The following is a 111,503-nucleotide window of genomic DNA, read 5'->3' on the forward strand; positions in this document are numbered from 1 at the left end:
CACGACGGCGACGTCGGCGACCGAACCGTTGGTGATCCACATCTTCGAGCCGTCGAGCACCCAGTCGTCACCGTCGCGGCGGGCGCGCGTGCGCATGCCCGCGGGGTTCGACCCGAAGTCGGGCTCGGTGAGGCCGAAGCACCCGATGGCCTCGCCCGCGGCCATCCGCGGCAGCCACTCCTGCTTCTGCTCCTCACTGCCGAAGCGGTGGATCGCGAACATCGCGAGCGACCCCTGGACGCTCACCAGGCTGCGGATGCCGGAGTCGACCGCTTCCAGCTCCGCACAGGCCAGCCCGTATGCCGTGGCGCTCGTCCCGGCGCAGCCGTAGCCCTCGAGGTGCATGCCGAGGAGCCCGAGCTCGCCGAACTTCGGCGCCAGCTCGCGCACGGGCACGGAGCCGGCCTCGAACCAGCCGGGCACGTGCGGCCGGACCTCGGCGTCGAGGAAGGCCCGCACGGTGTCGCGCATGTCGCGGTCGTCGGCGGTGAGGAGCCCGTCGATCCCGAAGAGTTCCAACGGCTTCTGAGCGTCTGCGGCCATGCCGAGAACCTACCGTCGCCGATCCCGACGGCGCCCGTCGCGCGGGCCGGTCGGGTGCTCGCGGGCTCGATAGCGTGGCTGCATGGACCCACGGGGGACGGCTGCCATGAGGAACCACTGGGCGCGTGAGGAGGCGTGGCGGCCGGGTCAGCGTCTGTGGGCCCTGTACGTGACCTGCGGCTCGATGCCGCCGCTGGTGGAACACGCCACCGCGTACCAGGAGAGCCTCTCGCAGGTGCGCGGCCTGGATCTGGTGGAGCCGCGGTGGCTGCACATGACCGTCCTCGGAGTCGGCTTCGTCGAGGAGGTCGACCCCGATGGCATGGCCCGGCTCCTCGACCGGGTGACGACCCTGGCCGCCGCGGCCCCACCGGTCGACCTGGTCGCCGCTGCACCACGCGCGAGAACCGACGCCGTCTGGATGTCCGTCAGCACGACCCCGTCCATCGTCCCGCTGCGCGAGGACCTGGCGGATGCCGTCCGCACCTGTCTCGGTCGTGAGCCGCACGCGCTCCCGCTGCCGCGCGCCGGCTTCACGCCACATATCTCGATCGCCTACGCCAACGCCGACCCACCTCGCGCAGAGGAGGTGGACGAGCACCTGAGCGAGGTGGACCGCCCGCCGACCTCCTTCCGCGCCAGCCATCTGTCCCTGCTCCGGCTGCGGCGCGGGGACGCTCGCTGGTCCTGGGACCAGGAGCAGCGGATCCCGTTCGGCGACAGGAGTGTGCCGACGTCCTGAGGTCCCCGACGGGGCGCGAAGCGAGCCCGAAGCGATACTCGGGTGACGGGACGGCATACGGGCTTGGACAATCGACTCTCGTGGCACATCTCGAGGTCAACCAGGTCGGGTTCACGCTCCCGGACGGGCGTCCCCTGCTCGACGGCATCCAGTTCCGGGTCGGCGAGGGGCAGCGCGTCGCCCTCATCGGGCCCAACGGCACGGGCAAGACGACGCTGACCCGGATCGTCTCCGGGGACCTCACCGCGCACGAAGGTGCGGTCACGCTGAGCGGCACGCTCGCCGTGATGAACCAGTTCGTCGGCAAGGTCCGCGACGACTCGACGGTGCGCGACCTCCTCATCAGCGTGGCACCCGAGCGCATCCGCACGACCGCCACGGCCGTCGACGCCGCCGAGCTGCGGATCATGGAGGTCGACGATGAGCCGGCGCAGATGGCCTACGCGCAGGCGCTCGCCGACTGGGGTGACGCGGGTGGCTACGAGTTCGAGACGACGGTCTGGGACACCGTCACGACGCAGGCCCTCGGTATGCCGTTCGAGCGGGCCCAGTGGCGCGCCGTCACCTCCCTGTCGGGAGGCGAGCAGAAGCGGGTCGTGCTCGAGGCGCTGCTCAGTGGCCCGGCGGACCTGCTGCTGCTCGACGAGCCCGACAACTACCTCGACGTGCCGGCGAAGCGCTGGCTCGAGGACCGGCTCATCGCCTCCGACAAGACCGTGCTCTTCATCAGCCACGACCGCGAGCTGCTGTCGCGGGTCGCCACGTCGGTCGTGACGCTCGAGCCGGGGGTCAACGGCGCGACCGCGTGGACCCACCCCGGGTCCTTCGCGACGTGGCACGACGCCCGGGTCGAGCGCAACAACAAGCTCGAGGAGCTGCTGCGGCGGTGGGACGAGGAGCACGCCAAGCTCAAGGCCCTCGTCCTCATGTATCGCACCAAGGCCGCGTTCAACGACGGCCTCGCCTCCCGCCTGCATGCGGCCGAGACGCGCCTGGCGAAGTTCGAGAAGGCCGGACCGCCCGAGAAGGTTGCCATCGCCCAGAACGTCACGATGCGGCTGCAGGGTGGGCGCACCGCCAAGCGGGCCGTCGTCTGCACCGGTGTCGAGCTCCTGGCGCCGGGTGTCCCCGACGACGCCGCGGGTGACGTCGATCCGCTCATGAAGCCGTTCGACCTCGAGGTCTGGTTCGGCGAGCGCGTCGCCGTCCTCGGGTCCAACGGGTCGGGCAAGTCGCACTTCCTCCGGCTCCTCGCAGCCGGGGGCAGCGACCCAGACGTGGAGCACCGTCCGGTCAGCGACGTCGTCGTGCAACCGGTACGGCACAACGGATCGGCGCGTCTGGGATCGCGGGTGCGGCCGGGGTGGTTCGCCCAGACCCATGACTCGCCACACCTGCGTGGCCGGACCCTGCTCGAGATCCTCCACCGAGGCGACGAGCACCGGTCCGGGCGAGGGCGCGAGGAGGCCAGCCGCGTCCTCGACCGCTACGAGCTCGCGCGCCAGGGCGAGCAGACCTTCGACTCGCTCTCCGGCGGGCAGCAGGCGCGCTTCCAGATCCTGCTGCTCGAGCTGTCGGGCGCGACGCTGCTGCTCCTCGACGAGCCGACCGACAACCTCGACCTGCACTCGGCCGAGGCGCTCGAGCAGGCGCTCACGGCGTTCGAGGGGACGGTGCTCGCGGTGACCCACGACCGGTGGTTCGCTCGCGGCTTCGACCGGTTCCTCGTGTTCGGCAGCGACGGGCGCGTCGTCGAGACGCCGGAGCCGGTGTGGGACGAGGCCCGGGTCAGTCGCGCCCGCTGAAGTCGTCGGTGGGCGCCGGCTTCATGAGCGAGAACTCCTCGCCGTCGGGACCCTGCACGGTGACGATCCGCCCGAACTCGACGTCCAGCGGCGGATGTGGCGCGGACCCGCCGTGGTCGAGGACCCGCTGCCGGGCGGTGTCGACGTCGTCGACCTCGAACGTCACGCACCAGCGCGGTCCGAGGACGTCGCCGTCCTGCTGGTCGCCCATGCCACCCGCGGGCCACTGCGACCCGGGCGGCGTGAAGGTCGCGTAGCCGATCCCCTCCACGGACAGGTCGTCGTAGGTGAAGCCGAAGACGGTGCGGTAGAAGGCTTTTGACGTCGGGAGGTCGGAGGTGACGAGGTCGACCCAGCAGACGGCGCCGGGCTCGTCGTGGGCCTCGTAGCCCGTGTGGTCGCGCGACTCCCACGCCCCGAACGGCGCGCCCCTGCTGTCGACCCACAGCCCGATCCGGCCGAACGCGGCGATGTCCATCGGCTCCATCACGCACTGTGCGCCCGCTGACGCAGCGGCTTCGGCGGTGGCCTCGACCGAGTCGGTCGCGAGATAGGTCGTCCACACCGCCGACCCGTCGCCCGCCTCCTCCACCGGTGGTGACATCCCGGCCACCCGGCGCCCGCCGACGAGCGCGTTGTTGTAGTGGCCGTAGTCGGGACCGCTGTCCTCGAACTCCCACCCGAGGACCGCGGCGTAGAACTCCTGGCTGCGCGCCAGGTCACCCACGGTGATCTCGACCCAGCACGGCGTCCCGGCCGGCCACCTCTGCGTGTGCGTCGCCATCTCGAGACCGTATGCCGTGCGCGCCCTCCCGCGCACACGGCATACGGCGCTCCCTCAGTCGCCGGCGGAGGCGAGCTCTCCCTCGACGGGTTCGTAGTCCTCGTGCTGCACGGCGACCGACACGGCTCCGCGGGCGGCTGCCCTCCCGATGCCGCGAACATCGAGGTCGACCCAGCCGTCGGCATCCGTGACCAGCTCGACGACCGAACGACCGGCCGACACCCGCACCGACGCGCCGGGCACCGGGTCGCGGCCCTCGACGGTGGTCACCCGCAGCCGGGTGAGGTCCTCGACGATGTCGAAGCGCAGCGGTCGCCGCGCCTGCCGGCGCACGCGCAGCTCCGGGTCGCCCAGGAGGTTGAGGGTGAACACCGGCCACCGCCAGTAGGCGCTCGGCGAGTTCGCCGCCGCGACCGCGACCTTGGTGTCGTTGAGCAGCCCGAGGTGACGGGTCGACGTGAGGCGCGAGAAGAACCTGCGCTGGAAGTCGTCACCGATGCCGATCCACGAGAACCGGCTGTTGCCGACGTAGCCGATGGCGCCGCCCGCAGGGTTGGTGACGAGCGCCTCCCCGAACGCGTCGTCCGAGTCGAACTCCGAGGTGAGGCACGAGTCGGCGTAGCCCACGAAGCACAGCGGCCCGTTGGTGAGCGACCGCGCCAGCCCGACCGAGCCGCCGCAGCAGCCGTCGCCGTTGCCGTGGCCCGAGAGCGACACCAGCGCGGGGCTGCGCTCCAGCTCGTCGCGCAGCACCGCCGTCGTGAGGTGGCGCACCGGCCCGCCGAAGAACCGCTCCCACCACGTGAGGTCGAGGTCGTCCTCGTAGGCCCGGCGGAAGGAGGTGATCCCCGGGATGCCGGTGTCGACCTGGCGGCGCAGCGTCTCCTGGTCCGACATCGAGCCGTCCTGCCCGGTCCAGTCGACCTGGAAGGCCTGCGGGCGGCGTTCGACCTGCGACCCGTGCACGACGATCCAGCTCGTGCGGTAGGGCAGCGTGAAGAAGAACAGGTTGATCTCCGCGCGGCTGAGGTCGGTCTCGGAGCGGGCGTAGTACCAGCCACGGGTCGCCGGGTTCGTCGACGACTTCATCGGCAGGACCCGGCGGTCGGTGTCGCTCACCTGCGAGACGAGCTCGTAGTCCCAGGAGTCCGGGACCGTGCCCACCCGCAGCAGGCTGTGGTCCGCACGCGAGGAGTACTGGCCGTTGGCGGGCGTGTTCGCCGGAGTCGGCCAGACCCACTGCGGACCGCCCCAGCTCGACGATGCGAGGAACATCGAACCCGAGAACTGGTCGACGAGCGGACCCCACGGCGAGTCGAGCGACTCGTAGGCCGCGACCTTGGCGACGTAGCCTCGGGCCTCGTCGGCGGTGTCGGCCGGGATGCGGCCGACGCTGATGTCCGTGGACAGGTGCACGCCGTCGAGGTCCTGGCCGCCGACGGTGCACTGGCCGTAGACGCCGTTGTCGCGCACGTCCCAGTCGTGGGCGGGCTCGTAGACCCACGGCACGACGAACGAGAACCAGCCGACGTCGATCCGCCGGGTGCCCCAGTACCAGCCCTGCAGGCTCGAGTAGTAGAAGTCGGTCGGCAGCTGGTTCCAGTGGTAGTGCCACTGGAGCTGGGCGTTGACGAGCGAGGCCGGGCCGTTGACCCGGACGTACTGGCTCGGCGTGGTCTGCCGGACCGTGTAGGTCGAGTTCGTGAAGAACCAGCCCGGGGTCGCCGCGCTCGACGTGCCCGTCGGGTCGTACGGGATGAGCTGACCCGTGTCGGGGCGGGTGAGGAGGTTCGCAGCGCTGGCACCCCACCACTCCCCCGGGCCGGCGACGTTCATCCGCAGGTGGCCGCCGGTCCAGAACGACCGGTTGTCCTCGGGCGGGTTGGTCGCGGTCGTGTCGATCGTGCCGCGGCAGCCACCGGTGACGGTGCGCGACGGCACGGTCTCGAGGTCGCCGCCGAGGACGAGCCAGCGCACGCCCCACGTCGAGCGGTGGACCTTGAGGAAGCGGCGGATGACCTCCTGGAGGTCGCGCGACCCGTGCCGGAAGTCCCCGTGGACGCCGTCGACGATGTCGGTCACGGTGACAACGCGGGCGGTGATCCCCCGAGCCCGCTTGAGGCGCGCGAGCTCCTGGAACGCCTCGACGAGGCCGGGCCGCTCGCCCACGGGCTCGATCCTCGCGGCGTCCCACGTGCGGTCGTCGGTGATGACGAGGTACTCGCTCGGCAGCTGCCGCAGGATGACCTCGATCGTGTCGAAGATGTCGGGGTTGACGACGCGGTCGCGCGCCAGCTCGAGCTCGGCCGCGGTCACCTCGCGCGGCCCGTCGGGGAGCAGCACGAGCCGCTCCGGGTCGATGTCCTGGCCGAGCTCCTCGGCGAGCAGCTTCGCGGACTCGTCGCGGTCGGCGATGGTCGGTTCGTACGAGAACGCCACCGAGACGCGGAAGGTCGTGCAGAGCTCGATCGTGCCGTCCTTGGTCTGGCGCACCGGCGAGAGCTCGACGCTCGCGGCCCGCAGCCCCGGCATCGGCTCGATGCCGACGGCGGCCCCCACCGGGGGCGGCTCCTCGACGGCGCGGCGGTAGGACTCGGGGTCGGGCACCGTCGGCGTCGGCGGGTCGAACCTCTCGACGAGCGGCCCCTCCCCGTCGCCACCCGGACGGTGGCCGGCACGGCAGTCGCAGTCGGGTGAGCAGTGCCCGGAGTCGGCGTCGTGCGGGTCACCCTTGCCGCGCCCCTTGACCGGACGTTCCTTCGGCTCGCGCTCCTTGGGCGTGCGCTCGCGAGGCGGCAGCCCGGCCCGCGGCTCCTCGACCGGGACGACGACGCCCTTGGCGATGGTCACCCACTCCCCCTCCTCGACCTCCAGCGCGGTCGGCCAGGTGTCCGGCGGCACCCCGACGGCGACCCGGGTCCGCGGCAGCGCGGGCGCGCCCGGCTGGCCGGCGACGGACAGCCCGGGGACGTCGACGACGACCCCGAAGGGCGTCTCGCGGACGCCGACCTCCTTGGGCGAGATCTCGATGGTGGTGACGACCCGGTCGTCGCGACGTTCGCTGGTGACCTGCATGGCGTGCTCCTTCGGCGATGTGGGTTCCTCCTTGGAGGAGCGCCCGGAGTCGCCTGAGATACGTCCACAATGACCTCGTGACCGACGTGACCACCCGCGACGCCACCGCCGCCGACGCCGCGGCGTGCGCGACGATCTACGCCCACTACGTCGAGCACACGACGGCGACCTTCGAGGAGGTCGCGCCCACGACCGAGGTCATGGCCGGGCGGATCGCCACCGCGCAGGAGCGGCACGCCTGGCTCGTCGCCGTGCGCGACGGTGCGGTGGTCGGCTACGCCTGCGGCGGGCCGTTCAAGGCACGGTCGGCCTACCGCTGGTCCTGCGAGGTCAGCGTCTACCTCGACCCGTCCGCGCGTGGCTCAGGACTCGGACGAACCCTGTATGCCGTCCTGCTGGCTCGCCTGGAGTCGCTCGGCCTGCGTATGGCGTGCGGTGGCGTCACCCTGCCCAACGAGGCGAGCGAGGCGCTGCACCTGGCGCTGGGCTTCGAGCCGGTCGGCACCTATCGCCGGATCGGGTGGAAGCACGATGCCTGGCGTGACGTCAGGTGGTTCCAGAAGCCCCTCGGCGGGGACGGCCCCCCGCGCGACTGAGGGGCGCGCACCGAGCTCGTCGGCTCAGGGTGCGACCTCGCCGTCGGGCGCGCCGTAGACGAGCGGGACGTACTCGCGGTGCCGGGCGATCCAGCCCTTGATGAACGGGCACAGCGGCATGACCTTGCGGGCCCCGGCCTTGCGCACGTCGTCGAGGGCGAAGCGAGCCAGCGCCGAGCCGATGCCCTTGCCCTCGAACGCCGGCTCGACCTCGGTGTGCGTGAAGACGATGAGCTCGTCGGTGAGCTGGTACGCCGCGAAGCCCGCCAGCTCTCCCCCGAGCCGTGCCTCGTAGCGGTTCTCACCCTGGTTGTTCGTCACGACGACGTCATCAGCCATGCTGGTCATCAGACCACACGAGGAGGACCCCCATGTCCGACGTCCACGTCCTCACGCCGCGCGAGGTGCCTCTCGGCGGGCCGCGCGCCATGACGGTGCGCCGCACCCTCCCCCACCGCGACCGCTCGTTCGTCGGTGCGTGGTGCTTCGTGGACCACTACGGCCCGGACGACGTCGACAGCACCGGCGGCATGGACGTCCCGCCCCACCCGCACACCGGGCTGCAGACGGTGAGCTGGCTCTTCGAGGGTGAGGTCGAGCACCGCGACAGCGGCGGCGTCCACGCCATGGTCCGCCCGGGCGAGGTCAACCTCATGACGAGCGGGCACGGCATCGCCCACTCCGAGGTGTCGACGCCGGGGACGAGCACGCTGCACGGCGTCCAGCTCTGGGTGGTCCTGCCGGAGGCCGACCGCGACCTCCAGCGCGAGTTCCAGCACCACGCCGCGCCGGTCGTCCCGCTGGCGGAAGGCGTCGAGGGCCGCGTCTTCATCGGCTCGCTGGGCGGGCACACGTCGCCGGTCGTCACCCGCACCCCGCTGCTCGGGGCCGAGGTGACCCTCGCGGCAGGTGCGACGTGGACGGTCCCTGTCGACACGGCATACGAGCACGGGGTCCTCGTCGACACCGGGAGGGTGACGTTCGACGGGACGACCCTCGAGCGCGGCGACCTCGGCGTCGTCGACGCCGGGCCGGGCGAGCTGACGGTCGAGGCGCTCGAGCCCACCCGGATCGTGCTGCTCGGAGGCACGCCCTACGACGAGTCGATCGTCATGTGGTGGAACTTCATCGGCCGCGACCACGACGAGATCGTCGCCTTCCGCGACGCGTGGCAGGGGCGCGAGGAGCGCTTCGGCGAGGTCGAGGGGTATGCCGGCCGGCTCACCTGGTTGCCCGCGCCCGTGCTCCCGGGTGGTCGTCTGCGCAGCCGCACCCGCCACGGTCGCGAGGCCTGACGCGCCGGCCCCCTCTGGCGCTGCATACCCCAGGGGGGTAGAGTATCCAGCATGACGGAGCACGAGGGCCACCAGCACGCCTACATCGAGAGCGGCCAGAAGGACGACTACCTCAAGCGGCTGCGCCGCATCGAGGGCCAGGCGCGTGGCCTGCAGCGGATGGTCGAGGAGGAGAAGTACTGCATCGACATCCTCACCCAGGTCTCCGCGATGACGAAGGCCTTGCAGTCGGTCGCCCTCGGCCTGCTCGACGAGCACATGAGCCACTGCGTCGCCGACGCCGCCCGCAAGGGTGGGCCCGAGGCCGACGCCAAGCTCAAGGAAGCCAGCGAGACGATCGCCCGCCTCGTGAAGTCCTGATGTCCACCACCCCACCGACCTACGCCACGAGGAGCACCCCATGAGCACCCAGACCTTCACCGTCACCGGCATGACCTGCGGCCACTGCGTCGCCTCCGTCACCGAGGAGGTCACCGAGCTGCCCGGCGTCGAGGACGTCGCGGTCGACCTCGAGACCGGGTCCGTCACGATCACGAGCTCCACGCCGCTCGAGGACGACGCCGTGCGCGCCGCCGTCGAGGAAGCCGGCTACCAGCTCGCATGAGCACGCCGGTGCGGGTCGCCGGGTTCGTCGCCGCCCTGCTCGCCGTCCTCGGCATCTCGCTCGGCGCCGGACGGGTCATCGGACCGGTGGGTCCGTTCGGTGCGACCGAGGCGGCCGGGGCGGCCGGGGCGGCCGGCACTGCCGGCGCGACTGAGGGACACGGCCACGGTGAGACCCCGGCCGAGGCCCCGTCGGGCTCGCCCTCCACGGGCGGCCACGGTGCCGAGGTCCCCGGCGGCCTGCAGGTCTCGCAGGACGGCTACGCGCTGCGCCTCCTGTCCGCCGACCTCCCCGCGGGCTCCTCGACGCCCGTCTTCTTCGTCGTCGAGGGCCCGGACGGCGCTCCGGTGACGGCCTTCGAGACGCAGCACGAGAAGGAGCTGCACCTCATCGCGGTGCGCCGCGACCTCTCCGGCTTCCAGCACGTCCACCCCACCCTCTCGGCGGACGGCACGTGGTCGACGACCCTTGCCCTGACGCCCGGCTCGTGGCGACTCTTCGCCGACATGGCGCCGACGGGTGGCGAGCCGATGACCCTGGGCGCGGACGTCTCCGTCGGTGGCGCCTACGCCCCCGTCGCTCCCCCGGCCCCGGACCTGCGGGTCGCCGAGGTCGACGGCTACACCGTCAACCTCGAGGGCGACCTCACGCCGGGCGCCGACTCCGAGCTCACCCTCTCGGTGAGCCGCGCGGGCCGGCCGGTCACCGACCTCGACCCCTACCTCGGCGCCTACGGCCACCTCGTCGCGCTGCGCGCGGGCGACCTCGCCTACCTGCACGTCCACCCCGACGGCCACCCCGGCGACGGCACGACCACGCCCGGACCCGGCATCGCCTTCGGGACGAGCGTGCCGAGCGCAGGGACCTACCACCTGTTCCTCGACTTCTCGCACGGCGGCGTCGTGCGCACCGCGGCCTTCACCCTCACCATAGGATCGCCCGCCGCGGGCGCCACCGAAGGAGGCGACGATGGCCACGCGCATTGACCTCGACATCACCGGGATGACCTGCGCCTCGTGCGCCAACCGGATCGAGCGCAAGCTCAACAAGCTCGACGGCGTCACCGCGAGCGTCAACTACGCGACCGAGAAGGCACGGGTCGAGTACCCCGACACCGTCTCACCCGAGCAGCTCCTCGAGACCGTCGAGCAGGCCGGGTATGCCGCGAGCCTCCCTCCCGCTCCCGACGCACCCGCCGCCCCGGTCGGCGACGAGGCGGCGGACCCGACGCGGGCCCTGCGCGACCGGCTCCTCATCTCGACGGTGCTGTCGGTGCCGGTCGTCGCCATGGCGATGGTCCCGGCACTGCAGTTCACGTTCTGGCAGTGGCTCTCCCTCGTGCTCGCCGCACCGGTCGTCGCGTGGGGCGGTTGGCCGTTCCACCGCGCCGCCTGGGTCAACCTGCGCCACGGGGCCACGACGATGGACACCCTCATCTCGGTGGGCACGCTCGCGGCGTTCGGCTGGTCGGTCTACGCCCTCTTCTGGGGCACCGCCGGCACCCCCGGCATGACGCACCCGTTCGAGCTCACCATCGAGCGCGGCGACGGCAGCGGCAACATCTACCTCGAGGCCGCCGCGGGAGTCACGACGTTCCTCCTGGCCGGGCGCTATGCCGAGGCCCGGGCCAAGCGCCGCTCAGGCGCCGCCCTGCGCGCCCTGCTGGAGATGGGCGCCAAGGACGTCGCGGTCCTGCGCGACGGCCGCGAGCAGCGCATCCCCGTCGAGCAGCTCGCCGTCGGTGACGAGTTCGTCGTCCGCCCCGGCGAGAAGGTCGCCACCGACGGCGTCGTCACGTCGGGGTCCTCGGCGGTCGACGCCTCGATGCTCACCGGCGAGTCCGTGCCCGTCGAGGTCGGGGTCGGCGACGGCGTCGTCGGCGCCACGGTCAACTCCGGCGGACGGCTCGTCGTGCGGGCGACCCGGATCGGCAGCGACACGCAGCTCGCCCGCATGGCACAGCTCGTCGAGGACGCCCAGAACGGCAAGGCCGACGTCCAGCGCCTGGCTGACCGGATCTCGGGCGTCTTCGTCCCGATCGTCATCGCCCTCGCCGTCGGCACGCTCGGCTTCTGGCTCGGCACCGGCTCCGGCTGGACGGCCGCGCTCACCGCGGCGATCTCGGTGCTCATCATCGCCTGCCCCTGCGCGCTCGGGCTGGCGACGCCGACCGCCCTCATGGTCGGCACCGGACGCGGCGCCCAGCTCGGCATCCTCATCAAGGGCCCCGAGGTCCTGGAGTCGACCCGTCGCGTCGACACCGTCGTCCTGGACAAGACCGGAACCGTGACCACCGGCCAGATGTCGCTGCAGGACGTCGTGGCAGCGCCCGGCGAGGACGCCGACGTGGTGCTGCGGATCGCCGCGTCGCTCGAGGACGCTTCGGACCACCCGATCGCCAGGGCCGTCGTGGCCGGAGCGCAGTCGCGGGGCGTGGAGGTGGCGCCCGTCGAGGGCTTCGCGAGCGTCGACGGCCTCGGTGTCCAGGGTGTCGTCGACGGACACGCGGCCGTCGTCGGGCGTCCCAGCCTCCTCTCGCAGTGGTCCATCGAGGTCGGACCCGAGCTCGAGGACGCACTGACCTCCGCCCGTGCGACCGGCGCCACCCCCGTGGCCATCGGCTGGGACGGGCAGGCACGCGGCATCCTCACCGTCTCGGACAGCGTGAAACCCACGTCGGCACAGGCGATCTCACGCCTGCGCGACCTCGGCCTCACGCCGTGGCTCCTCACCGGCGACAACGCCGACGCCGCGCGCACCATCGCTGCCGGGGTCGGCATCGACGCCGACAACGTCATCGCCGACGTCATGCCGCAGGACAAGGTCGACGTCGTCCGACGCCTCCAGGACGAGGGCCGGGTCGTGGCCATGGTCGGTGACGGGGTCAACGACGCGGCCGCCCTCGCCACGGCGGACCTCGGCATGGCGATGGGCACCGGCACCGACGTCGCCATCGAGGCGAGCGACCTCACCCTCGTGCGCGGCGACCTGCGCGTCGCCCCCGACGCGATCCGGCTGGCGCGGCGGACGCTGTCGACGATCAAGGGCAACCTCTTCTGGGCGTTCGGCTACAACGTCGCGGCCATCCCGCTGGCCGCCGCCGGTCTGCTCAACCCGATGCTCGCGGGCGCGGCGATGGCGCTCTCGTCGGTCTTCGTCGTCACCAACAGCCTGCGCCTGCGGGGTTTCAGGGCCACCGGGTGACCGGGGCGATGGGGTCATTGACGGGCCACAGGGCCGGTGCCACGTTGATCTGAGGCTCGAGGAGGCCTCATGCGCAAACTTCTGGGAATCCTGTTCGCCGCCCTCCTGACGACGATGCTCGTGCAACCTGCCGCGGTCGCGGCCCGGGGACCCGCACCGGGGCCGGGATCTCCCGGCATCGGCGACCCGTACTTCCCGACCGACGGCAACGGTGGCTACGACGTCTCGAGCTACGACCTCAAGCTCGCGTACGACCCGGCGACTCGCGTGCTGCGAGGTCGCGCGACGATCTCGGCGAAGGCCATCCGCTCACTCTCGTCGTTCAACCTCGACCTCAACGGGCTGACGGTGTCGGACGTGCGGGTGGACGGGCAGGCCGCACGCTGGCGCCACGTCGGTGACGAGCTCACCGTGACGCCCCGGCACGCGATCGGCAAGAGGTCGCACTTCACCGTGGTCGTGCGCTACAGCGGCGTACCCGTGCTCCTCGAGGAGCCAGCCCTCGGCGCGTCCGGAGTGTTCCCGACCGCCGACGGGATCCTCATCGCCGGCCAGCCCCACGTGGCCGACACCTGGTTCCCGGTCAACGACCACCCGCTCGACAAGGCGAGCTACCGCTTCGAGGTCACCGTCCCCCGAGGGCTCGAGGTCGTCGCCAACGGCCGCCTCGCCGCGGTGAGGCACGACCGGAGGACGACCACGTGGACGTGGGTGGCCGCGGCGCCGATGGCCTCGTACCTCGCGACGGCCACGATCGGGCAGTTCAACCTCGAGCGTCGCAGGGTGGACGGCATCACCTACTGGGATGCCATCGACCCGGCCCTCTATGTCCAGCCCGAGCCACGCACGGGCGGCCGCTACGCGATCACCGGTGGTGACGACTCGGCATACAAGCGGCTGAGCCGTGTCATCGACGTCCCCGCCTCGGGCGGGCAGCTGTCCTTCTTCGTCGCACGGGAGACCGAGCCGACGTGGGACTTCTTCTTCGTCGAGGCACGACGGGTGGGCAGCGACGTCTGGACGACGCTTCCCGACCGCAACGGCCACTCGAACCAGGACACGGGCAACAGCTGCCCCAACTGGCTCGCACTCCACCCGTTCCTCACGCACTACCAGAGCGACGACGGAGCCGGCGGGTGCACACCCACGGGCACGACCGGCGCCTGGAACGCGGCCAGCGGCGCCAGCGACGGCTACGAGCGGTGGCAGGTCGACCTGTCCGCGTACGCCGGCTCGTCGGTCGAGGTGGCCCTCTCGCTGGCCAGCGACGAGTCGGTGTCGTTCAACGGTGTCTATGTCGACGACGTGGTCGGACCCGGTGGCTCCGGCACGACCTCCTTCGAGGCCGACGCCGACCCGTTGGACGGATGGGTCGTGCCCGGAGCGCCCGCCGGCAGCCCGGGCAACGCCGGCGACTGGCGGACGGCGAGCGAGGCTGCGGGCCCGTCCACGGGTGAGAACGCCGAGGCCGCGCTGGTGCGCGAGCCGGAGGTCGTCGACTTCCTCAGCGGCATCCTCGGGCCCTACCCGTTCGGGCAGTCCGGCGGCATCGTCGACGACGACCCGGGCATCGGCTTCGCCCTCGAGAACCAGACCCGGCCCATCTACGCGCAGGACTGGTTCACCCAGCCCGGCGACAACATCTCGGTGATCGTCCACGAGCTGGCCCACCAGTGGGTGGGCGACAGCCTCGCGGTCGAGGCGTGGAAGCACATCTGGCTCAACGAGGGTTTCGCCACCTACATGGAATGGCTGTGGGCGGAGGAGACCGGCAGGTTCACGGCGCAGGAGGCCTTCGACTTCTACACCTCCTTCCCCGCCGACGACCCGTTCTGGAGCACGGTCATCGGCGACCCGGGACCCGAGCACCTCTTCGACGGGCCGATCTACGACCGCGGCGCGATGACCCTGCACGCCCTGCGGCTCGAGGTCGGCGACGCGGCGTTCTTCCGGCTGCTCACGCGCTGGACGTCGAGTCAGGCGGGTGGCAACGTCCGAACCGACGAGTTCGTCTCGCTCGCCGAGCGGGTCACCGGACGGCAGCTCGATGACCTCTTCACCACGTGGGTGTTCACCGGCGCGAAGCCTGCGGGCCTGCCCGACGGTGCGGCCCTGCGCCGCGGGGCGGCGTCGACGACCTCCTTCGAGAAGCAGCTGGCGCGCACGGGCACCCATCGGCACTGACGCACCGACCCCGGCCACCGGCACCGGCACCGGCACCGGCACCGGCAGGTGTGGCCCCGGTGTCGGGACAACGTCAGGCGAGCGACTCGGCGAGGGCGGCCAGTCGGTCGAGCGACGCGCGCAGCTGCGGCTCCCCGGTCGCACGGGCACGCGGCACACGCCGCTCGTCCGTGAGCTCGGTCCAGTCGTAGGTGTGGGTCACCCGCGAGGTGCCGTCCTCGAGCGGCTCGACCTCCCAGCGCCACTCGTGACCGGCAGGAGCCCCGCCCTCGTCGCCCGGGCGCCACGCGATGCGCCGGCCCTCCACGAAGTCCGTGACGAGGTTGTCGCGGTGGTTGCCCTTGGTCGTCCGCATCGCGAAGACCTCGCCTGCAGCCCGGATCCGGTCGCCGGTGATGATCTCGACGAGGTTGTCGTTGCCGTCCCACTCGGGCTGGCGACGCGGGTCGGCGATGAGCTCGAAGACGGTGTCGGCGGGAGCGGCGATGGTCCTGCTGGCGCTGACGACGCGGTTCTCGGTCTCCATGTGCTCATCGAAGCACGTCGGCAGAGCTCCGTCGCCGGTCGTCGTCGCGGCGAAAGGCGCGCGACGCAGCCGGGCGCGCCTGACACGATGAGGCGCATGACCGACGAGCCCGCACCCCACCCCTCCCGCGACCTCCGGGTCGTGATGCGCGGTGCCCTCAAGGACGCCATGAAGGGCCGCGACCGCCTGGCGGCCTCCGCGCTGCGGTCCGCGCTCGCCGCCGTCGACAACGCCGAGGCCGTCCCCACCGAGCCCGGACCCACCGCCGGTGCTGGCGACTCGCCGATCGCCGGGGCCGTCGTCGGGCTCGGGGCCACCGAGGCGGCGCGGCGCGAGCTCACCGCCGATGACGTGTACTCGCTGGTGCGCGCCGAGATCGGCGAGAGGCACGCCGCTGCCGACGCGGTCGACGCCGCGGGCCGACCCGACCGGGCGGCCGACCTGCGCCGTGAGGCCGACGTCCTCGAGGCCGTGCTCGCGGGCGGCTCCCCCGGCTGACCCCGCGGACAAGTCCGCGGATTCGTGGGGTCACAGCGCGAGGAGACTCCGCGATCCTCGTCATGCGCCGGCCATCGAGGGCCGGTCACCGACACGGGGAGTCCCACCATGCGCACACGAATTCTCGCGGCCGCCGCGGCCGCCGCCGTCTCGGCCGGCATCGCCCTGACCTCGGCAGCACCCGCCCACGCCGCCGGGTGGGGGACGATCTCGTCCTCCTCGGTCGGGAAGTACCTGTCGTCCTCCTCCACCACCAACCTGGGCCGCTCGTTCGTGCCCGCCCAGCGCGTCGCGCACCGGATCTGCGTCGTCGGCAAGGGCGTCGGCTCGGCCAGCATCCAGCCCGTGGCGTACGCGACCACCGTGACCTTCAGCAACAGCTCGACGCTCGTCACCCGGTGCACCAAGTCGTGGACCACTCCGAGCGGCTACGGGTCGACGATGCAGCCGGTCGGCTTCAAGCTCAGCGGCACGGTCTACATCTCCTCGGTCTACGTGCAGCGCTACTACTCGGGGCCCATCCCGGTCTGAGATGACACGATCGAGGGCATGACCTCGATCCTCTGGCTGCGCCGTGACCTGCGGCGGAGCGACCACCCTGCCCTGCTCGCCGCGCGTGAGGCGGCCGGTGACGGCGACCTCGTCGTGGCGTTCGTCATCGACCCCGCCCTGTGGGAGGGCGCCGGGGCGGTGCGCCGGGCCTGGCTGGCCGCGACGCTCGAGGCGACCAACGAGGAGTACGACGACGCCCTGACCCTGCTCTGGGGCGACCCACGCGAGGTGCTGCCCACGCTCGCCGAGCGGGTCGGGGCGTCGTCGGTCCACGTCACCCGCGAGACCACGCCCTTCGGCGCGCGCCGCGACAAGGCCGTGGCCGAGGCACTGTCGGCCGCCGGTGTGGAGTGGGTCGAGACCGGAACGCCGTATGCCGTCGGACCCAGTCTCGTGGTCAACGGGAGCGGGACGGCATACAAGGTCTTCACCCCGTTCGCGAAGGCGTGGCGGTCGCACGGCTGGCCCGACCCGGCTCCCCGTCCGTCGAGCCTGCCTCTGCGCAAGGCTCGCAACGACGCCGAGGCGACCCGGGCGGTGAGCGAGGCGCTCGCGGCCCCCGGCCTGCCCGAGCTGCCGGGTGCGGGTGAGAAGGCGGCCGCGGTGCGGTGGCGCGGGTTCCTCGAGGACGCGCTGCCGGCATACCAGGGCGACCGTGACCGTCCGGGCACGGACGGGACGTCGCGGATGTCGCCCTACCTCAAGCTCGGGGTCGTGCACCCGCGCACGCTGCTCGCCGACCTCGCGAGCCGCCGCGGCGAGGGCAAGGAGACCTACGTGACCGAGCTCGCCTGGCGCGAGTTCTATGCGGATGTCCTGTGGCACAACCCTTCCAGCGCGTGGAAGGACCTGCGCGACGCGCTCGACGGGATGGCCTACGACGACGAGTCGGACGCGGTCGAGGCTTGGCGGACGGGGACGACGGGCTACCCGATCGTCGACGCCGGGATGCGCCAGCTGCTCGCCGAGGGGTGGATGCACAACCGCGTGCGGATGATCACCGCGAGCTTCCTCACCAAGGACCTGCACGTCTGGTGGCCGGTCGGCGCGCGTCACTTCCTCGACCACCTCGTCGACGGCGACATCGCCTCCAACAACCACGGCTGGCAGTGGGTCGCAGGGACGGGCACCGACGCCTCGCCGTACTTCCGGGTGTTCAACCCCGTGACGCAGGGCGAGAAGTTCGACCCGGACGGCGAGTACGTCCGCCGGTGGGTGCCCGAGCTGGCGCACCTGCGGGGCAAGGCGGCGCACCAGCCGTGGGAGCACGACGACGGCTACGAGCACGACTACCCGAAGCGGATCGTCGACCATGCCGAGGAGCGTCGTGAGGCGCTGCGCCGGCTCGAGGCGACCAAGCACTAGCGGCTTCGCGCCGCTAGGCGGGTTCCGCGGCCGTCGCCGGTCCGGTGGCCGTGAGCGGGTCCTTCGCCGCGGCATAGGCGTCGCCGAGCTGGCGGTAGGGGCGTGAGGCGAAGGCGACGAGCACGGTGACGAGCATGACGAGCCCGGCGAGGACGAAGACGAGGGCGATGCCGCGGGCGTCGCCGTCACCGAGCAGCCAGCCGAAGCGCTCGCGGCCGGCCCCGGACTCCATGTAGGGGATGAGGCCGAACTGCGCGATCGGTCCGATGAGGAAGGCCGAGACCGGGCTCGCCGCCGCCTCGACGCTCTGGGCGAAGCCGAACACCCGGCCCTGGACCCGGAACGGGATGACCCGTTGGAGGATCGTCTGCTCAGCCGCCTCCGCCACCGGGATGATGCACATGAAGACGAAAATGCCGACGGCGTAGATCCACCACGCCTCGCGGATCGTGAAGACCACGGCCAGCACTGCGACGCCGACGTTGGCGAGCAGGAGCGTGCGCAGCGGGCGGGGCCCGAGGCCGAACCGTGCGACGAGCCCGCCGCCGATCATGAAGCCAATGCTCGTGACGCCGAGGACGATGCCCCACGCCTCGACCGAGAAGAGGGTGAGGCCGTAGGGGTCCATGAGCGCCATGAAGACGCCCCCGACGAGGTTGTTGAACGTCGTGAAGACGATGAGCGCGAGCAGCCCGGGCACGGTGTGGACGGCAGCGAGCGCTCCCCGCACGTCCATGAGCGGTGCCCTCGTGCCCTCGTCGCGCTCCGGCCGGCGTTCGGGCACGGGCACGGTGACGAGGTGGAGCAGGGCCGCGGCGGTGAGGGCGATCGAGATGACGAGGGTCCAGCCCATGCCGAGCAGCCCGATCGAGAGGCCGCTGAAGACGCTCGTCACCATGAAGGCGAGCCCTTGCACGGTGCCGACGAGCCCGTTGGCCTTGTCGCGGTCCGGCGAGGGGACGAGCAGCGTCACCGTCGTCGACAGGGCGATGTTGCGCATGCTCTCGACGACCCCGCCGACGAGGATGACCGCGACGAAGACCCAGAAGACCGGGCCGTTCCAGTCGACGAGCTGCGCGGTGTCGAAGGCGAGGTAGAGCGCTCCGGCGACCCCGAACATCGCGAGCGGGACGATCCCCGACGCGATCATGACGTGCTTCTTGAGGTGCCGGTCGACCACGGCGCCGAAGACCATGCCGAACGCCGCGATGAGCAGCATGTAGGAGCCGCCGATGATCGACGTCGCCAGGACCGACCTCGTCTCGAGGTAGGCCCAGAAGGTCAGGGCGAACCAGAGGTAGCTCGTCGTGACGTTGGCGACGAGCGCGTTGACGAGGAGCAGGCGGAAGGCCCGCACGGTCTCGGGGCCCCGCTGGACGCCGGGCAGCAGGTGGGCCTCGGCCTGCGGCGCGTCGGGCGCGGTCGTCATGCGACCACGGTAGAGGGCAGCGGCGACGGTGACATCCGAGTTCTCGGGCGACCGGGCGGGCCGGGTCGGGTCAGCCCACGGCCCGCAGAAACGCCTCGAGCAGCGGTCCGGCGGTCGTGGCGCCACCCTCGCCCTCACCGACGAACACGGCCACGGCGAGGTCGCCCTGGATCCCGATCATCCAGGCGTGCTCCTTGAGCTTGCCGGCCTCACCGAACTCCGCCGTCCCCGACTTGGCGAGGACCGGTGCGCCGGGCACGTCCTGGAGGAACGTCCCGCTGCCGGACTCGACGACCCCGCGCATGAGCGCCCTGAGCTGGCCCGCCTCGGCGGCGGTGACGGGCGCGGCGGGGGCCTTCGGCGCGGCCTTGGCGGCCGGCGTGGTGACGAGCTTCGGGCTCACCGGCGCACCGGCCGCGATCGAGGCCGCGACGGTCGCCATGCCGAGCGGTGACGTGACGACCTTGGACTGGCCGATCATCGAGGCCGCCTCGTCGGTGCCGGGCCGGGGCTCGGGCACAGAGCCGAGGAAGCCGGGAATCCCCAGCGAGGGCTCGGCGGTGAGGCCGAGACCGGCCGCGGCGCTCGGCAGGTCTGCGGGCTCGAGGTCCTTGCCGAGCCCGATGAAGGCGGTGTTGCACGAGTTCGCGAAGGCGGTGCTGAACGGGACCGAGCCCAGCGCCGAGGTGGGGAAGCCGTCGACGTTCTTGAAGGTGCGGCCGTCGACGGTGATGGTCGGCGGGCACGACACGGTGGACGCCGGCGTCAGCCCGGAGCGCAGGAGCGCCAGTGTCGACACGGTCTTGAAGGTCGACCCCGGGGCGTAGCGGCCCTGGGTCGCGGTCGACATGCCTTGGCTGCCGGGGCCGCTGGCCGCGGCGAGGACGTTGCCGGTCGAGGGCTGGATCGCGACCACCGCCGAGGCCGAGGGGACGTCAGCGAGGACCGACTCGGCGGCGGTCTGGGTCGCGATGTCGAGGGTCAGGGTGACGGGCTGGCCCGGCGTGGCCTCGGTCGTGAACAGCTCACGCTCCTCCGCGCCGCCGGTGGCGACGACGGTGTAGCCCGGGGTCCCCGCGAGCCGGGTGTCGAAGGCGCCCTGGACACCGCCGACACCGACCCGGTCGCCGGCGACGACGCGGCCCTGTGACTTCTCGACGATCTCCGCGGTGGCGTCGCCGACGACGCCGAGGATCGGACGGGCGAACGTCGACGTCGGTGCGAGCGGGAGCGTGGCCTCGACGAGGAGACGACCCGGCGCCTCGACCTGTGCGGCCGCCTGGGCCTCGGCGCTGTCGGCGCGGGCCGTGATCGCCTCGACGAACGCCCGGTCACCGGCCTTCTGGACGGCCGCGACGAAGTTGTCGACGTTGACGCCCACGGCCGTGGCGAGCCGGCGGGCCGACGCGAGGGCGGCGGCGCCGCTCACCTGGGTCTTGTCGATGCCGATGCGGACGACGTCGCGTTGCTCGACGATGGGCTGTCCGCCCGCCCCGAGGACCTGGGCACGTTCGGGCTGCTGACGCTTGGTCCGCAGCACCTCCTCGGAGCCGAGGTCAGGCGCGACGACCGCGGGGCTCCACACGCCGGCCCACGTCCCGTCCGTCTTCGCGAGCTCGAGCGGCGTCTCGTAGGTCCAGGTCTCCTCCGAGCCAGGGAGGGTCCATGTGTGGGAGAGCGTGGCCCGTGCCGACCCACCGTCGGGGTCGGTCACCGAGGCGACCGTGACGTCATGCGTGGCCGCGCCCATTCCCTTGACGAGGGGCTCGAGCTCGGGTGCCTTGCCCGAGGCGTCCCGCATCGCGCCGGAGTCACCGAACCCGCCCTTCGAGAGCCCCTCGGCCACCCGGTCCGCGGCGGCGCGGGCGGCCGTCGCCTCGTTGCCGCGCCACCACACGAACCCCCCGACGCCTGCGGCGACGAGCGCCAGCACGACCACGACTGCACCGACCTTGAAACCCCACCCACGCGAACGCACTGCGCAACCCCTCGACTCGACAACGTGTCCTCGATCGCCGATCCGAGAGCGCCGGCGACCCCGTCACTCTGTCATCGCCCGCACCGCGAGGTCGCGCCGATCCCGGCGTCGTGCGCCGATCCTCACCGGATCGTCACATCTGCCTCACGTCCGCGGTGGTCCCGGGTCTCAGCTGTCGGCGAGGCAGCGCACGGCCCAGGGCCGGACCTCGAGGCGCTCCTCGCCGATCGGCTTGCCGCAGACCTCGCAGGTGCCGTAGGTGCCGTCCTCGACCTTGGCCAGCGCAACCCGGACCTGCGCCAGGGTGGCGAGCAGCCCCTCCTGCACCGTGACGGACGTCAGCCGGTCGACGGCGAGCGAGGTCCCCTCACCGATCCGCTTGCCGAACGAGATCGACCCGGCGTCCCCCTGCGGCCGGGTCACGGTCGCGAGCTCGTCGAGCAGCGACTGCTCCTTGGCTCGCAGCACATCGGCTGCCCGGGTGGTGTCCATCGACCGACCATACGCGGATGCCTCGACCTCGGTCGCCGCCCCCGGCGGCGCGGTCAGCCCACGTAGAGGCAGAACGTGTGGCCGGCCGGGTCGGCGAGGACGTAGAGCGGCTCCTCCTCGTCGTCGCTCCGGTCGAGCCGCAGCTCGGCGCCGAGCCCCAGCGCGATCCCCTTGTGACGCTCGAGCTCCTCGACGCTCTCCACGAGGTAGTCCACGTGCAGCTGCTGCGGCACCGTGTGGTCGGGCCAGGTGGTGGGCCGGTGCTCGGGCTCCTCCTGGATCGCGAGCTGGCGGGTGCCGTCGGGCCGGGTGAGGACGAGCCAGTCGGCGTCATCGGGACTGCCATCGGTCGGCGGCTCGTCGCCGGGCCGGTAGACCAGCCCGAGCAGTCGCCGGTAGAACTCGGCCAGCTCTCGTGGTCGCTGGCAGTCCAGGACCGTGTGCACGTATGCCGGGTACGTCCCCATCGCTGTTCCTCACCTTCGCCTCGTCCCGGCCATCGTGGCACCGCGCCCGAGCCGGGTCAGCCCGCAGCGCTGACGAACCGCTCCCCCAGAGCCTGCACCGCCGCCCTCACCTCGTCGCCGCGCTCGACCCGGAACGCCCCGGGCAGGGAGGCGAGGTCGGCGGCATACGACCGCGGGTTGCTCGTGCTCCCGACGAGGCGGCACGTGTCGTCGGTGACGGGCTCGACTCGGCCCATCGTCGTCGGGATGCACTGCGCGACGCGGTCGGCCGGTGCGTCGACGAGCACCTCGACGGGGAAGTCCCAGCCCTCGCCGAGGTGGCGGACGAGCGCGGCGACCGGGTCGAGGTCGGGGGGCGGGGTGAACCTGCCGGGCAGCATCGAGACGCGACGGATCCGGTCGATGCGGTAGGCGCGCGTCGCGTCGGACGTGAGCGAGTGGCAGAGGAGGTACCAACGGCTGTGCCTCACCACGACCGCCCACGGCTGCACCTCGATGACGAGCTCGCGCCCGGCCTCGGTGCGGTAGTCGATCCGTGCCTCCCGCCCGTCGGCGCACGCCCGCACGAGCGTCGAGGTCGACTCCGGGGCGGGGCGGGCGTCGGGTCGGTCGGGAACGGGCGCCGCGACACGTCGCACCGTCTCGGCCTGTGCCGCAACGGATTCGGGCAGGGTCCGCAGGATCTTGCCGATCCCGCTCCCGACCGGGTCGGCGGCGTCGTCGGGGTCGTGGTGACCGTCGAGCACGGCCATGACGAGACCCAGCGCCTCCTCCGGGGTGAAGACGACCGGCGGAGGGCGCAGGCCGCGCCCGGGCCGGTACCCACCGGCGGGTCCGCTCACCGACGCGATGGGTATGCCGGCCTCCCGCAGCGTCGCGACGTAGCGCCGGGCCGCGCGCGGTGTCACTCCCAGGCGGTCGCCGAGCCGCTCGGCGGTGATGCCGGGCTGCCCTTGGATGAGCTCGAGCGCCCGGAGGGCTCGGGCTGTGGGACCCGCCTCGGCGAGGTCGACGTCGGAGGTCGCGGACGGCATACGCAGAAGTCTTTCGCAGTTTTCCCGATTGCGGAAGTGTTCCGTCCGCAATAGCTCCTAGGTTGGCGCCATGACCGACATCGTCCTCTTCCACCACATCCAGGGCCTCACCTCCGGCGTCACGGCGTTCGCCGACGCGCTGCGCGGAGCCGGGCACACCGTCCACACGCCGGACCTCTTCGAGGGGAGGACCTTCGGTTCGATCGACGAGGGAGCGGAGTACTGTAAGAACGTCGGCTTCGGCGAGGTCCGCGAACGCGGCGTCCGCTCGGTCGCCGACCTGCCCGCGGCACTCGTGTATGCCGGCTTCTCCCTCGGCGTCATGCCGGCCCAGCAGCTGCTCCAGAACCGGCCGGGTGCGCTCGGCGGGTTGTTCTACCACTCGTTCGTCGACCCCAAGGAGTTCGGCGAGTGGCCCTCGGGCGTCCCGGTGCAGGTGCACTCGATGGACGCCGACCCGTTCTTCGTCGACGAGGGTGACCTCGACGCGGTCCGGCCCTTCATCGACTCCCACCCCGAGGCCGAGCTGTTCCTCTACCCCGGCAACGGGCACCTGTTTCTCGACAGCTCGCTCGCGGACCACGACGAGGCGGCGACGCGGCTCGTGCTCGAGCGCTCGATCGAGTGGCTGCGGACGTTGTGAGCACCGAGGCCGTCGAGCGCGCGGGCGCGGAGGCGCCACGCGAGTTCCGCGACGAGCAGCTGCTGGGTGCGACGTTCGACCACGTCGACCTCACCGGCTCGCACTGGGACCGCGTCGACCTCACCGACGCGGTGATGCGCTCGATCGACCTCACCCGCGTCGAGCTCAGCAACGTCGCCCTCAGCCAGGTGCGGGTGCGCGGCGCCTACCTCGTGGGCGTCGAGGTCTGGGGTGAGGTCGAGGGGCTCACCGTCAACGGGGTCGACGTGGGTCCCCTGCTCGAGGCCGAGCTCGACCGTCGCCACCCCGAGCGCGCCGCCCTGCACCCCACCGACGCCGACGGGTTCCGCGCGGCGTGGGACGTCATCGGCGAGCTGTGGGACGGCACGGTCGAGCGCGCCCGGCGGCTGGGGTCGCTCGACCCCGACCTCCTCCACGAGAGCGTCGGGGGCGAGTGGTCGTTCATCCAGACGCTGCGCCACCTCCCCTTCGCGACGAGCTCGTGGCTGCTGCGCGGCATCCAGGGCGACCCCGCGCCGTGGCACCCTCTCGAGCTCCCGTGGGACGAGATGAGCCCGACGCCAGGGGTGCCCCAGGACCGCGACGCCCGGCCGACGCTCGACGAGGCCCTCGCCGTGCGCCGCGACCGGTTCGAGCGGGTGCGCGAGCACCTCGCCACCCTCACCGACGAGGAGCTCGCCGGCAGGACCGCACCGGTGCAGGGCGTGGGGTGGCCGCCCGCGGGTGAGTCGTTCCCCGTGCAGGAGTGCCTCGCCACGCTCCTCAACGAGGAGTGGTGGCACCGGCAGTTCGCCGAGCGCGACCTCGCCGTCATCGAGGCCCGGGTCGCCGCCGAGACCGCAGAGCGCGACGCGGACGGGGTTACCGCGCCCGGCGCGGGCGAACGGCCCACGGAGGAGGAGTCATGACCGAACCCGTGCACGGGAGCGACGAGACGCCGTGGGAGCCGCCACTCGCAGGAACCGAGGCCGAGCAGGTGCTCGGTGCGCTCGACCGGCTGCGATGGACGTTCCGGTGGAAGGTCGACGGGCTCGACGCCGATGGGATGGCGGTACGGATCGGGGCGTCGACGCTCACGCTGGGTCGACTGGTCAAGCACCTCGCGGCGGTCGAGGACGACTGGTTCCACCGCAAGCTCTCCGGCGACCCGATGCCCGACGACTGGGCCGACAACGGGTGGGACGACGATGACGACTGGGAGCTGACCTCGGCCGACACCGACGACCCCGCGGCTCTGTGTGCGCTGTGGGACAGGGCAGTCGAGCGATCACGGTCCCGGGTGGACGCGCTGCTCACAACGGGTGGGCTCGACCAGCCCGTGCATGCCAGCGCCGACGGCCAGCACGCCAACCTGCGGCGGCTGCTGCTCGACACGATCGAGGAGTACGGCCGGCACACCGGCCACGCCGACCTGCTGCGCGAGGCGGTCGACGGTCGGGTGGGCGAGGACCCGCCTCCCCGGTGGCGGCCGGGGGCTCACGCTGCCGGCAGCTGACCCCACCCTCGGGTGTCGGCGATCCGGGGGCATCGCTGCGCGCGTGGGCCCGGATCCCGGCACCGGGAGTCACGGCTGGGTGGTGCGCAGGGCTTCCGGGTCGAGCGAGGCGTCGGCGGGTCGGGACAGGGTGATGATGGCGTCGACGACGAGCTCCTGCTCGGTCACCGCATCGGACAGCTCGTGCAGCCGCGCCGCCACCTGGTGCTCCGTGTCGTCGCCCACGAGGTCGACCGCGGCGACGAGGAGCATCCGCCCGGGACCGACGAACTCGAGGTGCAGGTGGGTCACGCGCTCGACCCCCGGCTGGGCGAGCAGGTGCTCGAGCGCCCCGCGCCGCAGGTCGGCCGAACCGGCCTGACCGACGAGGAAGTCGCGGTTGCGGCCGATGAGGAAGATCGCGAGGGCTCCGAGCAGGAGGCCGACCGCGATGGATCCTGCGGCATCCCACCGCGCGTCACCGGTGACCTCGTGCATCCCGATGCCGGCCGCGGCGATGACGATGCCGAGGAGGGCGGCGGCGTCCTCGAAGAACACGGCCCGCAGGGTGGGGTTCGACGTCCGGATGATGAACGGCAGGGTCGAGAGCCCGAAGCGGCGGGCAGTGGCCTGCGTCTGCCGGCGGGCCTGGAGGAACGACACACCCTCCAAGACGAACGCGATGGCGAGGACGGCATACGCCCAGACGTAGTCGGCTTCCTCCTCACCCCCGGAGCGGAGGCTGTCGACGCCGTGCCAGATCGAGACGATCGCGCCGGCGGTGAAGAGTCCGAAGGCGGCGAACATCGACCAGACGTAGGCCTCGCGACCGTGACCCCACGGGTGGTTCGCGTCGGCGGGGCGGCCGGCCCGGCGTTCGGCGATGACGAGGAACACCTCGTTGCCCGCGTCCGCCCACGAGTGCGCGGCCTCGGCGACCATCGACGCGGACCCCGTGACCGCTCCCACGACGGACTTGGCGATCGCGATGAGGACGTTGGCGCACAGGGCCACCAGCACCGTGAAGAGGCTCTCCCCACCGGTCTGCTCCGACGCGTCGTCCGAGTTCTCGCTCACCTGGCCCACTCTGGCACTCGGTCGGCGCCGACGGTGGTCCGAGCGCGACCTGGCGGTCCCGAGGTGGTCAGAACGGGATGACGTCCGGGCGTGGTTCGCGCGGAGGAAGGTCGACGTGGAGGTCGCTCCAGTAGCGGTCCACGTGGACGGGGCGCCGCAGTCCGTCGTCGGGTCGGTGACGGCGAGGTCGGGAGCGGGCGTGCCCGGCGAGCAGCTCGTGGAGGTGGTCGTCGAGCAGGCTGAGGTCGAGATGGCCGGTGCGTGCGGCCGGAGGTCGGTCGACCGCGGGCGGGTCGGGCGGAGCGGCCGTGTCACGAGAGGGGGGCGCGGTGCCGCCGAGGTGGAGGTGGTCGATGGCGGAGGTGGTCGAGCGCACAGCGGTGGGGTCGGTCCAGTCGACGGTGCCATCGGGGTGGAGGCGCGCGGTCCATCCGTCGCGTTGCTTGATGCGGTGGTGGCGCCGGCACAGGGCGATGAGGTTGGTGGGGTGGGTGGGTCCGGTGGGCCAGGGTCGGACGTGGTCGAGGTCGCACTGGCGGGCGGGGGTGGCGCAGCCGGGGAAGCGGCACCGCCCGTCGCGGAGCCTGACGAAGCGGACCATGGCGGCGGGGATGCGGTAGGTCCCGGTGTCGGTGGTGGAGGTGCCGGTGAGGTCGCGTCCGGGGGCGAGCCCGGCGGGGACGTCGCCGCCGACGAGGGCACCGGTGGCGGGGTGGCAGGTCAGCCCCGTCGTTGCTCCGTGAGTGCCGGATGCGGCGCGGGCGAGCCAGCGGGCCGGGACGAACGTGGTGCCGGGGGTGTCGAGCCCGCCGACCTCGCACCAGCCCTGCATGTCACGACCAGCACTGGCGTCACGTGAGGTGCCGCCGAGCGCCGTCGCCGCGGATTCCGGCTCGGTGTCTCGGGCGCGGGTGGCGTGGACGACGACACGCACGTCGGCGTGGTCGAGGACGAGCTGGGTCAGGGCGTCGGCGCGGGCCTGGGTGAGGTTGTCCGCGTTGCCCTCACGCACGATCTGGCGGGCGCGTTCGGTGATCGCGGACCAGGCGAGGCGGGCGGGTCCGGTGGGCAGGTCGGCGCGCCACTGGTCGGTGCCGTGCTCACCGGTGGTGCGGGTCAGCCCACGCCGCTCGTGGGCGCGTTCGGCCTCGTCGGCCACGGCGTCGGGGAAGAGCCGGGCGACGGTCCGGGCCACGAACCGGCGCAGCGGCCCGACCGTCAACCCCTGCCAGTGCGGGCGGATCGCGTCGACCACGGCCGCGGCGTGGTCAGCGGGCAGGAGGTCGGTCTCCTCGGTGACGACCGCGGCCCGTCTCTGGTCGAGCTCTCCGGCAGCCATGGCGTGGACCACGGCCGGGGTGCGGGTCAGCTGGTGGATCGCGTCGGTCACCCGGTTGGTCGCGACGTGTGTGGAGACGCCCAGGCGGGGTGCGGCGAGCTCGGGGGCGTCGAGGCGCTGGTGACCCAGGCCGTGGTGGACCTCGACCTGCGTGCCGTCCTCCTGCCGCACCGGGTCGATCGCCGACAGGTGCGCGAGCGCGACCGCCTGCCTCGCGCAGGCGGCGTCGATGTCGCGCTGGGCCTCCTCGATGACGTCGAGGAGCTCCTCGGTGGTGAGGGTGTGTGCGCTACCCAGCAGGACGGCATACGCGCCCTGACGGGCCGTTGTCGCGGTGCTGGGATCCATGACTAGACGCTACCCGAACAGGTGTTCGAAAGCAAGAATCAAGCGCGCGAATTCGGTTCTGCCGCAGGCGAACACGCACACCTCGACACGCCCGCGCAGCGACCGCAGGCCCTCGCCCGCACCCGGCCCTACAGTGACCTCGTGCCTGCCGACCTGACACCCCTCGAGGTCCTCGGCGGCCTCGTCCCCCTCGTCGTCGCCACCCTGACGCTGCTGCTGTTCCGCTGGCGACGACGCGACGAGGTCTACACCCAGGTCACGCCGGGTGAGGTGCCGCGCCTGGGCTCGGGCGACAGCTCCGCGCGGGTGCGTCGCGGCGTCGAGTGGAACGGCTCGGTCGCGCCCCGGTTCCACGTCCCCGACGACTCCACACCTGCCCTCTCGGGCGCGGTCGTCGACGGCATCGTCCACGGTCGCGACCTCACCGCCACCCTCGTCGACCTGGCCCTGCGCGGCATCGTGAGCCTCGAGAAGGAGGGCGACGACGACTGGCGGGTCAGCCGCACAGGGGTGGGCGAGGACTCGATGGCTGCGCACGAGCGCGTCATGCTCGACGCCGTCCTCGGTGGTGCGACCTCGGTGCGGCTGAGCGAGCTGCGGCGCGCCGAGGTGGCCCAGCGCTGGCGCGAGGCGGAGATCGCCGTCTATCGCGCCGTCGTCGACCGTGGCTGGTACGCCAAGCACCCACGCTCGCGCAACGGCTGGCTCGCCGCCCTCGGGCTGCTCCTCGTCGTGGGCGCGGCCGTCGCCGGGGTCGCCTCGGGCGTGGCCGACGACCACTGGCGCTGGGTGCCGCTCGGAGTCGGACTCGGGGTCGGCGGCGCGCTGCTCATGCGCCTCGGACGTGGCCGCACCCCGCGGACGGCGGCGGGGTCGGCGGCACGCATCCAGGCCCTCGGCTACGAGAAGTACCTCGCCACGGCCGAGGCCCACCAGCTCCGGCGCGAGGAGCTCGCCGGCGAGGTCCGCTCGATGCTCCCGTATGCCGTCGCCTTCGGTGTCGCTCCGCACGTCGCCTCGGTCCTCGGTGACGCCCTGCGGGCGGCCCGCCTCGCCGACGGCGCGCAGACCGCACTTGCCCTGGCGGTGGACGGAGCGCTGGATCCCGGTGTCTTCCAACTGGTCTCAGGTCTCGTCGACCTCGGCGGCGACCTCGACGTGCCGGACCTCGGCGCCCTCGGCGACCTCGTGCCGGACGACGCGTTCACGGCGCTCGTCGACGGATTCGAGGGACTGGGGTCCGCCCTGTCGTCGTTCGCCGGCGGGATCGGTGACGTCATCCCCGACGGCGACGTGCTCGACGGCTGCGACGGGTGCAGCGGCTGCATCGACTTCTGACGGGCGGCGGTCCGGCGTCGCCCACGTCCGGCCCGCCGTCTGCCACGATGACGGCATGTCGCTCGACGATGCCGACCTGACCCACCTGCGCCGCTGCGTCGAGCTCTCGCGCGAAGCCCTCGACGACGGCGACGAACCGTTCGGCTCGGTGCTCGTCGACGCCCAGGGCACCGTCCTGCACGAGGACCGCAACCGCACCAAGGAGGGCGACCAGACGCGTCACCCGGAGTTCGAGCTGGCGCGCTGGGCCGCCACCCACACCGACCCCGAGGATCGCGCCGGCTGCACCGTCTACACCTCCGGCGAGCACTGCGCCATGTGCTCGGCAGCGCACGCGTGGGTCGGTCTCGGACGGATCGCGTATGCCGTGTCCACCGAACAGCTCGTCGGATGGCTCCGGGAGTGGGGCGTCGACGCCTCGCCCGTCCTGCCGCTGGCCGTGCAGCAGGTCGCGCCCGGCGTCGTCGTCGACGGGCCCGCACCCGAGCTCGAGGACGAGGTGCGGTCGCTCCACGCCCGCAAGCACGGCATACGGGACGCCGGCCGCTGACACGCGCCGTGTCAGACTCGCTGACGTGGGGACGACGAGGAAGACGGGCGATGTCGAGCTGACGACTGACGACCTGCGCGAGGTCGTCCGGTATGCCGTCTCGTGCGCCGAGCCGGTCCTCACCCTCTTCGAGCGCGCGAGTCCGCACGACTCACGTCCCGCGGCTGCCCTCGAGGCGGCCCGCATCTTCGTCGACGGCGCCCCCCGCTCCCGCCTGCAACGGACCTCCGCGACGGAGGCGCACCGGGCGGCGAAGGACGTTCCGGACGAGGCCGCGGGGCACGCGGCGACGGCTGCGGGAGATGCGGCTGCCGCGGCATACCTGCATCCGCTGGCGAAGGCGACCCAGGTGCGGCACATCCTCGGAGCCGCGGCCCATGCGGCCCGAGCGGCGGAGATCGCGCGGGGCGAGGACAAGGTGGTCGCCGAGTACGTCCTGCACGCCGCAGCCAAGCGCGCGACATCCGAGCTGCTCGATGTGCTGTCGCGCTACCCGCGCGCGCCCAGGGGGCGTAGCCGGGTCAGCGAGCTCATGGTCCAGCTCGACAGCCTCCTGCGCGACCCGCCTCCGACCCCGCGCGTCGTCGACGACGAGGGTCCGTTCTTCCACGGCACCCGCGCCGACCTGCGCCCGGGGGACCTGCTCACGCCCGGCTGGGGGACGAACTACGACTCGGGGAAGACGTCGAACCACATCTATCTCACGGCTTCGCGCGACGGCGCGCCGCTCGCCGCGGCGCTGGCCCGAGGCGAGGGTCCGCCTCGCGTCTACCGGGTCGAGCCGACCGGCACGATCGTCGACGACCCCAACGTCACCGACAAGCGCTTCCCCGGGAACCCGACCCGGTCCTACCGGACGACCGAGCCGCTGCGGGTCCTCGAGGAGGTCGTCGGGCTGACGTTCCCGCCCGACGAGACGGTGCGGCACATGCGGGCCAGGGTGGCCGAGCTCCGCGAGCTCGGCATCGAGGCGATGGACGACTGACCGACGCCCTCAGGGCGTCAGCCGAGGCGCTCGGCCAGGGCGACGATGATCCCGTCCGGGCCGCGAACGTAGGTCATCCGCCAGACGTCCTCGTACTCGCCGATCCCGCCGACGAGCCCGTAGCCCTCCTGCGCGAGCCGGTCCACGATGCCGCGCAGATCCTCGACCTCGAAGCAGAGGTTGCGGATCCCCACCTCGTTCGACATGGGCGCCGCCGAACCCGTCACGTGCTCCGGATGGGTGAAGCCCGACAGCTCGAGCGCGGTGCCTCCACCCGGCAGGCGCAGCGTGACGATCTCGCTGCGGGAGCCGGGGATACCGATGACGGTGTCGACGAACTCACCCTCCATCGCCATCCGGCCCTCGGGCTCGAACCCGAGCACACCGAAGAAGGCGGTCGCGGCATCGAGGTCGGAGACCGTGATCCCCACGTGGTCGAAGACTCGGATCGCTGCCATGTGGGTCATCCTCCATCAGTGGCGTGCTCACACCTCGGCAACGTGGCAGGCCTGAGGTCGCCGACGTGACTCAAGCGAATGAGTGCGGAGCCACCGAGGTTGAGCTCGGCCGAAGGCAGGCGAGGTTAGCGCTTACCTTTGGCCCAGCAGTCTGGGCACACCGTCTTTGACTGCGAGCCCCCGTGGTGAGCGCCACAGTGCTTGCACGTGTAGTCATGTGCAACCTCGTTTGGCATCGTCATGCGCGCACACTCATGCGCGTGCGACCGTGACGTCCGGGGTTTCGGGTTGTCAGTGGTACTCAGTTCACGTGCGCGCTTTCGATGCCGGAAAAGCGGCTGCGTGGCTCGAGTTCCGGCTCAGGCGGTCTGCTCGCGCAGGTAGCGACCGAAGTGCGGCACGGTGAACGCGATCCGGCCGCGCTCCCCCGAGTAGATGAGCCCCTTCTTGAGCAGGGCGTCACGCGCCGGCGACAGGGACTGGGGCTTGCGACCGAGCTGCGACGCGACGTCGGCGGTGGGCACGGACTCGATGTCGTCGAGCTCCTCGACGCCACCCTCGGCGATCGCGACGGCGACGTCGGCCATCGCCCGGAGGTACTCGCGCTCACCCGGCGTCGCCCGCTCGAACCGCGAGCCGAAGAACCCGACGGCCAGCTCCGCCTCGGCCTCGGGCGCGGCGACGCGCACGTCGTCCGCCGTCACCGGCGACGCCGGTGCGCGGTCCCAGGCTGCCTTGCCGTAGGCCTGGATGAAGTACGGGTAGCCGCCGGTCGCGGCATACATCGCGTCGAGGGCGGCCGGCTCGTAGGCCGCGCCCTCCTCCTCGGCGGGCACGACGAGCGCCGCGTCCGCCGCCGCACGCGGGAGCCGGTCGATCCGCGAGTAGCGAAAGAGCCTCTCCGAGTAGGACTTCGACGCCGACAGCACGGCCGGCAGGTGCGGCAGCCCGGCACCGACCACGATGACCGGCAGCCCCGACTGGGAGATCTCGTGGCAGGCCGCGCACAGCGCCGACACGTCGTCGGGCCCGAGGTCCTGCATCTCGTCGATGAACACCGCGATCCCGCGGCCGGTGTCCGCGGCCAGGCCACCGATGTCGGTGAGCAGCTCGACGAGGTCGATCTCGATGTCGCCCGAGTCGGCGCGACCCGAGGCGGCCGGGGCGTCGATGCCCGGGTTCCACTTCTCGCGCAGCTTCGTGCCCGAGGGGGCGTCGCGCTGGGCGAAGGCCTTGATGACACCGAGGACGTGCTGCACCTCGTCGTCGCTGGCGTGGCCGAGCTCGCGCACCGCCTGGTGCAAGGCCGACGAGAGCGGTCGCCGCAGCGACTGGTCAGGTCGCGCCTCGAGCTTGCCCGTGCCCCACTTCGCGCGAACAGCCGCTGACCGCAACGCATTGAGCAGCACGGTCTTGCCGACACCCCGCAGGCCGGTGAGGACGATCGAGCGCTCGGGTCGGCCCCGCCGCACGCGTTCGAGGACGACCTCGAACGCGTCGAGCTGCTCGTCACGACCGGCGAGCTCGGGCGGGCGCTGGCCGGCGCCGGGGGCGTAGGGGTTACGGATCGGGTCCACGATCGCACCGTATCCGCTTCTCTAGGGCGGACGGCATACATCCGAATATCGTCGTATGCCGTGTCGCGGCGCCTTGGTCCGCAGGTGGGGTGTCGCGCCCCCTGCCACACGACACCCCACTCTGCTCGGGGAAGGATGGGGCGGGCCGCTGCGAAACCGCTGCGATTCCGCTGCGGACGGGGAACCCGCGCCTCCCCGGCCGCGTCCAACGAGCGGAGCACGGGTCCGACACCAGCGGATCGGCGCCCCGGCATCTGGACCGAAGGAGCAGCGATGAGGCAGTCGACCACCCGGTCTGCGGGCACTGTGGCCGTCGCGCTGGCCGTCACCGCGATCAGTGCATGCGGCACGCAGTCAGCCCGCGATGGCGCCGGATCACCCACCTCCTTCCTGTCGGCCTCCCCGAGCGCCAGTGCCTCGACCACCCTCGTCGACCTCGGCTCCGACGTCGTGGCCCACGGGATGCTCATGCAGGACACCCCGGACGGGCCGGTCGAGCTGTGCCTCGGCGGCGTCGCCGAGTCGTACCCACCCCAATGCGGGGGCCCGACGCTCGTGGGCGAGGTCGACTGGTCCACCCTCGCACCGCAGCGGGCCAACGGCGTGACCTGGACCGAGGGCGAGGTGTGGGCGATCGGACGGTTCGAGCCGGCGGGCACCGCGCACAGCGGCGGGCGGCTCACCCTCACGCGACCGCTGTCCCTCACGCCGCCTGCCGGGGTCACCTCCCCGACGCCCCCACCCATGAGCTTCCCGCAGCTCTGCGACGACCCGTATGCCGACGGCGGGAGCTCATCGGGCGGAACCGATGACGCGCAGAACGCCCTCATGGAGCGGCTGACGAGCCTCGACGGCTACGTCGGGTCGTGGGTCTCCGACGGGTCCTCCCTCTTCAACGTCGTCGTCACGGGTGACGCCGATGTCGCCCGGTCCGCGCTCCGGGCGACGTGGAAGGGCGGGCTCTGCGTCGAGCAGCGCGACCAGCCGACCGAGGCCGACGCGGCCTGTGCCCAGGAGGCCGTCACGTCGGTGCCGGGGTTGCTCAGCGCGGGTTACGACGCGACGTCGGGAGTGCTCGACGTCCAGGTCACGGTGCTGGACGCACCGACGCGCGACCGGATCGTCGCGGCGGTGAGCAGATGGCTCGACGCGGACCAGGTGAGGATGTCGAGCGCGGTCCAGCCCCTCACTTCGTGAGCCGAGGCGGTGAACCCTGTCCACATCGCGACACGACACGCGGCAGCGGACCGATCACCGCGCAGGACCGACCGGTCAGGTCACGGAACCGACCCTTGACCGACGCGGGACGGGCGGTGGGTGACTACCGTGGCGTAACCCAGAAGGGTCACTTCGGTCAGCACATCGTCGTCTGATCGGAGTAGTCCATGGTTCGCCCAGAGGGTTCCGGAGCACAGGTCGACCGCCGCAAGTTCGTCGCCGGAGTCGGTGGCGTGGCAGGTCTCGCCGCGCTCGCCACCACCACCGGGTCGCAGCTCGGCTCGGGCACTGCCGCCGCCACCCGGCGCGGCGCGAGCGGCGCCAACGTCGCCGCGACACCCGCCGACCCGCTCGCCCTGCTCAAGAAGATGCTGTCCTTCGACACCCAGAACTTCGGCAAGGGCGGCAACACGCGCCCGCACGCGGAGTGGCTCAAGTCCGTGTGGGACGAGGCCGGCGTGCCCGCGGAGATCATCGCCACGCCGCAACCCGACAACGTCCACCTCATCGCCCGCATCCCCGGGAGGTCGGGTTCGAAGGAGAAGCCGCTGCTCCTCCTCGGCCACTCCGACGTGGTCCCGGTCGAGCGCGAGAACTGGAGCGTCGACCCCTTCGCGGGGACGGTCAAGGACGGCGAGATCTTCGGCCGCGGCGCGCTCGACATGAAGGGCGCCAACGCCGCCTCGGTTGCCGCGCTGCTGCGCCACCTCTCGCAGGGCGCGGAGTTCGACCGCGACATCATCGTCCTCACCGACTGCGACGAGGAGGCCGGCAGCTACGGCTCGGGGTGGCTCGCCCAGAACCACTGGGACAAGCTCGACTGCGGGATGGTCCTCACCGAGGGCGGGTGGTTCCTCGCCCAGTCCGACGGCACGACACCGATGCTCATCACCGTGACCCGCCAGGACAAGGTCTACTTCAACCTCGACCTGCGCGCCCGCGGCACCGCGACCCACTCGAGCAAGCCGATGCCGGACTCGGCGATCGTCGGCCTGTCCCGCGCCGTGTCCGAGCTCGGTGACTACAAGGCACCGGTGGCGCTCACCGACGTCACCCGCGCCTACTTCGAGGCCCTCGCTCGCGCCACCGACGACCGCAAGCTCAAGAGCGCGCTGAGGCTCATGCTCAAGGCCCGCAGCCAGCGGTCCCTCGAGCGCGCCGCCGCCCTCGTCGTCAGGCTGTCCGACTACCCCTACCTCCACTCGGCGCTGCTGCGCACGACGATGGCGTACGTCATCGAGGACGCGGGCTACAAGGAGAACGTCATCCCGTCGGAGGCCCACGTCCGGGTCAACTGCCGCGGGATCCCCGGCGGGCAGAAGCCTCGCGACTTCCTCCGGACCATCCGGCGGATGATGGAGGAGCGCGACGTCGAGGTGACGCTCGCTGGCGCCGAGGGCGAGAGCGAGGAGCAGACACTCGCCGCCCTCGACAAGCGGTGGGCCACCCCGCCGGCCGACGTGAAGACCCCTCTCTTCAGCGGAATCTCGCAGGCCGCGGTCAAGACCTACCCGGGCGCCGTCTTCACCCCGGCACTCTTCGAGGCCGGCACGAGCCTGGGTCCGTGGCGCGAGAAGGGCATCCCCGGCTACGGCGTCTACCCCTACGTCATCGACAACGACCAGCTCATCGGGATGCACGGCAACGACGAACGCATCTTCGTCGACGCCCTGACCAAGGGCACCGACTTCATGTACGAGGTGTTCTCCCGCTTCCGCGTCTGACGTCAGAAGGAGCACGTATGCCGTGGGGCACCGTTCACGCGAACGGTGCCCCACGGCATACGGGAAGGAAGGACGGGCGAGTCAGAGGACCTGCGGGGTGCTTCCGTCGGAGGTCTGCATCTTTTTGCCGGCGGCGTGCCAGGCGCGCATGCCACCGTCGAGGTTCGCGACCTCGTAGCCCTGCTGCTCGAGCCACGGCAGGGTGCGTGCGACGCGGCCACCGCTACGGCAGGTGACCACGACCGTCTCGTCGCGCTCGAGGAACGGCGCGAGCTCGTCGACACGGGCCGGGAGCTCGCTCATCGGGATGTGCACCGCACCGGGGGCGTGGCCGCGGTCCCACTCGTCCTGCTCGCGGATGTCGAGGAAGACGGCGTCCTCGGCGAGGTCGGTCGGCTGGACCTGGGGGAACTGGCTCATGCCGTCGACGCTACGCCAACCCCGTCATCCACTGCTCAGTCGGCGGGGGTCTCGGCGGCAATCGTGTCGGCGATCTTCTGCTCGTCGGTGCGCGACGAGCGCAGCTGGCGCTGCGGCGCCGCCTGCTCCTGCTGGAGCCCGCGCATGCGGTCCTCAAGGACGAAGGTCGCCCGCGTGAACACGTCGGCACCCGGAGTCGTCACCTGTGGCACGCACCGGAACCGGGCGGTCATCTCGGTCGGGGTGATCGTCGTCGAGACGTAGCCGCGCAGGTTGGTCCAGAAGCGCAGGTTGGGGTTCCACGCCGCCCACGGATGGGTGCCGTCGGTCTCGTCGTAGCCGTTGCCGCCCGACGTGATCGACGAGGTGATGAGCTCGGACCCGACGGGCTTGCTGCTGCCCGCGGCGTCGTAGTCGAGGTAGAGGTCGCTGGCCCAGTGGGCATGCACGTCGCCGGTGAGGACGACGGGGTTGCAGACCTGTGCGTCCACCCAGCCCTGGGTGATGCGCTGGCGCGAGGCGCGGTAGCCGTCCCACGCGTCCATCGACACCGTCGTCCTCGCCGTGGCGTCGTTGTCGCGGCGACCGAAGAACACTTGCTGGCCGAGGATGTCCCAGCGGGCCCTCGAGTCCCGGAAGCCGTCGAGCAGCCACCTCTCCTGCTGCAGCCCGGGCAGCGAGCGCGCCGGGTCGTCCGCCGCGGGACAGTCCTTGTAGCCGTCGCCGCACGCCTGGTCCGAGCGGTACTGCCGCGTGTCCATCATGTGCAGCGTCGCGAGGTCGCCCCACGCGCTGCGGCGGTAGAGGTCGAGGTCGGGGCCCGCGGGAACCGAGCGGCGACGCAGCGGCATGTTCTCGTAGTACGCCCGGTATGCCGCGGCGCGCCTCTCGAGGAACCCGAGCTGCTCGACGGGGCGGTCGGCGAGGTCGTCGGCGTAGTTGTTGTCGACCTCGTGGTCGTCCCAGACGACGAGCCACGGCGCGGCCGCGTGTGCCTCCTGGAGGTCGAGGTCGGTCTTGTACTGCGCGTGGCGCTGCCGGTAGCCGGCGAGCGTCTTGGTCTCCGGGCCGGCGTGGGTGCGGCCGATGCCGGTGCCGCCGCCCTCGTACTGGTAGTCACCGAGGTGGAGGATGAGGTCGGGGCGCTCCTCGGCGAGGTGGCGGTAGGCCGTGAAGTACCCGGCGGGCAGGTTCGAGCAGGAGGCGAACGCCATGAGCAGCGACGACGGCGACGAGCCCGCAGCCGGTGTCGTGAGGGCGCGGCCGAACCGCGAGAGGTGCGGGCCGAGGCGGAAGCGGTACCAGTACTCGCGCGCCGGCCGGAGCCCGCGCACCTCGACGTGCGCCGAGTGGGCCCAGGCCGGGTCGGCCGTCACGGACCCGGCCTTGACGACGTCGGTGAAGCGCTCATCCGTCGCGACCTGCCAGTTGAGCTGGAAGCGCGAGGACGGCATACCTCCGAGTCCGTCGGCGGCGAGCGGGTCGAGGGCGAGGCGGGTCCAGATGACGAAGCCGTCCGGCTCCGGGTCGCCGCTCGCGACACCGAGCGTGAAGGGGTCCGAGCGGGGGATGACGGCGGCCGCGGTGGGCCGGGCGTCGGCACGCGGCGCGGCGCCGGCGGCGTTCGCGGCTCCCGTGACGAGCGCGGCCGAGCCGACGACGAGACCGGTGCGCAGGGCAGAACGGCGAGTGCTGTCCATGACGAACACCCTTGCGGCGCACCACGACCGGCGGGCGGCGGTCAGGCGGCGATCGGGTGAACCGTGCGTCTGGGCCGCACCAAGAACCGCGCCACGACCGACTGATTGCCCGTTTGGGCTCCTGCCAGCGACCGTTCGGCGCGCGCAGACAGGCCCGAACGGGCAATCAGTCGCACACAGTGGCGGGGCTGGGGGTTACTTGAGGAACTTGCTCGTGCGGCGGTCGGCGAGCGGCTTGCCACCGGTCTGGCAGGTCGCGCAGTACTGCAGCGACGAGTCGGCGAACGACACCTCGCGCACCGTGTCGCCGCATTCGGGGCAGACCTGACCCGTCCGGCCGTGGACCCGCATTCCCTGGCGCTTGGCGTCCTTGAGCTCGGCCGCGGGCTTGCCCGACGCGGCGAGGACCGCAGCGGACAGCGTCTCGCGCAACGCGGCATACAAGCGTTCGGTCTGCTCGTCGTCGAGCTTGGCGGCGATGGCGAAGGGCGAGAGCTTGGCGACGTGGAGGATCTCGTCGCTGTAGGCGTTGCCGACGCCGGCGATGATGTGCTGGTCGCGCAGGACGCCCTTGACCTGGGCGTTGCGGCTGCCGAGGATCTCGCGGAATGCGGTGAGCGAGAACGAGTCCGCGAGCGGGTCGGGCCCGAGCGCGGCGATGCCCGGCACCTCCTCCGGCGAGGAGACGATGTATGCCGCGAGCGACTTCTTCGTCCCGGCCTCGGTGAGGTCGAAGCCGGACCCGTCGGACATGCGCACCCGCAGCGCGATCGGCGACTTGCCTGGCCGCAGCCGCGTCTGCGACAGCGACTCGGACCAGCGCAGCCACCCGGCGCGGGCGAGGTGGAAGACGAGGTGCGTGCCACCGCAGTCGAGGTCGAGGAACTTGCCGTGCCGCGACACCGAGTCGACCGGCGCCCCGACGAGCGCCTCGGGTGGCGGGTTGAACGTCTTGAGCACCGAGATCGACCCGAGCTCGACGCCGGTCACGGCCAGGTCGGCCGTGCGCGACGCGAGGAAGTCGACGAGCGCCTGGACCTCGGGCAGCTCGGGCATGGCTTCACACTCCCCACATGTCGGAGGCCTCGAGCGCCTTGGCGCCGGCCTCGGGATCGGCGACGTCACCGTCGACGATGGGTGCGACGAGGCTCGCCAACGCGTAGCCGTCGTGCGCGCGGACCACGGGTGCCGCGATGTCCTGCGTCGGTGCCGGCGCCAGGTCGTCGTTGGCGACGGGGATGCCGTGCGAGAGCACCTGCTCGCCGACGCTCAGCTGCCGGATCGCGATGGCGCGCACCGAGTCCGGGCGTCGAGCCGCGAACTCGGTGTAGAGCTTGGGGTCGTTCTGGCCGTCGTCGCCGACGAGCAGCCACTTGACGTGGGGCAGCTCACGGGCGAGCCGGGCGAGGGCCGACCGCTTGTGGTCCTGCCCCGACCGGAACCAGCCGGTGTGCGTCGGCCCCCAGTCGGTGAGCAGCATCGGGCCCGGCGGGTAGCCGTTGCGGCGCAGGAACCGGGTCAGCGACGGGGCAGTGTTCCACGCGCCGGTGGAGAGGTAGATGACGGGCATGCCCGGGTGCGAGTTCATGAGCTCGCGGTAGAACGTCGCCATCCCCGGCACCGGGCTGCGCGTGCCCTCGGCCTTGACGAAGGTGTTCCACGCGGCGATGACCGGACGCGGCAGCGACGTCGAGAGCACGGTGTCGTCGATGTCGCTCACGAGCCCGAACGTCTGCCGGGTGCCGATGATGAGCACCGACGCCGTGCGAGGGCGGGCCAGCGGCGAGCTGATCTCGACCTGGTGCCATCCGGGGCCGAGCCCGTGCCCGTGGACGACGATGTCGACGAGGCCCGACCTGTCGGTGCGACCGTCGATCTCGCGCTCACCGATGCGGATCGTCACCGGCACGTCGATCGCGGGCGAGGTGACGAACGCCCGCCACCCCCGGGTCTCCTCCTCGGCCGACCTCAGTGACTGGACGCTCCCGGCGGCATCACCCGAGACGGCGCGCATCGGGTCGCGCGACATGAGCACCCTCGCGAGGACGCGCACGAAGCCGACGCTGCCGTAGCCGGTGTGCGGCACGATCTTGGTCCCCCAGCCGCGCTCGCGCAGGGTGTCGCTCTTGCGGCGGTTCCACGCGTCCTCCATCAGCGCGGCGAGGTGCGGGCGAGCCATGCACCGACTCTAGTGCCGGGCGGTAGCGTGCCGTCATGGAGGAGCTCGCGGCACTCGGCGAGGACGAGGAGTGGTTGTCCGTGCTCGTGGACGCACCCGTCGACGAGGTGGGTCGCCTGCTCGACGAGTGCCTCGGCGGCTTGGGCGTGTCCGACACCACCCGCATGCGGCTCGGTGAGCTCCTCGAGGGCGTCTGGTGGAGCGGTGGCGGCGGGTCGGGGGACCGGCAAGAGGTGATCGCGGCGATCGTGGAGGCGGTCCCAGCGGTCTCGGGCACCACGGCTGAGCCCATGCTCGCCCTCTACATCCGTGCGGTGTGCGAGGCGGCATGGGAGCTCACCTGGGACCACGCACCGATCACCGACCTGCTGCGGGCAGCGGAGTCGGAGTGGGACACCGCTCCACCCACGCCCGGGTCGTCCGCCGCACTGGCCGTGCGGGCCATGACGGCGCTGCGGGCGGATCTTCGTCTGGAGTCGGCGTGCTCCACGGGTGATCTCGGCACCGAGTCCATGGTGTCGGCGGAGGTCCGCGACACCCTCCAAGGCGAGCTGGACTCGGCCCACGGCCAGCAGTCGTCGGCCGTGGCGCGTCACGTGGTCTCCATGCTGCAGGATCGGGTGACCTATGCCGCGGCGGTGCACGAGGGCTCGGCCGCCGCCCTGGCCTTCCTCGAGGGAAGGGCGGACTCCCTCGACGCAGCGTGGAAGGTCCTCCACGAGGCCGAGCAGAACATGGCCGACCACGGCGCCCGCAGCGAGCTGCGCGCCCACCGGGTGGCCATCGAGCGTCTGTGCGAGGCCAGGCACGAGGACTGGCTCAGGGTCGACGAGGGCAGCATCGTCTGCACCTATCCCTTCGGGCTGCGCCACACGGACCAGGCGACCGTGGTCCGGGCCGTCAAGGAGCATGCCGGCGACTGGGTCATGGGTGGGCGCGCCCTGGCCAACAACTCCACCGGCCTGCTGCTGGTCGACGACGTCTGGCGTGGCGACGACCCTCTCGAGCGGCGCTACGAGGGCACGCAGCTCGACCTTCCTGACCTGCACCTCATCGGGCGCCAGGGACGCGACGTCACGGCGCGGGTCACGATCGTCATCTCCCAGCTCGGCAACCACCACGTCCGGGTGGAGCTGCCGCTCGTCGACGCCCTTCCCCATGACATCGCCGCTCGTGTGTGGATGGCCGCGCCGGAGTACGCCGACCTGGACGAGGTCGGCCAGAGACTCGTCCTCGGCGAGGCGGACGGCACGAGGCCTGACCAGGCTCGTGGATGGTCGCGCCTCAGCGGCGTCGTCCAGACCCTTCTCGACGACCTCGTCCACGCGCTCGTACGCACCGGGCTCGAGAACATCGACCTGAGCTTCCGCCCCGGGATGTACCACGTCGTCACGACCATCAACGAGGCGTCTGTGCTTCCCAGTGGTGACGCCGGTCGAGCGCACACGCTGGACCACGCCGCGAGGATCCCCACACTCTTCGGGAGCCAGTCGGTCTGCCACCCGATCCCCGCGGGCATCGGATCCCTCGCCTTCTGGGCTCGCTATGGGTCTCCCGTCGGGACGCCCGTCGAGTGCGCGGGGCTCACCGACGAGTACCTCCTCGCGAGCGAGAACCACACGCTCATCGCTTCCTTCAGCTCCCCCGACTTCATGGTGGCCACCGTGGGTCAGGCTGCCGAGTTCGCCGCCAGCCTCGACGGCATGTTCGCAGCGTGGCAGGACGAGCTGAGCGATTTCTACCTCGGTCTCACGCCACACCTCCGGCGCTTGGAGTCGCCCGACGACGTCGACCTCCAAGAGGTGCTGAGCGACCTCGAGCACCGGCACCTGAGACTGCGGCAGTTCCTCACGTCGGCACGGGTCACCGTCCTCTTCATCTCCTCGCCCGCGCTGGTCACCTCGCCGGTGATGCGTTCGACGATCAGCCGGCTTCTCGACCTTCGCCCTGTGTGGGTCCAGCGAGCGGACTTCACCGACATCGCGGGCCAGGCGCTGGCCGACCGCGTGACCGACCTCATCGAGACCTGGATGCGGCGCCGTGACGACGCGCAGGCACGGCGGAACCGCCTGCGGATCGACACGATGATCGCGGTCCTCACCGGCATCGGTATCTCGGGCGTCGTCGCCATCCTGCAGACCGGCTTCGACGTCGAGAAGGGCGGTTCGGTCGCTCTGGCGGTCGTCGTCCTGCTGCTGGCCGCACTGGTGGGACTGGCGAGCTTCCGATGGTCACGGCTCACGAACGAGAAGCGGTCGCGACCCTCGTCGACGAGAAGTCACCGCTCCGTGACGGATGGCCCATCTCCCAACACGGACCGATCGAGGAGATCGTCGTGACGCACGTGCGTGAGCTCTCCGCAGCCGACGACATCCGGGCGGTGCACGAGCAGCTGCTCACCCCGGCGTTCCCTCCCGAGGAGCTGGAGACGGTGGAATGGATGCTCGAGCGAGCAGCCGCGGGACAGCTCACGATCAGGGTCCTCGACCGCGACGGACCCGCTGCCGTCTCGGTGACGGAGACCCTAGGACCGACGGGTTCGGTGCTGCTCGACTACTTCGCCACTCGATCCGACCTGCGAGGCACCGGGCTCGGGTCGGCGCTCCTCGGCGACATGCTGGCCGTGGTGCGAGAGAGGAACCACCCTCGGCTCATCCTCGCCGAGGTCGAGAGGCCCGACCGGCACCCGTCGTCGCCGGGCCACGGAGACCCGGCCGCCCGTCTGCGCTTCTACCGCCGTCACGGAGCGCGGGCGCTCGATCTGCCGTACTTCCAACCGGCCCTCGGCTCCGGACCTCCCGTCCACGGCATGCTGCTGCTCGTCCTGTGGGCGAGCCCGGACGTCGTCGTCAGGGTCGGCGGTCACGACAACGAGCAGGACAGGAGGGGGGTGCCGGGAGGAGTCGTGCTGCCCGTCCTCCGGGCAATCTTCGGTGAGGCGCTCGAGGACTCACACCCCGAGACCGTGGCCTTGCGCGCAGCGGCCACGTCGGAGGTGGTGGCGCTGCGGGATCCGGTCGACTATCCCGAGATCGCCTCATCTCGCTGAGGGGCCTCGGCGCGGCCCTGCACCCCCGCGACGACCTGCTCGGCGAGCACCTTGACCTTGATGTTGCGGGCCTGCGACGACGTGCGCAGCCAGTCGAACGCCTCGTGCTCGTCGACGCCGCGCAGCGCCATGAGCACCCCCTTGGCCTGCTCGATGACGGCCCGGTTGGCCATCGCCTGCTCGAGCTGCCCGGCGAGGCGCTGGGCGCCCTCGAGCTCGGTGACCGCGACGACGGCGTCGGCGGCCCGGGCGGCGGCCGTCCGGGCGAGCGAGGCCTCGAACGCGTCGAACGCGTGGGGTACCCGGCCGTAGAGGTTGAGCGCGCCGACGCAGTGGGCGCCGCTGAGCAGCGGGAGGGCCATGAGCGAGCGCATGCCGTCCTGCCGCACGGCCTCGGCGAAGAGCGGCCACCGCTCGTCGGCGTCGCCGTCGGGCCCGATCGTCGCGACCACCTCCGTGCGCTCGCGCGCCGCCTCGAGGCAGGGGCCCTCGTCGAGCTGGTACTGCACGGCGTCGACCTCGAGGGTCGCCACGGTCGTGTAGGCGGCCGTGCTCGGTCGGCCGTCGACGAGCAGGGTGATGCCGACCTCGTCGCAGCCGGTGACGTGGCGCCGCACGGCGTGCACGACCCGGGTGAGGTAGTCGTGGGTCTCGTCGACGGACGCGAGCACTCCGGACACGTCGCGCAGCAGGTCCTCGTGCGGGTGCGACCCCGTCGTGGTGTCGGTCATGCGTTCTCCTCGGTCGTGCGTCGGGGGTCAGTATCACCCGCGACCCGGCCGCCCGCGCAAGGCCCGAGGTCCCTAGGAACCGGGGCTGCGAGGATGCCGTGGTGAGCGAGGACCCGGCCATCGATGCCTTCGGCGCACGGTGGGTCCTCGACGCCCGGGCGCTCGACCCGACCGCGCGCGACCGCCTCCACCACCTCTGGCAGAGGTGCCGCGTCCCGGGTGCTCGGCTCGGCGACGAGGGCGTCGAACCCTTCGTCGTGACCGACCCGGACCCGTATGCCGTCTCGCGCGCCCTCACGCTCGCCTCCCTCCGCCGTCGACGGGGCACCGCGGTGCTGCTCCACGCGGCAGGTCTCGAGTCCGGTGGGCAGGTCGTGGCGCTCGTCGGTCGGTCGGTGCCGGGAAGTCGACGGCAGCGTTGACCCTGGGGCGCGAGCTCGGCTACGTCAGCGACGAGGTCGTGGCCGTCGAGCCCGGTGGTGCCGTGTCCCCGTACCCGAAGCCGGTCTCGGTCGTCTCCGACCCCGACGCCCCGTGGGAGAAGGACGAGGAGAGTCCCGACGCCCTGGGGCTGCGGGAGGTGAGCGGGACGGCATACCTGAGTGCCGTCGTCGTCCTCGAACGCGACCCCGCACGCGAGGTGCCGGAGCTCGCCCCGCTTCCCCTCGTGGACGCACTGCTGGCCGTCGTCGCGCAGTCGTCGTCGCTCCCTCTCCTCGACCGTCCGCTGCACCGCCTCGCCGAGATGCTCAGCCGGTCGGGTGGTCCGTATGCGTTGCGCTACCGCGAGATCGGCGACTGCCTCCCCCTCGTGAGGGACCTGCTCGACCACCGCGAGCGCCTCCTCCCGGACGACGCCCGAGAGCCGTGGACGACCACACCCGGTCGGGCCGGCACCAGCGCGCCCCACGTCGGCCAGGTCGTCCGGGCCCCGTGGCGCGACGCCGTCCACGGCCAGGGGGGCACGGTCGTCCTCGTCGGTGAGGACGTCGTGCGGCTGGGTCCGCTGGGCGAGGCGGTGTGGCACGCCGCAGCCGAGCAGGTCACCGTCGACGATGCCGTCGAGGCCGTCGTCGCCGCGCTCGGCGAGCACCCGGACGCCGAGCGGCCGTGCACGACGGCATCGACGCGATGGTCCGGACGGGCGTCCTGCTCAGCCGCTGAGCGGAGGGCGCCGGGCCGGCAGGAGACACATCTCGTTGCCCGACGGGTCGGTCATGACCTGCCACGGCAGGTCGCCCCAGTCGTGCTCGTAGCGGCTCCCGCCGAGGTCGAGCACCCGCTGGGCGGTCTCGTCGGCGTCGTCGCCCGTCTCGAGGCGGATGTCGAGGTGGACCCTGTTCTTGAGCTTCTGGTCCTTGGGCCGCGGCTCGGGGCACAGCTCGAGCAACGGTCCGCGGCCGCTCGCGTGACGCAGCGCCCCCGGCATGGCGCTGTCGACCGGCACCCACCCGGACAGCTCGGACCAGAACGCGAGGTCGCGCGCCACGTCGCCGCTGTCGAGCGGCAGCGACGAGAGCGGGCCGGACGCGGCATACTCCGGGCGCGCCTCCATGACGCAGAACGGGTTGCCCTCGGGGTCGGCGAGGACGACCCACGGGACGTCGCGCTGGCCGATGTCGAGGTGGCTCGCGCCGAGCGACAGGGCGCGCTCGACGACCGCCGCCTGCTCCTGCGCCTCCCCGCCGTAGACCTCGAGGTGCAGCCGCGGCCCGGGAGGCGGCGGCTCCTGCACGAGCTCGAAGCAGAGGTCGAGCGACGGCCCGTCCGGTACGACGAGCCGCGTCTCGTAGCTCGCGTCCTCGTCGGTGAGCGTCGCGCAGCCGAGCAGCGCCTCCCAGAACCGTCCGAGGCGGCGCGGGTCCTGGGCGTCGACGACGACGTTCTCGAGGTACATGCCTCCTGCCTACCGTGCGCCCGGCCCGTCGACAAGGTGTCACCCGGCGTTCACCGCGGTGTCGGCCCACGGGCCCGCGCGCTCCATAGCGTCGACGACGGCCCGTTCCCCGCTGGCCCGCCCGCCGGACTCCACCCGGCCCCGGCCCCTGCCCCTGCCCCAGACGAAGGAACCGACGTGACGACTCCCGCCCGCCTGCTCCCGCTGTTCACCCGATCGCACGAGGGTGGCCGCAGCTCGATGACCTGCCAGTACCGCTGCGGCAACGCCTGCGACCAGGCCGTGCCCAACACCTCCGACAACGAGTACTTCGGCGACCTCGTCGCCGACGGCGTCTCGCGGCGGGTAGCCCTGCGTGCCGGCGGTGCCGGTGCCGCCCTCGTCGGCCTCACGGCCTGGGGTATGCCGTCCGCCGCCGCCGCACCGTCGGCCGCACCTGCCGCTGCGGGCGCCGGAGCGAAGGGACGCGGCAAGGACAACGGGCTGGGCTTCACCGGCATCGCGCCCACCCCGGCCACGGTCGACGCCGTCAAGGTGCCCGAGGGCTTCGCGTGGGCGCCGATCATCTCGTGGGGCGACCCGCTGTTCAAGGACACCCCGGCCTTCGACTTCGACAACCAGACCGCTGCCGCCCAGCGCGAGCAGGCCGGCTACAACTGCGACTACACGCAGTTCATGCACGGCGGCCCGGGCAACAAGGGCGCGCACAAGGGGCTGCTCGCGTTCAACAACGAGTACACCAACGACGAGCTGATGTTCCGCGGCGTCAAGTCCTCCGCCGACCTCACCGACGACCAGCTCGAGGTCGTCCTCGCAGCCCACGGCATCACCATCACCGAGGTCGAGCGCCGCAACGCCCACTCGCCGTGGCGCTGGGTCCAGGGCGGCAGGCGCAACCGCCGCATCCACACCGACACCCCGTTCGCGGTCGACGGCCCGGCCGCCGGTTCGGTCCACCTCCGCACGTCGCAGGACCCGACGGGCGAGCGCATCCTCGGCACCCTCAACAACTGCGCGGGCGGCGAGACCCCGTGGGGGACCTACCTGTCCGGCGAGGAGAACGTCAACCAGTACTTCGACGCCACCGGCGCCCCCGACCCCGAGGGCAAGCTCAAGCGCTACGGCATCACGTCGGCTGGCCGCGGCTGGGAGCGTGTGCGCGACCGCTTCTCGGTGGTCACCGAGCCCAACGAAGTCAACCGGTTCGGCTGGATCGTCGAGGTCGACCCCGAGGACCCGACGTCGACGCCGGTCAAGCACACGGCGATGGGCCGCTTCAAGCACGAGGGCGCGACGGTGACCCTGACGGCGGACGGGCGTGTCGCGGCATACATGGGAGACGACGAGCGGTTCGACTACATCTACAAGTTCATCTCCAAGGGCCGCTACACGAAGGGCGACAAGCGGCGCAACATGCGCCTGCTCTCCGAGGGGGACCTCTACGTCGCGAAGCTCACCGGTGACGGTGCGGCGGACGGTGAGTACGACGGCACCGGCCAGTGGCTGCCGCTCGTCGTCGGTGGTGTGTCCAAGGTCCCCGGCTTCAGCGTCGAGGAGGTCCTCATCTGGACGCGCCTCGCCGCCGACAAGGTCGGTCCGACGAAGATGGACCGTCCCGAGGACGTGCAGCCCAACCCGGTCAACGGCCGCATCTACGCCGCGATGACCAACAACACCTCGCGCACCCCGGCCCAGATCGACGAGGCGAACCCGCGCGCCAGCAACAAGCACGGCCACGTCACCGAGTTCACGCCGGCGGGCGGCGACCACGGCGCACTGACCTTCACCTGGAAGATCGTCCTCGTCGCCGGCGACCCGAGCGACCCGCAGACGTACTTCAACGGTTACGACAAGAGCGAGGTCAGCCCGATCAGCTGCCCCGACAACGTCGCCTTCGACGCGACCGGCAACCTCTGGATCTCGACCGACGGCATGCCGGGCACGCTCAACCACTGCGACGGTCTCTACGTCATGCCGCTCGAGGGACGCTCCAAGGGCAAGCTCCAGCAGTTCCTCTCGGTGCCGGTCGGCGCCGAGACCTGCGGGCCGACGATCCTGGGTCCCGACTCGGTCATCGTCGCCGTGCAGCACCCCGGCGAGGTGTCGGGTGCCTCGCCGGACAGCGTCGTCTCGCAGTTCCCGTACCGCGGCGACGGCCAGCCCCGCCCGTCGGTGATCCACGCCTACCGCCGCCACGGCCGCTAAGTCGGGACGCGTGTCGGCGGGCGGGTCTACCTTGAGATTCATGGCGACGACACTCAACCCGTACATCCAGTTCAAGGACAACGCCCGCGAGGCCATGGAGTTCTACAAGGACGTCTTCGGCGGCGAGCTCACCGTCTCGACCTTCGGCGACTTCGGCGGTGGCGACCCCGAGCACCAGGCGCCCGCCGACGGCGTGATGCACGCGCAGCTCGAGGCGCCCGGCGGTCTCACCCTCATGGCGTCCGACACCCCTCCCGGCATGGAGCACTCGGCCGGCTCCCAGATCGCGATCAGCCTCTCCGGCGACGGCGACGAGCTCCGCGGCTACTGGGACAGGCTGTCCGACGGCGGCCAGGTCCAGGTGCCGCTCGAGAAGCAGATGTGGGGCGACGAGTTCGGCATGTGCGCCGACAAGTTCGGCATCGGCTGGATGGTCAACATCGCCGGCGAGCAGCCCGCGGCGGAGTGAGCCTCCCTCCCGGACAGTCCCGTATGCCGTTGGCTCGCCTCGTCGAGACAGCGGAGGCGCTCGCAGCGACCAGGTCGCGCACCGCCAAGACCGACCTCATCGCCGCCCTCCTGCGCGACCTCGGGCCCGACGAGGCCGAGGCCGCCGTCGGGCTGCTCCTCGGCAGGCTGCGGCAGGGCTCGATCGGCCTCGGCTACCGCACCGTCGGCGCGGCCCGCAGGGCTGCGTCGCCCGCCACCGAGCCGTCGCTCTCGGTGACGGACGTCGACGCGGTCCTCGACACCATCGCCGGGCTCGGTGGCTCGGGCTCCGCCGGAGTGCGCAACGACGAGCTCGTCGCCCTCTTCTCGCGCGCCACCGCCGCCGAGCAGGACCACCTCGTGCGCGCCATGACGGGTGAGATGCGCACCGGCGCCCTCGAGGGCGTGCTCACCGACGGGCTCGCCAAGGCCGTCGACCTGCCGTTGGCCGACGTCCGGCGCGCGGTCATGCTCAGCGGGTCGCTCGCCGGGACGGTGCGCCTCGCCCTCACCGAGCCCGAGGCCGTCGCCGATGTCGGGCTCGCCGTCCTCACCCCAGTGCAGCCGATGCTCGCCTCGACCGCGGCCGACGTCGGCGCGGCGCTCGAGGTCACCGGTGAGGCGTCGGTCGAGCACAAGCTCGACGGCGCCCGGATCCAGGTGCACCGCAACGGCTCCGACGTCCGGGTCCACACCCGGTCGCTCGCCGACATCACCGCGCGGGTTCCCGAGATCGTCGAGGTCGCCCTGTCGCTGCCCGTCGACTCGGTCATCCTCGACGGCGAGACGCTCATGCTCGACGACGACGGGTCGCCGCGCCCGTTCCAGGACACGATGAGCCGGTTCGGCACCGACGAGCAGCGCGCCGAGGCCAGGCGCACGTCGCCCGACACCGCCGCCGAGGAGGTCACTGCCGACGAGGTGGGTGACGCGGCCGCGGCACGGCTCCTCGCCCCGCGGTTCTTCGACGTGCTCCACGTCGACGGCGAGGACCTCATCGACCAGCCCTTGCGCGAGCGGCTCGCGGTCCTGCAACGGATCGCGCCGGCATACCGGATCGAGGGTGAGGTGACCACCGACCCGGCCGTCGCGGACCGCATCTCGCGCGAGGCGCTCGCCGCGGGGCACGAGGGTGTCATGGTCAAGGGCATCGACTCGACCTACGCCGCCGGGCGACGCGGTAAGCACTGGGTCAAGGTCAAGCCGGTCCACACCTACGACCTCGTCGTCCTGGGCGTCGAGCGCGGGTCCGGGCGTCGCCAGGGCTGGCTGTCCAACCTTCACCTCGGCGCCCGCGACCCGGAGGGTGAGTTCGGGCCCGAGGGCGGGTTCGTCATGGTGGGCAAGACGTTCAAGGGGCTGACCGACGAGCTCTTGCGCTGGCAGACCGAGACGTTCCCCGACTACGGCACCGACGACAACGGCTGGGCCCTGACGATGCGGCCCGAGGTCGTCGTCGAGATCGCCATCGACGGGGTGCAGCGTTCGTCGCGCTACCCCGGCGGTGTCGCACTCCGGTTCGCCCGGGTCAAGCGCTATCGCGTCGGCGACGACGCCAAGCCCGCCGCCGAGGCCGACACGATCCAGGCGCTCCGTTCGTTGCTCCGCTGACGGCGCGCCGTCGCGGCAACGCCTCCTGTCCGACCCACCCCACCGACCCATCCCTGCACCGACCCCACTCCGAAGAGATCTCGTGGCCACACCTTCACCCTCGCTGACCCGCTTCGACACCCCCGGCACGCCGGGGGCCGTCATCCTCATGCTCCACGGCGGCAAGCCGCGCTCGGGCGACGTCGTCGACAACCGCAGCGCCTCGTGGCAGCGCTCGGCGTGGATGGCCCGCGCCATCGAGCGGCAGGCGCACGAGGCCGGGGCGAGCGTGTGGCTGCTCCGCTACCGCGAGCGCGGGTGGAACGGCGGCGCCGACCGCACCGCAGACGCCCGGTGGGCACTCGACGAGGTCCGCGCGGCACACGGTGACGTGCCGGTCGTCCTGCTCGGGCACTCGATGGGCGCCCGTGTCGCGGTGCACGTCGCCGACGACCCCTCGGTGACCGGGGTCGTGGCGCTCGCGCCGTGGTGGTCCGACGCCGATCCCGTCCGCCGCCTGGCCGGGCGCGCTCTCGTCGCCGCCCACGGACGCCGCGACCGGATCACGTCGTTCGCGCACACCCGCCGGTTCGTCGAGCGGGCTCGGTCGGTCGCGACCTCCGCCGAGCTCGTCGACATGGGGATGCTCGGCCACTACATGCTCGGCCGGGCCGACCGCTGGAACGACGTCGCCATCGAGTCCTCGCTCCGCCTCCTCGCACCGGCCACCCGCCGCAGCCGCGACTGACTGCCCCTGCACCCTGCGCAGACGTTGAGATCCGCGCGACACTTCATCTGCAGTAGCCTCAAGGATTCCGGTTATTGGTGCTACGTAGGGAACAATGCTCCCCGTGATTCAGCACACGGGCGCCGGCGCGGCGAGCACATGCGCCTTCTGCGGACGCCCGATCGACGTGGTGCAATACCGGCTCCGACCAGGCGCAGGCCCGCATGGCGACCCGTCCGATCTCGAGCCCGTGCCGTTCTGCAGCGACGACTGGCTCTATCTGTCGCAGGGGCAGCTGCCTCCGCTCTCACGTCAGGCAGAGCAGTCGGCCAACGGTGGGAGCAGCCTCGCGCGGCTCGGACTGCTGGCAGCCGGACTGCTCAGCGCTGCGCTCATGGTGTTCCTCGTGTGGCTGCTCGTCGCCCGTGTCTTCAGCTGAGCCATGCCCCTCGATCTCAAGTCCTGACGCGCCTGCGCGGGTGATGTCCTTCGTCAGGCGGAGAGGACCGAGGCAGGGGTCGTCGTCGCGGCGGTGAGGACGTCGGACTCGGGCAGGCCCGCGACGTCGACCGCCCAGCGGACGCAGTCGGCGAGGGTCGATGTCGAGCCTGCGATCGACCCACGGCCCGACCCACCCTCAGCGAGCCGCGCGACCCCGGAAGCGACCTCGACGTCGAGTGTCCCGATCGTGTAGGGGCCGTCGCCCAGACCCGTCGCCGCCATGGCGTCCGAGACGAGCGCGATGCGCTCGGGCCCGACGGTCTCGAAGACCATCCGCACCACCTCCAGCGCCACATGAACGCCGTCGGCGATGAGCTCGACGATGCAGTCGCCCCGCGCCGCGGAGGTGAGCGCCGCGGAGACGGGGCCCCCTGAGCGGTGGTGGAAGGCCGGCATACCGTTGAAGAGGTGGGTGACGAGCGGTGCGCGACCACACGCGTCCGCGATCGCCGCCAGGCTGCGCGAGACGACATCGGCCGCCGCGTCCGTGTGGCCGACGGCGGGGAGGATGCCGTGTCGCGCCAGGGCCGCGACGAGCTCGTGCGAGCCGTCGCGCTCGGGTGCGAAGGTCCACTGCACGAGGGCGTTCGGCACTCCCGCCTCGGCGCAGGTCTCGACGAGCGACTCGACGAGGGCGAGGTCGGGGTCGGTGAGTACCGACGGGTCGTGCGCCCCGCGGCGCTCCTCGGAGAGGAACGGGCCCTCGAGGTGGAGGCCTGTGAGCTCGCCCGAGGCGACGAGCGGTGCGAGCGTGGCGACCTGGCCGACGAGCGTGTCAGGCGAGGCCGAGACGAGCGACCCGACGAGCCGCGTGACGCCCGCGTCGCGGTGGTGGGCCGCGGCCGCGGACGAGCCGGCAGTGTCGCGACCGAACTCGTGCCCGAGCGCGCCGTGGCAGTGCAGGTCGACGAGCGGCAGGTCGGCGGAGTCGGTCACACCCACACCCTAGGACGTGGGCCGAAGGCGGATGCCGTCACGCGACGGGACCGACCCGCCAACCGAGAGTGGCTCACTCCCCGTAACAGGCGTCCTTGTCGAGGTGGGCGAGCAGGTCGCTCACGACCTGACCCCACGGCATGTCGATGAAGCCCTTGATGTCGGCGATGCGCAGGGCGATGGCCTGCGGGTCACCGGTCGCCTGCGGGACGAAGATCTGGCCGACGCAGGAGGCCTTGCCGGACGGACCGGCCGGTGCCACGGAGGCCGGCGAGGCGACGGCGACGGTCCCTGCGACAGCGAGTACGACGGCTGCGGCGCGAAGAGTGGTGGAACGCATCTCGAGCTCCTTCTCAGGTCGGGCGGACCGCGACCCGGGACCTCGCCGGTCATGCGGCGAGGCTCCAATGCCACCCGCGAGGGAGCGCCGCGGCCGCGGCTCCGTGGGCCGATCGTAGGACCGTCCACGACACCCGCACAGGCGTTCGGAGAAGTCCGGACCTACTTGACCGAGCCGGCGGTGAGACCACCGACGAGGTGCTTCTCGATGACCGCGAAGAGGATGACGACCGGCACGACGGCGATGACCGACGCCGCGAAGAGCTGGTCCCAGTTCTGCTCGTAGCCGGTGACGTAGGACCGGAAGCCGACGGTGAGGGGCTTCTTCGAGTCGTCGATCATGAGCGTGAGTGCCACGACGTACTCGTTCCACGCGGCGATGAAGGTGAAGATCGTCGCCGTGACGAGCCCGGGCAGGGTGAGCGGCAGCATGATCTTGCGCAGCGACTGCCAGCGCGTGACGCCGTCGAGCAGCGCCGCCTCCTCGACCTCGGTCGGGATCGAGCTGAAGAACCCGTGAAGGATCCACACCGCGAAGGCGAGGTTGAACGCCGCGTTGGTGAGGATGAGCGCGCCGTAGGTGTTGATCATGTTGAGCTCGAAGAACTCGCGGTAGAGCCCGACGACGAGCGCGGTCGGCGAGAACATCTGGGTGACGAGCACGAGCAGGAGGAACGGCGTGCGGCCGGGGAACTTGTAGCGCGCGGTCATGTAGGCCGCGGGCACCGACACGAGCATGACGACGACCGTCGACGCGAAGGCGACGAGCAGCGACGTGCCCAGCCAGGACCGGAACCGCTCGTCACCGAGGACGTCGGCGTAGGTCGACCACTGCCAGACCTGCGGCAGGAACGACGGCGGCGTCGCCTTGTTGTCCGAGGACGACCGGAGCGAGCCGAGCACCATGACGACGTAGGGCGCCAGGAAGGCGAACGCGAGCAGCATGCCGGCGCCGGAGAGCACCCAACGACGGCGCGAACCCGTTGCGGGAGAGGTCACTTCGTCTCCTCCCGCCAGTTGACGATCTTGAGGTAGACGGCGACCACCAGCAGGATGAGCAGCACGTTGATGACACCCGCGGCGGCCGACATGCCCACGTCCTTCTCCTGGCTCTTGAAGGCCAGCTTGTACATGAACGTGATCGTCGTGTCGTGGAGGTAGCCCGGGTTGCGGTCGTTGAGCGTGTAGACGATCGGGAAGCTGTTGAAGACGTAGATGACGTTGAGCACCGTCGCGACGAGCAGCGCCGGGCGCAGCAGCGGCAGGGTGACCCTGCGCCAGCGCTGCCACGGCGAGGCGCCGTCGACGACGGCCGCCTCCTGCACGTCGTCGGGGATCGCGTTGAGCCCGGCGATGAAGACGAAGATCGTGAACGGCAGCGACACGAACACGCCGACGAGCACCATCGACGCCATCGTCCACGAGTCGTTGCCGAGGAAGTCGATCGAGGTGTCGATGATGCCGAGCGACTTCAGCGCATGGTTGATGAGGCCGTAGTTGTAGTCGTAGAGCAGCACGAACAGCTGCGCCGTGATGACGAGCGAGGCCGCCCACGGCACGATGATCGCCCACCGCACGAACCGCCGGCCCGGGAAGCTCTTCACGAGGAACTGTGCGAGCCCGAGCGAGATGACGATGGTCAGCGCGACGACGGCGACGACCCAGACGAGGGTGTTGGTGAGCACCGTGCCGAGGTCGGGGTGCTCGAGCACGTTGACGTAGTTGGTCCAGCCCGCAGCGCCCTTGCGGAGCCCGGTGATGGAGTACTCGCTGCGGGAGGCCTGGAAGAGCATGACCGCGGGGAAGAGCACGACCCCGAGGATGAGCGCGAGCGCCGGGGCGAGCCACGCGAGGGCGACGAGGGGGCGGACGCGCCCCACGGCATACGAGGACTTCGTATGCCGTGGGGCGCGGGAGACGTCCGAGGTCACTTCTGCGATTCAGCCGTCTTCTGGAGGCTGTCGAGCACGGCCTTGGGGTCGCCGCCCATCGCACTGCCGAGGTTCTGCTGGACCGCGAGCTTGACCTTGTCCCACGTGGGGTCGTCGGTCGGCGTGAGCTGCGCGTTGGGCAGGGTGTCGAGGTAGACCTTGAGCTTGTCGTTGCCCTGGAACTTCTCGACGCCGGTCTTGGTCACCGGGAGGAAGCCCTCCTTCTCGATGAAGGTGTTGATCTGGTCGGGCTGGTAGTACAGCTCGTAGAACGCCTTGACGGCCTTCTCGTTGCCCGGCTTCTTGAACGCCATGAGGTAGTCGGTGACGCCGAAGGTCTTGCTGTCGGTGCCGTCGTTGCTCGGGAACGGCGCGACGACGTAGTTGACCTTCTTGTCCTTGTCGAGGTCACCCGCGAGCGGGCTGAAGCCGACGACCATGCCGGCCTTGCCGGACTTGAAGAGGTCGAACGCGTCGGCACGGTTGGTGCGGGCCGGGTTGTTCTGGGTGAGCTTGGCGTCGGTGAGCTTCTTGAGGAAGGTCAGCGTCTCGACGTTCTTGTCCGAGTTGATCGCCCAGGAGTCGCCGTCCTTCCACGCGCCGCCGTTGTTGAACAGCCACATCGAGAACTCGCCCTGGCTCTCCTCCGGGCCGAGCGGGAGGGCGTAGCCGGCGTTGCCACCCGGGAGCGCGGCGATCTTCTTGGCGTCCTCCTCGAGCTCGGTCCACGTCTTCGGCGGCCCGGCGATGCCGGCCTGCTTGAAGAGGTCCGCGTTGTAGAACAGGGCGCGTGCGCTGGAGAGGTCCGGGAAGCCGTAGAACTTGCCGTCGTAGGTGCCGTACTTGACGAAGGTCTCGAGGATGTCGGACTTCACCGAGTCGGGCAGCACCGTGTCGGCGTCGTGGAGGAGGCCGTCCTTGGCGTAGCTCGCGTAGGCGTTGAGGTTGAGGATGTCCGGAGCCTGGTTGTTCTGGATCATCGTCGAGGACTGCTGGTCGATGTTGTCCCAGCTGACGACCTGCACCTCGAGGGTGTAGCCGGTCTTCTCCTTGTAGGTCTTGGCGAAGGCGTCCCAGAACGCCTTGGTGTTGTCCTTGGAGTACTCGGCCGCGACGAGCTTGATGGTCTTGGCCTCCTCGCCCCCGCTGCTGCTGTCGCCGCCGCTGGCGTCGCCGGCACCCGAGCCGCCGCCGCAGGCCCCCGCGAACAGCACCGCGAACGCGGCCCCCGCGACGAGTGCGGACTTCCTTGTCGACCTCATGACTCTCCCATCAGCTCCCGGTTCCTCCGGGCGCGCCACTGCGACCGGACCGGCTGGGAGCCAACGTAGGACGTGAAAGGGTTCCGTGCAATGGTGCTCGCGCGTTAAATTCTTCCGTAACCGGAACGTCACTCGGAGGCAAGTGCCGCCTCGATGTCGCCGGTGAGGGACTCGGGCTTGGCCGTGGGGGCGTAGCGCTCGAGGACGCGACCGTCACGGCCGACGAGGAACTTGGTGAAGTTCCACTTGATCTTGCTGCCCAGCAGGCCACCCTTCTCCTGGCGGAGCCACTCGAAGAGCGGGTGGGCGTCGTCACCGTTGACGTCGACCTTCTCGAACATCGGGAAGGTCACGCCGTAGTTGCGCTGGCAGAACTCGCCGATCTGCTCGGCGTCGCCGGGCTCCTGGCCGCCGAACTGGTTGCACGGGAAGCCGAGGACGACGAGCCCGGCGTCGCCGTACTGCTTCCAGAGCTGCTCGAGCCCCTCGAACTGCGGGGTGAAGCCGCACTCGGAGGCGGTGTTGACGACGAGGACGACCTTGCCGGCGTAGGCACTGAGGTCCTGCGGTGCACCCTCGAGGGTCGTCGCGGAGAAGTCGGAGAGGTTCTGCTCGGTGCTCTGTGCGGTCATGTGCCGACCCTAGGCGCTACGGGGTTGCGTTCTCACACACAGTGCACGGTGGTTCCGCCCTCGCGCAGCAACGCGACCTGCGGGTGGTCCTCGGCAGCCGTCGTCACGAGGGTGGAGACTTGGGCGGCGTCGCAGATGACGGTGAACGCGCGCTGCCCGAGCTTGGCCTCGGCCGCGACGACGACGACCTCGGTCGAGCGCTCGACCATGAGCCGGGAGACCGCCGCCTCGTCCTCGTGCTCGCAGGTCGCCCCCTCGCGGCTCGACAGTCCGTTGACGCCGAGGATGGCGACGTGGGGCCAGAGCTGGTTCAGGCCCGCGATGGCCAGGGGCCCGGTGACCTCGTAGGACTCCGGGCGCGGGATGCCGCCGAGGCTGACGCACCGGACGTGCGGGCGCAGGACCGCCTCCACGGCGATGTTGAGCGCGCTCGTGACGAGGGTGAGGCCGGTCTCCGCGAGGTCGTCGCGTGCGGTGAGGTGTCGCGCGACGGTGGTGGTCGTCGTCCCGCCGTTGATCGCGACGACGGCGCCGGGGGCGACGAGGTCGGCCGCGGCGGCGGCGATCCGCTCGAGGTCGGAGTCGTGCTGGCTCGAGCGGTAGCGGTAGGGGAGCTCGTAGGCGACACCCGTCGCGACGACGCCGCCGTGGTTGCGGCTCACGAGGCGGCGCCGGGCCAGCTCGGCGAAGTCACGGCGGATCGTCGCCTCGCTCACTCCGAGCTGCGTCGCCGCGTCGCCCACGGTGAGCCGTCCCTGCGTGGCCAGCAGGTCGAGGATCGACGAGAGCCGCGAGGGTGAGGACATGGCTGGACTGTAGCGCCCGTTCGTGCTCCGCCGACGCCTTGCTGTGACCGACTCTGATCGCTTAGGGTTGGTATCGATCACATTCGCGCATCTCGGAAGGACCCACATGACCCACCTCGAGCGAGAGATCGCCACCCAGCCCGACGACTGGGCCGCGGTCGTGGAGCGCCTCCCCGAGGTCGCCCACCTCCTGCCGAAGCCGGGTGAGCGGGTCGCGACCATCGGCTGCGGCACGTCGTGGTTCATGGGCCAGGCGTATGCCGTCCTGCGCGAGTCCCTGGGCCAGGGCGTCACCGATGCCTTCGCGGCGAGCGAGCACCACCTCGCGCGGGGCTACGACCGGGTCGTCGTCATCACCCGCTCGGGCACGACGACCGAGGTCATCGAGGTCGTCGACGAGCTGCGCAGGGCGGGCACGCCGCACGTCGCGCTCGTCGCCACGGCCGGCACCGCCGTCGCCGAGGCCGCCGAGTCGGTCATCCTGCTGTCCGAGGTCGACGAGCAGTCGGTCGTCCAGACGCGCTTCGCCACTACGGTGCTCGCGCTGCTGCGTGCCTCTCTCGGCGAGTCGCTCGAGCAGGCGATCTCCGACGCCCGCGAGGTGCTCGCGGAGGGCGACGACACGGCATACGCCGGGTTGGTCGACGTCGAGCAGGTGACCTTCCTCGGGCGCGGCTGGACGGTCGGGCTCGCCAACGAGGCCGGTCTCAAGCTGCGCGAGTCCGTGCAGTTCTGGGCCGAGGCCTACCCCGCGATGGAGTACCGCCACGGCCCGATCAGCATCGCGGCGCCGGGTCGCGCGACGTGGGCGATCGGCGAGGTCCCCGAGGGCCTGGCCGACCAGGTGCGCGCCACCGGTGGCCACTTCGAGCACCGCGACATCGACCCCATGGCCGAGCTCGTGCGCCTGCACCGCTACTGCGTCGTGCGCGCTGCCGCCGCCGGTCTCGACCCGGACGTGCCCCGCAACCTCACCCGCTCGATCATCCTCGACGACGCCAGCTGATGGGACTGTCGACGCTCGCGCCGGTGCTCGCGCAGGCGCGCGCCGCCGGACGTGGTGTCGCGGCGTTCAACGTCATCCAGATCGAGCACGCCGAGGCGTATGCCGTTGCGGCAGAGCGGTCCTCACTCCCTGTCGTCATGCAGATCAGTGAGAACTGCGTGCGCTGGCACGGGTCGCTGCGTCCGATCGCCGCTGCGACGCTGGCCATCGGGGAGGCCTGCAACGTGCCGGTGGTCGTCCACCTCGACCATGCCGAGTCCACCGACCTCGTCGACGAGGCGGTGCGGCTCGGGCTGACGTCGGTGATGTTCGACGGGTCGACGCTGCCCGACGAGGCCAACCGCGCCACGACCCGGCGGGTGGTGCAGCAGTGCCACGCGGCCGGGCTCTCGGTCGAGGCCGAGCTCGGCGAGGTGGGCGGCAAGGACGGCGTGCACGCGCCGGGGGTCCGCACCGACCCCGCGGCGGCGGCCCGGTTCGTCGCCGACACCGGCGTCGACGCCCTTGCCGTCGCGGTCGGGTCCTCGCACGCCATGACGGAGCGGCGGGCCGTGCTCGACACCGACCTCATCGCGGCCCTGGCCGGCGCGGTGCCGGTGCCGCTCGTGCTCCACGGGTCGAGCGGGGTGCCCGACGACGGGCTCGTCGAGGCGGTGCGCGCCGGGATGACCAAGGTCAACATCGCCACGCACCTCAACAGGGTGTGGACCGAGGCGATGGTGGCGCGGCTCGACGAGACGCCCACGGTGGACACCCGGCACTACATCGGCTCCGCGCGCGACGCCGTCGCCACCGAGGCCGAACGCCTCCTCCGCCTCATCGCCGGGACCTGACCCCGACCTGACCTGACCCCCGACTTATTGCGACTTCGCAGAGTTGCGAGGGCAGCGAGCCACTCTGCGAAGTCGCAATAAGTCGGGGTCGTGGCGTTGTGGGGGTTGGGGTCAGGCGCGCTCGGTGACCTCGACGTCGTCGAGGAGGGCCTCGACGTCGAGGCGGTCGATGACCCCGGCCGTCGTCTGACGCACGGCCGCGGCGGACCACGCCACCCCGACGCTCAGGACCTCGGGCCAGTCGATCTCGTCGCGGACCGTGCCGTCGAGCCCACACGCGATCGCGGCGGTGAGGGCGTCACCGGCACCCGTGGCGCTGCCGGCGCCGGGCGTGCCCGGGCGTGCCTCGACGACTCGCCCCTCGGCTGTGACGAGCACGAGCCCGGCGGCGCCGCTCGAGATGACGGCGGCCCAGGCGCCGTCGGCGACGAGGCGGCGGGCCGACTCTGTGGGGTCCGCGGTCCCGGTCATCGCGGTCGCCTCCGCCGCGTTGGGCTTGACCAGTGCAGGGATCGTGCGCAGCACCTCGCCCACCCAGTGGCCGCGGCCGTCGACGACGAGCTCGGCGCCCGCGTCGACGGCGGCGCGGCACAGGTCCACGAGCAGGTCGTCGGGCGTCGACGGCGGCAGGCTGCCCGAGACGGCGAGGACGTCGCCGGGGCGGCAGCTCGTCCGCACGATGTCGGTCATCTCGCGCCACACCTCGACGGGCTGCGCGTCGCCCTGCTCGTTGAAGACGGTGTCCTGGCCGTCGGTGCTGAAGACGGCGACCGAGCGGCGCATCGCCACCGGCGACTCGACGAGGCGCAGCCGGATCCCGCGCTGGGCGGCGTCCTCGGTGAAGAAGGCACGTTGGCGCTCCCCCACCGGAGCGATGGCCACGTGGTCCACGCTCATGCAGGCGAGGACGCCGGCCACGTTGAGTCCCTTGCCGCCGGCGTGGGTGCCGGTGACCGAGACGCGGTGGGACTCGCCGACGTGGAGCCTCGGCACGGCATACGTGATGTCGAGGGCCGGGTTCGGGGTGAGGGTGAAGATCACGCGGTCGCCTCCATGGCGAGGAGAGTGGCCCCGAGCGCGCCGGCGCGGTCGCCGAGCGCGGCACGGGTGACGGAGACCCGGTCGTGGCCGAGCGCGCGGACGAGCCGCTCGCGCAGCGGGTCGAGCAGGACGGCACCGGACTCGGCGAGCCCGCCACCGACGAGGAGCACGCGGGTGCCGGCAGCCGCACAGACGGGGGCGATGACCCCGACGAGGGCGTCGACCGCGCCGTGCCACAGACGGACCGCCTCGGGGTCGGCGTCGACCACGGCCTGGCTCAGGGTCTCGGCGTCACCGTCGCGGCCGAGGTCGCGCCAGGCGCGGCCGAGTGCCGCGGCACTCGCCACCGCCTCGAGGCACCCGCGTCGACCGCAGCCGCAGACCGGTCCGTCGGGCTCGACGACCACGTGACCGATCTCGCCGGTCCACTCGCTGCCAGCGACGACCCGGCCGCCGGCGAGCAGCGCACTGGCGATGCCGGTGCCGAGCGGGACGAAGAGGGCGTCGGGCACGCCCTGGGCCGCGCCGAGGTGGAACTCCGCGAGCAGCCCGGCCCGGACGTCGTGCCCGACCGCGACGGGCACGTCGAGCCGCTCGAGCAGTCGCCGCCGCAGCGGCAGGTCGCGCCAGCCGAGGTTGGCCGACCACGCCGCCGACCCGGTCGACTCGTCGACGAGCCCTGGCACGACGGCGCCGACCGCGCCGAGCTCGCCGTCGAGGCCCTCGGCGTGGGCCGAGTCGACCAGGTGCGCGACGGTCGACACGATGAGGTCGACCACGGCGTCGCCGGGACGCTCCGGCGTGGAAGCGGTGTGGGACAACAGAACTGAGCCATCGGCGTCGGCGAGCACGGACTTGACGCGGGTCCCCCCGACGTCGACCCCCGCCCACAGCTCCATTGCCACGGGGGCAGTCTATGGGCCTGCACCGCGGCCCCCGTGACGGCGTTCACCCTGCGGCCGCACATCTCGATGCGGGGGAATCCCGCCCGAGGCACTAGTGTTGACGTCAGCGGTCCGTACCGTTCTGCCTCGGACTGCTTCTTCTTCTCACTGTCGATGCCGATGCGCCGCGACCGAGAACCCACGACCACGACAACACCGATGTTGATCGCTGCGTCGCGACTCGGATACGCGCCGGGCAGAACCGACTGCATCAGAACTCTCTGGAGTATCCCTTCGTGTCCACTGACACCACCCTGTCCACTCGCACCACCTCCGGCTTCGCCGCCCTCGGCGTCCCCGAGTCCCTCGTGCGCGTCCTCGCCGACCGCGACATCACGTCGCCGACGCCGATCCAGGCCGCGACCCTTCCCGACAGCCTCGCCGGCCGCGACGTCCTCGGACGTGGTCGCACCGGCTCCGGCAAGACCTACGCGTTCCTCCTCCCGGTGCTCGCCCGCCTCGCGACCGACGGCCGCCGTCGCCAGCCGAAGCGTCCGCGTGCGCTCATCCTGGCCCCGACCCGCGAGCTGGCCACCCAGATCGACGACGCGCTGACCCCGCTGGCCAAGCCGCTCGGGCTCACGTCCAAGACGGTCTTCGGCGGCGTCGGCCAGAACCCCCAGGTCCAGGCCATCGCCAAGGGCGTCGACGTCGTCGTCGCCTGCCCGGGCCGGCTCGAGGACCTCATCGGCCAGGGTCACGTCAACCTCGACTCGGTCGAGATCACCGTGCTGGACGAGGCCGACCACATGGCCGACCTCGGCTTCCTGCCCGTCGTCAAGCGCATCCTCGACCGCACCCCCCGGGACGGCCAGCGCATGCTCTTCTCGGCGACGCTCGACGGTGCGATCAACACGCTCGTCAAGCGCTACCTCACCTCGCCGATGACGCACGAGGCCGACTCGGCCCAGTCGCCGGTCTCGACGATGAGCCACCACGTCCTCCACGTCACCGCCGACGCCCACCTGCCCGTGCTCGTCGACCTCACGGCCGCCCCCGGTCGCAAGGTCGTCTTCACCCGCACCAAGCACCGCGCCAAGAAGCTGGCCCGCCAGCTCAACGCCGAGGGCATCCCCGCGGTCGAGCTGCACGGCAACCTCAGCCAGAACGCGCGCACCCGCACCATGGACGCGTTCCACGCCGGCACGGCGCACACCCTCGTCGCCACCGACATCGCGGCCCGCGGCATCCACGTCGACGACGTCAGCCTCGTCATCCACGCCGACCCGCCGGTCGAGCACAAGGCCTACCTGCACCGCTCGGGCCGCACCGCCCGCGCCGGCAACTCGGGCACCGTCGTCACGCTCATGATGGACGACCAGATCCGCGACGTCCGCGACCTCACCCGCAAGGCCGGCATCAAGCCGACCACGACCAAGGTCAACAAGGCGCACCCCCTCCTCAGCGAGCTCGCCCCCGGTGAGCGCACCTTCCCCGGCGCGTTCGTCGTCCCGGGTGCGGCCTCGCAGGGTGGTGGCCAGCGCTCCGGTGGCGGCGGTCGTCGCACCGGTGGCGGTGCCGGCGGTGGCCAGCGCTCCGGCGGTGGCCAGCGCTCCGGCGGTGGCCAGCGCTCCGGTGGCGGGCAGCGCTCCGGCGCCCCGTCCGCGGGCGGCGGCCAGCGCTCCAGCGGCGGCGGCCAGGCCCGTGGCCAGCAGTCCGGCGGCCAGCGCAGCGGCGGCCCCCGTCGCTCCGGTGGCCAGGGCGGGGGCACCCCCCGTCGCAGCACCGGCGGCGGCGCCGCGGCCTTCTCGTCGCAGTCGCGCGGCTACCGCGGCTGACCCGACCTCGCACCGCCTGTGCCCCGTCGCCTCGTGCGGCGGGGCACGGTCGTGTCCGGGACAAGTCGCGAACTGCCCAGGACCGCGTGCGGGGGCGGACGGCATACCGGAGGGGGAGAACCCGGCCACACCGCGGGACCGCCGCGCCACGCACCCGGTAGCGTCGGCAGCCGCGAGCCACCCCCTTCACAGGAGCCGTCAATGGAGTCGAGCACCCTCGCCGTCAGCGCAGCCGACGGCACGCCACTGCACACCTACCGCTGGCTCCCGGACGGTCCGCCGCGCGCGATCGTGCAGGTCGTCCACGGCATGGCCGAGCACGCGAAGCGCTACGAGCGGTTCGCGGAGGCGCTCACCGGCGCCGGCTACGCGGTGTACGCGCACGACCAGCGCGGGCACGGCGAGACGGCGAGCAGGGCCGACCACGGGTTCTTCGCCGAGCACGACGGCTGGTCGACGGTCGTCGGTGACGTGAGCAGCGTGACCGAGTACGCCCAGGCCGAGAACCCCGGCGTCCCGGTCGTGCTCTTCGGCCACAGCATGGGTTCGTTCGTCAGCCGGTCGTACGCCGCCCTGCACGGCGCGCGCCTCGCGGGTCTCGTCCTCTCCGGCACGGCCGGCGACCCCGGCCCGATCGCCGTCGCGGGCCGCACCGTGGCCACGATCCAAGGCCGCCTGCGTGGCCGCCGCCACCCATCGGGGCTCATGGACAAGCTGACGTTCGGTGCCTACAACGCGAAGTTCAAGCCCAACCGGACCGACTTCGACTGGCTCTCGCGCGACGACGCCGAGGTCGATGCCTACGTCGCAGACCCATTGTGCGGCAACACCTTCACGACGACGTTCTTCTCCGACCTGCTCGGCGGGCTCCAGGAGATCAACCGCACGAGCGCGTATGCCGCCGTCCCCCGCGACCTGCCCGTGCTCGTGTTCTCGGGCGAGCGCGACCCCGTGGGTGAGGACGGGAAGGGCCCACGCTCGGTGGCCGAGGGCTACCGCTCCGCGGGCGTGGCCGACGTGACGCTGACGATCTATCCGGACGGTCGCCACGAGATGCTCAACGAGACCAACCGCGACGAGGTGACCGCCGACGTCCTGGCCTGGCTCGACGAGCACCTGCCGACGCGCGACTGATGGGGCGCGCGCTCGGTCGGTTCGCCGTCGCCGCAGCGGTGTTCGGGGTCCTCGACGGGCTGTGGCTCGGCGTCATCGGGCGCCCGCTCTACGACGAGGCACTCGGTGACCTGCTCGCGGCGAAGCCGAACGCCGCTGCGGCCGCGGCGTTCTACGTCATCTACGTCGTCGGCATCACCTACTTCGTCACCGGCCCGGCGCTCGCCGAGGAGTCCGGGCGCAGGGCGCTCATGAGCGGGGCCCTGCTGGGATTCGTCGCCTACGCGACCTGGGACCTCACCAACCTCGCGGTCATCGAGGGGTTCCCGGCGTCGATCGTCGCCGTCGACCTCGCGTGGGGCACCGTCGCAACCGCGATCGCCTCCCTCGTGACGTATGCCGTGTGCCGCCGGGTGCCCGCGCTCGCCTGACCAGTCCCCGTCGTCGGCGGCGCACCTCCGGCACGGCAGATGTCTGGCACGGCATGTCTCTGGTCTGGCATGTATCTGGCACAGCGGGTGACCCCTCCTTACCCGTGACGGGCCGCTGGGGATCGTCAGGATCCGGGGGAAGGACCTCCCATGCCGAGCGCATCCGAACTCATCAAGGCCCTCGCCCACGCGAGGATCACCTCGCCGCACAGCGACCGACTCGAGTTCCTCGCCCACGTCGACGACGGGATCTGGGAGCTCGTCGGGGGTGGGCCCCAGGGCCTGCGCCACCGCGGCGACCTCGTCGCGCTCAACCCGCAACCGCTGCCACCGATCGAGGCCGGACGCCTGCTCCTGCAGGTCATGGCTCGCGGCATCATCGTCATCGGAGGTCGCGACGCCGACGCGCGTGAGACCTTCCTCGCCGACATCGAGGACTGGTGCGGCACCGGGTGGCCGCGCCACTGGCCGCGGCCGCCGCAGCCCGCGCCGTACCCGGACCCGCACGACCACGTGCAGCCCTCGGAGCTCCTCGGGGGAGCGCTCGCCGCGGCGGAGCTCGCCGCGAGCTATCCCGAGGGTGAGCTGCAGGACCTCTTCGCCGAGGCCGCGGACCAGCTCACCGATGCCGCCCTGAGCCTCTAGGCCGGACGCCGCTGGGGTCGCTGGGATCCCTGGTGCTGGGCTCGTTGCAGGCGTCGCGCTAGTTGCGCGCCCTGCGCCAGCCGGCGGCCACGGCCTCCTGCTCGGTGCAGAACCAGCGCTCGCCCTTGCTGGGCGTGATGACGGTGACGTCGTAGCTGCCGCCGCCGGGGACGTGGTAGATCTTCTCGCCCTTGGACGAGATGTTGCCCTTGATGACACACGTCCCGGAAGGCTTGACCGGCGCCGCGGTCCCCGTCGAGCCCGCCGGGGGCCTGGCGGCGAGGACCGGGGCGGCGCAGGCGGCGCTCCAGACACCAAGCCTCTTGGCCTTCGCGCGCTTCTGTGCGGCGAGGTAGGCACTGCGGTGCTCGTAGGCCGCGTCGTAGGTGTACTCCTTGCCGAAGCCGCCCTCGATGAGGACCTGGGCGGCGAGCCGTCCGTCCTGCGTGACGACGTGGCGGAGCAGCCGGCCGTAGCCGTCGCGGTCGGCCTGGGTGGGGTCGGCGACGAGCCGGACCGACCGGCTCTGGACCAGGCTCTGCATCTTGCTCGAGGCCTTCTGCGCCCAGCACTCGTCACCCCTGAGCTCGGGGGTGTCGATGCCGATGACCCGGACGCGCTCGGTGACGCCGCCGACGCGGACCTTGATCGTGTCGCCGTCGGTGACTCCGACGACGGGCAGGAGCGCCGCGGCCGTGCGGCGTGGCGTGGTCGTGGGGCGAGGTGGCGCGGGCGTGGCCACGGGGACCGGCACCGCGGCCCGCGTGGGCACCGGGGTGGCGGAGGGGAGCGGCCGCGCCGTCGCGGGTGCCGCGGTCGTCGGAGAGGCGGAGGGGGCCTCGCCCTCGGTCGGCGCGCCAGACGCACCCCCGGCGACCGGGTTGGCGGTCGCCTCGGGCGTGAGCTCCAGGGTCGACTCACTCCTGGCCCCGGCCCCGAAGACCACGGCCGCGACCGTGGTCGCCCCGACGACGAGTGCGACGAACGCCGCGAGGCACGCGAGCGTGATGCCGAGGACCCGCTTGCTCATGGGCGTCAGCAGGCCTTGGTGCCCGACGAGACCGGCTTGTAGGTGCAGGCGTGGACCTTCGCGCCCCGGGCGTTGATCAGGGTGGCCGCGTCGCCGGTGTTGTTCCAGACGTAGGTGTTGGTCTTGCCCCAGTAGGCGTTGGTCGCCGTGGTGCGGCCTGAGCCGGTGCGCAGGGTGACCGACTTGCGGGCACCGAGGGTGTAGCCCTTGGGGAAGGCGTAGGTGTGCTTGCGGCCCGCGTCGTAGACCTTGTAGCCCGTGAGCACGATGGCGCGCGACGTCGTGTTGGTGACGACGATGAACTCGGCGTTGAGCTTGGCGGTCGACATGGGCAGGTCGTTGCCGGCCGGATCGGCCCGGAACGTGCCGAACTTCAGCGGCGGGGTCGCCGCGCCGGCGGGACCGGCGACGGGCAGGACGACGGCGAGCGCCGCGGTGGCAGCGGCGGCGGACAGGGTGAGACGGCGCATGGCGAGGGACCCCCGGGGACGGCGACGAGCATGGTGGACGGTGCGTGAGGACGCACTCAGCCGGCACAGCCTAGGGGCGCGGGTCGTGAGCTGTCCGGCGAACGGGGGAACCCGGCGAGACGACGGATCCGCGAGGCCTGAAGGCTCTCGCGGATCCGTGGCGGGTGACGGGGTCAGCCGACGATGCGGGACTCGCGGTCGTAGTTCTTGCCGAGGAACTGGGGCACGAGCGCCCAGCGCAGGGCGAAGACCATGACGAGGAGCGTCGCGGCATACGGGAGCATCGAGACGAACTGGTGCGGGATGCCGATGCCCGAGACCTGGGCGCGCTGGGCGAGCACCTCCATCGCCGCGAAGAACGCCGACCCGGCGAGGATGTACTGCGGCCGCCAGCCACCGAAGAACGCCAGCGCGATCGCGAGCCAGCCTCGACCCGCGACGATCCCGTCGGCATACACACCCGAGAAGACCATCGGCAGGTAGGCGCCACCGATCGCCATGAGTGCCGCGCCGACCGTGCCGGCCCACATGCGGGTGCGGGCGACGTTGATGCCGAGCGAGTCGGCGGCCTTGGGGTTCTCACCGACGGAGCGCAGCCGCATACCGGCGTCGGTGCGGTAGAGCCACCACCACAGGAAGCCCGACAGCGCGAGCGCGACGAACACCATGGCGTCCTGGCCGAGGATCAGCTCGGGGAGCGGAGCGATGCGCGGCGGCTCGTCGTTGCCGATGACGACGCGGTAGAGGAGCGACGCGGCGCCACCGGCGAGGAAGAACAGCGCCAGACCGACGACGAACTGGTCGAGCCGCAGCGAGGTCGTCGCCCACGAGAGGACGAATCCGACGAGGGCACCGGCGAGCGCCGCGGCGATGAGGCCCACGACGTTGCCGCCGGCCTTGAGCGAGATGATGTAGCCGACCGCGGCACCGAGGAGCATGAGCCCCTCCTGTGCAACGTTGAAGATCCCGGCTCGACCGCTGAGCATCGTGCCTTGGGCGACGAACAGGAACGGCACCATCGCGGTGATGGTCAGGGTGAGGAACTCACTCATGCCGCCGCTCCCTTCGTGAGCAGGGCGGCGCGGGCCGCCCGTGAGGCTCGAGCTCGCCGCCACCGTTCGGTCGCGACGTCGGACATGAGCAGGAAGAGCAGGATCAATCCCTCGAGGATGAGGACGATCTCGGAGGGCGCACCGGACACGCGCTGCATCGAGCCGGCACCGACCTCGAGCACGGCGATCCCGAACGCGACGAACGGGACGGCCGTGAGCGAGCCCCGGGCGATGAGCCCGATGATGATGCCGAGCAGCAGGAAGTTGGACTGGATGCCCTCGAGCGTGCGCTGGTGGACACCGGCCACCTCGATGGCTCCGGCAAGGCCGGCCAGCGCACCGGCGACGAGCATCGAGGTCACGGCCACACGACCGGTGCGGATGCCGTGGAGCTTCGAGGCCCGCTCGTTGAGGCCGACGGCGCGCAGCTCGAACCCGGCGACCGACCGCTTGGCCATGACGGCGGCGACGACCGAGACGAGCAGGACGAGCAGGACACCCGTGTGCATCGGCGGGCGGCCGATGCCGGGCAGGACCGCACCCTCACCGATGGGCAGGGTCACCGCGCCACCGGCACCGGGGTCGGACCAGACGACCGACGCGACGTAGTCGAGGACCTCGAACGACACGAAGTTGAGCAGCACCGTCGAGAGGATCTCGTTGACCTTGAACGACTCCATGAGCCAGGCCGAGATCGCCGACCACACTGCACCGGCGAGGGTGCCGACGATGAGGACGAGCGGCAGCAGGACGACCATCGGCAGGTCCGACATCGTGATGCCGACGGCGGCGGCGCCGACGGTGCCGAGGATCATCTGGCCCTCACCACCGATGTTGAACCGGCCTGCACCGAGCGGGATGGCGAACGCCAGCGCGAGCAGCGTGAGCGGCGCCCACTTGTGCAGCGTCTGGACCATGCCCGTCTGGTTGCGGAACGAGTTCGTGAGGACCGCCCGGAACGCGGCCACCGGGTCGTGCCCGAGGGCGGCGATGAGGACGGCGACGACGACGAACGCGGCCAGGACGGCCACGGCATACGGGATGGCTGCGAAGGCGAGCGAACGCGCGCGCTGCGCGAGCGGCGGGGCGGCGGCGACGTCGTCCGTGACCTCGGGCGCCTGGGTGTCGATGCTCATGCGCCGACTCCTGTCATGAGTCGACCGAGGTCGTAGGGATTGGCCTCGCCGCGCGGGAACTCGCCCACGAGACGGCCCGAGTAGGCGACCGTGACGCGGTCGGCGAGCGCGAGCACCTCGTCGAGGTCCTCGGAGATGACGATGACGACGCAGCCCTCGGCCGCGGCGCCGCGCACCCGGTCGTAGACGAACTGGGTCGAGCGGATGTCGAGACCGCGCGTCGGGTTGTGCAGAAGGAGCAGCTTGGGGTGGTGCGCGAAGGCCCGCGCGAGGATGACGCGCTGGATGTTGCCGCCGGAGAGCTGGCCGCACGCGGTCGCGGCGCTCGGCGTCTTGACGCTGAACTCCTTGATGGCCTCGACGGCCTGGGCGCGCGCGGCGCGCCAGTTGATCATCCCGGCCTTCGCGCGCGTGCGGTGCGATCCGAGGACGAGGTTCTCGGTGATCCCGGCTCCGGGGAGTATGCCGTCCCGCTGCCGGTCCTCGGGGACGTAGACGACCCCGCTGCCCAGCCAGGTCGCGGTCGGCCGGCCGACGAGCTCGACACCGTCGACGGTGAGCGACCCCGTCGCGGTGCGGGTGCCGGTGAGTGCCTCGGCGAGCTCGCCCTGGCCGTTGCCGGCGACCCCGGCGATGCCGAGGATCTCGCCGGGACGCAGGTCGAGCGTGACGTCGTCGACGAGCGGCTTGCCGCCCGGTCCGGCGACGGTGAGGCCGCGGACGGTGACCCTGGCAGGGGGTTGGGCCACCGGGTCCGCGACGCCACCTCGCGGCTCGGCCTCCGACGCCGCAGGGAGGGCGTGCGTCAGGGAGGCCTCCCCGAGGTCTTCCTCGCCGAGCGCCACCTGCGCCGCCTGGGCGAGCGCGGCGGCGTCGGCGTCACTGCCCGCGACCTCGCCGATCATGGTCGAGGCGAGGTCGTCGGCGGTGGTGTCGGCCTTGTCGACGGTGGCGATCCAGCGGCCGTCCCGCATCACCGTCATCCGGTCGCAGACCTCCATGGTCTCGCGGATCTTGTGGGTGATGAGGACGACCGACATGCCGTCGTCGACGATGGCGCGCATCGACGAGAACAGGTCGTCGACCTCCTGCGGGGTGAGGTTCGTCGTCGGCTCGTCGAGGACGAGGATCTTGGCCCCGCGGTAGAGCGCCTTGAGGATCTCGACCCGCTGGCGGACACCCACCGGGAGGTCGGCGACCCGTGCGGACGGGTCGACGGACAGGCCGAACCGCTCGGACAGCTCGGTGATCCGCTGGGTGGCGGTCTGGGGTGAGCCGTCGGCGGCGGTGAGGCCGGAGGAGTCGGTGCCGAGGACGATGTTCTCGGCGACGGTGAAGACGTCCACCTGGAGGAAGTTCTGGTGGACCATGCCGATGCCCGCGGCGATCGCGTCCTTCGGGGAGGAGATGTCGACGGCCCTGCCGTCGACCTCCACCGTCCCGGCGTCGGGCGCGTAGAGGCCGTAGAGGACGTTCATCAACGTCGTCTTGCCTGCGCCGTTGCCTCCGAGCAGGCCGTGGATCTCGCGGTCGGCGACGGTGAAGTCGACGCCGTCGAGAGCCACGACCGGCCCGAACGTCTTGCGAATGCCGGACATCTGGAGCAAGGGTCAGCCGATCTTCGCGGTGTCGAGCTTGACCTTGACGGCGCCGGACTTGACGTCCTCCATCGCCTTGTCGACGGCGGCCTTGACGTCGGCGGGCACGCCGTCGGCGACCTTGATCGTCACGCCGGTGTCGAAGCCGAGGAGGTAGTTGCCCTTCTCCTCGCCACCCTTGATCTTGCCGAGGACGTCGGCGAGCGGCTTGTCGAAGTCGTACTCGAGGCTGCCCGCGTAGTGCTTGCCGGCGGCCGCGGCCTTGTCGGTGTACTTCGCGGTGACCCAGCCGTCGCCCTCGGGACGTCCCTCGAAGGCCTGGAAGGTGCCGGTCGAGCCGACGTTGAGCGAGCCGACGATGACGTCGGCGCCCTGGCCGAGGAGCTGGGTGGAGAACTGCTGTGCCTTGGCGGCGTCGTTGAAGTCGCCGGTCCAGACGGGCTTGATCTTCGTCGTCGCGCCGGTGTCGCTGATGGCCTGCTCCATGGCGTGGACCTCGGCCATCGAGAACGGCAGCGACAGACCACCGACGTAGCCGACGGTGCCGGTCTTGCTCAGCTTGGAGGCGAAGACGCCCATGCCGTAGAAGCCGAGGTGGAACTGGCGGTCGATCGTCCAGACGTTGGCCGGCTGGTCCTTGGGGACGCCGTCGTACTCGGCGATGAAGTTCACGTCGGGGTTGTTCTTGGCGACCTTGGCCGTCGCGTCGTAGAACTGCGAGCCGTGGGTCCACACGACCGTGGCGCCGTCGCCGACGGCCTCAGTGAGGCGGGCCTCGACGTCGGGGACGGCGACCTTCTCGCTGAACGAGATCTCGGCGCCGGCCGACTCGGCGGCCTTGAGGGCCTTGAGGCCGACGGCGTTGTAGTCGGCGTCGTTGGTCGGGCCGGAGAAGATCGCGGCGATGACCTGCTTCTCGCCGCCGCCGTCACCGCCGGAGCCGGCGTCGCCGCTGTCGCCACCGCCACAGCCGGCGAGCACGAGGGCGGAGATCGAGGCGAAGGCGAGGGTGGTGGCGGCGCGGCGGGTCAGGCCACGCGGCGCGGAGGTGGAGGGGAGGGAGAGGCGCGAGCGGGTCATGACGTGTCCTTCGTTGGACGGACCGACTCCCTGGGGGCGGGTTCGGTTCCTCGGTGTGCGGAGCAGTCTGTCCGCGCCGGAGAGGGGCGCTCATTGGCAGCACCTGCCAACGGTCTCCCGCGCGGTTGTCAGTCTCGACCGAACCGGGAAGTCAATGTTGCTGGCACGTCACGCCAGAGTTTCTGCTAGGTGCGGACCCGCCCGCAGCCCAGTCGAGACCCTCCCCAGACCCTCCCGAACCTCCCTCGGGTCAGTCCGTGAGGGACAGCGCCATGGCCTCGTCGAGCCGCTCCTCCTGAACCGGCTCCTCACGGTCGAGGTGCGCGAGACCGGAGCGGCCGGCATACAGGACGAGCATGGCGAGCACGACGGCACCGGAGCCGACCCAGAACGGCACGTGCGCGCTGACCTCCTCGCCGAGCTTGCCGGCGAGCCAGGGCGCGACGGCGCCGCCGGAGAACCGGACGAAGCTGTAGGCCGCCGACGCGACGCCGCGCTCGACCGGCGCCGCCTTCATCACGGACTCGGTGATGAGGGTGTTGTTGATGCCGAGCGCGAAGCCGGCGAGCACGACGCCGACGATGAGGACCGGCTTCGACGTCGTGAAGAGCGCCATCGCCGCGAGGATGACGGCGAACGCGGTCATGGCCGCCCAGATCGAGGGCAGGGTGCCGAAGCGGTGCTGCAGGCGCGGCGCGACGACGACCGACGAGAACGCGAGCATGAGGCCCCACCCGAAGAAGATCAGGCCGATCTGGATCGCACCGAGCCCGAGCGGGAACGGCGTGAAGGCCAGCAGGGTGAAGAAGCCGAAGTTGTAGAGCATGGCGGTGATGGCGACCGTGAGCAGCCCGCGGTGCTTGAGCGCGCGGAACGGGTCGGCGAGGCTCGTCGGCTTCGGGGCCGGCGGGGTCGCGGGGAGCATGACAGTCGTGAGGACGAGGGCGATGACCATGAGCCCCGCGACGCCGAAGAACGGCCCGCGCCACGAGAGCTCGCCGAGCAGTCCACCGATGAGCGGGCCGGTGGCGATGCCGACGCCGAGCGCGGCCTCGAAGAGGATGATCGCCTGCGCCGTCGACCCCCGCGCCGAGCGGACGATCGTCGCGAGCGCCGTCGCCACGAACAGCGCGTTGCCCAGCCCCCACACGGCGCGGAACATGACGATGCCGGTGACGCCGTCCTGGGTCCCGGCGAGGGCCGAGCCGACGATGATGATCGCGAGCCCGGTGAGCAGGGTGCGCTTGGCACCGATCCGGCTCGACACGACCCCGGTGATGAGCATCGCCAGGCCCATGACGGCCATGTAGCTCGTGAAGAGCAGCGACACCTGCGAGGGCGACGCCCCCAGCTCGTCGGCGATCGGCTTGAGGATGGGGTCGACCAGCCCGATGCCCATGAAGGCGATGACGGAGGCGAAGGCCACCGCCCAGACGGGGCGCGGCTGGCGCCACATCGAGGTCTCGGTCGTGTCGGTCATGACGATGCCTTTCATATCGAATACCTATATATCTGTGTATGCCGTGACGCCCGGTTGCGCGGGCGGGGCTAGGGGATGAGGCGGTCGACGATCGCGACGGCGCGAGTGAGGGTGGCGGCGTCCTTGGCGCTCAGCCCCTCGAGGAGCGGGACGACCGCGGCGCTGCGGGCGGCGCGGGCCTTGGCGAGCTCGCTCTCACCGGCCGGTGACAGGGCGATGAGGCTGGCCCGGGCGTCGTCGGGGTCGGCGGCACGGGTGAGCCACCCCTGCTTCTCGGCACGCTGGACCTGGGCGGTCATCGTCGGCTGGCTCGAGTGGTCGGCCTCGGCGAGGTCGCCGATGCGGGCCGGACCGACGTCGCCGACGAGGGCGAGCAGCCGCATCTGGGCCGGGGGCACCTCGAGGTAGGCGTGCCGGGTCGCCCAGCGGTGCAGCCGGGCCACGGAGCGCAGCAGCGCATCGCCGTCGACGGCTGCGGGCTGGGTCGTGGTCATCCCTCCAGATTACATAGCCTGTCGATGTATCTCAAGCCGCGGGCCTCCCACCCCGACTGATTGCCCCACGACGAGGGTCCGGCGCCTCGCCGTGGGGCAATCAGTCGGGATGCGGGCGAGACGGCATACGGTGGGGCGGTTGAGCGTTCAACGGTCGTGGAGGTCTGGGACTCGATCGTGCTCGGCGCCGGCCAGGGAGGTCTGGCGGCGTCGTACTTCCTGACCCAGCGCGGCGTCGACCACCTCGTCCTCGACGCGAACCCGGCGCCGGGTGGCGCGTGGCAGCACCGTTGGGACTCGCTGACGATGCACGACGTCCACGGCGTCGCCGACCTCCCGGGCGAACCCGCACCCGCACGCTCGCAGGAACGGGCCAACGTCGCGGTGCCGGCGTGGTTCGCCGAGTACGAGCGGCGCCAGGACGTCCCCGTCGTGCGCCCGGTGCAGGTCACGGCCGTGACGAACACACCGGGCGACGACCGCGACGACCGCGAAAACGACGCCGGTGCGCACGGCGACGAGGGCGACCTGCTCGTCGTCCACGGCACCACCGACGGCGTCGAGCGCCAGTGGCTGACCCGCACCCTCGTCAACGCCACGGGGACGTGGACCCGGCCGAACCAGCCCGCCTACCCGGGCGCCGACGACTTCGAGGGCGAGCAGTTCCACACCGCGACCTACCCCGGCGCCGCACACCTGCGTGGCCGGCGCATCGTCGTCGTCGGTGCCGGGGCGTCGGCGGTCCAGTTCATCGGGGAGCTCGCCCCCGTGGCCGACGTCGTCTGGGTGACGCGTCGACCGCCGTTGTGGCGCACCGGCGAGTTCGGGCCCGAGACAGGGCTCGCCGTCGTCACAGAGGTCGAGAAGCGGGTGGTCGCGGGGCTGCCACCGACGAGCGTCGTCGGCGCGACCGGCCTCATGCTGCGCGAGCAGGAGCAGGAGGCAGCCGGGCTCGGCGCCTACGACGACCCGCGTCCGATGTTCGAGCGTCTCGAGGCGGACGGGGTCCGGTGGGCCGACGGCAGCTTCGAACCCGCAGACGTCATCCTCTGGGCGACCGGGTTCCGCTCCGCCGTCGACCACCTCGAGCCCCTCGGACTGCGCGGTCCGCAGGGGGGCATCCCGCTCGAGCGGGTGCCGGGCAACGTGCAGGGTGCCACCACCGCGGTGCGTGACCCCCGCGTGCACCTCGTGGGCTACGGCCCGTCGGCCAGCACGATCGGCGCGAGCCGAGCAGCCCGCCGGGCCGCGCTCGAGGTCTCGCGGCAGGTGAGCGAGAACCGGGAGCTGGCGGGCTAGTCGCCCACCCGGACCGTGCCCGGTGAGACGACCCGTGCACCCATCCCGAAGAGCAGCCGCCCGTCCGGGGACCGGAGGTGCTCGAGCAGCCGGGAGCCGGTGCGCTCGCCCGTCACGGGGTCGAGGTCGATGACCGCGCACCGGTCCAGCGGCGCCGTGACCTCGACGACCGCGCCACCCAGGCGCACCTGCGTCCCGGGAGCCGGGTCCTCGTCGGCGTCGAGCGTCACCGTCGCCCGGAAGCGGGCGTCGAGAGGTGAGGGCACGGCATACCCGCTCGCGCGCAGCGTGTCGGCAAGGCGACGGAGGGCACCCGCGGTGACGACCGAGACCGCGTCGGCATAGACGACGTCGCCGCGCTCGGCACGCGCGAGGACGACGTCGCGACCGAGCTCGTCGGACAAGAAGGCGTTGAGATCGGTGTCCTGCACCCGGATCCGCGCGCCCCGCCCCCAGTAGTCGGCCGCCCGTATGCCGTGTGCGGCGTCCCGCGTCGTTGCCTCCAGCGTGCGCCCGTCGAGGGTCGTCACGCGCAGGCCGCCGGCGGTCGGGAGGACCGAGAGCGACAGCAGGCGTGGGTTCTCGACGGTGCGCAGGACGCGCGCCGCGGCCCCGTCGACGAGGCACCAGGTGCGGTCGCCGACGGGGCCGGAGGCGTCGAGCTCGATCTCGTCCCGGTCGAGGTGGCGGGTGCCCTTGAGCAGCGCCAGCCCGAGCCGGGTGACCGCGGGGCTCACTCGGAGAGGCTGGCCTCGAGGGTGATCGGCACGGCCTTGAGCGCCTGGCTGACCGGGCAGTTCTCCTTGGCGTCCTCGGCGGCGGCCTGGAAGTCCTCGGCGGACATGCCGTCGACGGCGCCGACGACCTTGAGCACGATGCCGGTGATGCCGGTGCCGGGGACGAAGGTCACCGCGGCGGTCGTGTCGAGGGTGGTCGGCGGGGTGCCGGCCTTGGCGAGGCCGTTGGAGAAGGCCATGTTGAAGCAGGACGAGTGCGCCGCGGCGATGAGCTCCTCGGGGCTCGTCTTGCCGTTCGCCTCCTCGGCGCGCGAGGGCCAGTTGACGTCGAAGGTGCCGATGCCGGACGACTCGAGGGTGACCTGGCCGCTGCCGTTGAAGAGGTCTCCCTCCCAGTGGTTCGTGGCGGTGCGGGTGGTTCCTGCCATGACGTTCTCCTCAGGGTCGACGGGGCTGTCCCGTCCACCCTAGGCCCGGCCGCGCACCGCCCACGCGACAGCGGTGACGTCGAACGGTCCCTGCGCCGGGAAGCCCCGTCGGCACTCGTCGCGCAGCGAGTCCCGGCTGCGCGCATCGAGCGAGGCGACGTAGTCGCCGGCGGGTCCGACTCCGAGCGTGTAGGGCTCCCACCACTCGTCGAAGTCGGGGTGGGTCACGGTGACCGAGAGCTCGGTCGTCTCGACGTCGAGCAGCCCGGCCTCGGTGGCGAGCTGCGCGAGGTGCCCCTCGCGGGCGCCGGGGAGGGAGGACTCGTCAGTGGCCAGCGGGTCGATCCGGCGGACGGCGCTCCACAACGGGCTGAGCGGCGACCGGTCGCCCGCGAGGTCCCAGGTGCAGGCCGCCACGGTGCCGCCGCGGGTCGTCACCCGCGCCATCTCGCCGAGACCGGTGACGGGGTCCTGCATGAAGTGCACGACGAGCTGCGCGAGCGTCTGGTCGAAGAGACCGTCGTCGTAGGGCAGCTGCTCGGCCGGGGCGAGGTGGACGTCGAGGTCGGGGAAGCGCCCGCGGACCGACTCGACGAACGGCGGGGAGGGGTCGACGGCCGCGACGTTGCCGACACCGACGCGGTCGATGAGCACCGCCGTGAGCGCACCCGGACCGCAGCCGACGTCGAGCACCCGCTCCCCGCGGCGCACGCCCGCCCAGTCGGCGAAGACCGGGCCGAGCGGCTCGGAGTAGCGCCCCATGAACCGCCCGTACGCCTCACCCGCCACGTCGAAGGTCATGCCCTCGACGCTACTCCCGGCCCGGGCGGTCGGCGGTGGGTTCGCTCTTGTGCGCGCTGCGGGTTGATGTATACATTTGATCCAGTTGCACACAACGATCGAGGAGTATGCCGTGACCGCTCGCCCCTGTTTCCACCTCGCCATCCCCGTCGACGACATCGCCGCAGCGCGCGAGTTCTACGGCGGCGTGCTCGGCCTGTCCGAGGGCCGGTCCGCCGAGCAGTGGATCGACTGGAACTTCTACGGCCACCAGGTCGTCACCCACGAGGTCGCGGTCCACCCCGGCCCCGCCGGCCACAACCACGTCGACTCGCACGAGGTGCCGGTGCCGCACTTCGGCGCCGTGCTCGCGATCGAGGACTTCCACGACCTCTCCTCACAGATGAAGGACGCTGGAGCGACGTTCGTCATCGAGCCCTACCTGAGGTTCGAGGGCCAGCCCGGCGAGCAGTGGACGATGTTCTTCCTCGACCCGGCGGGCAACGCGATGGAGTTCAAGGCGTTCGCCGACGAGTCGCAGATCTTCGCGAAGTAGGGTCTGCGCCCGTGACCTCCGCTGCCGCGTCGACGAAGGCCGGCCGCGTCCGGCAGGCCGTCCTCGACGACATCCTGTCGGGCGCCCTCGCGCCGGGGACGCCGCTCGACGAGGTGGCGCTCGCGCGGCAGCACGACGTGTCGCGTACCCCGGTGCGGGAGGCGCTGCGCGCGCTGCAGGCCGACGGGCTCCTCGAGGTCGGCCCGCGTCGCCAGCTGCTCGTCGTCGACGTCTCGCCCGAGCACCGCAGCGAGGTGACGGCCCTGCGCGTGGCCCTCGAGGGAGCCGCGTCGGCGGCGGCGTGCGAGCGGCGCGACGACGACGACCTCGACCGGCTCGAGCTCCTGCTCCTCAAGCAGGGACGGGCCGCGGCCGCTGGTGACGCAGAGACCTACCTGCGGCTCGACGAGGAGTTCCACCTCGCCCTGGCGGGGGCCGCACGGATGCCGACGCTGTCGCGGATGCTCGAGCAGCTCGGCGCCTTCGTCCGGCTCGCCCGCCTCGGTGAGGCGACGACCGTCGCGCACATGCACGGGCTCACGATCGAGCACACCGAGCTCGTCGACCACCTGCGCTCGCGCCGGCCGGCGAGGCTGCGCACCGCGCTGACCGCGCACATCGGCCGGACCGAGCCTCGCGGCTGAGCCGGACGCGCGGGTCCTGGGCGTACTGTCGGAGCACACAGACCCTTCGGGTCTCACCATCGAGGGACTCCTCATGTCCGACAAGTCACCACGCCACACGCTCTCCAAGAAGTCCAGCAAGTCGATCAAGGAGAAGCGCGCCGACAAGCGGGCCAAGGCCGACGAGGCCACCGGGATCGAGACGACGCTCCATGGCAAGAAGCGCTGAGGCGGACCCGATCACCGACACCCTGCTGTCCCTCGGCGTCCTCGCACACTCGCGCAAGGAGAACGAGCACCGGCTCCCGATCCACCCGGAGCACGTCGACCGGATCGATCCCGACCTGCGCGCCCGGATCTTCGTCGAGGAGGGCTACGGGCAGCGGTTCGGCGTCTCGGACGACACCCTCGCCGCCGCCCTCGGCGGCGTCCGGACCCGGGCCGAGCTCATCGCCGAGTGCGACGTCATCCTCCTGCCCAAGGTGCAGGCCGAGGATCTCGCCGAGATGCGCGAGGGCCAGGTCGTGTGGGGGTGGCCGCACTGCGTCCAGGACACGGCGCTGACCCAGGAGGCCATCGACCGACGCCTCACCCTCATCGCCTTCGAGGCGATGAACCACTGGGCCCGTGACGGCAGCTTCCTCCTCCACGTCTTCCACCTCAACAACGAGCTCGCGGGCTACAGCTCCGTGCTGCACGCGCTCTCGCTCGCCGGGACGACCGGCACCTACGGGCGCAGGCTGCGCGCGGTCGTCATCGGATTCGGCGCGACGGCCCGGGGCGCCGTGACCGGGCTGAGCGCGCTGGGCATCTCCGACGTCCGTGTCCTCACCAACCGCAAGGTCGCCGCGGTGGCGTCTCCGATCCACTCGGTCCAGATCGTGCACCTCGACCACGACGACGAGGACCCGTCGCAGACCTGTGCCGTGACGACGGAGGGTCGCGTGCCGCTCGCGCCCTACCTGGCCGACAACGACATCGTCGTCAACTGTGTCCTGCAGGACACGGCGGCGCCGTGGACGTTCCTCGTCGAGGAGGACGTCGCCCGCTTCCGGCCGGGCAGCCTCATCGTCGACGTGTCGTGCGACGAGGGCATGGGCTTCAGCTGGGCCCGCCCGACGTCCTTCGAGGACCCGACGTTCGTCGTCGGCGGCAACGTCACCTACTACGCCGTCGACCACACCCCCTCCTACCTGTGGGAGTCGGCCACCTGGGTCAACAGCGAGGCGCTGCTCCCGCACCTGCGCACGGTCCTCTCCGGTCCCGCGGCCTGGGCCACCGAGCCGACGATCGGGCGGGCCATCGAGATCCAGGACGGCGGGATCCGCAACCCGGCGATCCTCGCGTTCCAGTCCCGCGACGAGGCCTACCCGCACACGCGGCTCACCGGGGCGACGACCTAGGTTCGGCGTGCCCGGGCCACGGTGGTTCGTCCGCAGCGCTTTCGCAGTGGATGCGCAGCCGTGCTCGCCATGCTCCCCCAACCACCAACGAAGGGGAGCGTCATGAAGAAGATCCTGACCCTGGCCGTGGCGACGACCGGGTTCCTCCTGGTCGGCCCCACGCCGGCCCACGCGGCACCCCGACCACCGGCCGACCCGGCCGCGCAGCTCACCTGCGCGACGTGGAACGCCGGTGGCTGGAACCCCGTCTACAGCTGCTACGACCGCCAGTTCGACAACTTCTGGGTCTACGACGGCGATGCCGACGGCAACTCCGCCGTCGTCCGCTGGCGCACCGCGACCGGTGAGGAGTCCGGCTCGTGCCGCAACGCCGGCGGCAGCGGGACGTGGAAGCGCTGCGCCTACGACCTGCGCGAGTACAAGCCGAACGGCACCCGCAACACCGTGCGCTGGGACGAGTGGCGCTACGACTCGGCCTACGACTCCTGGCAGCTCATCACCGCCCCCGCGGGCACGTCCGCCACCTGACCCGGAAGGAACGACATGACCACCAAGCAGAAGGTCCGCATCGCGGCCGTCGCGACCGCAGCCCTGGCGACGACCCTCGTCGGGGTCGGCCCCGCGAGCGCCAACACCTCGCCCAGCGGCTGCGGGACGCCGCACTTCGTCAACAGCACCGGCATCTACACCGTCTGGGACGACCGCGTCGGCACCCTGACGCAGTACTGGGGCTGGTGCAACGGCAACCTGCGCAACTGGGCCCACGTCCACCTCGGTTCGGCCACCGCCTGGGAGACCAAGGTGAGCATCCAGACGCCCGACGGCGTCAAGCACGGCACGCGCGTCGGGCGCTACGGCAACGACTTCACCTCCTCGCCGACGGCGACGATGGACCGCCGGACCCGCGCCCGCGTCGAGGGCACGATCTTGGGCCCGGGCCAGCACGAGATCGCCCTCAAGGTGGGCGTGACGGCCTACTCGGGCTGACCTCTCGTGGCCGGCCGGCCGCCGCACACACGGCACCGACCGGCCACGGCACAGGCGCGGGCGCTACGTTCTGCGCCCATGGACGTCGGCACCGAGCTCAGCACGCGCCTCGCGGCCGCGACCACCGCCGTCCCGCTGAGCGGGGTCGTCACGGCGGGGCTCGCCGCCCTCGTCGTCGTCATCGTCCCGACGGTCTGGCTGCGGCTGCGCATCGTCATCACCCTCGTCCACGAGCTCGGGCACGCGATCGTCGGCGTGCTCTCGGGCCGCCGCTTCACCGGCTTCGTCGTCCGCGGTGACATGTCCGGCCATGCCGTGACCGTGGGGCCGGCGCGCGGCTTCGGCCGGATCGCCACGACCTGGGCGGGCTACCCGATGCCTGCGCTCGTCGGCCTCCTCATGCTGTGGGCCGCGACGCGAGGGTATGCCGGCGCCCTCCTCTTCGGCCTCCTCCTCACCTTCGTGGTCGTGCTCGTCTTCGTGCGCTCGGCCGGGACGCTGCTCACCGTGCTCGCGTCCGGTGGGGCCGTCGGCTCGCTGTGGTGGTGGCGCAACGATGAGGTCCAGGTCCTCGCCGTCGTCTCCACGGGGTTCGTGCTGCTCGTCGGGGCCTGGCGTCACCTCGGCGCCCTCGTCGGTGGACGCCGCGACCCGGGAAGTGACGCGGCCGTGCTCGCGAAGCTCACCGGCATACCAGCGCCTGTGTGGGTCGCGACGTTCGCCGCGGTGCTGGCGGCAGCGAGCTGGGCCGCCGCCAGCCTCGTCCTCGCGCTGACCTAGTCGCCCCGGGGGCGGTCCGAGCGCGGACCGACCGGACCGCTCGCGGGCGTGGCCCGACGGCTGCCCGCGAGAGTCTGGAAGCTGCGGGCATAGGTCGGCACGACCGTCGGCACGGTGCGTGGGTCCGGGCGGGCGCTCGTCGGGACCGGCGTGTGGTGGTAGTCCGCCTGCACCCGCTCGGGCGTGACGTCGAGGACGACGAAGCCGTGACTGATGCCGTCGATGTAGCGCAGCCACGGGTTGAGCTGCTGCGCGGCGCCGATGGCCTGACGGGTGGCGCCGACCACGACCTCGGGTGGTTGGCCGGCGAGCTGCGGAGTGCCGGCGAGAACCTCGACGAAGCCGTCGCTCGTCACGCTCGGGCAGACGAACTCGACGCCGGCGGACGTGTAGGCCGGGTTGCCCGGCGCCGACGTCACCGGCAGGTCGCAGACGAAGGACGCGTGGATGTCGCCGGTGAGCACGACGACGTCGCCCGTGTCGGCGCTGGGCTGGGCTGCCGCGTGGGTGAGGAGGGTGGTGCGGTCGGCGGTGTAGCCGTCCCACTGGTCGGCGTTGACGAAGGTGAAGCCGGGGGCGCCGAGGGCCGCGCCGGGATAGAGGACGGGCGAGACCATGACCTGGTTGCCCAGGAAGTGCCAGCGCCGCTTCGTCGTGAGGCCGTCCTTGATCCAGGCGAGCTGCTCGGGTTCGGGCAGGTGCCGGCCGGGGTGGGCGAGGGCGCCGTCGATGGCCGGGTTGAGGCCGACCGGGACGAAGCCGTCGAACGGCACGCCGGGCACGGTGACCTGGAGGCTGCGGTTCTGGCGGGTCTCGACCATCGAGAGGTCGCCGAGGTCACCGAAGGTGAAGCGCCGGAAGAAGCGGGTGCCCCGGTGCGGAGTCGACTGCGACTGGTCGGGCAGGCGGAACGGCATCCACTCGAGGTAGGCCTGCATCGCCTGCTCGCGGCGCGCGACGTAGTCGCCCTCGCTGCCCTGGTGGTTGCCGGCACCCGCCGCCCACGCGTTGTTGGCGACCTCGTGGTCGTCGAAGATCGTGATCCACGGGTGCTGCCGGTGCGCCGCGCGGCAGTCCGGGTCGGCCTTGTGCAGCGCGTGCCGCAGCCGGTAGCCGGTGAGGTCGATCGTCTCGGTCGGGGGCTGGCTGTCACGGACGCCGGCGAGCGACGCCGGGCCGTAGCGGTCGGCGCCGTTGCCGTACTCGTAGATGTAGTCACCGACGTGGAGCACGAAGTCGAGGTCGTCGCGCTGCGCGAGCGCTCGGTATGCCGTGAAGTACCCACCCGTGTAGTTGCTGCAGCTCACGAGCGCGAGACGAAGGGCGTGGGTCTCGCCGGGGATGTCGCCGGCGGTCTGGGTGCGGCCCGTCTCGGAGAACTCGCCGAGGCTCTGGAAGCGGTAGTAGTAGCGCGTGTAGGGGTCGAGGCCGGTGACGTCGACCTTGACCGTGTGGTCGCTGTCGGCACTCGTGTGGACCATGCCGTGGGCGACGACCCGGGTGAAGCGGGGGTCGCGGGCGACCTGCCAGCGCACCGGGATCGAGGCACCGAGACCGCTGCCGGGGGTCGCGACCGGGTCGTCCTTGTGCCGCTGCGGCGGGGTGGCACGCGTCCAGATGATGACGGCGTCCGCCGTCGGGTCACCGCTGGCGACGCCGTAACCGAAGATGCCTTTTGAGGCGGGTGCGGCTGCTGCCGCCGGGTCGAAGGCTCGAGGAAGTGCAAGAGCTGCACTCGCGACGGCCACGCCCTTGAGGACGCTGCGCCGGTCAACCGAGGGGTTCGTCATCCTCGGAGGCTATTCCTGTGCCGGGGTGGTCGGCACCGGTTCGGCAGATCAGGACAGGAGGGTGCGGACCTCCTTCTCGATCGCTTCCTGCCGGCGCATCGGGTTGCGACCGGAGGCCTTCGGGACGGTGATCGTCTCGCCGTTGTCGTAGCGGTCGATGACCCGGGGGTCGACGTAGGAGTTCTTGGCGATGGTGGGGGTGTTGCCGAGGTAGTCCGAGACCTGCTCGACGGCCTCCTTGACCGCGCGCTTGCGCGAGGCCTGGGTGTCACCGGGCTCAGGCGAGGAAGCCAGGCCCACGGCCGCGTGGACGGTGGCGTGCCAGGTGCGGAAGTCCTTGGCGGTGACCTCGGCGTCGAAGATGTCGTGGAGGTAGGCGTTGACGTCGGGCGCCTCAAGGTCGCGCCACCCCGAGTCGGTGCGGTAGGCGAGGACTCGCTTGGACTTCGAGCGGCGCTTGCGCATCTCGCCGATGGCCCTGGCGACGTCCTCGTCGCGGATCGTCACCTTCTGCGAGACACCGCTCTTGCCGTCGAAGGCGAAGACGAGGCCCTCGCCGACCTTGCGGACGTGCTGGCGCTCGAGCGTGGTGAGGCCGAACGAGCCGTTGGCGTCGGTGTAGACGTCGTTGCCGATCCGGAAGTAGCCGAGGTCGAGCAGGCGCACGGCGACAGCGGCGGCGCGCTCCAACGGCATACCGTCGCGGTGGAGGTCACGGGTGACGCGACGGCGGGCGGCCGGGAGCTGCTCGGCGGCCTCGAGGATGCGGTCGAACTTGAGCTCGTCGCGCTTGACCCGCCAGTCGGGGTGGTAGAGGTACTGGCGCCGGCCCGCGTCGTCGGTGCCGACGGCCTGGATGTGGCCGTTGGCGACGGAGCAGATCCACACGTCCTCCCACGCGGGCGGGATGGCGAGCGAGCGGATCCGCTCGACCTCGGGCTGCGGGAGCCGCTTGCCCTCGTGGTCCAGGTAGGTGAAGCCCTTGCCGGCGCGGCGCCGGGTCCAGCCGCGGTCCTGCGGGGAGACGGTGCGCAGTCGGGTCATGCGCGCCATCGTCGCAGGTCAGGAAGCCTCTCTCGCCACTTATTGCCCCATCGCGCGTCTTCCGGCCCACGTGCGCCGCCCGCGGTGGGGCCCGATGGGGCAATCAGTGGCGGTGGGCCTACCAGTCGTGGCCGTGGACGAGGAGTGCGGACTCGAGCTCAAACCGCTGGCTGCGCGACAGCCCGAGCCCGTCGGGGACGGGCAGGTCGACGCTGCGGCAGTAGTCGCGCAGCGCGAGGTCGTAGGCCAGGGTGCTGGCGGCCAGCCGCTCGGCCTTGTTGGGCTGGTTGCCCTCTTCGACCTGACGCAGGTGCTCGGCCAGGCGCGCCAGCTCGAGCCCGAGCAGGACGGGGGCGAGTGGCTCCGGCGGGCGCCGGTCGCGGCGGGCCACGACGACGGGGAGGAGGGCACCGAGCAGCGCCATCGCGACCAGTCCGAGGGCTGTGGCCATCTCGCTCACCTCGCCACCAGTCTGCTCCGAGGGGGGCGGTCCGGCAACGGCTGGACGGGAACGCACCCGCCCCCCAAACGACTGATTGCCCCATCGGGACCGTTCCGACGGACGCTCGCGTCCGCGGTCGGGTCCCGATGGGGCAATCAGTCGGCGCTGGTGGCTACTTCTTGACGTCGTAGCGGTCGAGGTCCATGACCTTGGCCCACGCGGCGACGAAGTCGTGGACGAACTTCTCGCCGGCGTCGTCGGAGGCGTAGGCCTCGGCGACGGCGCGCAGCTCGGAGTTGGAGCCGAAGACGAGGTCGGCGCGCGTGCCCGTCCACTCCTGGCCGGCCGCACCGCGACCCCTGTAGGTGTCGTCATCGGCCGGCGTCCACGTCGTGCCGAGGTCGAGCAGGTTGACGAAGAAGTCGTTCGTCAGGGTGCCGACCCGCTCGGTGAGGACGCCGTGCGTCGAGCCGCCGGCGTTGGCGCCAAGGGCGCGCAGGCCGCCGACGAGGACCGTCATCTCCGGAGCCGTGAGGCTGAGGAGGTTCGCGCGGTCGACGAGCGAGTACTCCGCCGGGAGGCGGTTGTCGCGCTTCTCGTAGTTGCGGAACCCGTCGGCCGACGGCTCGAGCCAGGCGAAGGACTCGACGTCGGTCTGCTCCTGGGTCGCGTCGCCGCGGCCCGGGGTGAACGGCACCTCGACCTCGACACCGGCGGCGCGGGCGGCCTGCTCGACACCGACGTTGCCGGCGAGGACGACGGCGTCCGCGAACGAGATGTTGTGCGCCGCCGCGACCTCCTCGAGCTTGGGCAGGACCTCAGCCAGCGACGACGGGTCGTTGGCCTCCCACGAGCGCTGGGGCTCGAGGCGGATGCGGCCACCGTTGGCGCCACCGCGCTTGTCGCTCGTGCGGTGGCTCGCGGCTGCGGCCCAGGCCGTCTTGACGAGCTGGCTCACCGTGAGACCCGAGTCGGCGATCGCAGCTTTGGCGGCGGCGATGTCGTCAGCAGACGTGCCGAGCTCGTTGGCCGGGATCGGGTCCTGCCAGAGGAGCTCCTCGGTCGGGACCTCGGGGCCGAGGTAGCGGTCGACCGGACCCATGTCGCGGTGGGTCAGCTTGAACCAGGCGCGGGCGAACGCGTCCGCGAACTCCTGCGGGTTGTCGTGGAACCGCTTGGAGATCGGACCGTAGATCGGGTCGAAGCGCAGGGCGAGGTCGGACGTGAGCATCCGCGGCTCGCGCTTGCCCTCACCGAACGCCTCGGGGACGAGGCCGTCACCGGCGCCGTTCTTGGGCTTCCACTGGTTCGCACCGGCCGGGGACTTCGTGAGCTCCCAGTCGTAGGCGAAGAGGATGTGGAAGAACTCGTTGTCCCAGCGGGTCGGGTGGTAGGTCCAGGTGACCTCGAGACCACTGGTGATCGTGTCCGGGCCCTTGCCGGAGTTGAAGTCGCTGATCCAGCCGAGACCGTTGGACTCGATGGGGGCGGCCTCGGGCTCCGGGCCGACGTGGGCACCCGGGTCACCGGCGCCGTGGGTCTTGCCGAAGGTGTGGCCACCGGCGATGAGGGCGACGGTCTCCTCGTCGTCCATGGCCATGCGGCCGAACGTGTCGCGGATATCGATGGCCGACAGCAGCGGGTCCGGGTTGGCGTTGGGGCCCTCGGGGTTGACGTAGATGAGGCCCATCTGGACGGCGGCGAGCGGGTTGTCGAGCTTGCGGTCACCCTGGTAGCGCTTGTCGCCGAGCCACTCGGTCTCGGGGCCCCAGTAGACGTCGTCGTCCGGCTCCCACGCGTCGACGCGGCCACCGGCGAACCCGAAGGTCTCGAAGCCCATCGTCTCGAGCGAGACGTTGCCGGCGAGGATCATGAGGTCGGCCCAAGAGAGCGACTTGCCGTACTTCTTCTTCACCGGCCACAGCAGGCGGCGGGCCTTGTCGAGGTTGCCGTTGTCGGGCCACGAGTTGAGCGGCGCGAAGCGCTGCTGACCGGTGCCACCGCCACCGCGACCGTCCTGGACGCGGTAGGTGCCGGCGCTGTGCCACGCCATGCGGATCATGAACGGGCCGTAGTGGCCGAAGTCCGCGGGCCACCAGTCCTGCGAGGTGGTGAGGACCTCGGCGATGTCGGTCTTGACCGCAGTGAGGTCGAGAGTCTCGAACGCCGCGGCGTAGTCGAAGTCGCCACCGAGCGGGTTGGTCGCCGGCTGGTTCTTGGCGAGGATCTTGAGGTTGAGCCGGTTCGGCCACCACACGCGGTTCGGGTCACCCTGGGTGGGGTGTGCCGCGGCGCCGTGCATGACGGGGCAGCCGCTGGGGGCCTCGCCCTCGGGGGAGGTGACGTCGGCCGGGGTGGTCGGCGCCTCCTGGTTCATCTCCTTGACTTCGGCGTCGTCAGGCATGTTGTCGTGGATGGTCATGAACGTCCCTTCTCATCTTCTGTTGCAGTGCTGTCGGAGTCTGTGTCGTCGGAGGTCGTGTCCGCGGCCGCCTCGGGGTGCTGGCAGTTCGGGCAGAGGCCCCAGTAGATGACCTCGGCCTCGTCGACGGCGAAGCCGTGCGGGTCGGAGGCGTGCAGGCACGGTGCCTTGCCCGTCGCGCAGGCGACGTCGGCGATGGCGCCGCAGCTGCGGCAGACGGCGTGGTGGTGGTTGTCGCCGACGCTCAGCTCGTAGCGCGCGACCGAGCCGGTCGGCTGGAGCCGGCGCACGAGCCCCGCGTCCGTGAGCGCGGCGAGGCAGTCGTAGACGGCCTGATGAGAGACCGTCGTATGCCGTCCGCGCACCGCGTCGAGCACCGTCCCGGTGTCGGCGTGCGGGCTCTCGCGCAGGGCGTGCAGGACCGCGAGTCGTGGCTTCGTCACGCGCAGGTGGGCACCCCGGAGCAGCTGCTCGTCGTCGACGTGCGAGACGTCGTCGAGGGGGGTGGTGGGCATGGCTCCACCCTTGTCTCTTTTCTTGAATGTGTCAAGAATCGAGGTCAGGCGCATGGGGCACTCGGCGACGCTCAGCCGGCGCCCTCGGATGCCGGGACCACGCGTCTGGACCGCATCAAGGGAAGCAAAGAGCCCGCAGGCCGCTCCCGGCGCCCCCGTGCATCGAGAGCGGTCGGCGGGTCGTCATGCTGCGGCAGGCTCCGGCAGCTCGTGCAGACTGCCCGGGCCCCACACGTCGGCGTCATGAATCGCCTCGAGCTCATCGATCGCGTCGTCGTCGAAGACCCAGATGTCATCCCAGGGATCGCGGCTCCCCACGTCGAGGGCGCGGCGTCGCCGCTCGGTGTCACGCCGTCGGTCGTCTCGTCGCCGCTCGGCCTCTCGCCGCAGTGTCGCGAGCCGCCCGGGCAGGGCCAGGTCGTAGCTCCCGGGCGTGCATTCCCAGGTGACGGACCTGCCGTCCTCGTCGGGTGGATGGACCGTGGCGACGAGCCGCTGGTCGTGGACGTGGGTGTGGTGTCGCTGGCACAGCAGGGCTGCGTTGGACAGGTCGGAACGTCCGCCGTCGGCCCAGTGCACGACGTGGTGGGCACGAGCCCACGACGCCGGCGCGTCGCACCCCGGCCAGGTGCAGCCGCCGTCGCGGTGGGTCAGTGCTCGCCGTTGCCCGCGGGTGAAGAGCCGGGCCGCTCGACCGACGTCGAGCACCTCACCGGCACTGCCGAGCACCACCGGGATGATGTCGGCGTCGCAGGCCAGCCGTCGGATGTCCCCGGCGTTGAGGATCGTGCCGGATGCCGTGGAGCCCAGCACCGTGCCGAAGGCTGACGTCGACGCGCACCCTTGCACCGAGCCCGCGGACGGGGTGCTGCCGGGCAGAGCGCTGCCGGGCCATGTGCTGCCGGACAGGGCGAGCAGGCGGACGAGGTCGGTGAGTCCCATCGTCACGTGGAGCGCTGTCGGCGCCCCCGCCGGAGCGGACTCCTCGCCGTCGCGCGCGGCGTGCCCGGTGACGATCGACAGGAGCGCCTCGGCGCGTCGCTGACCGGTGGACCGCGGGTCGAAGACACCCGTGGTCGGGTCGGGCACAGGCTTGGCGAGGGGCCCGAGGGCCGCCTCGAGGGCTGCGGACTGCTCGGGCGTGAGGCCCATGCGGTACTCGGTGATGTCGCCCTCGGCGACCTGGGGCTGGGACAGGTGGGCGGCGCTGCGCAGCCGGCGCTGCTGGTCCTCGAGCTCACCGTCGAGGCCGTACTCCGCCAGCAGGCGCGTGCGCACCTGCCTGACCTTGCCGACGCCGCACAGCACGCCGTGGTCGAGCATCGCCGTGGCCACCGTCGGGATCGCCTCAGGGCGGAGCCGGTCGGCCAGGCGCGCCATCTCGGTGAGCACCGAGCGGGCCAGTGGCAAGCCGACCTCGCCGGTGAGGACCCGCGCCCAGACCACGCCCTCGGCTCGCTCCGGGTCGGCGAACACACCCGCGCGCGGCCCCGTCGTCGACCACTGACCGGCCGGCGTGCAGTGGGCGACCTCGACCGCGAAGGACGCGAGCTGCCCGGCGCCAGCCTGACGCAGCGACGGCGCGTGCTCGATCACCCACTCGTGCGCGGACCCTGCTCCCCGGCGAGCCGAGACGAACTCGCCGCGGTGCGCCGCCTCGGTCGTCACGAGCACCTGGGTCGCCGCGGCCTCGGATCGGACCGCGTCGGCCAGCCCCAGCACCTCGGCCAGCTCGGCGCCGCTGAGCTGCGGCAGGACGTCACGCACGGCGGTCAGCGCCGCCCGGGCGGACTCGAGGGTCTCGACGGCAGCGGGGCGGCAGCTCGGTCCCGACGCCGGTTCAGCGCTGAGCCCGAGGCCCGACACGACGGACTCGGCGCGGGACTCGCGCTCGCCGTCCGTCACCTCTCGATCCATACCTCATTCTGTCGAACGCACGTTCGAATGTCAAGCACACGGAACCAGCTGTGGACAACGAATTCGACTGAGCGGCAGGCGAACTCACGCGATCGGCGACGCACGGCATACCCGCTTGCGACAGCCTACGACCGGGCACCGACACGTGGCCTCGACCCACGTGCGTCGGCCCTTTCCTGCAGTCACTCCTCGCGCGAGACGGCCCGTTCGGGCCACACTGGGAAGGTGCTTCCCCGGGACCACGCCCCATCGTCCGACGTCGACGGCGCCATCGTCTGCACGCAGCAGGTCGAGGCCGATCCGGTCCATGCCTTCGAGGTGTTCACGGAGCGGCTGGGCGACTGGTGGGACCCGAGGCTGACCGCGGACCCGTCGACGTTCGAGGGCGCCGACGTCGAGGAGGTCGAGGGAGGCGCGGTCGTCCTGCACCACGACGGAGAGGACTACCCGATCGGGCAGGTCACCGAGTGGACGACGGGCGAGCGCTTCTCGATGACGTTCCACCTGTCGCTGCCGCGCGACCACCCGACCGAGCTCGTCGTCGACTTCGAGCCGGTCGACGACGGCACGCTCGTCACGCTCACCCACGACGGCTGGAACCCCGACAACGTCGCGCGGCGGAGCAAGTTCAGCGAGTGGCCCCACCTGCTGGCGCGGTTCGCGGCGGTCGCCGAGGACTGACCGGAGCGACCCACCGGCCTACGGCCGCAGGTCGACGGTGGTCTCGCGACGTCCCCTTCGGACGAGGTAGCCGTTCCACAGCAGCCGCGCCGCGGTCGACCGGTGCGGGCGCCACTGCTCGCCGAGCTCCTCGAGCACCTCGCCCACCGGCACCTCCGCGAGACCCAGCCGTTCGCCGACAGCCACCTGGAGCGCGCGGTCGCCGATGGGCCAGACGTCGGGGCGGTCGAGGCAGGCGAGCAGGTAGGCCTCGGCGGTCCAGCGCCCGATGCCCGGCAGCGCGGTGAGCGCCGCGGCCACCTCGTCGTCGGGGAGGCCGGCCAACCCGTCGAGGTCGAGCTCGCCGGTGTCCACCGCGGTCGCGAGCGCCCGCAGGTAGCGGTCCTTCTGGCGCGAGACGCCGTCCTCGCGCAGCTGCTCGGGGGTGGTCGCGAGCAGCGCGGTCGGGGTCATGGCGCCGGCGCGGTCGCGCACCCGGCCGTAGGCCGCCGCCGCCGAGGCGAGCGAGACCTGCTGCTCGAGGATGAGCAGCACGAGGCTGGGGAACCCCGGCGGCCGCCACCAGCGTTCGGGCACCCCGTGGTCGTCGAGCTCGGCGGCGAGGTCCGGGTGCAGCGCCGCGACCTCGCGGACGTGCTGCTCCCACGTCGCGTGGTCGACCGTGCCCGGGCCCACGGTCGTCAGGACCTCAGCCCGGTCGCGTCGGCGACCCACTGCCACATGCGCCGGCGCTCGTCGGACGTCGCGGCGTTGCGGCCGAAGTACGCCGTGGGCCGCTCCCGCCGGTCCATCCAGAGACCGCCACCGCGCGGCCGCGGCTGCGCGGCGACGAGCCAGGTCGTCGTGTCGGCGCCCTGGTCGGCGTCGCGCAGGACGGGTCCCATGACCTTGTCGAACGTGGGCAGCGACTCGGTCACGCCGGGGGTCGCGGCCCAGCCGGGGTGCATGACGTAGACCGCGACGCCCGCCCTGGCCCAGCGGACCGTGAGGATGTCGAGGAGCTCGACCTGGGTGCGCTTGCTCCGTGCGTATGCCGTGGGCGGCGCGTAGGAGCCGCGCGTGTAGTCCGGGTCGTCGACGGGGAGCGCCTGGGCGTACATGCCGCCGGACGTGACGAGCACGACGCGAGCCTCGCGCCCCTCCAGCTTGGGAAGGAGCAGGTCGGTGAGCAGCACCGGACCGAGGACGTGGATCGACATCGAGAGCTCGTGGCCCTGGGGCGACTCGGTGCGCTCGGCGGGCATGGCACCGGCGTTGTGGACGACGGCGTCGAGCGGTGGCGCGTCGGCGAGCATCGTTGCGGCACAGTCGCGCACGCTGTCGAGGTCACCGAGGTCGCAGACCCAGGTCGTCGACGGGCCGGGCAGCTCGCGCGCGACGTCGGCGGCCTTGTCGGCGTTGCGCACGACGAGGTGGACGTGGGCTCCCAGGGCGCTCAGCTGGTGGGCCGTGGCGGTGCCGAGTCCGGAGGTCGCACCCGTGACCACGACGTGCTTGCCCGCCAGGGACCCGGGCGCCGGGTCGGCCGGCCACGTCGGGAGGCGACGGCGGACGGCATACCCGATCTTGGAGAAGCCCGGCACGACGGTGCGGTCGAGCGCGGAGTCGACGAGGTTCGCGAGGGGGCGCAGAGGCATGCCTCGACCCTACGGCGCGGGTCCGACCGCGCCGCGGGGTCGAGGCAGGGAACCTCAGGTGTAGAAGCCCACCCAGCCGGTGGACTTGTGGAAGGTGTTCGCGCCACCGGTGAGGAGCATCTGCGCCGCGCGGTCCTCGGGGATCGCGAGGTTGCCGGTGCAGTCCCGGGGGTTCGAGCGCGTCACCCGGAGGTGGTGCGCGTGGCTGCCGTCGGTGAGGCGCATGTCGGCGTCGGCATAGGCGCCGGCGGCCGTGGACCTCAGGGTCAGGCACAGCGTGTCGACCGAGTCGTCCCAGCTCAGGGTCGAGTGCAGGTTGCCGGCAGGGCCCGTGAGGCTGATGGTGCGGTCTGCCGCCTGCGCCGGTGCGGCGACGCCGACCGCGACGAGCGTGGCTGCGACGGCGCCGAGACCGGCGAGCGTGGTGCGGTTCATCCGTCCCCCGATCACGTGTAGAAGGTCGTGTCCTTGGACGGGCGGCCGGGATAGCTGAGGTTCATCCAGAAGAGGCGGTCCTCGGCGACCGACATGTTGCCGGTGCAGTTCGTCGACTTGCCGAAGCCGGCGTCCTGCGCCTGGTCGAAGGTGCCGCCGCCCGACGGGCCGATCTTGACGACTGCCATCTGGCCCGCGACGTAGCTGCGGACGCAGAGGTTGTCGGTGAGGTCGTCGTACCAGGCCTTGGCGAGGACCTTGGTGCCGGCGGCGTTGTAGATCCGCAGGACCTTGTCGTTGGCCTGCGCCGGTCCGGCGGTGGCGGTGGCGGCAGCCAGGGCGAGGCCGGCGATGGCGGTGCTCGTGATGATGCGCTTCATGACTCTCCTCAGGTCCAGAACGTGCCGTCGGTGCTGCGGTTGACGTCGCCGACGATGACGAAGGCGCGCTTGTCCTCGGGGATCGCGAGGTTGCCGGTGCAGTTGGGGGTGCTGTCGAGACCCGAGTCGGAGACCGACCTCGGGCCCCAGTCCTGGTCGAGCAGGGTGATCGTCGCGGTCATCTTGCGTCCCTTGACGAGGCTGATGACGCAGAGGTTGTCGTGGCTGTCGTCCCACGTGGCCCTGGCGATGAGGGCGCCGGTGCTGCTCCGGAGCGGGATGGTGGCGTCGGCGGCCGAGGCCGGCGTGGCGGCGGCCAGGGTGACGCCGACTCCGAGGACGCTCGCGGCGGCGAGGAGGCGTTTCATGAATGGTCCCTTCGTGGTGGTCCGACGGGGTTCGTGGACGGGATGGATGCTCACGGGTGGCGGTGCGGATGCACTGCGGATCGGCTGCGGAACCGCTGCGGTGCCTCCGCAGTGGTGCGTTCGCAGCACTACCCTCGGGAGGCATGACGGACACCGCCTCGTCCACGTCGATCGAGCTGGGACTCGACACGTTCGGCGACATCGCGCTGGGACCCGACGGGCAGCCGCTTCCGGCCGCCGTCGTCATCCGCGAGGTCCTCGCCGAGGGTCAGCTCGCGGACTCGCTCGGGCTCGACTTCTTCGGGGTGGGTGAGCACCACCGCCCGGACTACGCGATCTCGGCGCCCGACACGCTCCTCGCCGGCTTGGCCACCACGACCTCGACGATCCGGCTCGGGACGTCAGTGACGGTGCTGTCGTCGGATGACCCGATCCGCGTGTTCCAGAGGTTCTCGACGGTGGACGCGCTCTCCGGTGGTCGGGCAGAGATCTGCGTCGGGCGTGGGTCGTTCATCGAGTCGTTCCCGCTGTTCGGACTCTCGCTCGACGACTACGAGGTGCTGTTCTCGGAGAAGCTCGACCTGCTGGCGAAAGTGTTGCAGGAGAACGCGTTCGAGTGGTCGGGCACGACCCGGCCACCGGTGCGGACCTCTGGTCCCGTGATGCCGCCGACCGAGTCCGGAGCCCTGCGCACCTGGGTGGGGGTGGGCGGGACGCCGGCATCGGTCGTGCGCGCGGCGCAGTACGGGATGCCCGTCGTCATCGCGATCATCGGCGGGTCGGCGTCCCCGTTCGCCCCGTTGGCGGACCTCTATCGCCGTGCCTGTGCCGAGTTCGGGCACGCCGGGCTCCCCGTGGGTGTGCACTCGCCCGGGCACGTGGCCGAGACGGACGAGCAGGCGGTCGAGGAGTACCTCCCGCACTTCATCGAGCAGATGCGCAAGCTCGGCCGCGAGCGCGGGTGGGCGCCGATGACCGAGGAGGCGGCACGGGCGCAGGTCGGCCCGCAGGGCGCGGCCTACTGCGGCTCGCCGGAGACCGTGGCGCAGAAGATCGTCGCGACCTGCCGCACGCTCGGTGCGACGCGGTTCCAGTTCAAGTACTCCAACGGCCGCCTTCCGCACGACCTGCGGATGAGCTCGATCCGGCTGTTCGGCGAGCAGGTCGCGCCGCGGGTGCGCGAGCTCCTCGCCGCCGACGGGGCATGACCCGGCTCGAGGTCGTCGACCACTGCCGGCTGCTGCTGCGCGGGGTCCAGGTCATGCACGAGCAGGGCCTGGAGCTCACACGCATCATCCCCGGGATGGCACCGTCGGGCCTCTACTGGCGGCTCACCATCGTCGCCGCCCCGTCCCTTGACCCCGCCGACCCGCTCGGACGCACCGTCCTCACCGGCTCCGACGCGCTCTCGTGGACCTCGGGCGACAGCCCTCAGTTCGCCGGGCTCGTCACGAGCTCGCACACGACGAGAGACGACATCGCCGAGATCGTGACCGAGCGCCTCGGCGAGCGGGCGCTCGGAGGCGAGGACCCGGCATACGCCGCGTGGTATGCCGGCCTGCTCGCTGCCAGCGAAGCGGCCGGGACCGTGCCCGTCGCCTTCTCGGACGCGTGGGAGCCGCACGGGTGGACGATCGGGTTCGGTGGGCCGGAGTTCGAGCCCCCGCCACCTCCGGTGGGTTCACGGTAGGTCCGCGGTGGACGCTCGCTCGGTCAGGGGCGGATCTCGAGGATGATCTCGCCGTCCTCGTCGAGCTGACCCGTCGGAGTGAAGCCGAGCTCGGCGTAGAGGTGGGCCGCGGCGGTGTTGTCGGGGTGGTGGGTGAGCCGGGTGACCCAGTGGCCCGGCTGGTCCGCCAGCCACGCCATGAGGGCGATCATCGCCGCGCGCCCGAGGCCGCGCCCTTGGAAGGCCTGGTCGATGACGAGGCCGCCGATCCAGTGCGCCTCGTCGTCGTCGAGGCCCCACATCGCGTGCCCGACGACGGTGTCGCCCTCGTAGATGCCGAGCGAGCTCCACGGCCCGGGGCGCTCGGTCATGAGGAGGTAGCCCGCGGCCATGGGGTGGACGAAGTCGCGCTGCGAGTCCTTGGGCCGGACGTCCCCGACCTCGCGCCAGTCCTCGGCCACCGGGCGCAGGCTCACGGTGAGCCCGTGGTCCGGCTGGCCGTCGGGGAGAGTGATCTCCTCGGGCTCGGGCACGGAGGCGACACTGGTCCAGCCCTGGTTCTCGAGGCGGAGGTGGCCGATCGTCACGGCGTTGCTGTTGCCGTCGAGGTCGGGCAGCGACTGCATCTCCGAGACCCAACAGCCGGTGAGCTGGTAGGTGAGCACGAGCCGCCCTGCCTCGTCGTGCACGTGGATGTCGAGGTCCATGTGCGACGCGAGCTCACCGCGCGCGGCCCAGGCGACGAAGTCGGAGTCGTGGCTCGCGCCGTGCTCGAGGGCGATGGCCTCCGAGACCGGGCCGTCCTTCGGCGGGGCGTCGCCGACCACGACCGCGGTCGTGCGCTTGACGACGGTCAGGCTGGAGAAGCCGGCCACCTCGCGGCCCCCGCCGCGGACAGTGAACATGAAGGAGCCGTACGGCTCCGAGCGACCGGCGCCCTCGGGGTCGACGCTCATGCCCACCTCCCAGGGGGTCTCAGGTGCCCTGTCTCGAACGCTACCCGCGCGTTCTTGAGCCCGTGGCCGAATGGGAGGACGCTGGGGTATGGGTGTCGTCGAGTTCGAGCTGGCGCGCATCGTGCACGCCCCGGTGGCGGACGTCTTCGCCCGGCTCGCGGACATCGACGGCCACAACACGTGGATGCCGCAGCGGGGCAGCATCCTGCACCACACCGAGAAGACATCGCCCGGTCCGCCCGGCCTCGGCACGACGTACCTCGACCAGCAGCTGTTCGGCTGGACGCCGGGGGAGATCTCGGAGTTCGACCCACCGACGCTGCTCGTCTACCACTGGTGGGACAAGACGCGGCGCGGCAAGGTCACCGTCGAGGGCTGGCCCGGATACCGGCTCGAGGCCAAGGGCGACCACACGACGCTCGTCCACCACACGGCCCGGCTCGTGACCTACGGCGCCTATCGCGTGGCGACGCCGGTGCTGCACTGGATCGCGGTGCGCGAGCGCACCGCCACGCTCGACGCCCTCGAGACGTCGTTCGGGCACCACCACCACTGAGGGGGCGAGCGCCGAGCGCCGAACGGCGAACGCCGAGCGCGGGTCAGCTGCGGGTGGCGCAGGACGCGATGCCGAGCCACGTGTGCCGGTTGCCCCACCAGCACCAGCCGAGCTTGGGCGCGCCGGCTCGAGCGCGGCCGTCACGGCCGGTGCCGTTGCTGATCCACAGGGCAGGGGTGCGCGCGTCGAAGCCGCCCTTGGGCTTGCGCAGCCGCTACCCGATCGTCATGAAGCAGTGGTTGCGCTCGAGGATCGCGGGGTTCTGGATCGCCCAGTGGAGGCCCTCCTCGAGGGTCAGCGGCGATCGGCCGGCCGCCACCATGTCGGGGAGCGCCTCGGCCGGAGTGCGGTTGCGGTGGGCGTCGCCGCGGTCGAGCCCGTCGACGACGTAGGCGCCGTCGGGTCGGTTCGCCTCCGCGATCGGGAGGAAGTCGTCGACGTCGGTCATGTCCTCGACGACGAAGCCCTCCTTGCCGTCGAGTCGCAGCAGGGCGGCGAGGGCCGATGAGGGCGCAGGGGTGACGAGCAGGCCTGTGTCAGAGGCGTGTGCGCGCTCTCGCAGATCTGCCGCGGTGAGGCCGGCGAGGTCGTGCACCCCCAGCTCCACGAGTCGTCGGGCCTGGTCGGAGGGTGAGGGCAGCGGCGCGAGAGGCATGAGGGACTCAACGGCCCGCGGAGGTGGCGGGTTCCCGCGGAGGTGGGCGGACGGCATACGGGCGCGTTTGTGGGCCGTCTCGCAGGGGGTCGGCTGGAGGAGTGTCTTTGCGTCAGAACGTGAAGCGCGTGCAGTCCGTCGGGAAGGTGAACCACGCCATCGCCCGGTGCGGCGTGATGACCCGCAGGCCGCCGCCGTCCTTGCCGGACCACGAGTCGGGGCCGGGGGAGTAGCCGCTCGCCTTGTACTTGGTGAAGGCGTCGGACAGGCGCTGGCCCAGGTCGTCGGCGTCGGCCATGGTGGACATGGACTCGCCTTCGACGATGACGACCTCGGTTCCGCTCTCGAGCGTCAGCGTGACCGCGGGGTTGAGCTCGACATTGCGCGTATGCCGTGTGCTCGGCGCTCCGTCGTACCAGAACCTGCCGTCGAGCCAGACTCCCCAGCGGGGCACGGAGTGCGGGGTGCCGTCGGGCCGGACGCTGCTGAGCCAGTAGTGCAGCGACTCGACCAGCCGGGGCTCCACGTCTGCCCACGACAGCTGGCCCTCGGCGGTCGTGGGGATGCCGTATCCGTCGGGGATGACCGGGCGATCGGCGGTGGGCTCAGCGGTGGGCTGGGGTGCGATGGCGTCCATGGCGAGACGCTACGCCGGTCGTCGGACAACCTGCATTGGTCGGAGCATCAGCACCACACGCCCAAGGGCTGGGCGCGTCCGGTCGTGAACCGGCGTCCGTGGGGGCGCGCATGTGTAACTTCCTCACATGCGAACTTCCCGGGAGACAATTCTTCTCACCACAGCCGTCCTGATGCTCACCGCGTGCGGTGGCGCCGACAAGGAGGAACCGGGCACCGCCCCGACGCCGGCACCCACAACGATCAGCGCCCCAGCCACCGCCTCCCCCGGGCCGTCGGTGGCCCCGACGCCCCCTGAGGACGCCACCGCCGTCGCGAACCGAGTGAAGACCGGGGTGGCGTCGGTGACCAAGATCGTCACCATCACCGAGGACAACGACCCGAACGACAAGATCGGGCGACCCGGCGGCTACGTGTCAGCGGCCACCCTCTACGACTCCGGCGCCGAGTGCACCGAGCTGGGCGCCGAGTGTGGCGCGACCGTGGAGGTCTGGGCGGATGCGACCCAGGCCAAGCAGAGGTCGGAGTTCATCCTCGAGGCGCTCAAGGCTGCCAACGGCGTGCTGGGCGAGGAGTACCACTACATGGACGGCCCCGTCCTGCTCCGTGTCGCCGGTGCGGTCAAGCCGTCGGTCGCGAAGCAGTACGAGGCTGCCTTCACCGGCTGAGAGCCGACGCCCCGGCACGTTGGGGCTGGGTGCCGCACGTCCGCCCGGGTCGCTCCCCTGACAGCGACTCGGGCGGACGGCATACGGCGCTCCCGTGACGACAGACGTCACTCTCCCTTGGAGCGTCCCCTCACCACGACACCCGGCTCGAGCCGACCGCCGCCGTAGCCCGCCTCGGCGAGCGCCTTGGGGTGTGCGAGCGGGAGGTACTGGCCGAAGCGCACCGTCACCGTCTCGTCCTTGCCGACCTCGACGCCGCTGACCGATCCCTCGACCATGAGCGCCGGTGCGGCGAACGTCTGCACGACGTCGGCCGGCAGTGCCAGCAGCCCGAACGTCGCTGCCGTGATCGTGATCCGGCCCTCGCCGTCACGGATGCCCTTGCCCGACCAGCTTTGCCGGAGCAGCCCGGAGAACGCCTCGTCGAGCGACTGGGTCGCGACCTCGCCGGTCGTCTCGATGCCGCGGTTGACGTGGAACATCCGCGCGAGCGCCGGTGTGGCGCCGTCGTCCTCGGGGTCGAAGTGCAGGTTCGTCTTCGCGCCGGGACCGATGGGCGGCAGGCCTTGGACGGCATACGCGAGACGGAGGGTGGCACGTCCGGGACCGGAGTCCTCCTCCTTGCCGTCCTCGTTGAGGCGAGCCCACTGGCCGAGGGTGACGTCGAGTCCGGAGTACTCGGCGCGGATGCCGACCTGGTGCCGGACCTCGAGACCGTGCTGGCTCAGGCGCTTGCTCGCGTCGTCGGAGAGCCGGTAGGTGCCGTCGTCGTCGCGCTCGACGCCCTCCCAGCGACGGCTCTCATCCTCGTATGCCGTGAGCCGCTCGGTGTTGCGCGCCCGGACCGCGCCGCTCGCGGCGAAGACCTCGACCTGGCCGCAGCTGCTGCCGATGGCGTAGCCGTGGGGGACCTGGGCGGTGCCGCGGACGTCGATGTTGAGGACCTTGGCGATGGCCCTGGTGGTCTCGTCGTGCTCCTTGAGGCAGGGCGAGACGTGGGTCGCGACCGGGCTGGTGCGCGGGATGTCGGGGAGGTCGACCTTGAAGTCGATCTCGTTGAATGTCAGTGGCATGGCTGGTTCCTTGGGTCTCGGGCGCAGGCTGGGGCGCGGTCAGCAGGTGCCGCGCGCGGTCCAGAAGGACCGGTTGCTCACGGGGTCGGTGGTCTCGGCGGCGCGCAGCCGCTCGTTGTAGGTGGGGGCGCCGGGGGCCTCGGCCCGCAGGTAGGCCCACTGCACGTTGCTGCCCTCGACGATCTCGTTGGCCTCGGCCCACGCCTCGCGGACCGGCATGTCGATCTTGAAGAGCCAGCTCAGCGGGCCGTAGAAGAACCACGCGGCGTACATCGCGAACCACTGACCGCGGGCGTTCTGGCCGCCGCCGGAGTAGCTGCTGTTGTGGAAGCCGAGCATGTAGTGGAGGCGCTGGAACGCGGGGATCCAGCGGCCCACTGAGTTGTCGGAGCCGTGGTGCAGCAGGTCGCACGCGTGCGTCGCGAAGATCTCGAGGTCGTTCTTGCCGAAGTCGACCGCCTCGCTCGTGTCGACGCTGCCGCCCCAGACGAGGAACCCGTCCTGCCAGCCGTGCGAGCTCATCTGCATCGCGTCGACCTGGTCGCTGCGCTGCGTCGTGCTCGCGGTGGTGACGAAGTCGGACTCCTTGACGTCGCTCTCGCAGTGGTTCTGGGTCCAGTCGAACTCGGCGAGGCCGCCGAGTGTCGAGGCGAACCCCTCAGCCTCGAGCCCGGCGCCCGTCGATGTTGTCGCGGATCCACCACGACCCCACGTACTTGGCCATGTCGTGCTCCCTTGCGTTCCCCCGCGCCGTCACGGTGTCGGCTACAGGGGGAAGGAGGCGACGTATGCCGTCCAGATACATTTCACCGGCCACCAGAGCCGGATTTTCCCCTACACCTAGAGCGGCAAGTGTGGCGACTGTGGCCAGCTTGGGAATCTACAGAGCCTCCGCAGGGAAGCGCGTCCTAGGTTCGAACGGCTGCCCAATGCTGCCCCTTGAAGACCCCTACCTACCCCACTTATGGCCCGCTGGTGGCCCAATGGCTCCTGCCGTAAGCACGTAGTCTTCGTGACCAGTGGACCCAGTTGAATCGCGTTTCCGTGGTGACGGGCTCGAGATGCAGATCAGGTTGGGCGCGACCTCTCCGGGTAATCGCAATGGATCCGTGGAACCTCCACCCAACTGAGGGCGTGTCGCAGGCGTTCCTCGAACGTCCCGCCGTGGTAGCGCTCGTGTATAGGGCTCGTGTGTTGCCGCCAACGTGACGGATGTCTGGGCGCGCCGCCAATCTGGCCGATGACCGAATGACCGCCGAGGAGCAAGCCTCGATACGCGGCACCGGTCAACTGTGCCCAGTCTCCGCGGCTCCACCCTGGGGGGTTAGCTGTTCCCCAGGCCACGATCACCGCTTCAGCCGTGGCGGCTGCCGCGCTTAGGCGGCGCTGGACGGAGGCGGTGTCCACGTCATCAGCGAGGCCCGCTAAGAAGTGGGTTGACTTCGTGGGTACCTCGATCAGATTCTCCACCTTGACTGTGGCGTGCCCAAGAATGGTGGCCAGCACGGCCACGTTCTTCCATGAGACCGTGTCGGAAGGTTCCTTCAGTGGAGGGTTGCACAGAACGGCCAAGAGACCACCAGCACCGGCGCGTTCGGTGAGCCAGCTAGGGAAGGCGTCGTCGTTCATCACGAGGAGATCCTGTCCGAACCCGCGCCGGTCGACTGGAAGGGGGTATGTGGAGGGCAGTGTCGGTGGAGATGCGCTCGTCCACAACCATCCGTCGCGGACCTCGTTTTCCACAGTCGGCGCTCAGGGTCACTCTCGTGTCGGCGGCTTAACCTAAAGTTGCGGCATGTCCACGTCACTCCCCGTCGAGATGGTCCATCGGATCGATGACCCGCATCCCTTTGAGTGTCTGCTCGCGGAGCTGACGGGTATCCCCGGAACGTTGTCGCGGGAAGTTGAGAAAAGCCTCAATGTGGTCTTGGCTCAGTTGGGCCCTGTCGGAGACCTCGATAGAGAAGGAATTGCGGCGGAGTTCTACGGTCGTTTGAACCAGAAAATGGGTTCGAATAAGGAAACGATCAGCGCACTGTATGCAGAATGCGCCGCGGCTGGGATCACCTTCAACTCCCCGAGGAAGCGTCGACTCGAATGGGCAATCAATACGAATAATCCGAAGGGGCTGGTGAGCGAGTTGACGTCGCGGGGAGTCAGCCCGGAGGTCATTCGTCGGGTTATGGCCGCAATTGCGCCGGTGACCCATGCGGAGACGAGGCAACTGCTGCTCGGTGAGGCGACTGACCCAACGAAGTTGCGGAAACAGCCTGATCGCGACGTCGCGAACGACGTGTTCAATGCGGCTGCAGGCCCCCTTGTCTGGTCGATATGGAAACCGGCAGACCTGGCCACTGTCTTTACCGAATCTCCGATGCCGTTCTCTGGCGTTTACATGAACGATCTGCGCTCCTTCAAGCCGGAGATGTTTGAACGGCGACGGAGCCTTGTGGTCCGGCAAGTACAACCAAGCCCTGGGGAGGCGTACCAAGACATCCGGGGGAGGTTGACGCAGTGGATTGCTGACGAATTCGAGGCGCTTGACAACTACGGCTTTCTGGCCCTCGTAATCGAAGTTGGGGTTGGAGTCGAGGCTCAGGCTTGGGAACTCGCATCCGATTTGCCCTTGTTTGCCGAACGGTTCAGGGAAGAGCCGCTCAAACAAATGTTCTTTCGCTCCAAGGATGTGGAGCGGGAGACGCTTGGTCACGTTACGAAGATCGACGAGGCTGAAGCTCATTTTGAGTTGCTTAATGAGGGATTCACCTATCGGGACACTTTTGTATTGCACGACGAAGCGGATCAAGTCCGCAGGCTGGTGCTGGTCCTACAGAAGAATCGGCGGGACGAGACCAAGCTGCCGTGTCCTGGCTGTCGTAGTGACAATATCGGTGGCAATTCGTACCCAAGTTTCGGAGTCAAGAGCTGGGAGTGCGCAAACCCGCTCTGCACTGACCGCAGCATCTATAACCGGGGCAAGCGCTACGATTTCCGTTCTCTGCTCAAGGTGGAAGGTATTGAGGTCGATGGCAACCAGATTTCCGTCGAAAGTGTACGGCGATGGCAACGCGATGTCCTCCCTTTCCTCTCTGATGGGGAGATAATCGACACGCTACTTGCGCACTATTCAATGCGAGGTGATGTTGTAGTCCTGTTGGATACCAAGGCGCTGGCCTCGAAAGCTCTCGGTCGTGAGGTCCGCAGTGGGGAGGAGCCGGACACCGCGAGCCATCGTTTGGACTTCTGGGACTCCGCCTTCTTCCGCAGGTTTTTGCCCATCACCACCCCGGGCGTAGGTTGCATGCCCCTCCCGACATCAGGCGTCGGGGCGAAGGCGAGTCTCGGTACGAACCAGTCCAGTTGGTGCGTCCTCGAGGGCGACGCGATCGACGTTCTAAGCGAGATCCCAGACGACACTTTTGACCGGTCCATCACGTCGCCTCCGTATTACAACGCACGCGAGTATTCGCAGTGGCCGAACCTTTATGCCTACATGCATGACATGTACCGGATCGGCGAACAGGTTTTCCGAACACTTAAGCCGGGCGGATTATACGTTTACAACATCTTTGACTACTTCGATAACGACAGGGTCGTCACCTTCAGCGATATGGGCAAGAAGCGCTTGCTGCTATCCGCGCTCATGGTCGACACGTTTCGTCGAATTGGATTTAGCTACCTTGGCTCAGCCGTATGGGACAAGGGCGATATTCAGGGGAAGCGTGGATTCAATGCCGGAAACTTCGCGCCCTTCTATCAGTCGCCCTTCAACTGCTGGGAACACGTCTTGGTCGTGCAGAAGCCGATGTCGGGACCCGCGAGTGGGGCGCAGAGAAGTTTCCTGCCCGGCATTAATCAAGCCCTCCGGATTCATCCAGTGGTGAAAATGCTTCGTGGGCAAAACATTCTTGGCCATACGGCGCCCTACCCTTCGGAGCTTGTGACCGCTCTGCTTGCTGGCCTCCCGGTTGACTCCCTCGTCCTGGACCCCTTCGCTGGGTCTGGTACAACGGCTCGTGCGGCAATCAGTGCCGGACACCGGGCAGTTCTAATCGAACGAGACTCCACCTATGCCGACCTTAGTCGTCGTCTGACGCGGGAGCATGCAGCCAGCATGGCGGAGGAGCGAACTAAGGAGACCCTGTTCTGATTGGTCCAAGCTCCTGGCCCAGCCTCATGGGCCATCGGGTATCGCCCGGAGTCTGGCGGCTCCCCGAGTTGGGATGCGGCGAACTAACTTGCCCTTGATCCCCGCCGTCGGCATAGTTCCAAACTCGACGTCGTCGAACAGGGCAACCACGGACTGCCGCTGACTTCGTAGAGTCCATGCCAGCATGTCGTGACCGCGTGGCGCGAAGTTGATCCAGCCGTTCGCAACTGGCCAGATCGCGATGTCTGTCGTGGGGCGATCCCCCAGCGGATATACGAAGGGGATCGCGCCAACGGGGTGTTCAAAATATCGAATGACGTCCTCTTGGGGCACCTTGGCAAGAAAGCAATGGATGGCATCGCCGGGAACGTTTGCGGCGTGAAGGGTTGCGCCCGCAGGAATCGTCTCGTCGGAACTGAAGCGACGCGTGATGGCTCCGTCACCCCAGACAAGGAGATCGTAGGCCTCAGTCTCGTGCGCAATTGTGTAGTGGCCTTCTCGCTTGAGCCAGATCGCCATCGCCCAAGCTTCCTGAAAGCGAATGTCCGACATGGTCATGCCGTAGAGCCTGCAGAGCCTGGCCAGATCTTGGAGGGAGACGGGTCTAACTTCAAGGAGAATCCACATTAGTGCCTGTTGGGCTGGCAGGAGGGTACGTCCGGCACGCGCAACGTGGGACTTGCGCTTCGCTACGTTGTGTCTCCGGCAACGGAGGGTCATGTTCGAGAGGTAGTCTGCGTCTCGCGGATCCGGGTAGGTTTCGCGGCCCTCAATGTGGTCCGCCTGAAGGTCCAGCCTCGTCCCGCAGTCAACGCAGCGCCCTGTCATGGAATAGAGCCATGTTCGGACGTGGGACCAGAATGATTGACCTGTGTTCAGCGTGGCGTGGTTGTCTTTGAAGCCATAGAGAGTGGCACTTGAGGAGGCTATCTGAGTGCCTACCTGGGGTGGGTTCAGTTCACCCAGCACGGTTGTCGTGATTTCACGCCACGTGACGACGCCGTCGTCAACGAGATTTTCCGCCATTTCGCGCCACCTCGCTTCGTCCCATGAGGCGTCGTGAAGGCCATGAGCATTCTCGGCGATTCCTTCCTCTGCGGGCTCATCGGTCACGTGGCTAATCCTTCTTTTGGCTTGAGGAGTTACAAGTTGCTCACAGTGGCCACGGGAAATGGCGCCCGCCTACATTCGATCGATCCAGGTGTCTTCCTCGCGGTCGTCCCATGACGACCACGCCCTGAGCGAAGTGGGGGGTTGGGTTGGCTTTAGTTGCGCGAGAGCCTGGTCCGCCTCAGCGCTGGTCAGCGAGCGTAGTGAAGCCACTTGGCGCGCAACTGCGGCTTCGATGGCGGCCTGGCGGGCATCCATGGACCGAAGTCCCATGCCGTCAAGTACCAACCGAAGTTGACTGACTTGCGCATCGGTGACCGGGCCTTTGGCGGATGGCTCAGGAGCAAAGGTTTCGGGCTGCTGCGAGAGGAGTTCCGACACGGCATCATGTTACGGGGGAACCGCAGGTTGGTGACGTCATCTCGAGATTCTTGCGGCGTCGGCCGCCGAGGACGGTGCGACAGCGCCGCCCGCAGGCGCCTCGCCGGCGAAGCCGGCGCCTTGATCTGATAGAGGTCAATTCGGCAGTGAGGCCGATGCCGCGCGGCACCTTGAACTCAGAGGAGCCTGGATCGACGGGGAGGACATGATGGCTATGGAGGTACTAGTGAAGGTCGCGAGGGATCGCGACTCTTACGTTGTCTGGTCCTTCGACATGGACTGGCCGAAGGCTTGAGGTGCCCGGATCGACGTGGAAGATCTGGCGTCGGCCGAGGCCTTCGAGCTCGCAGATCAGCGAGGGATTGCCTTTATCGGTTCAGAGCCAAGCCCGGGTTGGGGCGGTTGGGACGACTCGCAGGGTCTGCAAGTTGGTGATCTTGGGGAGATTCACAGGGCCGGGCTCCAAACGATGCTTGAGCGGCTGGAGGAAGATCCCGATGCGGACGTCAGCGACCTACTAGGTTCCATCGATTCCGATGACGGCGATGAGTAGCCCCGCGTGGTGACGGGCTGTCGACGCTTACCGCAGTTCCGAACTGCGTTGTCAGTCGACGGCGATACAGTTCGAACGCTTCAGAGTGACATCGACAAGCACCTGGCTTGATGTCCAGCAACCTCCTCCGCGGAGGTGCTCCAGGGAAAGAGCTGGCTCGCCCATTCGGGCAGGCAAATGCGGATCTCCACGAGTATCGAGGGGTCCTCGTCCTAGGAGGTTCGTTGTCTGAGTCGTTGCACTCCCCGCAGGTCCAAGTGGCCGTGATCGTTCGGAACGCTGAGCGAGTAGTCGCCGAACTCGACCGAGATGACGTCCTGATGGCGCACGGCTACGCCTTGACGCTGATCTCGCAGGCGACAGAGCTGGCCAATGACCTTGAGCTGAAGGTTCGACAACTTCCTCCTGCCGAGCATGAGCGTGCCAATCCTTACCGCCACGTACCTCTGCACGGGGTCACGACGCAGGAAGCAGTGGCCCGGCTGACCACAGAGGACCTCCTGACCTCATGCCGCTACACGAATTGGACGCACGAACACCGAGCGAACCCCATGGCGCGATGGTGGGTGAGTAAGCACATGTCGATCCTCGTTCTCGAGCTCAAGAGACGTGGCCTTGACGAGGACGCATGGCGCGACGGACCCCGCTCCGAATGACCCGCTCGCCGTCGGTGCTGCTCGTTGATGACGTGCGCGATTTCCGCGACCGGAGACCCGCCGCTATTGCTCGCTCATCAAGGGAGGCGATGACCTGGCTACGCCGTCGCGGTGATTCCACGATCGCTGTGATATGGCTCGACTTCGATCTGCAAGGCGGGGATACCGCGCAGCCCATTGTGGACTACCTCGTTGACGAGGCAGCATCGGGCACCCCAGTCGCGGTTGCTCCCATCGAGGTGCACAGTTCAAACGCCAGAGCGGGGCGTCGGATCTACGACGATCTCCGCAGCGCCGGCTATAACGTGCATCGAAACTTCGCGGCCAAGCTTTGGACGCACCAACGCCACCCTGAACGCGGTTGGCGAACTGTCCCCAACGCCAGCCGGACGATGCGAACCAAGGCGCCTACGGCGGAGTCTTTGCAGTGACCAGAAGGCGCGGGCCCCTTAGGTAACCGGCTGCGATGCCGATACGGAACATGGCCACACGGGTCTGATGACTCGAGCTCTGAGAAACCGGCACGGCGTGGGCTTGCGCAGGCCAGCCACGCGCGTTCATCCCCGTCCTCGTCCTCAGCGCATGCGACCCAGCCTCGCGGACGGGGAAGACCGGAGCAACGGTCTACCGCAGGTGACCTGCCGGCGGCTCTTCGCCCAAAGGGTGGTCGTCTCAGGACGAGAGACCTTCAAGACTTGGTAAAGGATCCGGTTCCAACTGGATGCACTGCATGACCCGCTGCGCAATGGCTGTGGAGGAACACGCCTCCGCGGATGCAAGGGGACACCATGCACACCATTGTCAGCACGCTCGTCGCCGCTCCCGGTGACACCACCAACCTCCAGGCTGGATCAAGGAGAACATCATCCCGTTGCTCCTCCTGCTTGTCGCAGTGATGCTCTTCGTCGTCGCCCAACGAGGTGACAACGCGGAAGTTATGCGCGTCGTAGGTGGCGTCGTTATCGCTCTCACGGTCCTTGGTCTCGCTACCAGCGGCAACGCGGGCGAGGTCGGCACCTGGCTCGCCAGCCTGGCGACGGGTTGAGTCATGTGACTGCCCGTCGACGACGAGATCTACAACGTCAACTCGGTCTGGCTTGGCCCGCCCGGTCGCACCCTGCCGTTTCGCGCGCGATACGTCTGTGTGCCGTGGGGGCGGTCGTGCTTGTTCTGCTTCAGGGCACTTAGCGCCGCCTCGGCATCGGCCTCGGCTTCTTCGTCCTGAGCTACAGCGTCCTCGCGACCGTCGGGATCACGCGGGGCATCCTCGTGTTAGTCGATCCCCCGTATTCTCGACACTGCGCGCGCTTTCCAGCGACATCAGTGCTCCACGCGCCGACACGAGCCTTGATCGCGCCACCTTCCACGCCCGCCTCGGAGCGCCCTGTCCCGGGCGAGTGCTGTGCAAATGAAGGACGGCGTTGACACAGTGAGTTCGAGCCTGTCATCTCATCGACTCACCTCGCCACTGCAGCGTTAGCTCAGCGACAGGCCCGCACGCAATGCAGTATGGGTTGAGTGGAGACGAACGTACGAACGCCTATGCAAATCTTCAGCCTGCCGCAGCAGCTGGAGGTGCCGCTGTTTCAGCGTCCGTACGTGTGGGACGAGGGCGATCAGTGGGAGCCGCTTTGGGAGGACATCCGTCGACTGACGGAGATGCGACTCGCCAGCCCGGGGACGCTGGCAACTCACTTCCTTGGCGCGGTGGTGGTTCAGGCACACGAGGGTGCCATCGGCACCCTGAGCAAGAGCAACATCATCGACGGTCAGCAACGACTTACCACGCTTCAACTACTGATGGACGCTGCAGGCGCGGTCCTCGAGTCGGCTGGCTTCGACGGCCTTGCGGGCCAGCTCGAGAGCTTGACGCACAACCAGGCGAACTTCGTCGCCTCTCAGTCATCCCGCCTAAAGATCCGGCATACGAATCGTGATCAAGCCGCGTTTGATGAGGTCATGGGCGCGGATCCACCCATCGATCACGGATCGCTTCGCCATAGCGGGTCCCGCATCGTCCGGGCCCACGGCTATTTCACAGCCGTGGTCTCGGCATGGTTGGGCGACGGCGAAGAGCAAGCGACACGGGCTCAGGCCCTGGTTGGCTCACTCACAAGCGGTCTGCAACTCGTCGCAATCAACCTGACCGCAGCCGAGAACTCGCAGGAGATCTTCGAGACCTTGAACGCGCGCGGCACGCCGCTCACCGCCGCAGACCTCATCAAGAACTTCGTGTTCCAACGGCTCACTGCCGAGGGTGCAGACACAAAAACGGCGTACGCCGAACAGTGGCCCTTCGACACCAAGTTCTGGGAGTCGAGCGTCAGCGTGGGCCGGTACAACATCAGCCGAGGTTCGCTCTTCTTGAATCAATGGCTGGTCTCTCAACTGGGAGAAGAGATCGGACCCCAGCAAACCTTCTCGCGGTTCAAGGCCTATGTCACGCATGAGAGCGCAGTGCCGATGCACGATCTGCTGCTGCTGATCAAGGACCAGGCAGACCGGTACCAGGCCTGGTCTCATGCCGCCGACGACCCTGACAGGCAACTGTCCACGGTCGAGATGGCCATGTACCGGATGAACGCCAACGATGTGCACCTCCTCAAGCCGATCCTGATTTGGCTGCACTCGCGAGGCCTGTCCAAGTCGGAGATCGACGCCGTCGTCATGTCATGCGAGAGCTGGATCACGAGACGCATGCTCCTTCGGCTCACATCGTCCGATCTTGGGCGCGTTGTCGCTGACATCATCGCGCTGCATCGCGATGCCCCGGCGGACGAGCTTGCCGATCGAGTGACCAATCATCTGAGCCGACTCAACGTCGTCAGTACGTATTGGCCGGGCGATGCGGAAATACGTGAGGCATTGCGGGGAGAACTGGCGTATCGAAGGTTCAAAAGAGGGCGGCTACGCATGTTCCTCGAGGCCATCGAGAACGACTTTCGTCGTGGGTCGAATCAGCCGCAGGTCCCGCGACGTGGCTACCCCATCGAACATGTCATGCCGCAGAAGTGGTCGAGTCATTGGCCGGTCGAGAGTAACGAGGCTGAACTCACGCGAGCAGACCACATCCATCGACTCGGGAATCTGACCCTGCTGACGACCTCCCTCAACTCAACCGTGTCGAACTCGGGGTGGCCCACCAAACGAAATGCCCTCCGTAACCACGACACCTTGCTTCTGAACAGCCGGATGCTCGCCGAAGTGGGCAACGACGAATGGTCCGAAGAGGCCATCGACCGTCGAACGGAGCAACTCATTGATGAATTGCTCAAGATCTGGCCCGTGCCGGCTGGGCACAGCGGAACGGTGGTGGACCCACATCAACGATCATCCTCTGGCCCTGAGATGCGGGAGCTGGTCACCGCCGGTGTCCTTCCCGAGGGGACGGAACTGACACCACGGCCGGGGAATTGGGAGTCGCCCCGCGCAGTGGTGCGGGCTGACGGCAAGCTGCTGCTCGACGGGAAGGTCTTCGACTCGCCGTCCGGGGCAGGCAAACACCTCAGAGGAGGGGCCACGAACGGCTGGCACTTCTGGCGCCTACCGGACGGCCGCAAACTCGTGGAACTCCGCGCCGCCACGTCAGCCGTTGTTCTGACGCCAAGGATGCGCGCTTACCAGGACTTCTGGGGCGACCTCCTCGCCACGCTGACTGAGCGGCACCCCGGATGGACGCAAGCGACGACCCCCCCGGCTCAGTCGTGGATCACTCTGCCGTTTGGCTCCTCGACTATTTGGTACGGCATGGCTTTCACCAGCAAGGGGGCCCGGGTTGAGTTGTTCTTCGGCGGTCCCGACGCCGACGCCAACACCTTGGCTTTCGAACAGTTCGTCGCCAAGGGCGGGCCCCTCGTTGCTGAGTTCGGAGACTCCCTTCACTTCGACCCTCTCCCCGAAAACAAGTCATCAAGGATTTCGGTGGACCGACTGGGTCCTGATGTGGAAGACGAAGCCTCTCGTGAGGACACCCTCAATTGGTTCATCGAGACGATGGCTCGATTCCGGCCACTCACCCAGCACATTCGTTCGGAGATCCAGTCCTGAAGCCGACGAATGCAGCCGTGACCCGTGCGTGCAACGACCACTAGGAGGGCCATGACCCGACTCAGCAGACGACCCCATGACGTAGCCGCGGTGCGGGCTTTCCTCATCGACGTGGCTGGTTCGGACCCGTCTCGACCATTGCCCACATATGGCGATGTCGCGAGTGCGTACGGAGGTATCGCCCGCGCCGTTGCCCCTGTCCTCAACTCTGTCGCAGAGGACTGCCGACGCGCAGGGGAGCCGGATCTCAGCGCACTGGTGGTGAACAAGGCGAGCGGTTTTGCCGGCTCCTTCGACGGCGCACCCGTCGTGGAGGGCGCTCGTAACGAGGAGTCATGGTTGGCGGAGCTTGACCGGATCCGACGGCACCCTTGGGCCCGGTGAGTCCTGGGGATGGTCGACGCCGTTTCGATGGCAAGAACCGGCGCCGACTCGCCTCTTGGCGAGGATCGACCGAAACCTAGGTGAGAGTAACCCTGCGATTCGCTGGTTATGCGCCCTGTCTCTGATTATGGCGATCGGCGTTCAACCTTTCAGGAACTGAGGGTGACGCGTCGAGCACCTCGCATCCACAGGATGGCATCGAGGTGTCGCAGTCGATTGTTGGGGCTGCCCACCGCCGCACCTCGTCCGGCTGCTTGGTCGGTCAGTTCGTCGAGTCGTTGTCGGACGTCATCTGCTTGGAGCAGATGACGAAAGACCTGCCAATCGACCTGATAGTTGTGACCCAACCCCAACATGGAGCAGACGACGTTATCCCGCACTGGGAAGAGGTCGGGACGCTTTCGGGCGCAAAGCTTCGAGGCCGTCACCCAAGGGTTCTTGGCCTTGCTGTGGGACGGAGACAGATAGAGCTTCAGCGCCTCGTGCAGTTCGGCCATCGCCAGCAGGGTCGCGTCGTCCGCCATGGCGATGTCCGCATCCATGGGCAGCTGCTCCTCGGACAAGAGTCGTAAGACGTGGTTGCGCTGCGGTGAGGGCTCGAGCAGTTTGCGGACTGAGTAGGGAGGTGCCTGCACGGACAGCAGCGTCAGGGCCAGAAGGTCTGAAGGTGTGAGGTCCCATGGCGAGGAGGGGCCCAAGTCCACGAACGTCGCCCCGGCGTAGTTGCCGTCGCGGTCGTAGTAGGTCACCAGGTCCTGCACCACCATGTCGTCTTCAAGAGCCGCCCGGACCACGCCATCGGCTTTGCGTACGACTTCGTCACTCACCCCTTCCCAGCCCTCGGGGACGGAGTTGAATCGGTCGTTGGTCATGCCTACCCCCAGCTCGTCGTGTGACTCACCTCATCACGTTGCGTGGGCCGAGGGAGTGAGAACGCGCAGAGGACTCAGTCATCGGATTCCTTCACTCCCTGACCTGCTCGCTGAAGTCGGGCGCAAGTGAGGCTCAAGAACCCTCCGTCACTGTCGTGGACAGCAGCTCGACCATCCACGACAGGAGTCACCCAGTGTCCACCTCCGGCAACCCCACGATTCTCGTTCTTGGCTCGACCGGCCTTATGGGTCGCGAGGTCGTCCGCTCGCTCAACGAGCGCGGCGTCACCCCGCGCGTCCTCGTCCGCGACCCTGCCCGCCTCCGCCCCACCGACCAGGTCGAGGTCCACCGAGGCGATCTCCGCGACCCTGCCTCTCTCCGCGAGGCCATGCAGGGCGTCGACGCCGTCTTCCACATCTCCCCGCACGAGGCCGACGAGGTCGAGCTCACCCGCACCGTCCT

110 protein-coding genes, 2 pseudogenes and 1 riboswitch (2 of these 113 only partly in view) are annotated in these 111,503 nt (G+C 70.6%); of the genes and pseudogenes, 52 read left to right on the top strand and 60 right to left on the bottom strand.

Annotated features, from left to right (window positions below):
* Positions 1–543, bottom strand: the 5' end (the start) of a protein-coding gene (locus tag ACSQ11_RS04485; RefSeq protein WP_436003447.1) for an acyl-CoA dehydrogenase family protein. Its footprint begins 645 nt before the window's first position; the window shows 543 of its 1,188 coding nt (coding positions 1–543); its start codon is at positions 541–543; the stop codon falls past the left edge of the window.
* Positions 544–625: 82 nt separating this feature from the next.
* On the opposite strand from ACSQ11_RS04485, the gene ACSQ11_RS04490 reads away from it, so the two are divergent.
* Positions 626–1,285, top strand: a complete 660-nt coding sequence (locus ACSQ11_RS04490; protein ID WP_436003450.1) for a 2'-5' RNA ligase family protein — start codon at positions 626–628, stop codon at positions 1,283–1,285.
* A gap of 80 nt (positions 1,286–1,365) precedes the next feature.
* A complete protein-coding gene (locus ACSQ11_RS04495; protein ID WP_436003452.1) occupies positions 1,366–3,090 on the top strand; it encodes an ABC-F family ATP-binding cassette domain-containing protein in 1,725 nt (574 codons plus the stop codon).
* On the opposite strand, the gene ACSQ11_RS04500 is transcribed toward ACSQ11_RS04495, so the two are convergent.
* Together ACSQ11_RS04500 and ACSQ11_RS04505 are read right to left on the bottom strand one after the other, a co-directional pair.
* Positions 3,074–3,874, bottom strand: a complete 801-nt coding sequence (locus tag ACSQ11_RS04500; RefSeq protein WP_436003454.1) for a VOC family protein — start codon at positions 3,872–3,874, stop codon at positions 3,074–3,076. The genes ACSQ11_RS04495 and ACSQ11_RS04500 overlap by 17 nt on opposite strands.
* A gap of 54 nt (positions 3,875–3,928) precedes the next feature.
* Positions 3,929–6,949 carry a C25 family cysteine peptidase gene (locus ACSQ11_RS04505; RefSeq protein ID WP_436003456.1) on the bottom strand — a complete coding sequence of 1,007 codons (3,021 nt, stop codon included), beginning with the start codon at positions 6,947–6,949 and terminating at the stop codon, positions 3,929–3,931.
* A 77-nt stretch (positions 6,950–7,026) separates the two neighbouring features.
* On the opposite strand from ACSQ11_RS04505, the gene ACSQ11_RS04510 reads away from it, so the two are divergent.
* Entirely contained in the window at positions 7,027–7,545 is a 519-nt protein-coding gene (locus ACSQ11_RS04510; protein ID WP_436003458.1) for an N-acetyltransferase family protein, read from the top strand.
* Positions 7,546–7,569: 24 nt separating this feature from the next.
* Here the strand turns inward: ACSQ11_RS04510 and ACSQ11_RS04515 are convergent, their stop codons facing one another.
* Positions 7,570–7,884: a GNAT family N-acetyltransferase gene (locus ACSQ11_RS04515; protein ID WP_436003460.1), complete on the bottom strand. Its 315-nt coding sequence runs from the start codon at positions 7,882–7,884 to the stop codon at positions 7,570–7,572.
* Positions 7,885–7,916: 32 nt separating this feature from the next.
* On the opposite strand from ACSQ11_RS04515, the gene ACSQ11_RS04520 reads away from it, so the two are divergent.
* The 6 genes from ACSQ11_RS04520 to ACSQ11_RS04545 all read left to right on the top strand — a co-directional run bounded on the left by ACSQ11_RS04520 (position 7,917) and on the right by ACSQ11_RS04545 (position 14,832).
* Positions 7,917–8,840: a pirin family protein gene (locus ACSQ11_RS04520; RefSeq protein WP_436003462.1), complete on the top strand. Its 924-nt coding sequence runs from the start codon at positions 7,917–7,919 to the stop codon at positions 8,838–8,840.
* A 51-nt stretch (positions 8,841–8,891) separates the two neighbouring features.
* Positions 8,892–9,200, top strand: a complete 309-nt coding sequence (locus ACSQ11_RS04525) for a metal-sensitive transcriptional regulator (RefSeq protein ID WP_436003464.1) — start codon at positions 8,892–8,894, stop codon at positions 9,198–9,200.
* Between the two features lie 40 nt (positions 9,201–9,240).
* A complete protein-coding gene (locus tag ACSQ11_RS04530; protein ID WP_436003466.1) occupies positions 9,241–9,444 on the top strand; it encodes a heavy-metal-associated domain-containing protein in 204 nt (67 codons plus the stop codon).
* Positions 9,441–10,430 (top strand): hypothetical protein, encoded by a 990-nt coding sequence (locus tag ACSQ11_RS04535; protein WP_436003468.1) that lies wholly within the window; start codon positions 9,441–9,443, stop codon positions 10,428–10,430. The genes ACSQ11_RS04530 and ACSQ11_RS04535 overlap by 4 nt, the downstream gene beginning before the upstream one ends.
* Positions 10,414–12,648 carry a heavy metal translocating P-type ATPase gene (locus ACSQ11_RS04540; RefSeq protein ID WP_436003470.1) on the top strand — a complete coding sequence of 745 codons (2,235 nt, stop codon included), beginning with the start codon at positions 10,414–10,416 and terminating at the stop codon, positions 12,646–12,648. Before ACSQ11_RS04535 ends, ACSQ11_RS04540 begins: the two co-directional genes overlap by 17 nt.
* Positions 12,649–12,717: 69 nt before the next feature.
* Positions 12,718–14,832, top strand: a complete 2,115-nt coding sequence (locus tag ACSQ11_RS04545; protein ID WP_436003472.1) for a M1 family aminopeptidase — start codon at positions 12,718–12,720, stop codon at positions 14,830–14,832.
* 73 nt (positions 14,833–14,905) lie between these two features.
* Here the strand turns inward: ACSQ11_RS04545 and ACSQ11_RS04550 are convergent, their stop codons facing one another.
* Positions 14,906–15,358, bottom strand: a complete 453-nt coding sequence (locus ACSQ11_RS04550) for an SRPBCC family protein (RefSeq protein WP_436003474.1) — start codon at positions 15,356–15,358, stop codon at positions 14,906–14,908.
* A gap of 96 nt (positions 15,359–15,454) precedes the next feature.
* Between ACSQ11_RS04550 and ACSQ11_RS04555 the strand changes: the two genes are divergently transcribed.
* From ACSQ11_RS04555 to ACSQ11_RS04565, 3 genes are all read left to right on the top strand, one after another.
* Positions 15,455–15,856, top strand: coding sequence for a hypothetical protein (locus tag ACSQ11_RS04555; protein WP_436003476.1), 402 nt, complete (start codon positions 15,455–15,457; stop codon positions 15,854–15,856).
* 108 nt (positions 15,857–15,964) lie between these two features.
* Complete coding sequence (locus tag ACSQ11_RS04560; RefSeq protein WP_436003478.1) at positions 15,965–16,387, top strand: hypothetical protein; 423 nt, start codon at positions 15,965–15,967, stop codon at positions 16,385–16,387.
* A gap of 18 nt (positions 16,388–16,405) precedes the next feature.
* Positions 16,406–17,773, top strand: coding sequence for a cryptochrome/photolyase family protein (locus tag ACSQ11_RS04565; protein WP_436003480.1), 1,368 nt, complete (start codon positions 16,406–16,408; stop codon positions 17,771–17,773).
* A gap of 13 nt (positions 17,774–17,786) precedes the next feature.
* Here ACSQ11_RS04565 and ACSQ11_RS04570 read toward each other — a convergent pair whose 3' ends face one another.
* From ACSQ11_RS04570 to ACSQ11_RS04590, 5 genes are all read right to left on the bottom strand, one after another.
* Positions 17,787–19,202, bottom strand: a complete 1,416-nt coding sequence (locus tag ACSQ11_RS04570) for an MFS transporter (protein ID WP_436003482.1) — start codon at positions 19,200–19,202, stop codon at positions 17,787–17,789.
* Positions 19,203–19,272: 70 nt separating this feature from the next.
* Complete coding sequence (locus tag ACSQ11_RS04575; RefSeq protein ID WP_436003484.1) at positions 19,273–21,180, bottom strand: penicillin-binding transpeptidase domain-containing protein; 1,908 nt, start codon at positions 21,178–21,180, stop codon at positions 19,273–19,275.
* Positions 21,181–21,348: 168 nt separating this feature from the next.
* Entirely contained in the window at positions 21,349–21,672 is a 324-nt protein-coding gene (locus ACSQ11_RS04580) for a TraR/DksA family transcriptional regulator (RefSeq protein WP_436003486.1), read from the bottom strand.
* A 53-nt stretch (positions 21,673–21,725) separates the two neighbouring features.
* Positions 21,726–22,139 carry a VOC family protein gene (locus ACSQ11_RS04585; RefSeq protein WP_436003488.1) on the bottom strand — a complete coding sequence of 138 codons (414 nt, stop codon included), beginning with the start codon at positions 22,137–22,139 and terminating at the stop codon, positions 21,726–21,728.
* 56 nt (positions 22,140–22,195) lie between these two features.
* A complete protein-coding gene (locus ACSQ11_RS04590; RefSeq protein WP_436003490.1) occupies positions 22,196–23,173 on the bottom strand; it encodes a helix-turn-helix transcriptional regulator in 978 nt (325 codons plus the stop codon).
* A gap of 70 nt (positions 23,174–23,243) precedes the next feature.
* Here ACSQ11_RS04590 and ACSQ11_RS04595 point away from each other — a divergent pair, with 70 nt between their 5' ends.
* Genes ACSQ11_RS04595 through ACSQ11_RS04605 form a run of 3 tightly spaced genes read left to right on the top strand, consistent with a single transcriptional unit; the run spans position 23,244 to position 25,332 of the window.
* Entirely contained in the window at positions 23,244–23,816 is a 573-nt protein-coding gene (locus tag ACSQ11_RS04595; RefSeq protein WP_436003492.1) for a dienelactone hydrolase family protein, read from the top strand.
* Positions 23,798–24,745 carry a DinB family protein gene (locus ACSQ11_RS04600; RefSeq protein ID WP_436003494.1) on the top strand — a complete coding sequence of 316 codons (948 nt, stop codon included), beginning with the start codon at positions 23,798–23,800 and terminating at the stop codon, positions 24,743–24,745. The genes ACSQ11_RS04595 and ACSQ11_RS04600 overlap by 19 nt, the downstream gene beginning before the upstream one ends.
* Positions 24,742–25,332 (top strand): mycothiol transferase, encoded by a 591-nt coding sequence (locus ACSQ11_RS04605; RefSeq protein ID WP_436003496.1) that lies wholly within the window; start codon positions 24,742–24,744, stop codon positions 25,330–25,332. The genes ACSQ11_RS04600 and ACSQ11_RS04605 overlap by 4 nt, the downstream gene beginning before the upstream one ends.
* A 69-nt stretch (positions 25,333–25,401) precedes the next feature.
* Here the strand turns inward: ACSQ11_RS04605 and ACSQ11_RS04610 are convergent, their stop codons facing one another.
* Together ACSQ11_RS04610 and ACSQ11_RS04615 are read right to left on the bottom strand one after the other, a co-directional pair.
* Positions 25,402–26,388, bottom strand: coding sequence for a cation diffusion facilitator family transporter (locus ACSQ11_RS04610; RefSeq protein ID WP_436003498.1), 987 nt, complete (start codon positions 26,386–26,388; stop codon positions 25,402–25,404).
* 67 nt (positions 26,389–26,455) lie between these two features.
* Positions 26,456–28,075 carry a DUF222 domain-containing protein gene (locus tag ACSQ11_RS04615; protein ID WP_436003500.1) on the bottom strand — a complete coding sequence of 540 codons (1,620 nt, stop codon included), beginning with the start codon at positions 28,073–28,075 and terminating at the stop codon, positions 26,456–26,458.
* A gap of 141 nt (positions 28,076–28,216) precedes the next feature.
* Between ACSQ11_RS04615 and ACSQ11_RS04620 the strand changes: the two genes are divergently transcribed.
* Genes ACSQ11_RS04620 through arr form a run of 3 tightly spaced genes read left to right on the top strand, consistent with a single transcriptional unit; the run spans position 28,217 to position 30,948 of the window.
* Positions 28,217–29,413 (top strand): DUF2207 family protein, encoded by a 1,197-nt coding sequence (locus ACSQ11_RS04620; protein WP_436003502.1) that lies wholly within the window; start codon positions 28,217–28,219, stop codon positions 29,411–29,413.
* Between the two features lie 55 nt (positions 29,414–29,468).
* Positions 29,469–29,963 (top strand): nucleoside deaminase, encoded by a 495-nt coding sequence (locus ACSQ11_RS04625; RefSeq protein WP_436003504.1) that lies wholly within the window; start codon positions 29,469–29,471, stop codon positions 29,961–29,963.
* Between the two features lie 25 nt (positions 29,964–29,988).
* Positions 29,989–30,948 (top strand): NAD(+)--rifampin ADP-ribosyltransferase, encoded by a 960-nt coding sequence (gene arr / locus ACSQ11_RS04630; RefSeq protein ID WP_436003506.1) that lies wholly within the window; start codon positions 29,989–29,991, stop codon positions 30,946–30,948.
* 17 nt (positions 30,949–30,965) lie between these two features.
* Here the strand turns inward: arr and ACSQ11_RS04635 are convergent, their stop codons facing one another.
* Both ACSQ11_RS04635 and ACSQ11_RS04640 read right to left on the bottom strand, forming a co-directional pair.
* A complete protein-coding gene (locus ACSQ11_RS04635; protein ID WP_436003508.1) occupies positions 30,966–31,406 on the bottom strand; it encodes a VOC family protein in 441 nt (146 codons plus the stop codon).
* A gap of 359 nt (positions 31,407–31,765) precedes the next feature.
* The gene (locus tag ACSQ11_RS04640; RefSeq protein WP_436003510.1) at positions 31,766–32,983 is read right to left on the bottom strand and encodes an ATP-binding protein; all 1,218 of its coding nucleotides are present in this window, start codon (positions 32,981–32,983) and stop codon (positions 31,766–31,768) included.
* A gap of 273 nt (positions 32,984–33,256) precedes the next feature.
* Between ACSQ11_RS04640 and ACSQ11_RS04645 the strand changes: the two genes are divergently transcribed.
* Together ACSQ11_RS04645 and ACSQ11_RS04650 are read left to right on the top strand one after the other, a co-directional pair.
* Positions 33,257–34,180, top strand: a complete 924-nt coding sequence (locus ACSQ11_RS04645; protein WP_436003512.1) for a hypothetical protein — start codon at positions 33,257–33,259, stop codon at positions 34,178–34,180.
* A gap of 188 nt (positions 34,181–34,368) precedes the next feature.
* On the top strand, positions 34,369–35,925 hold the full coding sequence (locus ACSQ11_RS04650) for a M20/M25/M40 family metallo-hydrolase (RefSeq protein ID WP_436003514.1): 1,557 nt from the start codon (positions 34,369–34,371) through the stop codon (positions 35,923–35,925).
* Positions 35,926–36,006: 81 nt separating this feature from the next.
* On the opposite strand, the gene ACSQ11_RS04655 is transcribed toward ACSQ11_RS04650, so the two are convergent.
* The 4 genes from ACSQ11_RS04655 to ACSQ11_RS04670 form a co-directional block, all read right to left on the bottom strand.
* Positions 36,007–36,345, bottom strand: a complete 339-nt coding sequence (locus tag ACSQ11_RS04655; RefSeq protein ID WP_436003516.1) for a rhodanese-like domain-containing protein — start codon at positions 36,343–36,345, stop codon at positions 36,007–36,009.
* A gap of 35 nt (positions 36,346–36,380) precedes the next feature.
* Positions 36,381–38,045 carry an alkaline phosphatase D family protein gene (locus ACSQ11_RS04660; protein WP_436003518.1) on the bottom strand — a complete coding sequence of 555 codons (1,665 nt, stop codon included), beginning with the start codon at positions 38,043–38,045 and terminating at the stop codon, positions 36,381–36,383.
* 195 nt (positions 38,046–38,240) lie between these two features.
* Positions 38,241–39,101 carry an Fpg/Nei family DNA glycosylase gene (locus ACSQ11_RS04665; protein WP_436003520.1) on the bottom strand — a complete coding sequence of 287 codons (861 nt, stop codon included), beginning with the start codon at positions 39,099–39,101 and terminating at the stop codon, positions 38,241–38,243.
* Between the two features lie 4 nt (positions 39,102–39,105).
* The gene (locus ACSQ11_RS04670; protein WP_436003522.1) at positions 39,106–40,224 is read right to left on the bottom strand and encodes an App1 family protein; all 1,119 of its coding nucleotides are present in this window, start codon (positions 40,222–40,224) and stop codon (positions 39,106–39,108) included.
* A 35-nt stretch (positions 40,225–40,259) separates the two neighbouring features.
* On the opposite strand from ACSQ11_RS04670, the gene ACSQ11_RS04675 reads away from it, so the two are divergent.
* Together ACSQ11_RS04675 and ACSQ11_RS04680 are read left to right on the top strand one after the other, a co-directional pair.
* Positions 40,260–42,563, top strand: a complete 2,304-nt coding sequence (locus ACSQ11_RS04675) for a hypothetical protein (protein WP_436003524.1) — start codon at positions 40,260–40,262, stop codon at positions 42,561–42,563.
* Complete coding sequence (locus ACSQ11_RS04680) at positions 42,560–43,273, top strand: GNAT family N-acetyltransferase (RefSeq protein WP_436003526.1); 714 nt, start codon at positions 42,560–42,562, stop codon at positions 43,271–43,273. The genes ACSQ11_RS04675 and ACSQ11_RS04680 overlap by 4 nt, the downstream gene beginning before the upstream one ends.
* Here the strand turns inward: ACSQ11_RS04680 and ACSQ11_RS04685 are convergent.
* A complete protein-coding gene (locus ACSQ11_RS04685; RefSeq protein WP_436003528.1) occupies positions 43,246–44,004 on the bottom strand; it encodes a GAF and ANTAR domain-containing protein in 759 nt (252 codons plus the stop codon). The two genes, ACSQ11_RS04680 and ACSQ11_RS04685, sit on opposite strands and share 28 nt — an antisense overlap.
* A gap of 101 nt (positions 44,005–44,105) precedes the next feature.
* On the opposite strand from ACSQ11_RS04685, the gene ACSQ11_RS04690 reads away from it, so the two are divergent.
* Positions 44,106–44,426, top strand: coding sequence for a hypothetical protein (locus ACSQ11_RS04690; RefSeq protein WP_436003530.1), 321 nt, complete (start codon positions 44,106–44,108; stop codon positions 44,424–44,426).
* A 731-nt stretch (positions 44,427–45,157) separates the two neighbouring features.
* Here the strand turns inward: ACSQ11_RS04690 and ACSQ11_RS04695 are convergent.
* Positions 45,158–45,901: a VOC family protein gene (locus ACSQ11_RS04695; protein ID WP_436003532.1), complete on the bottom strand. Its 744-nt coding sequence runs from the start codon at positions 45,899–45,901 to the stop codon at positions 45,158–45,160.
* Positions 45,902–46,078: 177 nt separating this feature from the next.
* Between ACSQ11_RS04695 and ACSQ11_RS04700 the strand changes: the two genes are divergently transcribed.
* From ACSQ11_RS04700 to ACSQ11_RS04720, 5 genes are all read left to right on the top strand, one after another.
* Positions 46,079–48,106 carry a PhoX family protein gene (locus tag ACSQ11_RS04700; RefSeq protein WP_436003534.1) on the top strand — a complete coding sequence of 676 codons (2,028 nt, stop codon included), beginning with the start codon at positions 46,079–46,081 and terminating at the stop codon, positions 48,104–48,106.
* Between the two features lie 40 nt (positions 48,107–48,146).
* On the top strand, positions 48,147–48,575 hold the full coding sequence (locus ACSQ11_RS04705) for a VOC family protein (RefSeq protein WP_436003536.1): 429 nt from the start codon (positions 48,147–48,149) through the stop codon (positions 48,573–48,575).
* Positions 48,576–48,598: 23 nt separating this feature from the next.
* Positions 48,599–50,206, top strand: coding sequence for an ATP-dependent DNA ligase (locus tag ACSQ11_RS04710; RefSeq protein ID WP_436006690.1), 1,608 nt, complete (start codon positions 48,599–48,601; stop codon positions 50,204–50,206).
* A gap of 82 nt (positions 50,207–50,288) precedes the next feature.
* Positions 50,289–50,933 (top strand): alpha/beta hydrolase, encoded by a 645-nt coding sequence (locus ACSQ11_RS04715; protein ID WP_436003538.1) that lies wholly within the window; start codon positions 50,289–50,291, stop codon positions 50,931–50,933.
* Positions 50,934–51,036: 103 nt separating this feature from the next.
* Positions 51,037–51,351 (top strand): hypothetical protein, encoded by a 315-nt coding sequence (locus ACSQ11_RS04720; RefSeq protein ID WP_436003540.1) that lies wholly within the window; start codon positions 51,037–51,039, stop codon positions 51,349–51,351.
* A gap of 53 nt (positions 51,352–51,404) precedes the next feature.
* Here ACSQ11_RS04720 and ACSQ11_RS04725 read toward each other — a convergent pair whose 3' ends face one another.
* The 7 genes from ACSQ11_RS04725 to ACSQ11_RS04755 form a co-directional block, all read right to left on the bottom strand.
* Positions 51,405–52,349, bottom strand: a complete 945-nt coding sequence (locus ACSQ11_RS04725) for an N-acetylglucosamine-6-phosphate deacetylase (protein ID WP_436003542.1) — start codon at positions 52,347–52,349, stop codon at positions 51,405–51,407.
* Between the two features lie 73 nt (positions 52,350–52,422).
* The gene (locus tag ACSQ11_RS04730; protein WP_436003544.1) at positions 52,423–52,689 is read right to left on the bottom strand and encodes a hypothetical protein; all 267 of its coding nucleotides are present in this window, start codon (positions 52,687–52,689) and stop codon (positions 52,423–52,425) included.
* A gap of 161 nt (positions 52,690–52,850) precedes the next feature.
* Complete coding sequence (locus ACSQ11_RS04735) at positions 52,851–53,687, bottom strand: carbohydrate ABC transporter permease (RefSeq protein WP_436003546.1); 837 nt, start codon at positions 53,685–53,687, stop codon at positions 52,851–52,853.
* Positions 53,684–54,619 carry a carbohydrate ABC transporter permease gene (locus ACSQ11_RS04740; protein WP_436003548.1) on the bottom strand — a complete coding sequence of 312 codons (936 nt, stop codon included), beginning with the start codon at positions 54,617–54,619 and terminating at the stop codon, positions 53,684–53,686. Before ACSQ11_RS04740 ends, ACSQ11_RS04735 begins: the two co-directional genes overlap by 4 nt.
* Positions 54,616–55,881 carry an extracellular solute-binding protein gene (locus ACSQ11_RS04745; protein ID WP_436003550.1) on the bottom strand — a complete coding sequence of 422 codons (1,266 nt, stop codon included), beginning with the start codon at positions 55,879–55,881 and terminating at the stop codon, positions 54,616–54,618. Before ACSQ11_RS04745 ends, ACSQ11_RS04740 begins: the two co-directional genes overlap by 4 nt.
* Before the next feature lie 128 nt (positions 55,882–56,009).
* Entirely contained in the window at positions 56,010–56,513 is a 504-nt protein-coding gene (locus tag ACSQ11_RS04750; RefSeq protein WP_436003552.1) for a glutathione peroxidase, read from the bottom strand.
* A gap of 32 nt (positions 56,514–56,545) precedes the next feature.
* Positions 56,546–57,319, bottom strand: a complete 774-nt coding sequence (locus ACSQ11_RS04755; protein ID WP_436003554.1) for a DeoR/GlpR family DNA-binding transcription regulator — start codon at positions 57,317–57,319, stop codon at positions 56,546–56,548.
* Positions 57,320–57,425: 106 nt separating this feature from the next.
* Between ACSQ11_RS04755 and ACSQ11_RS04760 the strand changes: the two genes are divergently transcribed.
* On the top strand, positions 57,426–58,325 hold the full coding sequence (locus tag ACSQ11_RS04760) for an SIS domain-containing protein (protein WP_436003556.1): 900 nt from the start codon (positions 57,426–57,428) through the stop codon (positions 58,323–58,325).
* The gene (locus tag ACSQ11_RS04765) at positions 58,325–59,158 is read left to right on the top strand and encodes a class II fructose-bisphosphate aldolase (RefSeq protein ID WP_436003558.1); all 834 of its coding nucleotides are present in this window, start codon (positions 58,325–58,327) and stop codon (positions 59,156–59,158) included. The genes ACSQ11_RS04760 and ACSQ11_RS04765 overlap by 1 nt, the downstream gene beginning before the upstream one ends.
* Positions 59,159–59,269: 111 nt before the next feature.
* On the opposite strand, the gene ACSQ11_RS04770 is transcribed toward ACSQ11_RS04765, so the two are convergent.
* Together ACSQ11_RS04770 and ACSQ11_RS04775 are read right to left on the bottom strand one after the other, a co-directional pair.
* Entirely contained in the window at positions 59,270–60,199 is a 930-nt protein-coding gene (locus tag ACSQ11_RS04770) for a 1-phosphofructokinase family hexose kinase (protein ID WP_436003560.1), read from the bottom strand.
* Positions 60,196–61,098, bottom strand: a complete 903-nt coding sequence (locus ACSQ11_RS04775; RefSeq protein ID WP_436006692.1) for an ROK family protein — start codon at positions 61,096–61,098, stop codon at positions 60,196–60,198. Before ACSQ11_RS04775 ends, ACSQ11_RS04770 begins: the two co-directional genes overlap by 4 nt.
* A gap of 281 nt (positions 61,099–61,379) precedes the next feature.
* On the opposite strand from ACSQ11_RS04775, the gene ACSQ11_RS04780 reads away from it, so the two are divergent.
* The 4 genes from ACSQ11_RS04780 to ACSQ11_RS04795 all read left to right on the top strand — a co-directional run bounded on the left by ACSQ11_RS04780 (position 61,380) and on the right by ACSQ11_RS04795 (position 65,110).
* A complete protein-coding gene (locus tag ACSQ11_RS04780) occupies positions 61,380–62,921 on the top strand; it encodes a DEAD/DEAH box helicase (protein WP_436003562.1) in 1,542 nt (513 codons plus the stop codon).
* A gap of 201 nt (positions 62,922–63,122) precedes the next feature.
* Positions 63,123–64,055, top strand: a complete 933-nt coding sequence (locus tag ACSQ11_RS04785) for a lysophospholipase (protein WP_436003564.1) — start codon at positions 63,123–63,125, stop codon at positions 64,053–64,055.
* A complete protein-coding gene (locus tag ACSQ11_RS04790; RefSeq protein ID WP_436003566.1) occupies positions 64,055–64,465 on the top strand; it encodes a DUF2177 family protein in 411 nt (136 codons plus the stop codon). The genes ACSQ11_RS04785 and ACSQ11_RS04790 overlap by 1 nt, the downstream gene beginning before the upstream one ends.
* 150 nt (positions 64,466–64,615) lie before the next feature.
* Positions 64,616–65,110 (top strand): hypothetical protein, encoded by a 495-nt coding sequence (locus tag ACSQ11_RS04795; RefSeq protein WP_436003568.1) that lies wholly within the window; start codon positions 64,616–64,618, stop codon positions 65,108–65,110.
* 58 nt (positions 65,111–65,168) lie between these two features.
* On the opposite strand, the gene ACSQ11_RS04800 is transcribed toward ACSQ11_RS04795, so the two are convergent.
* From ACSQ11_RS04800 to ACSQ11_RS04835, 8 genes are all read right to left on the bottom strand, one after another.
* Positions 65,169–66,140 (bottom strand): thermonuclease family protein, encoded by a 972-nt coding sequence (locus ACSQ11_RS04800; protein ID WP_436003570.1) that lies wholly within the window; start codon positions 66,138–66,140, stop codon positions 65,169–65,171.
* Between the two features lie 5 nt (positions 66,141–66,145).
* Positions 66,146–66,610 (bottom strand): lamin tail domain-containing protein, encoded by a 465-nt coding sequence (locus ACSQ11_RS04805; RefSeq protein WP_436003572.1) that lies wholly within the window; start codon positions 66,608–66,610, stop codon positions 66,146–66,148.
* Positions 66,611–66,783: 173 nt separating this feature from the next.
* Entirely contained in the window at positions 66,784–67,662 is an 879-nt protein-coding gene (locus tag ACSQ11_RS04810; protein WP_436003574.1) for an ABC transporter permease, read from the bottom strand.
* Entirely contained in the window at positions 67,659–68,798 is a 1,140-nt protein-coding gene (locus ACSQ11_RS04815; RefSeq protein ID WP_436003576.1) for an ABC transporter permease, read from the bottom strand. Before ACSQ11_RS04815 ends, ACSQ11_RS04810 begins: the two co-directional genes overlap by 4 nt.
* Positions 68,795–70,396, bottom strand: a complete 1,602-nt coding sequence (locus ACSQ11_RS04820) for an ABC transporter ATP-binding protein (protein WP_436003579.1) — start codon at positions 70,394–70,396, stop codon at positions 68,795–68,797. The genes ACSQ11_RS04815 and ACSQ11_RS04820 overlap by 4 nt, the downstream gene beginning before the upstream one ends.
* Positions 70,397–70,408: 12 nt before the next feature.
* A complete protein-coding gene (locus tag ACSQ11_RS04825) occupies positions 70,409–71,476 on the bottom strand; it encodes a BMP family ABC transporter substrate-binding protein (protein WP_436003581.1) in 1,068 nt (355 codons plus the stop codon).
* 250 nt (positions 71,477–71,726) lie between these two features.
* The gene (locus ACSQ11_RS04830) at positions 71,727–72,956 is read right to left on the bottom strand and encodes an MFS transporter (protein WP_436003583.1); all 1,230 of its coding nucleotides are present in this window, start codon (positions 72,954–72,956) and stop codon (positions 71,727–71,729) included.
* A 68-nt stretch (positions 72,957–73,024) separates the two neighbouring features.
* Positions 73,025–73,450: a MarR family winged helix-turn-helix transcriptional regulator gene (locus ACSQ11_RS04835; RefSeq protein WP_436003585.1), complete on the bottom strand. Its 426-nt coding sequence runs from the start codon at positions 73,448–73,450 to the stop codon at positions 73,025–73,027.
* 156 nt (positions 73,451–73,606) lie between these two features.
* Here ACSQ11_RS04835 and ACSQ11_RS04840 point away from each other — a divergent pair, with 156 nt between their 5' ends.
* On the top strand, positions 73,607–74,749 hold the full coding sequence (locus ACSQ11_RS04840; RefSeq protein WP_436003587.1) for an FAD-dependent oxidoreductase: 1,143 nt from the start codon (positions 73,607–73,609) through the stop codon (positions 74,747–74,749).
* Here the strand turns inward: ACSQ11_RS04840 and ACSQ11_RS04845 are convergent.
* The 3 genes from ACSQ11_RS04845 to ACSQ11_RS04855 are packed head-to-tail and all read right to left on the bottom strand — an operon-like array spanning position 74,746 to position 76,715.
* Positions 74,746–75,486, bottom strand: coding sequence for an MOSC domain-containing protein (locus ACSQ11_RS04845; RefSeq protein ID WP_436003589.1), 741 nt, complete (start codon positions 75,484–75,486; stop codon positions 74,746–74,748). The two genes, ACSQ11_RS04840 and ACSQ11_RS04845, sit on opposite strands and share 4 nt — an antisense overlap.
* Complete coding sequence (locus tag ACSQ11_RS04850) at positions 75,483–75,914, bottom strand: OsmC family protein (protein ID WP_436003591.1); 432 nt, start codon at positions 75,912–75,914, stop codon at positions 75,483–75,485. The genes ACSQ11_RS04845 and ACSQ11_RS04850 overlap by 4 nt, the downstream gene beginning before the upstream one ends.
* 39 nt (positions 75,915–75,953) lie before the next feature.
* Positions 75,954–76,715, bottom strand: a complete 762-nt coding sequence (locus tag ACSQ11_RS04855) for a class I SAM-dependent methyltransferase (protein WP_436003593.1) — start codon at positions 76,713–76,715, stop codon at positions 75,954–75,956.
* 112 nt (positions 76,716–76,827) lie between these two features.
* Here ACSQ11_RS04855 and ACSQ11_RS04860 point away from each other — a divergent pair, with 112 nt between their 5' ends.
* The 7 genes from ACSQ11_RS04860 to ACSQ11_RS04890 all read left to right on the top strand — a co-directional run bounded on the left by ACSQ11_RS04860 (position 76,828) and on the right by ACSQ11_RS04890 (position 81,043).
* Positions 76,828–77,250, top strand: a complete 423-nt coding sequence (locus ACSQ11_RS04860; protein WP_436003595.1) for a VOC family protein — start codon at positions 76,828–76,830, stop codon at positions 77,248–77,250.
* 11 nt (positions 77,251–77,261) lie between these two features.
* On the top strand, positions 77,262–77,894 hold the full coding sequence (locus tag ACSQ11_RS04865) for a GntR family transcriptional regulator (RefSeq protein WP_436003597.1): 633 nt from the start codon (positions 77,262–77,264) through the stop codon (positions 77,892–77,894).
* Positions 77,895–77,967: 73 nt separating this feature from the next.
* Positions 77,968–78,102 carry a hypothetical protein gene (locus ACSQ11_RS04870; RefSeq protein ID WP_436003599.1) on the top strand — a complete coding sequence of 45 codons (135 nt, stop codon included), beginning with the start codon at positions 77,968–77,970 and terminating at the stop codon, positions 78,100–78,102.
* The gene (locus tag ACSQ11_RS04875) at positions 78,086–79,276 is read left to right on the top strand and encodes a N(5)-(carboxyethyl)ornithine synthase (RefSeq protein WP_436003601.1); all 1,191 of its coding nucleotides are present in this window, start codon (positions 78,086–78,088) and stop codon (positions 79,274–79,276) included. The genes ACSQ11_RS04870 and ACSQ11_RS04875 overlap by 17 nt, the downstream gene beginning before the upstream one ends.
* A gap of 102 nt (positions 79,277–79,378) precedes the next feature.
* Complete coding sequence (locus ACSQ11_RS04880) at positions 79,379–79,804, top strand: hypothetical protein (protein WP_436003603.1); 426 nt, start codon at positions 79,379–79,381, stop codon at positions 79,802–79,804.
* A gap of 15 nt (positions 79,805–79,819) precedes the next feature.
* On the top strand, positions 79,820–80,263 hold the full coding sequence (locus ACSQ11_RS04885) for a hypothetical protein (protein WP_436003605.1): 444 nt from the start codon (positions 79,820–79,822) through the stop codon (positions 80,261–80,263).
* A gap of 78 nt (positions 80,264–80,341) precedes the next feature.
* Positions 80,342–81,043 (top strand): M50 family metallopeptidase, encoded by a 702-nt coding sequence (locus tag ACSQ11_RS04890; RefSeq protein ID WP_436003607.1) that lies wholly within the window; start codon positions 80,342–80,344, stop codon positions 81,041–81,043.
* Here the strand turns inward: ACSQ11_RS04890 and ACSQ11_RS04895 are convergent.
* From ACSQ11_RS04895 to ACSQ11_RS04920, 6 genes are all read right to left on the bottom strand, one after another.
* A complete protein-coding gene (locus ACSQ11_RS04895; protein WP_436003609.1) occupies positions 81,040–82,833 on the bottom strand; it encodes an alkaline phosphatase D family protein in 1,794 nt (597 codons plus the stop codon). The genes ACSQ11_RS04890 and ACSQ11_RS04895 overlap by 4 nt on opposite strands.
* A gap of 48 nt (positions 82,834–82,881) precedes the next feature.
* On the bottom strand, positions 82,882–83,877 hold the full coding sequence (locus tag ACSQ11_RS04900; RefSeq protein ID WP_436003611.1) for a DNA topoisomerase IB: 996 nt from the start codon (positions 83,875–83,877) through the stop codon (positions 82,882–82,884).
* Between the two features lie 118 nt (positions 83,878–83,995).
* Positions 83,996–84,328 carry a hypothetical protein gene (locus tag ACSQ11_RS04905; protein WP_436003613.1) on the bottom strand — a complete coding sequence of 111 codons (333 nt, stop codon included), beginning with the start codon at positions 84,326–84,328 and terminating at the stop codon, positions 83,996–83,998.
* Positions 84,329–84,491: 163 nt separating this feature from the next.
* Positions 84,492–86,741 carry a catalase/peroxidase HPI gene (gene katG / locus ACSQ11_RS04910; protein ID WP_436003615.1) on the bottom strand — a complete coding sequence of 750 codons (2,250 nt, stop codon included), beginning with the start codon at positions 86,739–86,741 and terminating at the stop codon, positions 84,492–84,494.
* Positions 86,738–87,256, bottom strand: coding sequence for a Fur family transcriptional regulator (locus ACSQ11_RS04915; protein WP_436003617.1), 519 nt, complete (start codon positions 87,254–87,256; stop codon positions 86,738–86,740). Before ACSQ11_RS04915 ends, katG begins: the two co-directional genes overlap by 4 nt.
* Positions 87,257–87,439: 183 nt before the next feature.
* Positions 87,440–89,173, bottom strand: coding sequence for a DUF222 domain-containing protein (locus ACSQ11_RS04920; RefSeq protein ID WP_436003619.1), 1,734 nt, complete (start codon positions 89,171–89,173; stop codon positions 87,440–87,442).
* A 225-nt stretch (positions 89,174–89,398) separates the two neighbouring features.
* Here ACSQ11_RS04920 and ACSQ11_RS04925 point away from each other — a divergent pair, with 225 nt between their 5' ends.
* On the top strand, positions 89,399–89,854 hold the full coding sequence (locus ACSQ11_RS04925; RefSeq protein ID WP_436003621.1) for an SRPBCC domain-containing protein: 456 nt from the start codon (positions 89,399–89,401) through the stop codon (positions 89,852–89,854).
* Between the two features lie 18 nt (positions 89,855–89,872).
* Here the strand turns inward: ACSQ11_RS04925 and ACSQ11_RS04930 are convergent, their stop codons facing one another.
* Genes ACSQ11_RS04930 through ACSQ11_RS04950 form a run of 5 tightly spaced genes read right to left on the bottom strand, consistent with a single transcriptional unit; the run spans position 89,873 to position 92,674 of the window.
* Positions 89,873–90,529, bottom strand: a complete 657-nt coding sequence (locus ACSQ11_RS04930) for a DNA-3-methyladenine glycosylase family protein (RefSeq protein WP_436003623.1) — start codon at positions 90,527–90,529, stop codon at positions 89,873–89,875.
* Between the two features lie 5 nt (positions 90,530–90,534).
* On the bottom strand, positions 90,535–91,491 hold the full coding sequence (locus tag ACSQ11_RS04935; RefSeq protein WP_436003625.1) for an SDR family NAD(P)-dependent oxidoreductase: 957 nt from the start codon (positions 91,489–91,491) through the stop codon (positions 90,535–90,537).
* Between the two features lie 54 nt (positions 91,492–91,545).
* Positions 91,546–91,926: a hypothetical protein gene (locus ACSQ11_RS04940; protein ID WP_436003627.1), complete on the bottom strand. Its 381-nt coding sequence runs from the start codon at positions 91,924–91,926 to the stop codon at positions 91,546–91,548.
* 11 nt (positions 91,927–91,937) lie between these two features.
* Positions 91,938–92,306 carry a hypothetical protein gene (locus ACSQ11_RS04945; RefSeq protein WP_436003629.1) on the bottom strand — a complete coding sequence of 123 codons (369 nt, stop codon included), beginning with the start codon at positions 92,304–92,306 and terminating at the stop codon, positions 91,938–91,940.
* A gap of 8 nt (positions 92,307–92,314) precedes the next feature.
* Positions 92,315–92,674, bottom strand: coding sequence for a hypothetical protein (locus ACSQ11_RS04950; protein WP_436003631.1), 360 nt, complete (start codon positions 92,672–92,674; stop codon positions 92,315–92,317).
* 143 nt (positions 92,675–92,817) lie between these two features.
* Here ACSQ11_RS04950 and ACSQ11_RS04955 point away from each other — a divergent pair, with 143 nt between their 5' ends.
* A complete protein-coding gene (locus tag ACSQ11_RS04955) occupies positions 92,818–93,882 on the top strand; it encodes an LLM class flavin-dependent oxidoreductase (protein WP_436003633.1) in 1,065 nt (354 codons plus the stop codon).
* Entirely contained in the window at positions 93,879–94,364 is a 486-nt protein-coding gene (locus tag ACSQ11_RS04960; RefSeq protein WP_436003635.1) for a hypothetical protein, read from the top strand. The genes ACSQ11_RS04955 and ACSQ11_RS04960 overlap by 4 nt, the downstream gene beginning before the upstream one ends.
* A gap of 23 nt (positions 94,365–94,387) precedes the next feature.
* On the opposite strand, the gene ACSQ11_RS04965 is transcribed toward ACSQ11_RS04960, so the two are convergent.
* Positions 94,388–95,299, bottom strand: coding sequence for a GNAT family N-acetyltransferase (locus ACSQ11_RS04965; RefSeq protein ID WP_436003637.1), 912 nt, complete (start codon positions 95,297–95,299; stop codon positions 94,388–94,390).
* 88 nt (positions 95,300–95,387) lie between these two features.
* On the opposite strand from ACSQ11_RS04965, the gene ACSQ11_RS04970 reads away from it, so the two are divergent.
* Complete coding sequence (locus ACSQ11_RS04970; RefSeq protein ID WP_436003639.1) at positions 95,388–95,855, top strand: hypothetical protein; 468 nt, start codon at positions 95,388–95,390, stop codon at positions 95,853–95,855.
* A gap of 43 nt (positions 95,856–95,898) precedes the next feature.
* Here ACSQ11_RS04970 and ACSQ11_RS04975 read toward each other — a convergent pair.
* Positions 95,899–96,567, bottom strand: a pseudogene (locus tag ACSQ11_RS04975) (DUF5701 family protein).
* Between the two features lie 55 nt (positions 96,568–96,622).
* Positions 96,623–97,147, bottom strand: a complete 525-nt coding sequence (locus ACSQ11_RS04980; protein ID WP_436003641.1) for a pyridoxamine 5'-phosphate oxidase family protein — start codon at positions 97,145–97,147, stop codon at positions 96,623–96,625.
* Positions 97,148–97,274: 127 nt separating this feature from the next.
* Between ACSQ11_RS04980 and ACSQ11_RS04985 the strand changes: the two genes are divergently transcribed.
* The gene (locus tag ACSQ11_RS04985) at positions 97,275–97,814 is read left to right on the top strand and encodes a hypothetical protein (protein WP_436003643.1); all 540 of its coding nucleotides are present in this window, start codon (positions 97,275–97,277) and stop codon (positions 97,812–97,814) included.
* A gap of 107 nt (positions 97,815–97,921) precedes the next feature.
* Here the strand turns inward: ACSQ11_RS04985 and ACSQ11_RS04990 are convergent, their stop codons facing one another.
* The 3 genes and pseudogenes from ACSQ11_RS04990 to ACSQ11_RS05000 all read right to left on the bottom strand — a co-directional run bounded on the left by ACSQ11_RS04990 (position 97,922) and on the right by ACSQ11_RS05000 (position 100,519).
* Complete coding sequence (locus ACSQ11_RS04990) at positions 97,922–98,887, bottom strand: hypothetical protein (protein ID WP_436003645.1); 966 nt, start codon at positions 98,885–98,887, stop codon at positions 97,922–97,924.
* 39 nt (positions 98,888–98,926) lie between these two features.
* Positions 98,927–99,541: pseudogene (locus ACSQ11_RS04995) on the bottom strand (DUF6345 domain-containing protein); the annotation flags it as partial.
* 414 nt (positions 99,542–99,955) lie between these two features.
* Positions 99,956–100,519, bottom strand: coding sequence for a hypothetical protein (locus tag ACSQ11_RS05000; RefSeq protein WP_436003647.1), 564 nt, complete (start codon positions 100,517–100,519; stop codon positions 99,956–99,958).
* A 163-nt stretch (positions 100,520–100,682) separates the two neighbouring features.
* Between ACSQ11_RS05000 and ACSQ11_RS05005 the strand changes: the two genes are divergently transcribed.
* Positions 100,683–103,037 carry a DNA-methyltransferase gene (locus ACSQ11_RS05005; protein WP_436003649.1) on the top strand — a complete coding sequence of 785 codons (2,355 nt, stop codon included), beginning with the start codon at positions 100,683–100,685 and terminating at the stop codon, positions 103,035–103,037.
* A 24-nt stretch (positions 103,038–103,061) separates the two neighbouring features.
* Here the strand turns inward: ACSQ11_RS05005 and ACSQ11_RS05010 are convergent, their stop codons facing one another.
* Complete coding sequence (locus ACSQ11_RS05010) at positions 103,062–104,150, bottom strand: hypothetical protein (protein WP_436003651.1); 1,089 nt, start codon at positions 104,148–104,150, stop codon at positions 103,062–103,064.
* A gap of 69 nt (positions 104,151–104,219) precedes the next feature.
* Entirely contained in the window at positions 104,220–104,528 is a 309-nt protein-coding gene (locus ACSQ11_RS05015) for a hypothetical protein (protein ID WP_436003653.1), read from the bottom strand.
* Between the two features lie 630 nt (positions 104,529–105,158).
* Positions 105,159–105,267, top strand: a riboswitch (SAM riboswitch).
* A 38-nt stretch (positions 105,268–105,305) separates the two neighbouring features.
* On the opposite strand from ACSQ11_RS05015, the gene ACSQ11_RS05020 reads away from it, so the two are divergent.
* From ACSQ11_RS05020 to ACSQ11_RS05030, 3 genes are all read left to right on the top strand, one after another.
* Complete coding sequence (locus ACSQ11_RS05020) at positions 105,306–105,737, top strand: hypothetical protein (protein WP_436003655.1); 432 nt, start codon at positions 105,306–105,308, stop codon at positions 105,735–105,737.
* The gene (locus ACSQ11_RS05025; RefSeq protein WP_436003657.1) at positions 105,734–106,168 is read left to right on the top strand and encodes a cyclic-phosphate processing receiver domain-containing protein; all 435 of its coding nucleotides are present in this window, start codon (positions 105,734–105,736) and stop codon (positions 106,166–106,168) included. Before ACSQ11_RS05020 ends, ACSQ11_RS05025 begins: the two co-directional genes overlap by 4 nt.
* 1,111 nt (positions 106,169–107,279) lie before the next feature.
* Positions 107,280–109,784 carry a DUF4268 domain-containing protein gene (locus ACSQ11_RS05030; protein ID WP_436003659.1) on the top strand — a complete coding sequence of 835 codons (2,505 nt, stop codon included), beginning with the start codon at positions 107,280–107,282 and terminating at the stop codon, positions 109,782–109,784.
* A gap of 533 nt (positions 109,785–110,317) precedes the next feature.
* On the opposite strand, the gene ACSQ11_RS05035 is transcribed toward ACSQ11_RS05030, so the two are convergent.
* Positions 110,318–111,040 (bottom strand): DUF6308 family protein, encoded by a 723-nt coding sequence (locus ACSQ11_RS05035; protein ID WP_436003661.1) that lies wholly within the window; start codon positions 111,038–111,040, stop codon positions 110,318–110,320.
* A 194-nt stretch (positions 111,041–111,234) separates the two neighbouring features.
* Between ACSQ11_RS05035 and ACSQ11_RS05040 the strand changes: the two genes are divergently transcribed.
* Positions 111,235–111,503 carry the start of an SDR family oxidoreductase gene (locus tag ACSQ11_RS05040; RefSeq protein ID WP_436003663.1) on the top strand. 688 nt of this gene lie beyond the right edge of the window, so 269 of the gene's 957 nt are visible here — the first part of the coding sequence; the start codon lies at positions 111,235–111,237; the stop codon falls past the right edge of the window.

Source organism: Knoellia sp. LjRoot47 (assembly GCF_964253435.1).
Lineage (GTDB): Bacteria > Actinomycetota > Actinomycetes > Actinomycetales > Dermatophilaceae > Knoellia.

Coding starts and splice junctions, on each gene's coding strand:
- ACSQ11_RS04490 (WP_436003450.1), top strand. CDS start 626: ATGGACCCACGGGGGACGGCTGCCATGAGGAACCACTGGGCGCGTGAG.
- ACSQ11_RS04500 (WP_436003454.1), bottom strand. CDS start 3,874: ATGGCGACGCACACGCAGAGGTGGCCGGCCGGGACGCCGTGCTGGGTC.
- ACSQ11_RS04505 (WP_436003456.1), bottom strand. CDS start 6,949: ATGCAGGTCACCAGCGAACGTCGCGACGACCGGGTCGTCACCACCATC.
- ACSQ11_RS04515 (WP_436003460.1), bottom strand. CDS start 7,884: ATGGCTGATGACGTCGTCGTGACGAACAACCAGGGTGAGAACCGCTAC.
- ACSQ11_RS04520 (WP_436003462.1), top strand. CDS start 7,917: ATGTCCGACGTCCACGTCCTCACGCCGCGCGAGGTGCCTCTCGGCGGG.
- ACSQ11_RS04525 (WP_436003464.1), top strand. CDS start 8,892: ATGACGGAGCACGAGGGCCACCAGCACGCCTACATCGAGAGCGGCCAG.
- ACSQ11_RS04530 (WP_436003466.1), top strand. CDS start 9,241: ATGAGCACCCAGACCTTCACCGTCACCGGCATGACCTGCGGCCACTGC.
- ACSQ11_RS04535 (WP_436003468.1), top strand. CDS start 9,441: ATGAGCACGCCGGTGCGGGTCGCCGGGTTCGTCGCCGCCCTGCTCGCC.
- ACSQ11_RS04540 (WP_436003470.1), top strand. CDS start 10,414: ATGGCCACGCGCATTGACCTCGACATCACCGGGATGACCTGCGCCTCG.
- ACSQ11_RS04545 (WP_436003472.1), top strand. CDS start 12,718: ATGCGCAAACTTCTGGGAATCCTGTTCGCCGCCCTCCTGACGACGATG.
- ACSQ11_RS04550 (WP_436003474.1), bottom strand. CDS start 15,358: ATGGAGACCGAGAACCGCGTCGTCAGCGCCAGCAGGACCATCGCCGCT.
- ACSQ11_RS04555 (WP_436003476.1), top strand. CDS start 15,455: ATGACCGACGAGCCCGCACCCCACCCCTCCCGCGACCTCCGGGTCGTG.
- ACSQ11_RS04560 (WP_436003478.1), top strand. CDS start 15,965: ATGCGCACACGAATTCTCGCGGCCGCCGCGGCCGCCGCCGTCTCGGCC.
- ACSQ11_RS04565 (WP_436003480.1), top strand. CDS start 16,406: ATGACCTCGATCCTCTGGCTGCGCCGTGACCTGCGGCGGAGCGACCAC.
- ACSQ11_RS04570 (WP_436003482.1), bottom strand. CDS start 19,202: ATGACGACCGCGCCCGACGCGCCGCAGGCCGAGGCCCACCTGCTGCCC.
- ACSQ11_RS04580 (WP_436003486.1), bottom strand. CDS start 21,672: ATGGACACCACCCGGGCAGCCGATGTGCTGCGAGCCAAGGAGCAGTCG.
- ACSQ11_RS04585 (WP_436003488.1), bottom strand. CDS start 22,139: ATGGGGACGTACCCGGCATACGTGCACACGGTCCTGGACTGCCAGCGA.
- ACSQ11_RS04590 (WP_436003490.1), bottom strand. CDS start 23,173: ATGCCGTCCGCGACCTCCGACGTCGACCTCGCCGAGGCGGGTCCCACA.
- ACSQ11_RS04595 (WP_436003492.1), top strand. CDS start 23,244: ATGACCGACATCGTCCTCTTCCACCACATCCAGGGCCTCACCTCCGGC.
- ACSQ11_RS04605 (WP_436003496.1), top strand. CDS start 24,742: ATGACCGAACCCGTGCACGGGAGCGACGAGACGCCGTGGGAGCCGCCA.
- ACSQ11_RS04615 (WP_436003500.1), bottom strand. CDS start 28,075: ATGGATCCCAGCACCGCGACAACGGCCCGTCAGGGCGCGTATGCCGTC.
- ACSQ11_RS04625 (WP_436003504.1), top strand. CDS start 29,469: ATGTCGCTCGACGATGCCGACCTGACCCACCTGCGCCGCTGCGTCGAG.
- ACSQ11_RS04635 (WP_436003508.1), bottom strand. CDS start 31,406: ATGGCAGCGATCCGAGTCTTCGACCACGTGGGGATCACGGTCTCCGAC.
- ACSQ11_RS04645 (WP_436003512.1), top strand. CDS start 33,257: ATGAGGCAGTCGACCACCCGGTCTGCGGGCACTGTGGCCGTCGCGCTG.
- ACSQ11_RS04650 (WP_436003514.1), top strand. CDS start 34,369: ATGGTTCGCCCAGAGGGTTCCGGAGCACAGGTCGACCGCCGCAAGTTC.
- ACSQ11_RS04655 (WP_436003516.1), bottom strand. CDS start 36,345: ATGAGCCAGTTCCCCCAGGTCCAGCCGACCGACCTCGCCGAGGACGCC.
- ACSQ11_RS04660 (WP_436003518.1), bottom strand. CDS start 38,045: ATGGACAGCACTCGCCGTTCTGCCCTGCGCACCGGTCTCGTCGTCGGC.
- ACSQ11_RS04665 (WP_436003520.1), bottom strand. CDS start 39,101: ATGCCCGAGCTGCCCGAGGTCCAGGCGCTCGTCGACTTCCTCGCGTCG.
- ACSQ11_RS04670 (WP_436003522.1), bottom strand. CDS start 40,224: ATGGCTCGCCCGCACCTCGCCGCGCTGATGGAGGACGCGTGGAACCGC.
- ACSQ11_RS04675 (WP_436003524.1), top strand. CDS start 40,260: ATGGAGGAGCTCGCGGCACTCGGCGAGGACGAGGAGTGGTTGTCCGTG.
- ACSQ11_RS04685 (WP_436003528.1), bottom strand. CDS start 44,004: ATGACCGACACCACGACGGGGTCGCACCCGCACGAGGACCTGCTGCGC.
- ACSQ11_RS04695 (WP_436003532.1), bottom strand. CDS start 45,901: ATGTACCTCGAGAACGTCGTCGTCGACGCCCAGGACCCGCGCCGCCTC.
- ACSQ11_RS04705 (WP_436003536.1), top strand. CDS start 48,147: ATGGCGACGACACTCAACCCGTACATCCAGTTCAAGGACAACGCCCGC.
- ACSQ11_RS04710 (WP_436006690.1), top strand. CDS start 48,599: ATGCCGTTGGCTCGCCTCGTCGAGACAGCGGAGGCGCTCGCAGCGACC.
- ACSQ11_RS04730 (WP_436003544.1), bottom strand. CDS start 52,689: ATGCGTTCCACCACTCTTCGCGCCGCAGCCGTCGTACTCGCTGTCGCA.
- ACSQ11_RS04745 (WP_436003550.1), bottom strand. CDS start 55,881: ATGAGGTCGACAAGGAAGTCCGCACTCGTCGCGGGGGCCGCGTTCGCG.
- ACSQ11_RS04750 (WP_436003552.1), bottom strand. CDS start 56,513: ATGACCGCACAGAGCACCGAGCAGAACCTCTCCGACTTCTCCGCGACG.
- ACSQ11_RS04755 (WP_436003554.1), bottom strand. CDS start 57,319: ATGTCCTCACCCTCGCGGCTCTCGTCGATCCTCGACCTGCTGGCCACG.
- ACSQ11_RS04760 (WP_436003556.1), top strand. CDS start 57,426: ATGACCCACCTCGAGCGAGAGATCGCCACCCAGCCCGACGACTGGGCC.
- ACSQ11_RS04765 (WP_436003558.1), top strand. CDS start 58,325: ATGGGACTGTCGACGCTCGCGCCGGTGCTCGCGCAGGCGCGCGCCGCC.
- ACSQ11_RS04775 (WP_436006692.1), bottom strand. CDS start 61,098: ATGGAGCTGTGGGCGGGGGTCGACGTCGGGGGGACCCGCGTCAAGTCC.
- ACSQ11_RS04785 (WP_436003564.1), top strand. CDS start 63,123: ATGGAGTCGAGCACCCTCGCCGTCAGCGCAGCCGACGGCACGCCACTG.
- ACSQ11_RS04790 (WP_436003566.1), top strand. CDS start 64,055: ATGGGGCGCGCGCTCGGTCGGTTCGCCGTCGCCGCAGCGGTGTTCGGG.
- ACSQ11_RS04795 (WP_436003568.1), top strand. CDS start 64,616: ATGCCGAGCGCATCCGAACTCATCAAGGCCCTCGCCCACGCGAGGATC.
- ACSQ11_RS04800 (WP_436003570.1), bottom strand. CDS start 66,140: ATGAGCAAGCGGGTCCTCGGCATCACGCTCGCGTGCCTCGCGGCGTTC.
- ACSQ11_RS04805 (WP_436003572.1), bottom strand. CDS start 66,610: ATGCGCCGTCTCACCCTGTCCGCCGCCGCTGCCACCGCGGCGCTCGCC.
- ACSQ11_RS04810 (WP_436003574.1), bottom strand. CDS start 67,662: ATGAGTGAGTTCCTCACCCTGACCATCACCGCGATGGTGCCGTTCCTG.
- ACSQ11_RS04815 (WP_436003576.1), bottom strand. CDS start 68,798: ATGAGCATCGACACCCAGGCGCCCGAGGTCACGGACGACGTCGCCGCC.
- ACSQ11_RS04820 (WP_436003579.1), bottom strand. CDS start 70,396: ATGTCCGGCATTCGCAAGACGTTCGGGCCGGTCGTGGCTCTCGACGGC.
- ACSQ11_RS04825 (WP_436003581.1), bottom strand. CDS start 71,476: ATGACCCGCTCGCGCCTCTCCCTCCCCTCCACCTCCGCGCCGCGTGGC.
- ACSQ11_RS04830 (WP_436003583.1), bottom strand. CDS start 72,956: ATGACCGACACGACCGAGACCTCGATGTGGCGCCAGCCGCGCCCCGTC.
- ACSQ11_RS04835 (WP_436003585.1), bottom strand. CDS start 73,450: ATGACCACGACCCAGCCCGCAGCCGTCGACGGCGATGCGCTGCTGCGC.
- ACSQ11_RS04850 (WP_436003591.1), bottom strand. CDS start 75,914: ATGGCAGGAACCACCCGCACCGCCACGAACCACTGGGAGGGAGACCTC.
- ACSQ11_RS04855 (WP_436003593.1), bottom strand. CDS start 76,715: ATGACCTTCGACGTGGCGGGTGAGGCGTACGGGCGGTTCATGGGGCGC.
- ACSQ11_RS04870 (WP_436003599.1), top strand. CDS start 77,968: ATGTCCGACAAGTCACCACGCCACACGCTCTCCAAGAAGTCCAGCAAG.
- ACSQ11_RS04875 (WP_436003601.1), top strand. CDS start 78,086: ATGGCAAGAAGCGCTGAGGCGGACCCGATCACCGACACCCTGCTGTCC.
- ACSQ11_RS04880 (WP_436003603.1), top strand. CDS start 79,379: ATGAAGAAGATCCTGACCCTGGCCGTGGCGACGACCGGGTTCCTCCTG.
- ACSQ11_RS04885 (WP_436003605.1), top strand. CDS start 79,820: ATGACCACCAAGCAGAAGGTCCGCATCGCGGCCGTCGCGACCGCAGCC.
- ACSQ11_RS04890 (WP_436003607.1), top strand. CDS start 80,342: ATGGACGTCGGCACCGAGCTCAGCACGCGCCTCGCGGCCGCGACCACC.
- ACSQ11_RS04895 (WP_436003609.1), bottom strand. CDS start 82,833: ATGACGAACCCCTCGGTTGACCGGCGCAGCGTCCTCAAGGGCGTGGCC.
- ACSQ11_RS04900 (WP_436003611.1), bottom strand. CDS start 83,877: ATGACCCGACTGCGCACCGTCTCCCCGCAGGACCGCGGCTGGACCCGG.
- ACSQ11_RS04905 (WP_436003613.1), bottom strand. CDS start 84,328: ATGGCCACAGCCCTCGGACTGGTCGCGATGGCGCTGCTCGGTGCCCTC.
- katG (WP_436003615.1), bottom strand. CDS start 86,741: ATGACCATCCACGACAACATGCCTGACGACGCCGAAGTCAAGGAGATG.
- ACSQ11_RS04915 (WP_436003617.1), bottom strand. CDS start 87,256: ATGCCCACCACCCCCCTCGACGACGTCTCGCACGTCGACGACGAGCAG.
- ACSQ11_RS04920 (WP_436003619.1), bottom strand. CDS start 89,173: ATGGATCGAGAGGTGACGGACGGCGAGCGCGAGTCCCGCGCCGAGTCC.
- ACSQ11_RS04935 (WP_436003625.1), bottom strand. CDS start 91,491: ATGCCTCTGCGCCCCCTCGCGAACCTCGTCGACTCCGCGCTCGACCGC.
- ACSQ11_RS04940 (WP_436003627.1), bottom strand. CDS start 91,926: ATGAACCGCACCACGCTCGCCGGTCTCGGCGCCGTCGCAGCCACGCTC.
- ACSQ11_RS04945 (WP_436003629.1), bottom strand. CDS start 92,306: ATGAAGCGCATCATCACGAGCACCGCCATCGCCGGCCTCGCCCTGGCT.
- ACSQ11_RS04950 (WP_436003631.1), bottom strand. CDS start 92,674: ATGAAACGCCTCCTCGCCGCCGCGAGCGTCCTCGGAGTCGGCGTCACC.
- ACSQ11_RS04955 (WP_436003633.1), top strand. CDS start 92,818: ATGACGGACACCGCCTCGTCCACGTCGATCGAGCTGGGACTCGACACG.
- ACSQ11_RS04960 (WP_436003635.1), top strand. CDS start 93,879: ATGACCCGGCTCGAGGTCGTCGACCACTGCCGGCTGCTGCTGCGCGGG.
- ACSQ11_RS04965 (WP_436003637.1), bottom strand. CDS start 95,299: ATGAGCGTCGACCCCGAGGGCGCCGGTCGCTCGGAGCCGTACGGCTCC.
- ACSQ11_RS04970 (WP_436003639.1), top strand. CDS start 95,388: ATGGGTGTCGTCGAGTTCGAGCTGGCGCGCATCGTGCACGCCCCGGTG.
- ACSQ11_RS04980 (WP_436003641.1), bottom strand. CDS start 97,147: ATGGACGCCATCGCACCCCAGCCCACCGCTGAGCCCACCGCCGATCGC.
- ACSQ11_RS04985 (WP_436003643.1), top strand. CDS start 97,275: ATGCGAACTTCCCGGGAGACAATTCTTCTCACCACAGCCGTCCTGATG.
- ACSQ11_RS04990 (WP_436003645.1), bottom strand. CDS start 98,887: ATGCCACTGACATTCAACGAGATCGACTTCAAGGTCGACCTCCCCGAC.
- ACSQ11_RS05005 (WP_436003649.1), top strand. CDS start 100,683: ATGTCCACGTCACTCCCCGTCGAGATGGTCCATCGGATCGATGACCCG.
- ACSQ11_RS05025 (WP_436003657.1), top strand. CDS start 105,734: ATGACCCGCTCGCCGTCGGTGCTGCTCGTTGATGACGTGCGCGATTTC.
- ACSQ11_RS05030 (WP_436003659.1), top strand. CDS start 107,280: ATGCAAATCTTCAGCCTGCCGCAGCAGCTGGAGGTGCCGCTGTTTCAG.
- ACSQ11_RS05035 (WP_436003661.1), bottom strand. CDS start 111,040: ATGACCAACGACCGATTCAACTCCGTCCCCGAGGGCTGGGAAGGGGTG.